General features: G+C 58.4%; 114 protein-coding genes, 1 other RNA gene and 1 riboswitch (1 of these 116 only partly in view). Of the genes, 38 read left to right on the top strand and 77 right to left on the bottom strand.

Translation table 11 applies throughout. The annotated features are described in order from the left end of the window. From ftsW to A6U86_RS28240, 14 genes are all read right to left on the bottom strand, one after another. Positions 1-433 carry the 5' portion of a putative lipid II flippase FtsW gene (gene ftsW, locus A6U86_RS28305; protein ID WP_068398399.1) on the bottom strand. It extends 722 nt beyond the left edge of the window, so 433 of the gene's 1,155 nt are visible here — the first part of the coding sequence; its start codon is at positions 431-433; its stop codon lies off the left edge, out of view. A gap of 1 nt (position 434) precedes the next feature. After that, positions 435-1,847 carry a UDP-N-acetylmuramoyl-L-alanine--D-glutamate ligase gene (murD, locus tag A6U86_RS28300; protein WP_068398396.1) on the bottom strand — a complete coding sequence of 471 codons (1,413 nt, stop codon included), beginning with the start codon at positions 1,845-1,847 and terminating at the stop codon, positions 435-437. A gap of 7 nt (positions 1,848-1,854) precedes the next feature. Beyond that, positions 1,855-2,976 carry a phospho-N-acetylmuramoyl-pentapeptide-transferase gene (gene mraY / locus A6U86_RS28295; RefSeq protein WP_068398393.1) on the bottom strand — a complete coding sequence of 374 codons (1,122 nt, stop codon included), beginning with the start codon at positions 2,974-2,976 and terminating at the stop codon, positions 1,855-1,857. Between the two features lie 11 nt (positions 2,977-2,987). Continuing rightward, positions 2,988-4,448 (bottom strand): UDP-N-acetylmuramoylalanyl-D-glutamyl-2,6-diaminopimelate--D-alanyl-D-alanine ligase, encoded by a 1,461-nt coding sequence (locus A6U86_RS28290; protein WP_068398390.1) that lies wholly within the window; start codon positions 4,446-4,448, stop codon positions 2,988-2,990. Next, positions 4,445-5,908, bottom strand: coding sequence for a UDP-N-acetylmuramoyl-L-alanyl-D-glutamate--2,6-diaminopimelate ligase (locus A6U86_RS28285; RefSeq protein ID WP_068398387.1), 1,464 nt, complete (start codon positions 5,906-5,908; stop codon positions 4,445-4,447). The genes A6U86_RS28290 and A6U86_RS28285 overlap by 4 nt, the downstream gene beginning before the upstream one ends. Before the next feature lie 65 nt (positions 5,909-5,973). Beyond that, positions 5,974-7,728 (bottom strand): penicillin-binding protein 2, encoded by a 1,755-nt coding sequence (locus A6U86_RS28280; RefSeq protein WP_068398385.1) that lies wholly within the window; start codon positions 7,726-7,728, stop codon positions 5,974-5,976. After that, positions 7,728-8,252 (bottom strand): hypothetical protein, encoded by a 525-nt coding sequence (locus tag A6U86_RS28275; RefSeq protein WP_068398382.1) that lies wholly within the window; start codon positions 8,250-8,252, stop codon positions 7,728-7,730. Before A6U86_RS28275 ends, A6U86_RS28280 begins: the two co-directional genes overlap by 1 nt. A 1-nt stretch (position 8,253) precedes the next feature. After that, a complete protein-coding gene (gene rsmH, locus A6U86_RS28270; RefSeq protein WP_068398376.1) occupies positions 8,254-9,279 on the bottom strand; it encodes a 16S rRNA (cytosine(1402)-N(4))-methyltransferase RsmH in 1,026 nt (341 codons plus the stop codon). A 14-nt stretch (positions 9,280-9,293) separates the two neighbouring features. Next, on the bottom strand, positions 9,294-9,734 hold the full coding sequence (mraZ, locus tag A6U86_RS28265; RefSeq protein WP_068398373.1) for a division/cell wall cluster transcriptional repressor MraZ: 441 nt from the start codon (positions 9,732-9,734) through the stop codon (positions 9,294-9,296). 429 nt (positions 9,735-10,163) lie between these two features. Further along, positions 10,164-10,563: RNase P RNA component class A (gene rnpB / locus A6U86_RS28260), an RNA gene on the bottom strand. A 67-nt stretch (positions 10,564-10,630) separates the two neighbouring features. After that, positions 10,631-11,824 (bottom strand): FAD-binding oxidoreductase, encoded by a 1,194-nt coding sequence (locus A6U86_RS28255; RefSeq protein WP_068398370.1) that lies wholly within the window; start codon positions 11,822-11,824, stop codon positions 10,631-10,633. An 82-nt stretch (positions 11,825-11,906) separates the two neighbouring features. After that, positions 11,907-12,464, bottom strand: coding sequence for a lytic transglycosylase domain-containing protein (locus A6U86_RS28250; protein ID WP_068398906.1), 558 nt, complete (start codon positions 12,462-12,464; stop codon positions 11,907-11,909). A gap of 266 nt (positions 12,465-12,730) precedes the next feature. Beyond that, positions 12,731-13,492 carry an N-acetylmuramoyl-L-alanine amidase gene (locus A6U86_RS28245; protein WP_068398367.1) on the bottom strand — a complete coding sequence of 254 codons (762 nt, stop codon included), beginning with the start codon at positions 13,490-13,492 and terminating at the stop codon, positions 12,731-12,733. Beyond that, positions 13,489-14,199, bottom strand: a complete 711-nt coding sequence (locus A6U86_RS28240) for a DnaJ family molecular chaperone (RefSeq protein ID WP_068398364.1) — start codon at positions 14,197-14,199, stop codon at positions 13,489-13,491. The genes A6U86_RS28245 and A6U86_RS28240 overlap by 4 nt, the downstream gene beginning before the upstream one ends. A gap of 288 nt (positions 14,200-14,487) precedes the next feature. Between A6U86_RS28240 and A6U86_RS28235 the strand changes: the two genes are divergently transcribed. The 3 genes from A6U86_RS28235 to A6U86_RS28225 all read left to right on the top strand — a co-directional run bounded on the left by A6U86_RS28235 (position 14,488) and on the right by A6U86_RS28225 (position 17,691). Continuing rightward, entirely contained in the window at positions 14,488-15,699 is a 1,212-nt protein-coding gene (locus tag A6U86_RS28235; RefSeq protein WP_068398361.1) for a pyrophosphate--fructose-6-phosphate 1-phosphotransferase, read from the top strand. Between the two features lie 80 nt (positions 15,700-15,779). Then, positions 15,780-16,415, top strand: a complete 636-nt coding sequence (locus A6U86_RS28230) for a LysE family translocator (RefSeq protein ID WP_068398358.1) — start codon at positions 15,780-15,782, stop codon at positions 16,413-16,415. Positions 16,416-16,548: 133 nt separating this feature from the next. Beyond that, complete coding sequence (locus A6U86_RS28225; protein WP_068398355.1) at positions 16,549-17,691, top strand: lytic transglycosylase domain-containing protein; 1,143 nt, start codon at positions 16,549-16,551, stop codon at positions 17,689-17,691. Positions 17,692-17,720: 29 nt separating this feature from the next. On the opposite strand, the gene A6U86_RS28220 is transcribed toward A6U86_RS28225, so the two are convergent. Continuing rightward, the gene (locus tag A6U86_RS28220) at positions 17,721-19,109 is read right to left on the bottom strand and encodes a serine hydrolase (protein WP_068398352.1); all 1,389 of its coding nucleotides are present in this window, start codon (positions 19,107-19,109) and stop codon (positions 17,721-17,723) included. A gap of 191 nt (positions 19,110-19,300) precedes the next feature. Between A6U86_RS28220 and A6U86_RS28215 the strand changes: the two genes are divergently transcribed. From A6U86_RS28215 to A6U86_RS28200, 4 genes are all read left to right on the top strand, one after another. Beyond that, positions 19,301-20,548 carry a DUF3419 family protein gene (locus tag A6U86_RS28215; RefSeq protein ID WP_068398349.1) on the top strand — a complete coding sequence of 416 codons (1,248 nt, stop codon included), beginning with the start codon at positions 19,301-19,303 and terminating at the stop codon, positions 20,546-20,548. A gap of 50 nt (positions 20,549-20,598) precedes the next feature. Further along, positions 20,599-21,219, top strand: coding sequence for a class I SAM-dependent methyltransferase (locus A6U86_RS28210; RefSeq protein ID WP_068398905.1), 621 nt, complete (start codon positions 20,599-20,601; stop codon positions 21,217-21,219). A gap of 214 nt (positions 21,220-21,433) precedes the next feature. Then, on the top strand, positions 21,434-22,231 hold the full coding sequence (locus tag A6U86_RS28205; protein ID WP_068398346.1) for a GH25 family lysozyme: 798 nt from the start codon (positions 21,434-21,436) through the stop codon (positions 22,229-22,231). A 73-nt stretch (positions 22,232-22,304) separates the two neighbouring features. Then, complete coding sequence (locus A6U86_RS28200) at positions 22,305-23,549, top strand: lytic murein transglycosylase (protein ID WP_068398342.1); 1,245 nt, start codon at positions 22,305-22,307, stop codon at positions 23,547-23,549. A 223-nt stretch (positions 23,550-23,772) separates the two neighbouring features. On the opposite strand, the gene A6U86_RS35350 is transcribed toward A6U86_RS28200, so the two are convergent. The 5 genes from A6U86_RS35350 to A6U86_RS28175 all read right to left on the bottom strand — a co-directional run bounded on the left by A6U86_RS35350 (position 23,773) and on the right by A6U86_RS28175 (position 28,736). Next, positions 23,773-24,072 (bottom strand): hypothetical protein, encoded by a 300-nt coding sequence (locus A6U86_RS35350; protein WP_141683834.1) that lies wholly within the window; start codon positions 24,070-24,072, stop codon positions 23,773-23,775. 21 nt (positions 24,073-24,093) lie between these two features. Beyond that, positions 24,094-24,996 (bottom strand): methylenetetrahydrofolate reductase [NAD(P)H], encoded by a 903-nt coding sequence (metF, locus tag A6U86_RS28190; protein WP_068398336.1) that lies wholly within the window; start codon positions 24,994-24,996, stop codon positions 24,094-24,096. 1 nt (position 24,997) lies between these two features. Then, the gene (locus A6U86_RS28185) at positions 24,998-26,023 is read right to left on the bottom strand and encodes a metalloregulator ArsR/SmtB family transcription factor (protein ID WP_068398334.1); all 1,026 of its coding nucleotides are present in this window, start codon (positions 26,021-26,023) and stop codon (positions 24,998-25,000) included. 190 nt (positions 26,024-26,213) lie between these two features. After that, the gene (ettA, locus tag A6U86_RS28180; protein ID WP_068398331.1) at positions 26,214-27,863 is read right to left on the bottom strand and encodes an energy-dependent translational throttle protein EttA; all 1,650 of its coding nucleotides are present in this window, start codon (positions 27,861-27,863) and stop codon (positions 26,214-26,216) included. 126 nt (positions 27,864-27,989) lie between these two features. Next, positions 27,990-28,736: a ribonuclease gene (locus A6U86_RS28175; protein WP_068398328.1), complete on the bottom strand. Its 747-nt coding sequence runs from the start codon at positions 28,734-28,736 to the stop codon at positions 27,990-27,992. A 164-nt stretch (positions 28,737-28,900) separates the two neighbouring features. Here A6U86_RS28175 and A6U86_RS28170 point away from each other — a divergent pair, with 164 nt between their 5' ends. The 4 genes from A6U86_RS28170 to A6U86_RS28155 are packed head-to-tail and all read left to right on the top strand — an operon-like array spanning position 28,901 to position 33,688. Then, complete coding sequence (locus tag A6U86_RS28170; RefSeq protein ID WP_068398325.1) at positions 28,901-29,833, top strand: alpha/beta hydrolase; 933 nt, start codon at positions 28,901-28,903, stop codon at positions 29,831-29,833. Positions 29,834-29,852: 19 nt separating this feature from the next. Next, positions 29,853-30,812, top strand: a complete 960-nt coding sequence (locus tag A6U86_RS28165; RefSeq protein WP_068398322.1) for a DMT family transporter — start codon at positions 29,853-29,855, stop codon at positions 30,810-30,812. A gap of 18 nt (positions 30,813-30,830) precedes the next feature. After that, a complete protein-coding gene (locus A6U86_RS28160) occupies positions 30,831-32,033 on the top strand; it encodes a CaiB/BaiF CoA-transferase family protein (RefSeq protein ID WP_068398320.1) in 1,203 nt (400 codons plus the stop codon). Then, a complete protein-coding gene (locus A6U86_RS28155; RefSeq protein ID WP_068398317.1) occupies positions 32,030-33,688 on the top strand; it encodes a thiamine pyrophosphate-binding protein in 1,659 nt (552 codons plus the stop codon). The genes A6U86_RS28160 and A6U86_RS28155 overlap by 4 nt, the downstream gene beginning before the upstream one ends. A 39-nt stretch (positions 33,689-33,727) precedes the next feature. Here the strand turns inward: A6U86_RS28155 and A6U86_RS28150 are convergent, their stop codons facing one another. The 3 genes from A6U86_RS28150 to A6U86_RS28140 all read right to left on the bottom strand — a co-directional run bounded on the left by A6U86_RS28150 (position 33,728) and on the right by A6U86_RS28140 (position 35,410). Continuing rightward, the gene (locus tag A6U86_RS28150; RefSeq protein ID WP_015340385.1) at positions 33,728-34,069 is read right to left on the bottom strand and encodes a RidA family protein; all 342 of its coding nucleotides are present in this window, start codon (positions 34,067-34,069) and stop codon (positions 33,728-33,730) included. An 89-nt stretch (positions 34,070-34,158) separates the two neighbouring features. After that, positions 34,159-34,497: a TIGR01244 family sulfur transferase gene (locus tag A6U86_RS28145; RefSeq protein ID WP_068398314.1), complete on the bottom strand. Its 339-nt coding sequence runs from the start codon at positions 34,495-34,497 to the stop codon at positions 34,159-34,161. Positions 34,498-34,570: 73 nt separating this feature from the next. Then, the gene (locus A6U86_RS28140) at positions 34,571-35,410 is read right to left on the bottom strand and encodes a DUF4432 family protein (protein ID WP_068398311.1); all 840 of its coding nucleotides are present in this window, start codon (positions 35,408-35,410) and stop codon (positions 34,571-34,573) included. 216 nt (positions 35,411-35,626) lie between these two features. On the opposite strand from A6U86_RS28140, the gene A6U86_RS28135 reads away from it, so the two are divergent. Further along, on the top strand, positions 35,627-37,105 hold the full coding sequence (locus A6U86_RS28135) for a L,D-transpeptidase (protein WP_068398900.1): 1,479 nt from the start codon (positions 35,627-35,629) through the stop codon (positions 37,103-37,105). Positions 37,106-37,206: 101 nt separating this feature from the next. On the opposite strand, the gene A6U86_RS28130 is transcribed toward A6U86_RS28135, so the two are convergent. From A6U86_RS28130 to A6U86_RS28110, 5 genes are all read right to left on the bottom strand, one after another. Further along, positions 37,207-38,355, bottom strand: coding sequence for an iron-containing alcohol dehydrogenase (locus tag A6U86_RS28130; protein WP_068398308.1), 1,149 nt, complete (start codon positions 38,353-38,355; stop codon positions 37,207-37,209). Next, the gene (locus A6U86_RS28125) at positions 38,352-39,737 is read right to left on the bottom strand and encodes an aldehyde dehydrogenase family protein (protein WP_068398898.1); all 1,386 of its coding nucleotides are present in this window, start codon (positions 39,735-39,737) and stop codon (positions 38,352-38,354) included. The genes A6U86_RS28130 and A6U86_RS28125 overlap by 4 nt, the downstream gene beginning before the upstream one ends. Before the next feature lie 161 nt (positions 39,738-39,898). After that, on the bottom strand, positions 39,899-41,269 hold the full coding sequence (locus tag A6U86_RS28120; protein WP_068398305.1) for a glutamine synthetase family protein: 1,371 nt from the start codon (positions 41,267-41,269) through the stop codon (positions 39,899-39,901). A 138-nt stretch (positions 41,270-41,407) separates the two neighbouring features. Continuing rightward, a complete protein-coding gene (locus A6U86_RS28115; RefSeq protein ID WP_068398302.1) occupies positions 41,408-42,979 on the bottom strand; it encodes an amino acid permease in 1,572 nt (523 codons plus the stop codon). Positions 42,980-43,107: 128 nt separating this feature from the next. Then, positions 43,108-43,875, bottom strand: a complete 768-nt coding sequence (locus tag A6U86_RS28110) for an N-formylglutamate amidohydrolase (RefSeq protein WP_068398299.1) — start codon at positions 43,873-43,875, stop codon at positions 43,108-43,110. A 180-nt stretch (positions 43,876-44,055) separates the two neighbouring features. On the opposite strand from A6U86_RS28110, the gene A6U86_RS28105 reads away from it, so the two are divergent. The 7 genes from A6U86_RS28105 (at position 44,056) to A6U86_RS28075 (ending at position 50,266) form a co-directional block, all read left to right on the top strand. Then, positions 44,056-44,928: a MurR/RpiR family transcriptional regulator gene (locus A6U86_RS28105; RefSeq protein ID WP_068398296.1), complete on the top strand. Its 873-nt coding sequence runs from the start codon at positions 44,056-44,058 to the stop codon at positions 44,926-44,928. 187 nt (positions 44,929-45,115) lie between these two features. Then, positions 45,116-46,219, top strand: a complete 1,104-nt coding sequence (locus A6U86_RS28100; RefSeq protein ID WP_068398294.1) for an ABC transporter substrate-binding protein — start codon at positions 45,116-45,118, stop codon at positions 46,217-46,219. Between the two features lie 73 nt (positions 46,220-46,292). After that, positions 46,293-47,183, top strand: a complete 891-nt coding sequence (locus A6U86_RS28095) for an ABC transporter permease subunit (RefSeq protein WP_068398291.1) — start codon at positions 46,293-46,295, stop codon at positions 47,181-47,183. Further along, positions 47,180-47,968, top strand: coding sequence for an ABC transporter permease (locus tag A6U86_RS28090; protein ID WP_068398287.1), 789 nt, complete (start codon positions 47,180-47,182; stop codon positions 47,966-47,968). Before A6U86_RS28095 ends, A6U86_RS28090 begins: the two co-directional genes overlap by 4 nt. Before the next feature lie 11 nt (positions 47,969-47,979). After that, a complete protein-coding gene (locus tag A6U86_RS28085) occupies positions 47,980-49,041 on the top strand; it encodes an ABC transporter ATP-binding protein (protein WP_068398284.1) in 1,062 nt (353 codons plus the stop codon). Positions 49,042-49,147: 106 nt separating this feature from the next. Further along, a riboswitch (FMN riboswitch) is annotated at positions 49,148-49,292 on the top strand. 89 nt (positions 49,293-49,381) lie between these two features. Continuing rightward, the gene (locus A6U86_RS28080) at positions 49,382-49,858 is read left to right on the top strand and encodes a 6,7-dimethyl-8-ribityllumazine synthase (RefSeq protein WP_068398281.1); all 477 of its coding nucleotides are present in this window, start codon (positions 49,382-49,384) and stop codon (positions 49,856-49,858) included. A gap of 57 nt (positions 49,859-49,915) precedes the next feature. Next, positions 49,916-50,266 (top strand): VOC family protein, encoded by a 351-nt coding sequence (locus A6U86_RS28075; RefSeq protein ID WP_068398280.1) that lies wholly within the window; start codon positions 49,916-49,918, stop codon positions 50,264-50,266. 5 nt (positions 50,267-50,271) lie between these two features. Here A6U86_RS28075 and phnF read toward each other — a convergent pair whose 3' ends face one another. From phnF to A6U86_RS28055, 4 genes are all read right to left on the bottom strand, one after another. After that, positions 50,272-51,000: a phosphonate metabolism transcriptional regulator PhnF gene (phnF, locus tag A6U86_RS28070; protein ID WP_068398277.1), complete on the bottom strand. Its 729-nt coding sequence runs from the start codon at positions 50,998-51,000 to the stop codon at positions 50,272-50,274. 1 nt (position 51,001) lies between these two features. Next, positions 51,002-51,688 (bottom strand): bifunctional 2-polyprenyl-6-hydroxyphenol methylase/3-demethylubiquinol 3-O-methyltransferase UbiG, encoded by a 687-nt coding sequence (locus A6U86_RS28065; RefSeq protein WP_068398274.1) that lies wholly within the window; start codon positions 51,686-51,688, stop codon positions 51,002-51,004. A gap of 111 nt (positions 51,689-51,799) precedes the next feature. Then, on the bottom strand, positions 51,800-52,195 hold the full coding sequence (locus tag A6U86_RS28060) for a VOC family protein (protein ID WP_068398271.1): 396 nt from the start codon (positions 52,193-52,195) through the stop codon (positions 51,800-51,802). Between the two features lie 100 nt (positions 52,196-52,295). Beyond that, positions 52,296-52,721, bottom strand: coding sequence for a tautomerase family protein (locus A6U86_RS28055; protein WP_068398267.1), 426 nt, complete (start codon positions 52,719-52,721; stop codon positions 52,296-52,298). Positions 52,722-52,841: 120 nt separating this feature from the next. Here A6U86_RS28055 and A6U86_RS28050 point away from each other — a divergent pair, with 120 nt between their 5' ends. After that, positions 52,842-53,447 carry a TetR/AcrR family transcriptional regulator gene (locus tag A6U86_RS28050; protein ID WP_068398896.1) on the top strand — a complete coding sequence of 202 codons (606 nt, stop codon included), beginning with the start codon at positions 52,842-52,844 and terminating at the stop codon, positions 53,445-53,447. Positions 53,448-53,513: 66 nt separating this feature from the next. Here A6U86_RS28050 and A6U86_RS28045 read toward each other — a convergent pair whose 3' ends face one another. The 5 genes from A6U86_RS28045 to A6U86_RS28025 all read right to left on the bottom strand — a co-directional run bounded on the left by A6U86_RS28045 (position 53,514) and on the right by A6U86_RS28025 (position 58,858). Beyond that, positions 53,514-54,518 carry an ABC transporter ATP-binding protein gene (locus A6U86_RS28045; protein ID WP_068398264.1) on the bottom strand — a complete coding sequence of 335 codons (1,005 nt, stop codon included), beginning with the start codon at positions 54,516-54,518 and terminating at the stop codon, positions 53,514-53,516. A gap of 12 nt (positions 54,519-54,530) precedes the next feature. Beyond that, positions 54,531-55,595, bottom strand: coding sequence for a Gfo/Idh/MocA family protein (locus A6U86_RS28040; RefSeq protein ID WP_068398261.1), 1,065 nt, complete (start codon positions 55,593-55,595; stop codon positions 54,531-54,533). Further along, on the bottom strand, positions 55,592-56,431 hold the full coding sequence (locus tag A6U86_RS28035; protein ID WP_068398258.1) for a carbohydrate ABC transporter permease: 840 nt from the start codon (positions 56,429-56,431) through the stop codon (positions 55,592-55,594). Before A6U86_RS28035 ends, A6U86_RS28040 begins: the two co-directional genes overlap by 4 nt. Positions 56,432-56,443: 12 nt before the next feature. Further along, the gene (locus tag A6U86_RS28030) at positions 56,444-57,397 is read right to left on the bottom strand and encodes a carbohydrate ABC transporter permease (RefSeq protein WP_068398255.1); all 954 of its coding nucleotides are present in this window, start codon (positions 57,395-57,397) and stop codon (positions 56,444-56,446) included. Positions 57,398-57,598: 201 nt separating this feature from the next. Further along, entirely contained in the window at positions 57,599-58,858 is a 1,260-nt protein-coding gene (locus A6U86_RS28025; protein ID WP_068398252.1) for an ABC transporter substrate-binding protein, read from the bottom strand. A gap of 141 nt (positions 58,859-58,999) precedes the next feature. Between A6U86_RS28025 and A6U86_RS35345 the strand changes: the two genes are divergently transcribed. From A6U86_RS35345 to A6U86_RS28015, 3 genes are read left to right on the top strand one after another with little or no spacing between them, the layout of a single operon-like run. Next, positions 59,000-59,404 carry a hypothetical protein gene (locus A6U86_RS35345; RefSeq protein WP_141683833.1) on the top strand — a complete coding sequence of 135 codons (405 nt, stop codon included), beginning with the start codon at positions 59,000-59,002 and terminating at the stop codon, positions 59,402-59,404. Next, on the top strand, positions 59,404-60,288 hold the full coding sequence (locus A6U86_RS28020) for a BadF/BadG/BcrA/BcrD ATPase family protein (protein ID WP_068398894.1): 885 nt from the start codon (positions 59,404-59,406) through the stop codon (positions 60,286-60,288). Before A6U86_RS35345 ends, A6U86_RS28020 begins: the two co-directional genes overlap by 1 nt. After that, a complete protein-coding gene (locus A6U86_RS28015) occupies positions 60,285-61,049 on the top strand; it encodes a GntR family transcriptional regulator (protein ID WP_068398249.1) in 765 nt (254 codons plus the stop codon). The genes A6U86_RS28020 and A6U86_RS28015 overlap by 4 nt, the downstream gene beginning before the upstream one ends. A 134-nt stretch (positions 61,050-61,183) precedes the next feature. On the opposite strand, the gene metH is transcribed toward A6U86_RS28015, so the two are convergent. After that, a complete protein-coding gene (gene metH, locus A6U86_RS28010) occupies positions 61,184-64,960 on the bottom strand; it encodes a methionine synthase (RefSeq protein WP_068398246.1) in 3,777 nt (1,258 codons plus the stop codon). Positions 64,961-65,223: 263 nt separating this feature from the next. On the opposite strand from metH, the gene A6U86_RS28005 reads away from it, so the two are divergent. Further along, entirely contained in the window at positions 65,224-66,480 is a 1,257-nt protein-coding gene (locus A6U86_RS28005) for an AGE family epimerase/isomerase (protein WP_068398890.1), read from the top strand. Between the two features lie 49 nt (positions 66,481-66,529). Here the strand turns inward: A6U86_RS28005 and A6U86_RS28000 are convergent, their stop codons facing one another. Next, complete coding sequence (locus A6U86_RS28000) at positions 66,530-67,018, bottom strand: heme-degrading domain-containing protein (protein WP_068398244.1); 489 nt, start codon at positions 67,016-67,018, stop codon at positions 66,530-66,532. 59 nt (positions 67,019-67,077) lie between these two features. Beyond that, entirely contained in the window at positions 67,078-68,016 is a 939-nt protein-coding gene (locus A6U86_RS27995; RefSeq protein ID WP_068398887.1) for an ATP-grasp fold amidoligase family protein, read from the bottom strand. A gap of 68 nt (positions 68,017-68,084) precedes the next feature. On the opposite strand from A6U86_RS27995, the gene A6U86_RS27990 reads away from it, so the two are divergent. Beyond that, positions 68,085-69,617 carry a lipopolysaccharide biosynthesis protein gene (locus A6U86_RS27990; protein ID WP_244510124.1) on the top strand — a complete coding sequence of 511 codons (1,533 nt, stop codon included), beginning with the start codon at positions 68,085-68,087 and terminating at the stop codon, positions 69,615-69,617. 5 nt (positions 69,618-69,622) lie between these two features. Here A6U86_RS27990 and A6U86_RS27985 read toward each other — a convergent pair whose 3' ends face one another. After that, positions 69,623-70,783 (bottom strand): polysaccharide biosynthesis protein GumK, encoded by a 1,161-nt coding sequence (locus tag A6U86_RS27985; protein ID WP_068398241.1) that lies wholly within the window; start codon positions 70,781-70,783, stop codon positions 69,623-69,625. Between the two features lie 332 nt (positions 70,784-71,115). Between A6U86_RS27985 and A6U86_RS27980 the strand changes: the two genes are divergently transcribed. Both A6U86_RS27980 and A6U86_RS27975 read left to right on the top strand, forming a co-directional pair. Beyond that, on the top strand, positions 71,116-72,081 hold the full coding sequence (locus A6U86_RS27980) for a polysaccharide lyase (RefSeq protein WP_068398238.1): 966 nt from the start codon (positions 71,116-71,118) through the stop codon (positions 72,079-72,081). A gap of 134 nt (positions 72,082-72,215) precedes the next feature. Next, on the top strand, positions 72,216-72,512 hold the full coding sequence (locus tag A6U86_RS27975) for a hypothetical protein (protein ID WP_068398236.1): 297 nt from the start codon (positions 72,216-72,218) through the stop codon (positions 72,510-72,512). Between the two features lie 194 nt (positions 72,513-72,706). Here A6U86_RS27975 and A6U86_RS36065 read toward each other — a convergent pair whose 3' ends face one another. After that, positions 72,707-72,838: a hypothetical protein gene (locus A6U86_RS36065; RefSeq protein ID WP_267550267.1), complete on the bottom strand. Its 132-nt coding sequence runs from the start codon at positions 72,836-72,838 to the stop codon at positions 72,707-72,709. On the opposite strand from A6U86_RS36065, the gene A6U86_RS35970 reads away from it, so the two are divergent. Further along, positions 72,822-73,028 (top strand): hypothetical protein, encoded by a 207-nt coding sequence (locus A6U86_RS35970; protein WP_068398233.1) that lies wholly within the window; start codon positions 72,822-72,824, stop codon positions 73,026-73,028. The two genes, A6U86_RS36065 and A6U86_RS35970, sit on opposite strands and share 17 nt — an antisense overlap. Positions 73,029-73,090: 62 nt before the next feature. Here A6U86_RS35970 and A6U86_RS27965 read toward each other — a convergent pair whose 3' ends face one another. The 10 genes from A6U86_RS27965 to A6U86_RS35730 form a co-directional block, all read right to left on the bottom strand. Further along, the gene (locus tag A6U86_RS27965) at positions 73,091-73,960 is read right to left on the bottom strand and encodes a sugar phosphate isomerase/epimerase (protein WP_244510123.1); all 870 of its coding nucleotides are present in this window, start codon (positions 73,958-73,960) and stop codon (positions 73,091-73,093) included. A 158-nt stretch (positions 73,961-74,118) separates the two neighbouring features. Continuing rightward, positions 74,119-74,448 (bottom strand): hypothetical protein, encoded by a 330-nt coding sequence (locus tag A6U86_RS27960; RefSeq protein WP_068398228.1) that lies wholly within the window; start codon positions 74,446-74,448, stop codon positions 74,119-74,121. A gap of 75 nt (positions 74,449-74,523) precedes the next feature. Next, positions 74,524-74,775, bottom strand: coding sequence for a hypothetical protein (locus A6U86_RS27955; RefSeq protein ID WP_068398224.1), 252 nt, complete (start codon positions 74,773-74,775; stop codon positions 74,524-74,526). Positions 74,776-74,984: 209 nt separating this feature from the next. Next, positions 74,985-75,617, bottom strand: a complete 633-nt coding sequence (locus tag A6U86_RS27950; protein WP_068398221.1) for a hypothetical protein — start codon at positions 75,615-75,617, stop codon at positions 74,985-74,987. Positions 75,618-75,888: 271 nt separating this feature from the next. After that, on the bottom strand, positions 75,889-76,545 hold the full coding sequence (locus A6U86_RS27945; protein WP_068398218.1) for a DUF4376 domain-containing protein: 657 nt from the start codon (positions 76,543-76,545) through the stop codon (positions 75,889-75,891). Positions 76,546-76,565: 20 nt separating this feature from the next. Next, on the bottom strand, positions 76,566-83,198 hold the full coding sequence (locus A6U86_RS34985; RefSeq protein ID WP_083197017.1) for a phage tail protein: 6,633 nt from the start codon (positions 83,196-83,198) through the stop codon (positions 76,566-76,568). A gap of 100 nt (positions 83,199-83,298) precedes the next feature. Next, complete coding sequence (locus tag A6U86_RS27935) at positions 83,299-83,727, bottom strand: hypothetical protein (RefSeq protein WP_068398214.1); 429 nt, start codon at positions 83,725-83,727, stop codon at positions 83,299-83,301. Continuing rightward, positions 83,724-84,344: a hypothetical protein gene (locus A6U86_RS27930; protein WP_068398211.1), complete on the bottom strand. Its 621-nt coding sequence runs from the start codon at positions 84,342-84,344 to the stop codon at positions 83,724-83,726. The genes A6U86_RS27935 and A6U86_RS27930 overlap by 4 nt, the downstream gene beginning before the upstream one ends. Before the next feature lie 3 nt (positions 84,345-84,347). Further along, positions 84,348-84,992, bottom strand: a complete 645-nt coding sequence (locus tag A6U86_RS27925) for a hypothetical protein (protein WP_068398208.1) — start codon at positions 84,990-84,992, stop codon at positions 84,348-84,350. Further along, positions 84,992-87,415: a hypothetical protein gene (locus A6U86_RS35730; RefSeq protein ID WP_198929104.1), complete on the bottom strand. Its 2,424-nt coding sequence runs from the start codon at positions 87,413-87,415 to the stop codon at positions 84,992-84,994. The genes A6U86_RS27925 and A6U86_RS35730 overlap by 1 nt, the downstream gene beginning before the upstream one ends. Before the next feature lie 59 nt (positions 87,416-87,474). Between A6U86_RS35730 and A6U86_RS27915 the strand changes: the two genes are divergently transcribed. From A6U86_RS27915 to A6U86_RS27900, 4 genes are all read left to right on the top strand, one after another. Next, positions 87,475-88,017, top strand: a complete 543-nt coding sequence (locus tag A6U86_RS27915) for a hypothetical protein (protein ID WP_141683832.1) — start codon at positions 87,475-87,477, stop codon at positions 88,015-88,017. Positions 88,018-88,115: 98 nt separating this feature from the next. Then, positions 88,116-88,568, top strand: a complete 453-nt coding sequence (locus tag A6U86_RS27910) for a hypothetical protein (RefSeq protein WP_068398199.1) — start codon at positions 88,116-88,118, stop codon at positions 88,566-88,568. A gap of 297 nt (positions 88,569-88,865) precedes the next feature. Continuing rightward, positions 88,866-89,267, top strand: a complete 402-nt coding sequence (locus A6U86_RS27905; protein WP_141683831.1) for a hypothetical protein — start codon at positions 88,866-88,868, stop codon at positions 89,265-89,267. A gap of 209 nt (positions 89,268-89,476) precedes the next feature. Beyond that, positions 89,477-89,935 (top strand): hypothetical protein, encoded by a 459-nt coding sequence (locus tag A6U86_RS27900; protein ID WP_141683830.1) that lies wholly within the window; start codon positions 89,477-89,479, stop codon positions 89,933-89,935. A 29-nt stretch (positions 89,936-89,964) separates the two neighbouring features. Here the strand turns inward: A6U86_RS27900 and A6U86_RS27895 are convergent, their stop codons facing one another. The 14 genes from A6U86_RS27895 to A6U86_RS27830 all read right to left on the bottom strand — a co-directional run bounded on the left by A6U86_RS27895 (position 89,965) and on the right by A6U86_RS27830 (position 99,149). Then, the gene (locus A6U86_RS27895; protein WP_068398188.1) at positions 89,965-90,270 is read right to left on the bottom strand and encodes a hypothetical protein; all 306 of its coding nucleotides are present in this window, start codon (positions 90,268-90,270) and stop codon (positions 89,965-89,967) included. Between the two features lie 23 nt (positions 90,271-90,293). After that, complete coding sequence (locus tag A6U86_RS27890; RefSeq protein ID WP_004116243.1) at positions 90,294-90,695, bottom strand: hypothetical protein; 402 nt, start codon at positions 90,693-90,695, stop codon at positions 90,294-90,296. Between the two features lie 83 nt (positions 90,696-90,778). Then, complete coding sequence (locus tag A6U86_RS27885) at positions 90,779-91,264, bottom strand: hypothetical protein (RefSeq protein WP_068398185.1); 486 nt, start codon at positions 91,262-91,264, stop codon at positions 90,779-90,781. Positions 91,265-91,267: 3 nt separating this feature from the next. Further along, positions 91,268-91,699, bottom strand: a complete 432-nt coding sequence (locus A6U86_RS27880; RefSeq protein WP_068398182.1) for a phage tail terminator-like protein — start codon at positions 91,697-91,699, stop codon at positions 91,268-91,270. Between the two features lie 37 nt (positions 91,700-91,736). Then, entirely contained in the window at positions 91,737-92,129 is a 393-nt protein-coding gene (locus A6U86_RS27875) for an HK97 gp10 family phage protein (RefSeq protein WP_068398179.1), read from the bottom strand. Between the two features lie 21 nt (positions 92,130-92,150). Beyond that, entirely contained in the window at positions 92,151-92,378 is a 228-nt protein-coding gene (locus A6U86_RS27870; protein ID WP_068398176.1) for a hypothetical protein, read from the bottom strand. Continuing rightward, positions 92,375-92,731 carry a hypothetical protein gene (locus A6U86_RS27865; RefSeq protein ID WP_068398172.1) on the bottom strand — a complete coding sequence of 119 codons (357 nt, stop codon included), beginning with the start codon at positions 92,729-92,731 and terminating at the stop codon, positions 92,375-92,377. The genes A6U86_RS27870 and A6U86_RS27865 overlap by 4 nt, the downstream gene beginning before the upstream one ends. Further along, positions 92,731-93,228 (bottom strand): DnaT-like ssDNA-binding protein, encoded by a 498-nt coding sequence (locus A6U86_RS27860; protein ID WP_068398168.1) that lies wholly within the window; start codon positions 93,226-93,228, stop codon positions 92,731-92,733. The genes A6U86_RS27865 and A6U86_RS27860 overlap by 1 nt, the downstream gene beginning before the upstream one ends. 72 nt (positions 93,229-93,300) lie before the next feature. Further along, entirely contained in the window at positions 93,301-94,272 is a 972-nt protein-coding gene (locus A6U86_RS27855) for a DUF2184 domain-containing protein (RefSeq protein WP_068398165.1), read from the bottom strand. 3 nt (positions 94,273-94,275) lie between these two features. Beyond that, positions 94,276-94,746 (bottom strand): DUF2190 family protein, encoded by a 471-nt coding sequence (locus A6U86_RS27850; RefSeq protein ID WP_068398161.1) that lies wholly within the window; start codon positions 94,744-94,746, stop codon positions 94,276-94,278. A 27-nt stretch (positions 94,747-94,773) separates the two neighbouring features. Then, positions 94,774-95,889 (bottom strand): DUF2213 domain-containing protein, encoded by a 1,116-nt coding sequence (locus A6U86_RS27845; protein WP_068398158.1) that lies wholly within the window; start codon positions 95,887-95,889, stop codon positions 94,774-94,776. 58 nt (positions 95,890-95,947) lie between these two features. Then, on the bottom strand, positions 95,948-97,312 hold the full coding sequence (locus tag A6U86_RS27840; protein WP_068398155.1) for a DUF1073 domain-containing protein: 1,365 nt from the start codon (positions 97,310-97,312) through the stop codon (positions 95,948-95,950). A gap of 48 nt (positions 97,313-97,360) precedes the next feature. Further along, positions 97,361-98,845, bottom strand: coding sequence for a phage terminase large subunit (gene terL, locus A6U86_RS27835; RefSeq protein WP_198929103.1), 1,485 nt, complete (start codon positions 98,843-98,845; stop codon positions 97,361-97,363). Further along, complete coding sequence (locus tag A6U86_RS27830; protein WP_068398152.1) at positions 98,802-99,149, bottom strand: hypothetical protein; 348 nt, start codon at positions 99,147-99,149, stop codon at positions 98,802-98,804. The genes terL and A6U86_RS27830 overlap by 44 nt, the downstream gene beginning before the upstream one ends. A gap of 288 nt (positions 99,150-99,437) precedes the next feature. Between A6U86_RS27830 and A6U86_RS27825 the strand changes: the two genes are divergently transcribed. Beyond that, positions 99,438-100,115 (top strand): methyltransferase, encoded by a 678-nt coding sequence (locus A6U86_RS27825; protein ID WP_068398149.1) that lies wholly within the window; start codon positions 99,438-99,440, stop codon positions 100,113-100,115. 60 nt (positions 100,116-100,175) lie between these two features. Here A6U86_RS27825 and A6U86_RS27820 read toward each other — a convergent pair whose 3' ends face one another. The 4 genes from A6U86_RS27820 to A6U86_RS27805 form a co-directional block, all read right to left on the bottom strand. Continuing rightward, positions 100,176-100,841 carry a DUF6362 family protein gene (locus A6U86_RS27820; protein WP_068398146.1) on the bottom strand — a complete coding sequence of 222 codons (666 nt, stop codon included), beginning with the start codon at positions 100,839-100,841 and terminating at the stop codon, positions 100,176-100,178. Next, positions 100,816-101,232 (bottom strand): hypothetical protein, encoded by a 417-nt coding sequence (locus tag A6U86_RS27815; RefSeq protein ID WP_068398877.1) that lies wholly within the window; start codon positions 101,230-101,232, stop codon positions 100,816-100,818. Before A6U86_RS27815 ends, A6U86_RS27820 begins: the two co-directional genes overlap by 26 nt. Before the next feature lie 53 nt (positions 101,233-101,285). After that, entirely contained in the window at positions 101,286-101,570 is a 285-nt protein-coding gene (locus A6U86_RS27810; RefSeq protein ID WP_068398143.1) for a hypothetical protein, read from the bottom strand. Between the two features lie 78 nt (positions 101,571-101,648). After that, on the bottom strand, positions 101,649-101,864 hold the full coding sequence (locus A6U86_RS27805; RefSeq protein WP_068398139.1) for a hypothetical protein: 216 nt from the start codon (positions 101,862-101,864) through the stop codon (positions 101,649-101,651). Between the two features lie 352 nt (positions 101,865-102,216). On the opposite strand from A6U86_RS27805, the gene A6U86_RS27795 reads away from it, so the two are divergent. The 3 genes from A6U86_RS27795 (at position 102,217) to A6U86_RS27785 (ending at position 104,232) form a co-directional block, all read left to right on the top strand. Continuing rightward, entirely contained in the window at positions 102,217-103,005 is a 789-nt protein-coding gene (locus A6U86_RS27795) for a LexA family transcriptional regulator (protein WP_068398134.1), read from the top strand. A gap of 383 nt (positions 103,006-103,388) precedes the next feature. After that, positions 103,389-103,769, top strand: a complete 381-nt coding sequence (locus A6U86_RS27790; protein WP_244510122.1) for a hypothetical protein — start codon at positions 103,389-103,391, stop codon at positions 103,767-103,769. A gap of 67 nt (positions 103,770-103,836) precedes the next feature. Further along, positions 103,837-104,232, top strand: coding sequence for a DUF4440 domain-containing protein (locus A6U86_RS27785; RefSeq protein ID WP_068398129.1), 396 nt, complete (start codon positions 103,837-103,839; stop codon positions 104,230-104,232). 69 nt (positions 104,233-104,301) lie between these two features. Here the strand turns inward: A6U86_RS27785 and A6U86_RS27780 are convergent, their stop codons facing one another. From A6U86_RS27780 to A6U86_RS27750, 7 genes are all read right to left on the bottom strand, one after another. After that, positions 104,302-104,964, bottom strand: coding sequence for a response regulator transcription factor (locus A6U86_RS27780; protein ID WP_068398126.1), 663 nt, complete (start codon positions 104,962-104,964; stop codon positions 104,302-104,304). Between the two features lie 5 nt (positions 104,965-104,969). Next, positions 104,970-106,034, bottom strand: a complete 1,065-nt coding sequence (locus A6U86_RS27775) for a sensor histidine kinase (RefSeq protein ID WP_068398876.1) — start codon at positions 106,032-106,034, stop codon at positions 104,970-104,972. 280 nt (positions 106,035-106,314) lie between these two features. After that, positions 106,315-106,572, bottom strand: a complete 258-nt coding sequence (locus tag A6U86_RS27770; protein WP_141683829.1) for a hypothetical protein — start codon at positions 106,570-106,572, stop codon at positions 106,315-106,317. Between the two features lie 256 nt (positions 106,573-106,828). Continuing rightward, a complete protein-coding gene (locus tag A6U86_RS27765; RefSeq protein ID WP_068398118.1) occupies positions 106,829-108,160 on the bottom strand; it encodes an AAA-associated domain-containing protein in 1,332 nt (443 codons plus the stop codon). 21 nt (positions 108,161-108,181) lie between these two features. Then, the gene (locus tag A6U86_RS27760; RefSeq protein ID WP_068398115.1) at positions 108,182-109,942 is read right to left on the bottom strand and encodes an ABC transporter permease subunit; all 1,761 of its coding nucleotides are present in this window, start codon (positions 109,940-109,942) and stop codon (positions 108,182-108,184) included. A 94-nt stretch (positions 109,943-110,036) separates the two neighbouring features. Further along, positions 110,037-110,267 carry a hypothetical protein gene (locus A6U86_RS27755; RefSeq protein WP_068398113.1) on the bottom strand — a complete coding sequence of 77 codons (231 nt, stop codon included), beginning with the start codon at positions 110,265-110,267 and terminating at the stop codon, positions 110,037-110,039. A 378-nt stretch (positions 110,268-110,645) separates the two neighbouring features. Further along, complete coding sequence (locus A6U86_RS27750; RefSeq protein WP_068398110.1) at positions 110,646-111,365, bottom strand: TfuA-like protein; 720 nt, start codon at positions 111,363-111,365, stop codon at positions 110,646-110,648. A gap of 263 nt (positions 111,366-111,628) precedes the next feature. Between A6U86_RS27750 and A6U86_RS27745 the strand changes: the two genes are divergently transcribed. Together A6U86_RS27745 and A6U86_RS27740 are read left to right on the top strand one after the other, a co-directional pair. Beyond that, positions 111,629-113,545 carry a hypothetical protein gene (locus A6U86_RS27745; protein ID WP_068398107.1) on the top strand — a complete coding sequence of 639 codons (1,917 nt, stop codon included), beginning with the start codon at positions 111,629-111,631 and terminating at the stop codon, positions 113,543-113,545. Between the two features lie 30 nt (positions 113,546-113,575). Next, a complete protein-coding gene (locus A6U86_RS27740; RefSeq protein ID WP_068398104.1) occupies positions 113,576-113,794 on the top strand; it encodes a hypothetical protein in 219 nt (72 codons plus the stop codon). Positions 113,795-114,357: the final 563 nt, after the last annotated feature.

Below are 114,357 nucleotides of genomic sequence, written 5' to 3'. Positions count from 1 at the left end.
CCGGCTGGCGCGCATGCTCGGCAAAAAGCCAGGCACAGACGACGACGAAAGCCGGCTTCATGAATTCCGACGGCTGGATCGACAGCGCCGCAATATTGACCCAGCGCCGCGAGCCCTTGACCTCGATGCCGAAGAACAGGGCAAAAAGCATCATAGCCAGTGAAACGATCAGCAGGATGACCGCCGTGCGCCTCACCTGCCGGGGCGTCATGAAGGAAATGCCGATCATCGCCGAAATCGCCGGGATCAGGAACAAGGCGTGGCGCTTGACGAAGTGGAAAGGCTCAAGCCCGATGCGCTCGGCAACTGCGGGCGAGGCCGCGAAGGAGAGCATGAAGCCGATACCGATCAGCAGGATGAAAAGTGCCAGGAACACACGGTCGATGGTCCAGAACCATTCGGCCAAGGCCCCACGTTCAACGCGGCTTACCATATCATTTGCCTCCAGTTGCTGAACCGATCAGCATGGTAACGCCCTCAATAGCAGCCACATGGCTGACGAACGCGTCACCCCTGACCTCGAAATTCTTATACTGATCGAAGCTTGCGCAGGCCGGTGACAGCATTACCGCTGTGGATGGATGTTCGTCCTTGTCCGCATCGTCAGCTGCATGCGCGACGGCACGCTCCAGCGTGCCTGAAATCTCGTAAGGCACTTGCTCGCCAAGCGTCGCCGCAAAGGCAGGCGCTGCCTCGCCGATCAGATAGGCTTTGGCGATGCGTGGGAAGAGCGGTGCGAGCGTCGTGATCCCACCTTCCTTTGGCAGGCCGCCTGCGATCCAATAGATATTCTCGTAGCTCGAAAGCGCCGGTGCTGCGGCATCGGCATTGGTTGCCTTGGAATCGTTGACGAAGACGACCCGACCGCGCTTGCCGACAGGCTGCATGCGATGCTTGAGACCGGGGAACGATTTCAAACCCGCGCGGATATCGTCGGGAGAAACGCCGACTGCCAGGCATGCGGCAATTGCCGCCGCAGCATTTTGAGCATTATGGCTGCCCCGCAACGTCTGGATTCCGTCGAGATCTGCGATCTCGGTCATTGCTCCGACCGATGCCTGCATGATGCGGCTGCCTTCGGCATAGAGACCATCCGCCAGCACGTGCCGACGGGAAATTCGGGTGACCTTGCTGCCCGCACGCTCTATGCGATCGGCAATCAACGAAGAATGGCTGTCATCGATACCGACAATGGCGACACCGCTACCGGCAACCAGTCTCTCCTTGATATCGGCATAATGCTGCATCGTGCCGTGCCGATCGAGATGATCAGGTGTCAGGTTCAGCAGGATACCGGCGGAAGGATTAAGCGTCGGCGCCAGATCGATCTGGTAGGAAGAGCATTCGACAACATAGAAGCGACCAGCCTTTGGCGGATCGAGCGTCAGAATGGCTGTGCCGATATTGCCGCCAAGCTGCGTGTCGCGGCCGCTCGATTGCAGGATATGGGCAATCAGCGCCGTCGTCGTCGATTTGCCGTTGGTGCCGGTGATCGCGATGAACGGGCAGTCCGGCGCATGCGCGCGACGCTCCCTCACGAACAGTTCGACATCGCCGATAACCTCGACACCGGCAGCATGGGCAAGATCCACCGTCCAGTGCGGCTTCGGATGCGTCAGCGGCACGCCGGGCGACAGGACGAAAACCGACAGTCCGTTCCAGTCGATGGTTCTGAGATCGGCGACCGCTATTCCTTCCGCAGCCGCCTTGGCCACGCTGTCCGGATTGTCATCCCAGGCCGTGACCTCGGCGCCGCCCGCGACCAGCGCACGCGCCGTCGCAAAGCCGGAGCCGCCGAGGCCGAAAAGGGCGACCTTTTTTCCTTTTAGCGTGGTGATCGGGATCATCGACGCCTCACCGCAGCTTCAGGGTGGAGAGGCCGACCATGGCCAGGATGACCGCAACGATCCAGAACCGCACGACAACCTGACTCTCCGTCCAACCCTTCTTTTCGAAATGATGGTGGATCGGCGCCATCAGGAAGACGCGGCGTCTGGTCAGCTTGAAAAAGCCGACCTGGATGATGACTGAAAGCGCCTCAAGCACGAACAGACCGCCAATGATCGCCATAACGATCTCGTGCTTGGTGGCGACGGCAACCGAGCCGATCAGGCCGCCCAGCGCCAGCGAGCCGGTGTCACCCATGAAGATAGCAGCCGGCGGCGCATTGAACCAGAGAAAGCCCAGACCGGCACCGATAACCGCGCCGAGAACCACCGCCAATTCGCCCGTACCCGGCACGAAATTGATCGCTAGGTAATCGGCGAAGACAAAGTTGCCGGCGAGATAGGCGATGACGCCGAAGGAGGCGGCCGCGATCATGACAGGCACGATGGCAAGCCCATCAAGACCGTCTGTCAGGTTGACGGCATTACCCGCCGCGACGATGACGAAAGCGCCGAAGAACACGAAGAACATGCCGAGATTAAGCAGCAGGCTCTTGAAGAAGGGGAAGGCAACCGAGGAGCCGAAGGTAGAGCCGGCAGGCCCGGAAGACAGCGCCGTGGTCATCATGAAATACACAGCGATAGCCGCGATGACGAATTCGATGCCGAGACGGGCGCGGCCGGAAAATCCCTTGTCGCTCTGCTTCGTCACCTTGAGATAGTCGTCATAGAAACCGATTGCGCCGAAGCCGAGGGTCACCAGCAAGGTGGCGACGACATAGACATTGGCAAGGTCGGCCCACAAAAGCGACGAGACGACGATCCCAGCAAGGATCATCAGGCCGCCCATGGTCGGGGTGCCGGCTTTCTTGAAGTGAGTCTGCGGACCGTCGGCGCGAATCGGCTGTCCCTTGCCCTGACGCACGCGCAGGGAGGAGATGATTCGCGGCCCGAAGAGGAAAACGATGAACGCAGACGTGAAGAGAGCGCCGCCGGTACGGAACGTGATGTATCTGAACAGATTGAGAAATCTGAAATGAGTACTGAAAAAATGAATATGGTCCGACAGTTCGGCTAGCCAGATCAGCATAAGAGCCCTTTCTAAAGCCCCTGATGGGTGTGAGTGCCCGTGTCGGAAAATGCGGGAAACTTGTCAAGCAAGCCCGCAACGATCTTTCCAAACCCCATTCCCAGCGACGATTTCACCATCAACACATCGCCAGGGGCGACAGAATTGAGCGCGAATACCGAGAGTTCCTCCGTCGTCTCGCGATATTCGACATGAACACTTTCCGGCAGCTCATCCCTTAAAGCCACCATCTCCGGACCCGCCAGCCAGACATGCTCGATCCCGGCCGCCAGAAGCGGTCCGGCAAGGTTTGCATGCACGCGCTGGGCATAATCCCCCATTTCCAACATATCGCCGAGAACGGCGATCCGCCTGCCCGTCCGATCACCGAAACCCGCATTCGGCGATGTCGTCGCCAGCAGCGCGATAGCCGCGCGCATGGATGCGGGATTGGCATTGTAGCTTTCGTCGATCAGCGTGAAGTAGCCGTTGCCGATCGCGCGCTTGTGGCGTTGCCCCCTGCCCTTTTCCGGCTGCAGGTCCGCGAGCGCATCGATAGCCCTGTCGAGATCGGCCTCCACGAGCATGACTGCGCCGAGGACAGCAAGCGCATTTTCGGCAATGTGACGGCCCGGCGCGCCGATGGCCACTTCCATGGTCTCGCCACCGATGGTCAACCACAGCGTCGAATTTTCTTCCGAAGCGTTGAATTCGGCGAGGCGGACATCGGCCTTGGCGTGCTGGCCGAAGCTGTGAATATGCTCGATACCAGCGGCGACCGCCGCCTTTTCCAGCATCTCGAACTGGTCATTGTCATGATTGAGAATGGCATGACCGCCCGGCACGACACCGTCGAAGATCTCCGCCTTGGCGGCTGCGATCTCCGTGATGCTGTTGAAATTGCCGAGATGCGCCGGCGCGATCGTCGTGATGATCGCGACATGTGGCTGCACCATCTTCACCAGAGGCCGAATTTCCTCGGGATGGTTCATGCCGATTTCGAAAACACCGAAATCGGTGTCCTCCGGCATGCGCGCAAGCGTGAGCGGAACACCCCAGTGATTGTTGAACGAGGCAACGGAGGCATGAACCTTGCCCGAGGGTTCAAGCGTACGCCGCAGCATCTCCTTGGTCGTCGTCTTGCCGACGGAGCCGGTGACGGCAATGATCTTGGCCTGTGTCCGCTGACGGGCCGCCACGCCCAGCCGCGCCAGAGCCGTCAAGACGTCCTCAACAATAACCTTCGGTACGGCCAGGCTACCCATGGCCGGCAGACGCGCTTCGCTGATCACGATGAAGGCGGCGCCGTTCGCCATGGCGATATTGGCATAGTCATGGCCGTCGACACGATCGCCCTTGATGGCAAAAAAGGCCTCGCCCGGCTTGATGGACCGACTGTCTATGGAAATGCCCGTGATGCCCTGTGGCAGCGTTCCTATGAAGCGGCCCGAGATTGCGGCGATCAGATCCTCAGTAGTCCATAGCCAGTTCAAGACTTCAATTCCTCCAATGCTTTGCGCAGTTCGGCGTGGTCGGAGAACGGCAGCGTCACGCTTCCGATCGTCTGACCCTCCTCATGCCCCTTGCCGGCGACAATCAACGTATCGCCGGATTTCAGCATGCCGACCGCCTTGCGGATCGCCTCGGCACGATCGCCGATCTCAGTAGCGCATGCAGCAGCCGCCATGATCTCGGTACGGATGGCAGCCGGATCTTCCGAACGCGGATTGTCATCGGTGACCACGACGACATCGGCGAGGCGGCAGGCAATTTCACCCATGATCGGGCGCTTGCCGCGATCTCGGTCGCCACCGCAGCCAAAAACAACGATCACTCGGCCTGTCGTGAACGGCCGTACCGAATTCAGAACATTTTCCAGTGCGTCCGGCTTGTGAGCGTAGTCGACATAGGCCAAGGCGCCGTCGTGCGTATGGCCGACGAGCTCCAGACGACCGGATGCGCCGACAAGCTTCTCGAGCGCTGCCATGGCGACCGATGCGGCCACGCCCGTTGAAATGGCAAGACCAGCTGCAACAAGCGCATTGGCGACCTGGAAGTCACCGGCCAGCGGAATGTGGATCTCGAAAATCTCATCGCCGAAATGAACTTCGGCGATCTGCTTGTGGCGGAAATGCTCGACGCGCTTCAATGTCAGAAAATCGCCCTTGCGCCCGACCGTGCGCACATCCTGTCCGGCGTCACGAGCTGCGGCAATCGCTTGGGCCGACCAGGCATCGTCGGCAAAAATCACTGCGGGCGAGCCCTTCGGCAGCAAATCCCTGAACAGCCGCATCTTCGCGGCCATGTAATCCTCGACCGTCGGATGGTAGTCCATGTGGTCGCGGCCGAGATTGGTGAAGGCGGCGGCGGCAAGCCTGACGCCGTCGAGACGGAATTGATCGAGGCCGTGGCTCGATGCCTCCATGGCCGCGTGGGTCACGCCTTCGTCGGCAAGCTCGGCAAGCAATTCGTGTAGCGATGCCGGATCCGGCGTCGTCAGCGAACCATATTCATTGCGGGTTGGCGAAACGACACCCGTCGTGCCGATCATTGCTGCCGGATGGCCGGCAAAAGCCCAGATCTGCCGCGTGAAGGACGCGACCGAGGTCTTGCCCGCGGTGCCGGTTACCGCAACCATGGTTTCCGGCTGGCGTCCGTAGAAGTGTGAGGCAGCTATCGCCAGAAACCGGCGCGGCTCAGAAACCGACAGCAATGGCGCACCGCTTACGGCGGCTCCTGGACCGGCGACGACAATGGAAGCTCCGCGTGAAATCGCATCGGCGATGAAGCTCGCGCCGTTTGCCTTCGTGCCGGCGACGGCAACAAAGGCCATGCCCGGCGAAACGTTGCGGCTATCAGCGGAAATGCCGGTTATCTCGAGATCGCCGAGCGCTCCGCCAACCTGTGTGTTGAGTTCCGGAAATCCATCTCCGGCGATATCCCGCAGTTTCATCGACTATACTTTTCGCTTTTGATCGACCCACCCTCTCGCGAATCGACCCGTGTATTCTTCCACGCTTAATAAGACGCCAGCAAGGCCGAGTCATCTTTTCCAAAACTGGGCTGCACCCCGAGAATCGGCGCCGAGCGGGCGACGATATCACGGGCGATCGGCAAGGCTGTGTAGGCCGAAATCGTCCCGCCACCGCGCTCGCCGCTCTTCGGCTCGTCAATGAAGGTCATGACGATGTATTGCGGATTGTCGATCGGAAAAACCGCCATGAAGGTATTGAAGTTCAGCGTATTGGAATAGCGGCCGTTCACAACCTTATCGGCCGTGCCGGTCTTGCTGCCGACATTGTAGCCGGGAACCCGGGCGTTACGACCCGAGCCCCGGGTGCCGTTGAACTCGAGAAGGTAGCGAATGTCATCGCTGGTGCTCTTCTTTACGACCATCTTGGCGATGGCGTCAGCCTGGTCGCGCGTGCGCGGCAGAAAGGTCGGCTCGATCAGCTTGCCGCCATTGACGAGCGCCGCTCCCGCGACGGCCGTCTGCAGAGGCGTGGTCGAGACACCGTGACCGAAGGAGATCGTGATGGAATTGATCTTCTTCCAGACGCGTGGCTGCGACGGCATTTTCACCTCGGGCAATTCAGTCTGCATCTTCGAGAGCAGGCCGATGCGGGTGAGGAATTCCTTATGGCCATCGATACCGACGAGATCGGCGATCTTGGCAGTGCCGATGTTCGAGGAGTACTGGAAAATTTCAGGAACGGTCAAAACGCGACGCTGGCCGTGGAAATCCTTGATGGTAAATCCGCCGATGCGGATGGGGTTCGTGGCATCGAAGGCATCGCGCAACGTCACCTTGCCGTCGTCGAGCGCCATGGCCATGGTGAAAGTCTTGAAGGTCGACCCCATTTCGAACGTGCCGCTCGTCATGCGGTTAAGCCAACCTTCCGTAGCACCTTCGTTAGGGTAGTTCGGATCGAAGTCGGGCGCCGAAGCCATGCCGAGAACCTCGCCCGTGTGGACGTCGAGTATCGCCGCGCCTGCACCCTTTGCCTGGAAATTCTTGACCGCATTGACGACAGCATCACGGACGATGCCCTGCACACGCAGATCGATTGAAAGCTTCACCGGCTGGAGGGGCTGGCTGTTGGTCATGCCAGCGGCGGCAAGATCGGCAAGACCCTGATCGTCGATATATTTCTCCATGCCGGAAACACCGCGATTGTCGATGTTCACGTAGCCGAGAATATGAGGAGCGGTGGAACCACCCGGATAGAAGCGACGCTTCTCGGGGCGGAAACCGATGCCGGGAATACCGAGCGCCAGGATCTGGCTCTGCTGCTTCGGCGTCAGCTGCCGGCGAAGCCAGGCAAAATGCGAGCTCTTGACGGAAAGCTTCTTATAGGTGGATTTGGCATCGAGATCCGGCAGAACCGTGCGCAGTTCCTCGACGGCTTCATCGGCATCGATGATCTTGTTCGGCTCGGCAAACAGCGAGACGGTACGGATGTCGGTCGCCAGCAACGCGCCATTGCGATCGACAATGTCAGGGCGCGAGGCCATCAGACGATCCGGCGGCAGGATGCTGGACGTCGTTTCCGGCGGCGTCATCGCGAACTGGGCAAGCCGGCCGCCGATCACGCAATAGATGGCGATAAAGCTCGCCACCAGCAGAACGACGCGGCTTCTGGCCTGATTGGATTTACGCTTGCTCGCCCCTTCGAACCTTGAACGGGAGGAGCGATCGTTCGGCCGGTTGTTGCCGTCGGTGGAGAAATGAGCCTTGCTCTTCAAGACCATGATGCGGGAGAGAAAAGACATTATTCCTCCACCGATCCGGTTGCGATATTGTCGACATCTGGCTTCTTGCGTTTAGCCAAAGCAGGCGACTTGGGTCGTGGCGCAGGGGCGGCTGCCACATCGGCGATAGCCTTCCTGATCTCCGCATCGGTCGTGTCACCGTTTTTCGATGCCACAACGGTATTGCCCTTGGAACCGGTTGGCTTGCCGGTCTTGGTGCCATCCTTCGCATCCGCCACGATCGGAGGCGGGACCTGCGAGCGCAGCATCGGTAGCTCGCTTGGCTGAACGATCGCCGTCGAGAGGGTCGGCTGCAATTGAAGCTCGTTGCTGTAATTGTTGACGAGACGCTCGAGACGGTTCGGCTGCGAAACGAGCGCCCAGTCCGCCTTGAGGAGTTCGATCGTGTCCTTCTCAAGCTTGATATCGGCCTCGAGGCGATGAACCTCTTCCAGCTTCAGCTCGGCGCGATGCTTGATCGTATAGGTCACGCTGGCCATCGCCGTCATGACGCCAATCAGCACGATGTCAAAAGTCTTCAGCATTTCACCCCCCGAGCTTTCCGAGACTGGCGAGATTGGGCAGATCGAAGATGGAAAGATCTGCAATCTCCGCCGGCGCCAACGTGCGAACCCCCGCCCGCAATTTGGCTGAGCGTGCGCGCGGATTGACCTCCGCCTCGGCATCGCTCGCAAAAATCATCGACTTGCCGACCGGCTCGAAAGTCGCCGGCCGCTCAGTTACAATAGGCATGTGACGCGATCCGACGGCCCGGCCGGAGCGATCGGCAAAGAACTTCTTGACGATCCGATCTTCCAGCGAATGAAAGGTCACAACGACAAGGCGGCCACCCGGCTTGAGCGCACGCTCGGCTGCAAACAGCGCCTGCGCCAGCTCGCCAAGCTCATCATTGACGAAGATGCGCAGGGCCTGGAAAACCCGTGTGGCAGGATGGATCTTGTCCTTGGCCTTGCGCGGCGTCACGACTTCGATCAGGCCGGCCAGATCGCGGGTGGTAACGAAAGGAGCCTCGGCGCGGCGCTTCTCGATCGCATGGGCGATGCGCGGCGCCTGTTTTTCCTCACCCAGAAACACGAATATGCGAATGAGATCGGCAAGCTTGGCGCGATTGACGACATCGGCTGCCGAGACGCCGTTCGCTGACATGCGCATGTCGAGCGGCCCATTCTTGTTGAAGGAAAAACCGCGCTCCGCTTCATCGATCTGCATGGAGGAGACGCCGATATCGAGCACGACGCCATCGAGCCCGCCTTCCGGCGCATGATCGGCAAGCTGAGAAAACTGTGACTGAATGAGCCTGAGCCGGCCCGCATGAGCACCAACAAGCACCTGCCCCGCCGCAATCGCCGTCGGGTCGCGATCAAGCGCGATAACTTCGGCGCCGCCAGCCAGAATGGCCGAGGTATAACCGCCAGCCCCGAAAGTTCCATCGAGAATGACCTTGCCCGGCACTGGGGCCAGCGCCTCGATCACTTCGGAAAGAAGAACCGGAATGTGGCGAACCGGTCCGCCATCGGCATCAGTAGAACCTCCGCCTGAATTCGCCGCCATTCCGTTTCCCCGCTCTATTCCGAGCGCCTGCCCGCCAGCCTGCGCTCCTCTCGTGCCTGCGCCTGCAAGGCCAGGAAAGCCTCCGGTCGCCATAATTGAAAATGATCCGCCCGCCCGACGAATGTCACATCGCCCGATATGCCGGTGAAGTCGCGGATGAAATCCGTCATCATCAACCGACCTTCCGCATCGAGCTTCATAAAGACCCCGCCCCCGTGAATGAGGAGCGACATCTGGTTCGCCGCTGGCGAAAAAGGATCGTCCGCCGCAATCTGCCGCTCGAAACGATCGAGCAGATCGAGGCCGCCGACGCTGATCGCCGGGAACACAAAATCCTGGAAACAATACAGCTCCTGGATATTGCGCTCGGCCAGCACGGAACGAAACGCCGCCGGCACGGAAACCCGCCCCTTGGCATCGATCCGGTTGGTCGCATTCGACAGGAAGCGGTTCATGACGCGAAACACCCGTCCCCCATGTTCCGCGGGCAATCATTCGCCCGCAGACACAGCCAAAATCGGACACAGCTTCGCAAGCCGAAAGAGCGAACACCCCTTCGACACCCCCGGAACGGGAGCAATCATGGCTTTGCGATGATTGGGCTCTGATTTGCCCGTATGCAGTGTTCTTTTGGGATACCATGGGACCATATGGGCGTCAATGGGATGAAGCCGCATCAGGCGCGGCCACAGCTTGAATATTCATAAGCCGTTAAGTTTAACGAAAGGTTAGGAATGCCTTCAGCCGACGTCCCGAAACGGATTGTTTTCACAGGCGAAAACTCTCACCGGTAATCGTTGGAAACCCCGGAAACCCGGGGCATCCAGACGCTCTCGGAAATATTTTCGGAGAGCAGGAAACGCCTTGTTGAAAGAGCGTGTTGATTTGCCAGTTGGCCTGTAAGCCGGGTTCTGTATGGCTCCGGCCGAGACCGGAACGTGGCAGCCATTCATCTGGGACGGCGCTTGCGCGACGCCTCTTGCAACCCACCCGGATGACCGGCCCGGAAACGGGCTGGAGCGCTTGCGCGCTCCGCGTCATCCCTATTCGGTTTTGCTCCCGGTGGGGTTTTCCGTGCCGTCGCTGTTTCCAGAGACGCGGTGGGCTCTTACCCCACCCTTTCACCCTTACCAGATCCGAAGATCGGGCGGTTTGCTTTCTGTGGCACTTTCCCTGAGGTTGCCCTCGCCGGACGTTATCCGGCACCGTGTTTCCGTGGAGCCCGGACTTTCCTCACCCCATCGTCTTTCGACATTGATGAAGCGCGGCTGCCCAGCCAACTGGCACTGGCTCATTAACCGAGACGGCTGGCAATTGCCACCGAAATATGCGGCCCTGCAGGCACTCGCTATCAATTGCGGAAATGCGCAGAGAAATCCGTGCTGTAGCTCTCGTCCTTGATTCGACCTGCGAGCAGCAGTTCGGCGCCAAGCCTGCCGATTTCGTCGGAACTCTTGGCTGCGGTGCCGCAACCACCCGTCAAGACGGCGACGCGCGGCGACGAGGTGTAGCCGATCATCGGGTAGCCTGATGGAGAATAGGAGACGGCGCAGGAATTGGTGAAGGCGGGCGGGCGGGCGACGCCTGGAACAAGATCGTGGAATATCCGCACCAGATGTTCGCGTGCCTTGTCGCGGCCGGAGGTGCGGAACCAGGTCCGCAATTCCGCTTCCGTTTCGAACTGGAGGTCGTCCGGATCCCCGCCGATCTTCATGTAATATTTGCCGTCCGGATAGCGGATCGGCGGCAGCATGTAGATGCTGTCGGTATCGTCGAGCGCCTTGGATATCAGCGACGGCATCGCCGACATCGCCTCGGCTTCGTCCTTGCTAATTTCGAAAAAAGTGACCGTGCGGCCATAAACCTTCATCTCAACAGGTCGCGGCAAGAGATTCTCAGCAATGGAGAATCCGCCGGCGGCCAGCAACACCTTTTCCGCGCTGAATGTCTCGCCCTCGGCGGTGGTAACAATCGCGAGGCCATTCTCGTCGCGGATCGACAAGGCCGTCTGCTTGATGACCCGAGCTCCCACCTTTTCCGCCAGCAGGGACTGCGCCTTCACCAGCCGCCGTGGGCTGATATGGCCGGCGCCGTGAGGCTCATAGACCCCTTCGCTTGCGGGTCCGAAAGAGAAGAACGGGAACTTGGCCTTGAGCCCGGCATCGTCAAAAATCTCAGTCTGAACGCCCAGTCGCCCTGCAGCGTCCACGACGTCACCGAGATAATTATTGTCGCCGCCCCACTTCGGTCCTGCCACCAGGCAACCGACCGGAGCATAGAACTGGATGCCGCTATCCAGTTCGATTTCCGCATAACGGCTGATCGAACGGTTGGCGAGACGAGCCCAATCGGTATTGGGATCAATGGTGCGGGTAATGCGACCTTCGTCATAGTGGCTACCGAAGACGCCCTGATGGCTGGCGCGATCCTCGGGCTCGTCCGGCCCAATAACCGCAATGCCATCCGTTTGCCTTGCGAGATGGCGGGCAGCAGCTGCTCCCATCATGCCCCGACCGACGACGATGAACCTGAAATCCGCTGCCATGCTATGTCCCTCGCAAATCATTGCAGGTTCGATAGCATGGAAAACAAGGCCACCCTACCCGCAATGCGCCCAGGATCGCATGTCAATCCAGAAGCGCCAAGACCTTGCCGCAATAGCGCTTCGAGATCGGATTCATGCGCGTTGCGCCATGGCCGGCATTGTATTTGAGGATGGTATTGCAGGTAGCGCCGCCACCGAGATTCTGTGCCATGGCGAGATATTTCATGCCGAACTTGATGTTCGTCTCGGGATCGTAGAGCCCCTTGGTGCGGCCCGAATATCCCATCAGCCGGGCAGTCGCCGGCTTGATCTGCATCAGGCCGATTTCTCCAGCACTCCCGCGCGTCTTTGCATTGAAATTGCTTTCGATCTGGATGACCGCGGTCGCCAATTCGACCGCCACGCCGTTCTGCTTGGCGTATTTGGCAATCAGTGCGGAGTAGCCATTCTGCCGTACGAAGGAGTTTTCTACCTGCCGCAGTTCGGCGGGAACATTCGGGACTGGAAAGCCGGTGGTGCGGCTGACAGTCTTGAGCGGAACCGTTCGCTGCTTTGCACCACGCTGGCCTGCAAAGGCAGAATCATTCCCTACGAGCAGCACGCCAACGCATGCTGCAGCCGCAACAATCAAATTTTTCATGTAGTCTTTTGTCTCCAGGCGCGGGACCGCGGACAGCGTCAAGCCGTCACGTCCGGCTGGAGGCAAAAAGAGCCGCCGGAGTGCACAGTCCCCATTAGTCGTTACGACCGCGCGACACACAAAACCAAACTGCGCGGCCGCCGTTTAGCGAGCGTGGTTAGACCAGTGCAATGCGGAGATAATAGGGAAATGATGTGGCGCAGCAGGGGGTTACGCGGCTTTCAGCTTATAGCCGGCTATGGATATTGCCGCCCTCGACCACTTTCTTAGGAGAAACGAGGCAATGCCGACAGAAGGCGGTGAAGCGTATCGATCGTCGAAAAATCGGCGATACCGTCGACGCGTTCAGGACGAAAATGGCGCTGGAAAGCCTCCACTTCTCCCTTCAGCTTTTCCGAGAATTCGCCTGTGATTTCAGTTCCGTACCCATAGAGCGACAGCATGGATTGCAAGGCCTCGATAGGCTGCCCCACATCCCCCTTCTGGAAAAACCGTCCGCCCGTGATCGGCGTCGGCTCCACCCAGTGCCCGACACCGGCCGCAGCCAGCCGAGCCCAGGGGAATTTCTCGCCCGGATCGACCTTGCGAACCGGGGCCACATCGGAGTGTCCAAGCACCCGTTCAGGCGCGATTGCCCAGCGTTGGCCGCAATCGCGACACAGTTCGATGACTGCTTCGATCTGCGCATCAGGGAATTCAGGCAGACCACCTGGATGGCCGGCATTGGCGATTTCGATGCCGATCGACAGCGAGTTGATATCAGCCTCGCCGTGCCATGCGCTTTTGCCTGCATGCCAGGCGCGCCGCTCTTCCGGCACGAGCTGCATGACCCGCCCATCCTCAAAGATGAAATAATGGCTCGATACCTGGCTCTCGCTCCGACAGAGCCAATCCAGAGCACCTTCCGCAGTCCCCATGCCGGTATAATGCAGAAGGATGATCTCGGGTTTGCGCCCATCCTGCCGCTCGCCATGGTTCGGCGACGGGTGTACCTTGGCGCCCGCAAAGTCGGCCGGGAATGCACTCATGCCGCGCGGCGTTCTTTCTCGATCTCGGCATAGGCCGCATTCAGGGCCGCCATGCGCTCATTGGCAATGGCCTGGAATTCTTCCGGCACGCCGCGCGAGTAGAGACGGTCAGGATGGTTCTCATAGACGAGACCATGATATCGCCGACGGATCGTCGGAAAGTCGTCCTGGCGCGATACGCCCAGCACCCTGTAGGGGTCGCGGCCACCGGCAATCACATGGCGAGCCATGATCTGATCGAACCGCTCTTCGCTCATATGGAATATCTGGGCGACATGCTGCAGGAAGGCCATCTCACTTTCGTGGATCAGCCCATCGGCCTTGGCGATATGGAACAGACCGTCAAGCACGTCTTCCAGCACCGGGCAATCCTTGGTGCAGGTCTCGCAAAGGGTCGAGAGCCGCTCCGCATAGGCTTCGTAACCGGCCACGTCCTGTCGGGCGAGATTGTAAAGCCGGGCGACATTCTTGGCCTGATCCGGCGGGAACTCGAAGATCTCGCGGAACGCATTGACCTCCTTTTCCGTCACCACGCCATCTGCCTTCGCCATCTTGGCGGAAAGCGCGATGATTGCGACGGAAAATGCCACCTTGCGGCGCGTTTCAGGATCACCCTCGAACACGGTGCGAATAGCTTCGACCACCGCCGACAGGGCATTGCCGGCAGTGCTACCGATAGCATTCAGCAATTTTTCCCAAAACGACATATGTAGTCCAAACGGCTCCGTAAACAGTAGAATACCTTGATCAAATAATGGTTGCCATTGCAAGCTGTCCATTCGTCGCAAGGCCGAAAACACTTTTCACAATTTGGTAACGATAGCGTATTCTGCGCCTGCGTTCCTCGGCCCGATGCGAGCACATACAACGGTGCTTGAAGGGCAAAACAAACCGCGGATTTCGTAAATTCTTTACTTTACAGCCATGCACACCTGTCGCATCCATTCCCACGGCAACCATCGAAATGAAGCAGCTTGACTGCAAGGAGGATCTCCATGGCCAAACAAAAAGTCGCAATGCTCACCGCCGGTGGATTGGCGCCCTGCCTGTCCTCAGCCGTTGGAGGGCTGATCCAGCGCTATACCGACGTGGCGCCCGATCTCGACATGATAGCCTATCGTTCTGGCTACCAGGGAGTTCTCCTGGCTGACAGCATCGCGGTGACACCGGCCATGCGCGAGCGCGCGCACCTTCTGCATCGCTATGGCGGTTCGCCCATCGGCAACAGTCGTGTAAAACTCACCAACGCCGCCGACTGCGTCAAGCGCGGCCTGGTCAAGGAAGGTGAAAACCCGCTGCGCGTCGCAGCCGAACGCCTCGCATCCGATGGCGTCACCATTCTTCATACGATCGGCGGTGACGACACCAATACGACTGCGGCCGATCTCGCCGCCTATCTCGGCGCCAATGGCTACGACCTGACCGTGGTCGGCCTGCCGAAAACCGTCGACAACGACGTCGTGCCGATCCGCCAGTCTCTCGGCGCCTGGACGGCAGCCGAAGTCGGCGCGCATTTCTTTGACAATGTCAGCAACGAACAGACTGCGGCACCCCGCACCCTGGTCATACATGAAGTGATGGGCCGTCACTGTGGTTGGCTGACGGCGGCCACTGCCCGCGCCTATATCCAGAAGACCAGCGCCAACGAATATGTCGATGGCTTCATGATGAACGCCCAGATGAAGAGCATCGACGGCCTCTATCTGCCGGAACTGGAGTTCGACATCGAAGGAGAAGGCGAGCGCCTGCGGACAATTATGGAAAAGACCGGCCAGGTAACGCTGTTCGTATCGGAAGGCGCGGCGCTTGACGCCATTGTCGCCGAACGCGAAGCCGCCGGCGAAACCATCAAGCGTGATGCCTTCGGCCACGTGAAGATCGACACCATCAATGTCGGCGGCTGGTTCCAGAAGCAGTTTGCTTCGATCATCGGCGCGGAGCGCTCCATGGTCCAAAAGTCGGGCTATTTCGCCCGCTCCGCTCCCGCCAATGGTGACGATCTTCGCCTGATCCAGGGCATGGTCGATCTCGCAGTCGAAAGCGCCCTCAACAAGGTATCCGGCGTTACCGGCCATGACGAGGGTCAGGGCGGCAAGCTGCGCGTCATCGAATTCCCCCGCATCAAGGGTGGCAAGGCATTCGATATCTCGCAAAAGTGGTTCGCGGATGTGATGGGCCATATCGGACAAAAATACGCGCAAGCCTGATTGATTGCTAATCTACCGGATTGACGGATCGTAAATCCGATGTCTTTGCTGGCGGCGAAATAGGAATAGGGGAGGATTCCATGTCCATCGAAACCTGGCTCGCTTTCGCCGCCGCATCCTGCATTATGCTGGCCATACCAGGCCCGACTATCCTCCTTGTCATCTCCTATGCCCTCGGCCACGGCCGCAAAACGGCGCTGGCGACCGTTACCGGCGTGACGCTCGGCGACTTCACGGCGATGACTGCTTCCCTTGCCGGCCTTGGCGCAGTTCTCGCTGCCTCGGCATCGCTGTTCACGATTCTCAAGCTGATCGGCGCGGCCTATCTCGTCTTCCTCGGGATCAAGCTTTGGCGAGCCCCGATCGTGACCGGGCCGATGGGCGATAACGACAATCTCCCTGAGGAAAAACCGTTAAAGATTATGCTGCACGCCTACGTTGTGACGGCCTTGAATCCAAAGAGCATTATCTTCTTCGTCGCTTTCGTGCCGCAGTTCCTCGACATGTCGAAGCCATTTCTTGAGCAAACGCTTATTTTGGAGGCAACCTTCCTTACTCTGGCGGCATTGAATTCGCTGGTTTACGTCTTTGTCGCCGACATGGCGCGCGGGTTTATTCGCAAGGCAAGCGTGCAACGCGCTGTGAACAGAACAGGGGGCACCTTGTTGATTGCGGCCGGCGCGGTGACCGCCGGATACCGCCGAATGGCTGCTTGAGGCCGGTCAGGGTTGCGGCGCGATCACGGATAGGTTAATGGGGATTCATAAATTTATCGATCCTGTGACCGAATTGTGTGTCCTGTGACCGAATTGCATCGCAGATAGGTTTGGTTTTTTCGAAAGTGACAGAATGGTAGCGATCGGATTTCCCAGCCTGAAGCGCAGCGTTGCCGTATCGGCAATGATGTGCGGCGCTCTTGCCGGGTGTGCAAGCACTCAGCAGCAGACGTCTCAGGCAGATCTCCCGTCGGCACACACCAACGTGCCGCATCCGAATACGAGCCTGACCGCTGGTGGCGCAACTGCGCCTGCCGGCGGTGTAGCAATGGCCGCAATCAACCCCGGTTTCATCGGGCCGCGCCAGCCACAGCAGGTAGCAATGGTAAAGTCCGGCCGTGTTACGGCCGGTACGGTAAACCAGCAGCAGATCGACGCCGCGCAGTCTCGTTTCGGCCAGCCGACAGTGGCAGCGGCAAACGCTCCCAACGATGGGGCCATTGCGATCGCCGCAGCGACGGGTGCTCCTGCCGCCAATACGACGGCAGCTGCGGCCTATGCCGCATCCGATGCGTCGCTTGTTCCTTCGGTCGTTGCGATCCCGATGCCCAATCCGGCCCGTCCGGGCGATGCGGCGCTGATGCCAGTCTCCGGCTCGGTCGTCCAGGCCGAGCCCATCATTCCGATGACATCGGATGTCGGCGCAATCCAGGTCGCGGTGCCAACGCCCCGCCCCGATTCCGTAGCTCAGGCCGAGGTCGCATTCGCAACCCCGGCACAGATCGGTCTCCTGCGCTATGCGGATAACCGCCCGCACTACGATTTCAATTTTGACAGCACCGGCCCCACGGTCGTTCCGGCTGTCATGACCACCCAGAATTATGACTCTGACGTGCCGGCTGCCGAAAAGAGCTACGTCTCGCGGCTCATCCAGAAATACGCGAAGATTTACGAGATCCCGGAATCGCTGATCCATCGCGTCGTTCACCGCGAGAGCCGCTACAATCCGAAGGCCTATAACAGGGCCGGCTATTTCGGCCTGATGCAGATCAAGTACAATACAGCCAAGTCGATGGGCTACGAAGGACCGGCATCCGGCCTACTCGATGCCGAGACCAACATCAAATACGCCGCCAAATATCTACGTGGCGCCTGGATGACGGCCGACAGCAAGGCTGAAAACAAGGAAGCCAGTGCCGTTCAGCTTTATGCGCGTGGCTATTATTACGATGCCAAGCGCAAGGGCCTGACAGACGTCGCCAACGGCAATTATTGATTTTCACGGAATAGCTTGGAAAGCCGGCCCTAGTTAGAGGCCGGCTTTATGACATCCATGATCCGCTTCACCAGGATTTGCGGGCGATAATCGGCCCAGGTCGGCGTCAATCCCATGCGCACCACGACAAGATTGGCTGAGGGAACGATGGTGACGGTCTGGCCATCATGGCCGGTCATCCAGAACGTGTCCGCCGGCAGGCCGAACTGCGCATTGGAGCCGCCTGGGCCTGCAAGCCAGGCCTGAACCTGCGAATACACGCCTTCGGATGCTTTTGTCGGCGTGCGCATGGCGCCCACGAAACCCTCCGGCAAAAGACGGCTCCCCTTCCAGACACCATCCTGGAGCAGAAACTGGCCAAAGCGTGCCCAGTCTCGAGCATTGGCATAGAGATAGGAGCTGCCGACGAAGGTTCCGCGTTCATCGGCCTCGAAAACCGCGCTATACATGCCGAGCGGCCCGAAGAGCGCCTCGCGTGGATAGGCAATCGCCGTACTCAAATTGGGAAGCCGGTTCATCCAGAGCCGGGAGAGCAGCGTAGCGGTGCCGCTGGAATAGCTGAAGCGCTCTCCGGGCGCGGCAACCTGACGCGCACTGGCGACGATACTTGTCGTATCCGGATCGAGGTAGAGCATGCGGGTCACGTCGGAAACAGTGCCGTAGGACTCGTTGAAGGCAAGACCGCTCTCCATGGCAAGGAGATCGCTGAGCTTGATGTCCTTGCGTGCATCGTCACTCCATTGCGCAAGGAGGTTCTGGTCGTCGAAAGACATGCGGCCAGTCAGCATGAGGCGACCGATGATCGCGGCATTGACCGTCTTGGTCATCGACCAGCCGATCAGCGGCGTTGTCTTACTGAAACCGTCGCCATAGGCCTCGGCAACGATATGCCCATCCTTGACGACGACGATCGCCCGCATGGCGGGACCGGCGAGATCCGGATTGGTCACTATGTTGCCGAGCTTGGTGCCCTGCTCGTCCTGGCCGAGATTGACCGTGTCTCCATCCGGCCAAAGCGCATCGCTCTTCGGCGCCTTGACCTTGTTGAGGAAGGCAGCGCTGCGTGCTGCCTGCAGATCGCCGTCGGGCACAGCGGTGCAGCCGAGCGCTCCGCGATAGAGCGCATAATTGGGTGCAAACATCCCAAGAAAGCGCGCCCTGACCACCCCTTCGTCACGATCGACCGAAACCCGGATGAGTTTCAATGCCGGATTTCCGGGCGCCTGCACATCATCGGCCAGCACACGATCCGGGTCCCGCTTGGCGACGAACGTGTTCGAGCAAACAATCTTGGCGGCATAGCCATCACCGACCCTGAGCAGTTCCGGCGGATAGACGGACAGCCAGACGGCGCCGCCTGCGACAATGACCAGCAGCAAAACAACGAGTGCCCCGATCACTCTCGAAATCAAACGCATATTACATACCCTCCTGAAGGTACGCGGAGACAATCAGGAAACGCTTCAAGATGAAAGACCTATCGTCACCGAGGCTTCTCAAATAGGTGCAACGGCCCATTTGCGCCAGATATACCAACAGGTCGCGTCATCAGACTGTAGCATTGCCGCGTTACACGCCCTGAAACTTAAAAATCGGTAGCAAGACTCAGATGACGGAATTCGCCCCGGATGCCGGTCTCCAGAAGAACCGGAAACTCAAGGACGCTCTCCTGCAGCACAAGGCGCTGTCGAAAGCAGGCTTCTCGGAGCGCCTCTTCGGGATGCTGTTTTCGGGCCTCGTCTATCCGCAGATCTGGGAAGATCCGGATGTCGACATGCAGGCGATGGAGCTTCAGCCGCATCATCGCATCGTGACGATCGGTTCGGGCGGCTGCAATATGCTCGCCTACCTCTCTCAGGGCCCCGCTTCCATCGATGTCGTTGACCTAAACCGTCACCATATCGCCTTGAACAAGCTGAAACTCGCGGCCTTCCGGCTGCTGCCCGGCCACACCGATCTGGTGCGCTTCTTCGCGACGCCCGGCGTTGCCGCCAACAGCCACGCCTTTGATCAGTTCATCGCCCCGCGGCTTGATGCAGCGACGGCATCCTACTGGGATGGCCGCGATCTCTACGGCCGCCGCCGCGTCACGGTCTTCAACCGCAACATCTACAAGACCGGCCTCCTCGGCCGTTTCATTGGTGCAGCCCATGTGCTGGCGCGCCTGCATGGCGTGCGCCTGGCCAAGATGACCGAAGCCCGCACGCTGCGCGAACAACGCCAGTTCTTCGAAAACGAGATCGCTCCGATCTTCGATCGGCCGGCGGTACGCTGGCTGCTCGGCCGCAAGAGCTCGCTCTTCGGTCTCGGCATCCCGCCGCAGCAATATGACGAACTCGCAAGCCTTGCCGGCGACGATTCCATCTCGGCCGTGCTCAAGCATCGCCTGGAAAAGCTCGCCTGTCATTTCCCGATGCGCGACAATTATTTCGCCTGGCAGGCCTTCGCCCGCCGTTATGCAGGCCAGCATCAGGGCCCCCTGCCCACCTATCTGAAACCGGAGCATTACGCCGCGATCCGCGCCAATGCCGACCGCGTCGACGTGCATCATGCCAACTTCACCGAGTTGCTGGCTTCCAAGCCCGCCGCCTCGCGAGACCGTTACATCCTGCTTGATGCCCAGGATTGGATGACCGACGAACAGCTCAACAGCCTCTGGGCGGAAATCACCCGCACGGCACGCGAAGGCGCCCGCGTTATCTTCCGCACCGCCGCCGAAAAGAGCATCATCGAGGGCCGCCTGTCTCCGGCCATCCGTGACCAGTGGGTCTATTTCGAAGAACGCTCGCAGGAGCTCAACACGCTCGATCGTTCGGCCATCTACGGTGGCTTCCACATCTACGGGAAAAAAGCGTGAGCCAGGCGGACACGGGTATCGAAACCAGTTCCAACAATCATGCTAGGCTGATGGACGGCATGTACCGTTATCAGCGCCACATCTATGACCTGACCCGCAAATACTATCTGTTCGGCCGCGACCGCACCATCGCCCACCTGAACGTGCCCGATGGCGGCTCCCTGCTGGAAGTCGGTTGCGGCACGGGCCGCAATATGCTGCTGGCCTATCGTCGCTTTCCTTCCGCGAAACTCTATGGTCTGGACATCTCGCAGGAGATGCTGATCTCGGCACGCAGCAATTTTCGCGGCCTGAAGCAGATGCCGGATTTTCGCGTTGCCGACGCCACAGCCTTTTCGCCCGCCGACTTCGACGCCGCAGGCTTTGACCGCGTGATGGTTTCCTACGCACTGTCGATGATCCCCGACTGGCAGAGCGCGATCGACGCATCGCTCGATGCCGTCGCACCCGGCGGTGAGCTTCACATCGTCGATTTCGGCCAGCAGGAAGGCTTGCCGGGCTGGTTCCAGACCCTCCTCAAAGGCTGGCTGAGGAAGTTTCACGTCACGCCCCGCGCCGATCTCCTCACCGTTCTGGAAGAAAAAGCTAAAGCGCGCGGCATGTCGCTCAAGACCGAAAAAATCGGCCGGGGCTACGCCTGGCGAGCCGTTGTCACCAAGCACACCGCTTGAACAGCGGGCGATTTCAGCGCAAAATCCATTCACACCATGCCGCAAGCATAAGAATTTGCTTGAAGATAACGCATTTTTTACGTTGATATGGTGAATAAAGTGGCAAGATCGGCTGCAAACAGCATGGTACGCCGCTCTTCTGGATTCTCGGGAACCATGTTGCGGAAGCCAAATCTTGGGGCAGCCAGGTCACTCGCGTCATAACGGGATAAACATGCGCCGACTTTTGTTGTGCCTATTGCCGCTCGCCTTTTTCTTGAATGGCTGCACGACGGGCTATGACGCCCTCTCGACGACGTCCATTCCCAAGACCAGGTTCAGCGATACCAAACCGCAGGATTTCGGCCGCGACCATCCTGGGCGCCACCCCATCCACGGTATCGATATTTCCAAATATCAGGGCGATATCGATTGGCAGGCCGTCAAATCCTCCGGCGTCGCCTTTGCCTTCATCAAGGCCACGGAAGGCAAGGACCGGATCGATCCGCGCTTTACGGAATATTGGCGCGAAGCTGCCGCTGCGGGACTTCTTCACACCGCCTATCATTTCTATTACTTCTGCTCGACCGCAGACGATCAGGCAGACTGGTTCATCCGCAACGTACCGAAGGACGCCACAATGCTTCCGCCGGTCATCGATGTCGAATGGAATCCCAGCTCCCCGACCTGCCGTACCAGACCGGCCCCCGAAACGGTGCGGACGGAAATGAAGCGCTTCATGGATCGCCTTGAAGCCTATTACGGCAAGCGCCCGATCATCTACACCTCGGTCGACTTCCATCGCGAAAATCTCGCCGGTTATTTCAAGGATTACCACTTCTGGGTCCGCTCGGTCGCAAAGCATCCGAGGGAGATTTACGCAGATCGTGAGTGGGCCTTCTGGCAGTATACATCCACCGGTGTCATTCCCGGCATCAAGGGGCCAATGGATATCAATGTGTTTGCCGGTTCCGAGCAGAACTGGCACAACTGGGTGGCAGCAGTACAGAAGCAAGGAAATTCTTCAGACTGAGACCAGTTCTCTCTTGCTTATGTCACAATCTTCTGTGAAAGCGACCCTATTCTATGACCAAAGAGGATCGCTCATGGACCGTCACACCATTCGACGCAGCGCACTCGCGTTGATCTTCGCCTCAGCTGTCGCCGGCACGGCGATTGCTCAGAGTGCCGCTCCGGCCACCGTGCCGCCCGCAAGCAGCGACGCTACTCCCAAAGCGGCCTGCGGCGGCGATCTTGCGGCCTTTCTGGCTGGAGTGAAAACCGAGGCGATTGCCGATGGCGCAGACGCTGCATCGGCCGACAAGACATTTGCCGGCGCGCAGATCGACCCCAAGGTTCTGGCGATGGATCGCAGCCAGGGCGTATTCCGCCAGACCTTCCTCGAATTCTCACAGCGCACCGTCAGCCAGGGCCGCCTCGATATCGGCCGCCAGAAGATGAAGCAATATGCCGATGTCTTCGCCAAGGCTGAAAAGGATTATGGCGTTCCCGCCGGAGTCATCACCGCCTTCTGGGCGATGGAGACCGACTTCGGTGCCGTTCAAGGCAATTTCAACACCCGCAACGCTCTAGTCACCCTCGCTCACGACTGCCGCCGGCCGGAATTCTTCCGCCCGCGCCTGATCGCGCTGATCGAATTGGTGCAGCGCGGCGATGTCGACCCTGCCACGACGACAGGTGCATGGGCAGGCGAAATCGGCCAGACGCAGATGCTGCCGCCCGACATCATTGCCTACGGCACGGATGGTGATGGCGACGGCCACGTCAATCTGAAGACAAGCGCCCCCGACGTCATCCTGACCACGGCACGGTTCCTCCAGCATCTCGGCTTCATACGCGACCAACCCTGGCTGCAGGAAGTTGCTGTCCCGGACAATCTCCCATGGGAAAAATCCGGCATCGGCGGTACGCTGACGGCGGGCGACTGGTTCAAGCTGGGCGTCAAACCACGTGATGGCAATACGAAGTTCGAGTCGCTGCCGGCCGCTCTCATTCTGCCGCAGGGCCGCAAAGGCCCGGCTTTCCTGACCTATCCGAACTACAACACCTATCTCGGATGGAACCAGTCGTTCATCTACACAACATCGGCTGCCTATTTCGCCACCCGTTTTGCCGGCGCTCCTCCCTACAACAAGGGTACGCCTGAGCCAGGTCTGAACGACGTCGACATGAAGGCGCTTCAGACCAAGCTCGTGGCGCGTGGCTACGATGTCGGCAAGATCGACGGCATTCTCGGCTCCGGCACCCGCATCGCCATCCAGAAGGAACAGTTCCGCCTCGGCATGCCCGCAGACGGCTGGGCGACCTCGGCACTGCTCAACGCTCTCTGAGTGTAGCTGATACTGATTGAAAAGGCGGCCACAAGCCGCCTTTTTTGTTTGTCCATTTCACTGCCCATCCTCGACAGACTACTCCATGCATGGGCAGGCGCAGTGTCCATCGACACGTAGCACCACAGCCAAAATTTGCGACTTACTGGGGAAATCGGATGATGCGTTAACACTTATTCACAATCGAACCGGACGGCAGGCGACGCCATTTTTATGCGCACAATCAACTCTTTACGACGGCATGATGATTCAAAATGCAAACGGCATATCGCGCCGCAGCATCGAATTTGCTTTTCAAGCGACACATTTTCGACATAAAATTTACCCGCTGACTAAGGAGGAAGACATGGGATTGACGCGATCCATCAACGTCCTGGTAGTCGGTGCGGCCTTCGTTTTCGTCGTAACGATACTCTTCATCTGACGACAGGGCGAAACCCACAGACGACCCAACTCCGAAAGCTAACAAAACACCTATTCCATTAGAAAAGCGCATGCCCGAGACGGACATGCGCTTTTTCATGCGTTGGTTTCGATCGCTATTTCAGGCCGCGGCACCGGCGCGCGCATCCACCCTGCGCTGAAGTCCCAGGCGTTCCAGAACGGCGGAGACGAGCGGTGAGCGGTTCATCGTGTAGAGATGAAACTCGTGAATGCCCCGACGCATCAGATCCTGGATCTGCTCTGCGGCCACATCGGCGGCAACGCTAGCGCGCTCATCAGTATTCTCTTCGAGACCCTCGAAACGCTGATCGAGCGCCAGCGGAATGCTGGTGCCGCAAGCGCCAGCAAAGCGCTTCAACTGCGTCAGGTTCTGGATCGGCATGATGCCGGGAACCACCGGAATGGCGATGCCGGCAGCACGAACACGATCATGATAGCGCTCGAAGGCGTCATTATCGAAGAAGAACTGTGTCAGGGCACGATCAGCGCCGTTGTCAGCCTTGCGCTTCAGCATATCGATGTCGGCCGCGGTATCGCGGCTCTCGGGATGCTTTTCCGGATAGGCGGAGACGGAGATATCGAAATCGCCGCGCTCGCGCAACGCCGCCACCAGATCGGCCGCATTGGCATAGCCGCCCGGATGCGGCTGATAGGCGGAGCCGACACCACCGGGCGGGTCGCCACGCAGGGCAACGAAACGGCGAACGCCGGTAGCCAGAAACTCATCGATGACCCGATGCGTGTCCTCACGGGTCGCGCCGACGCAGGTCAGATGCGACGCAGTCGTGAACGGCGTCTCGTGGATCATCTTGCGCACGGCCGAAAGGGTCGGCGCCTTGGTAGATCCACCTGCCCCATAGGTCACCGAAACGAATTCAGGCTCCCAATCGCTAAGGTCCGCAACCGTATTCCACAGCTGCTGCTCGGCCTCTTCCGACTTCGGCGGAAAGAACTCGAAGGAAATGCGGATGCCGCTCTGGCTGTTTTCGGATTTCGAAGACATGTCAAACTCTCCCGGCAAGAATGGGGGACGACTGGTGGTCCTGGTCGGAGGCAATCAACAGCCGCGGGTCGCGCGCCAGCCAGATCGTGACGGTCAGCATCTGGCCGCTCTCCCTCCCCGAATGAAGATCCTGCACCTGCTCGACATCGAGCCCCGCCAATTTCAGCCAATCGGATATGGTCTGATGCGAGAAGCCGAGACGCAGATGCGCATGTTCGTCACGCAGATATTCAAGCCCGTGCGGCGCCAGATCGATGATGACAAGCCGGCCGCCGGGCCGCAGCATTCGCGCCGCCTCCGCAACCGCGATCTCGGGCTGATCAAGGAAGTGCAGCACCTGGTGAATGGTGATCAGATCGAAATCCTGCTGCTCGAGCGGCAGGTTGAAAATGTCGCCATGGCGTACAGAGGCAGCCGTTATGTTGGAGCGATCGAGGTTGGCACGCGCCACGGCAAGCATATCGCGGCTGGCATCGATACCGACGGCGCGCCGATAATGGCCTGCCAGAAGCTGCAGCATGCGCCCGGTGCCAGTGCCAAGATCCAGAAACGAGTCGATAGGCTGCGGGCCAATCAGGTCGATCAGCACCTTGTCGACATCCTCGTCGGCGGCATGCAGGCGGCGAAGCTCGTCCCACTCGGCGGCATTGCGGCTGAAATAGGCCTGCGCACGCTCGGCACGGACGCGCTTCACGGCGGCAAGACGCTCTCCGTCACGCAACAGAACCGCATCCTTTTCAGCGGTGTGGCGCAGAAGAGTGCGCGCCAGCGTGACGGCCTTGCCTTCCTGCTTCAAGCGGAAATAGGCCCAGGCGCCTTCCTGGTAGCGATCGATCAGGCTGGCCTCCCCGAGCAACTTCAGGTGCCTGGAGATGCGGGGCTGCGACTGACCGAGAATTTCGGTAAGATCGGTGACGGTGAGATCGCTGGCGACGAGCAACGCCATCAGACGCAGCCGCGTCGGCTCGCCGACCGCCTTCAGCACGTCCACAACATCGTCCAAGCCGAGCTTCACCAGATCCGTCATTCGACACCCAATCAAGATATAAAGATATCTTTATGTGATTTGGGTGCATTCTGCAAGAGCCAATTGGCAGCCGAGACCGCCAGACGTCGGAAATCTGTTAATTTCTGCCGAGAACGGAACATCGGATTTCACCGCCAGACAAACAAAAACCCCGGACAAGCCGGGGTTTTCGAAGAGCGGAAACAAGAGCTTATCGCGTCAGTCTCTTGTAGGTGACACGGCTCGGGTTGATGCTGTCGACGCCAAGGCGGCGCATCTTGTCCTGTTCGTAATCCTCGAAGTTGCCTTCGAACCATTCGACATGGCTATCGCCTTCGAAAGCGAGGATATGCGTCGCCAGGCGGTCGAGGAACATGCGATCGTGGCTGATGATAACGGCGCAGCCGGCGAAGTTTTCGAGAGCGATCTCGAGTGCGCCCAGCGTTTCCGTATCAAGGTCGTTTGTGGGTTCGTCGAGGAGCAGCACGTTACCACCGGCCTTCAGCATCTTGGCAAGATGCACGCGGTTGCGCTGGCCGCCCGAGAGGTTGCCGACCTTCTGTTGCTGATCACCGCCCTTGAAATTGAAGGTCGCGCAATAGGCGCGCGAATTCATTTCATACTTGCCGAGCTTGATGACTTCGGCACCGCCGGAGATTTCCTCCCAGACGGTCTTGTTGCCGTCGAGTGCATCCCGGCTCTGGTCGACATAACCGAGGTGAACGGTGTCGCCGATGCGGATAGAACCGCTATCCGGCTTTTCCTGGCCGGTGATCATGCGGAAGAGCGTCGTCTTGCCGGCGCCGTTCGCGCCGATAACGCCGACGATACCGCCGGGCGGCAGCTTCAGCGACAGGTCTTCGATCAACACGCGATCGCCATAGCCCTTGGTGATGCCTTCCATCTCGATGACCACCTGGCCGAGACGCTCGCCGACCGGAATGATGATCTGCGCATCGCCGGGACGCTGGTTCTCGGCGGCATCGACCAACTCGTCATAGGCGCGGATACGGGCCTTGGACTTCGACTGGCGGGCCTTCGGGCTCGACGCGATCCATTCCTGTTCGCGCGCGATCGCCTTCTGGCGACCGGCTTCTTCGCGGCCTTCCTGCTGCATGCGCTTTGCCTTGGCCAGCAGGTACGAAGAGTAGTTGCCCTCGTAGGGAATGCCGCGACCGCGGTCGAGTTCGAGGATCCAGCCGGTGACGTTATCCAGGAAGTAGCGATCGTGGGTGATCATCAGCACGGCGCCCGGATAGGCACGCAGGTGCTTTTCCAGCCAGGCGATGGTTTCGGCGTCGAGGTGGTTGGTCGGTTCGTCGAGCAGCAGCACGTCGGGCTGCGACAGCAGCAGCTTGCACAAGGCAAGACGGCGACGCTCGCCGCCCGAAAGCTTGGTGACATCGGCATCGCCAGGCGGGCAACGCAGCGCATCCATCGCCATTTCAACTTGGCTTTCGAGATCCCAGAGGTTCTGGCTGTCGATGATATCCTGGAGCTTGGCGCCCTCTTCCGCCGTCTCGTCGGAATAGTTCATCATCAGTTCGTTATAGCGATTGAGAACGTCGGTCTTGGCCGCGACGCCTTCCATGACGTTTTCGAGCGCCGTCTTCGTCGGATCGAGGTGCGGCTCCTGCGCCAGATAGCCGATGGTGGCGCCTTCGGCCAACCAGGCTTCGCCGGTATATTCCTTGTCGAGACCGGCCATGATGCGCAGTACAGTCGACTTACCCGCACCGTTCGGGCCGAGAATACCGATCTTGGCGTCGGGGTAGAAGGAGAGGTGAATATTCTCCAGGATTTTCTTGGCGCCATAGGCCTTATTCAGACCGGCCATATGATAAATGAACTGACGTGCCATAGCTTGGGTTACTCCACGGGCGGATAACATTGCGAATTGTGCCGCTATGTAGGCGAAACCCCGCCCTCGGGCAACGGCGAAACCTTGTCCGAGGGCATTTATCCGCGTCACAAAGGCCGGAATAGGTCAGAAACCGGCTGCATCCACCACGCCGCGATCGCAGCCGAACGCCGTACTGCCGGCACCCTGGATCAGTTTTGCGAGCCGAGGCTCGTTGCCCTGTTGCTGATCGAGAGCGTCTTCGGAGAGACCGATCGTCAGTTCCGAGATCATCCTGACATTGCCGACGCGACGGCAGCTCATCTTGATGCGCGCATTGGCACCCTCGCCGAAGCTCTGGTCGAAAGCGGCCTTGATGCTTTCCGCATCCAGTTCCTTGCCGATATTCTGAGCGAAAAGATCACGCACGGCGGAGGCGTTGAGTTCGTTGATCAGGCCCGCCGCGGTCGAGAAATAAGCGTCTGCGCTAAGTTTCGTGCAGGTGCCGTGCTTGATCCACTCGTGACGCTCGAGGCCCGATTGAGTGCCCGGCATGACCTTGTCGAGCTTCGCCTTGACGTCTTGTGACAGCTGCACTGCCGGCAGATCCTTCCAATCGCTGCTGCGATCCGCCTGCTTCAGATCATCCGAAACGTCGCAATATTCCTGCCGCATCGGCCAGAGGCCATGCAGCGAGAAATTCGTGGCATCGTGATTGCTCGACGATTGGTTCCTGCACTCCGCCTTCTTCTGGTTCGTCGCACAAAATGCCGGCTCCCAGCTTGCCGCCAGGATGAAGCGTGTCCGCCCCCGGCTGTGCTCCTGCGCCACTGCGCTCGCGACTGTCCCGACCGAAAGGAGCACAACCGCAAATATCCGAAGCAAATGCTTCATTCCACGCCTCCAACTAGAACATTATAGGAACAAATAAGCAGTTTGCTTTTACGCATGCAACCCTGAATCACAGGGCTCGAAAGATTTATTTCTGTGGGCTTCGATGACTGTCCATTGCAATCAACAGGATGATAACCTCTCGTCCGATTGGGGAGGAACCATGCATGTTCGCCGAAACGCAACGCCTGCAAAGCCCGACGGGCGCGACGATTGCCTATCATCATTCGCCAGCGAAGGGCGATGCGCGCGGAATCCTCCTGATATCCCATGGCCTTGCCGAACATTCGCGCCGCTATGAAGCTTTCGCCGATGCCATGGCCACCCAGGGCTTCCATGTCTATGCCCACGATCACCGAGGCCATGGCGAAACCGTTGCCGCTGACGCTCCGATCGGCCGTTTCGCCCGGCGAAATGGCATCGATCAGGTCATGGCAGATGTGCTTGCCATGAGAGAGCTCGCCGCAACCACTTATCCGGGCCGGCCGATCATCCTGTTCGGTCATTCCATGGGCGGATTGATCAGCCTCAATACAGCTGTCACCTATCCGGATAAATTCGATGCCGTCACGGTGTGGAATTCGAATTTCCATCCGGGCATTGCCGGCCGCGCCGCCCAGCTCATCTTGAAGACCGAACGCATGTTCAAGGGGTCGGACGTTCCAAGCGGGCCGCTGCCGAAACTGACCTTCGGCGCCTGGGGCAAATCCATCCCGAACCGCCGCACCGACTTCGATTGGCTGTCGCGCATCCCCGAACAGGTGGACAAGTACATCGCCGATCCATTGTGCGGCTTCGACGCCTCCGTCTCTCTCTGGCTCGACATATTCGAACTCAGCTTTCGCGCCCCGCAAAAGGCCTATCTCGATCGGCTGCGGCGCGACATGCCAATCCACCTCGTCGGAGGCGGCAAGGACCCGGCGACGGATAACGGAAAAGCGATTTCCTGGCTGTCAAATCATTTGAAAAGTGCAGGCTTCTCTCATATTACAACCAAGATCCACCCGGACATGCGGCACGAGACGCTGAACGAAATCGGTGCCGACCAAGCCATTGTCGACTTTGCTAACTGGTGCAAAGCGGTCGTGGCAAGGAACTGATTCTCAAAGGAATTCCCCAATGAATGCCAACAGCGGCTCCTCGCTTCGATTGCCGCAATCGGAGCTGACGTTCGGCCTGTTGATGATGTTCCTCTCCGTCGTCCTATCGCCGATCATGGACATCTTCTCCAAACTCGCGGCAACCACCATTCCGCCGGCCGAAGTCACCGCCGCACGCTTCATCTTTCAGTCACTCTTTGCCCTGCCGATGATGGCTTTGCGCGGACAGTGGGGCGTATGGTCATGGCGCCAGAGCGGCGTGCACGCGCTCCGCGCTGCGCTTTTGACGCTGTCCATGGTCTCGTTCGTGACTGCGCTGCAGGTCATGGAAGTGGCCGATGCCATCGCCATCTTTTTCGTCGAGCCGATGATGCTGACCATTCTGAGCAGCATCTTCCTCAAGGAAACCATTGGCTGGCGCCGTTACACAGCCTGTGCCGTCGGCTTCCTTGGCGCTATGCTGATCATCCAGCCGAGCTTTCAGGAAGTGGGTTTCGTTGCCCTTTTACCCGTCGTTACCGCGCTCTGCGTTGCAGTTTACGTGATGATCACGCGCGTCGTGTCCCACCGCGAGGACGCGTGGCCCATGCAGTTCCAAACCGGCCTATGGGGAGCCGGCCTCAGCCTGATCCTGCTTGGCATCGGGAAGGCGACGGGATCCGCGATCCTTCATCCGGTCGTTCCGGATCTGACGGCGATGCTCTATTTGCTCGGCGTCGGCGTCACGGCAGCAGCCTCCGGCATCTTCACGGTCTATGCCTATCGCGCTGTCCAGGCTTCCACACTCGCGCCCCTGCAATATTTCGAGATCATCTCGGCGACGATCTTCGGCTGGGTGGTGTTCCATAACTTTCCGGATGCGATCAAATGGCTCGGCATCCTCATCATTATGGGCTCCGGGCTCTACATTCTCTGGCGCGAGCAGCGCTTTGCTTCCAGGCCCGTATCCGATACATCTGAAACAGCATTCACGCCCTAAGCGAGAGAGCGGATCGACATGACGGACCAGAAAACCAAGAAACCTCCGCTTTCAGGTATTCGTGTCATCGAGCTTGCCCGCGTCCTTGCCGGCCCCTGGGCGGGCCAGATGCTGGCCGATCTCGGCGCCGATGTGATCAAGGTGGAAAATCCGGACGGAGGCGACGATACCCGCCAATGGGGTCCCCCATTCGTCGAGGGCAAGGACGGCGAAAACCTGTCCGCCGCCTATTATCATTCCGCCAATCGCGGCAAGCGCTCCATCACGGCCGATCTGAAGACCGGTGAAGGACAGGAGCTGATACGCCGGCTGGTCAAAACGGCCGACGTCGTCATCGAAAACTTCAAGCTCGGCGGCCTGGTCAAATACGGCCTCGACTATGAAAGCCTGAAAAAGATCAATCCCCGCATCGTCTATTGCTCGATCACCGGCTTCGGACAGACCGGTCCCTATGCCAGTCTCGCTGGCTATGACTATATCGTCCAGGGCATGTCCGGCTTCATGTCGATCACCGGCGAGCCGGAGGGGCAGCCGGTCAAGGCAGGCGTTGCAATCGCCGATATTTTCACCGGCATCTATGCCGTCTCGGCGATCGAGGCGGCACTGATACACGCACTAAAGACGGGCGAAGGCCAGCTTGTCGACATGGCCCTGCTCGACGTGCAATCGGCCGTTCTTGCCAATCAGAACATGAACTATCTGATCTCGGGAAAGCCACCTGTCCGGCTAGGCAATGCCCATCCCAACATCTCGCCCTACGAAGTCGTTCCCACCGCCGATGGCTACCTCATTCTGGCTGTTGGCAATGACGGGCAGTTCCGTCGGCTTTGCACCATCCTAGGCATCGACGCCCAAGCTGATGACGAGCGCTACGCGACCAACAAGGCCCGCGTCGCCCATCGCAACGACGTTCGCGCATTCATATCGGAGAAGACGCTCGCGTGGAACAAGGCCGATCTGCTGAAGATCTGTGAGGATAATGCCGTTCCGGCCGGCGCGATCAATACGATCGAGGATATGTTCGCCGACCCGCAGATCAAGGCGCGCGGCCTGCGCATCGATCTCGAGGATGCAGCCGGCACCATGATCCCGAGCGTGCGTACGCCGATCGTGCTTTCCGAGACGCCACTGACCTATTCGCGGCCAAGCCCGCGTCTTGGCGAACATCAGGAGCAGGTTCTGGCCGAATTGGCCGAACTGGAGGGGAAGGCGAAGATATGAAACGAACGGGCGGCCAACTCATCGTCGAAGCTTTGAAGGCCAATGGAGTGGAGCGCATTTCCTGCGTGCCCGGCGAGAGCTTTCTTGCCGTGCTCGATGCTTTGCATGACAGCGACATCAAGGTTCTCGTCTGCCGTCAGGAGGGTGGTGCGGCGATGATGGCGGATGCCTGGGGGCGACTGACGGGAGAGCCGGGCATCTGCATGGTCACCCGCGGCCCCGGAGCCACCAATGCCTCAGCCGGCCTCCACATCGCCCGTCAGGATTCGATCCCGATGATCCTCTTCATCGGCCAGGTGCAGCGCGATGCCCGCGAACGCGAGGCGTTTCAGGAAGTGGAGTTCCGCCGCGCCCTTACCGAATATGCAAAATGGGTCGGCGAAATCGACGACGCTGCGCGCATCCCGGAATTCGTCACCCGCGCCTTCGCTTTGGCGACGTCGGGTCGCCCCGGCCCGGTCGTGCTGACCTTGCCCGAGGACATGCTGCGCGATGAAGTCGAAGCGCCAGACGCAAGGCCCTATGTGCCTGTCGCCGCGCATCCCGGCCGCAGCCAGCTCGCCGACTTCAATCAACGCCTCCTTAGAGCTGAACGCCCGATGGTTATTCTTGGCGGCACGCGCTGGGACGAGGAAGCGGTTGTCGGCATCCGGCAGTTCGCCGAGCGTTTCAAACTGCCGGTCGGCTGTTCCTTCCGTCGCCAGATGCTGTTCGATCATCTGCATCCGAACTATGCCGGCGATGTCGGGATCGGCATCAATCCGGCGCTCGCCAAGGAAATCAAGGAGGCGGACCTGCTCATCCTTCTGGGCGGTCGTCTCTCCGAAATGCCCTCCTCCGGCTATACGCTGGTCGATATCCCCTACCCGCGCCAGCAACTCGTCCATGTCTATCCCGATCCGTCCGAGCTCGGTCGGGTCTACCGTCCAGATCTGGCGATCTGCGCCAGCCCTGCCGATTTCGTCGAAGCTCTCGCCGATCTGGATGCACCGAGCGAACCACGCTGGGCCGAGCGCACCGAACGCATGCACGCCGCCTACCTGGCATGGTCTAAGACGCCGGAGAAAAGCCCCGGCTCGGTTCACATGGGCCGCATCATGGACTGGATCGAGGCCAACACGCCTGATGATACGATCTTCACCAACGGCGCCGGCAATTACGCGACCTGGCTGCATCGCTTTCACCGTTTCCGCCGCTTCAACACCCAGGCGGCTCCCGCTTCCGGCTCGATGGGCTACGGCCTGCCGGCAGCGGTTGCCGCCAAGCAGCTGTTTCCTGAGCGTGAGGTGATCTGCTTTGCCGGCGATGGCTGTTTCATGATGCACGGTCAGGAATTCGCGACCGCCGTCCAATATGATCTGCCGCTGATCGCGCTTGTTATCAACAACGGCATGTACGGCACCATCCGCATGCATCAGGAGCGGGAATATCCCGGCCGTGTCAGCGCTACAGCGCTCCTGAACCCGGACTTTGCCGCCCTCGCCCGAGCCTATGGCGGCCACGGCGAAACCGTGAAAGCGACGGAAGAATTCGGCCCGGCATTCGAGCGGGCCCGCGCCAGCGGCAAGCCGGCGATCATCGAGATCGCGCTCGATCCGGAAGCGATCACGCCCTCGCGCACCCTGACGGAAATCGCGCAAACGAAAGGCCGGTGAGCGCGAGCCCACCGGCCTTCCAAAACATGCTGCCTCGACTTAGAGCGCGGCCGTCACGATGAATTCGACCTTGTACTTCGGTGCTGCGAGCTTGGCTTCGCTGGTCGCACGAGCCGGTGTATTGGCCGGATCGACCCAGGCTTCCCAGGCAGCGTTCATTTCGGCGAAATAGGAAATGTCCGAGAGGTAGATGAGCGTCTGCAGGATCTTCGACTTGTTGGAGCCAGCGGCTGCGAGCAGGCGATCAACTTCAGCCAGTGCCGACTTGCACTGATCAGTAACGCTTTCGCCTTCGCCAACCTGGCCGGCGAGATAGACGGTGTTGCCGTGAATGACAGCGCCGCTCATGCGGGCGCCAACGTCGATACGCTTGATGCTCATGGTTTTCTCCTGATGTTGTTCTGAGGCAAAATGAGCGAAGAGCATGGCTGTGGCCTACCCTTCAATCTCAAGATTGGAAATACGCCCGATCAGCCGCGGATATGATGCGTCTTCTCATAGATCGCCGTTGAGCGCGCGCCGGAGCGGCAATAGCCAAGCATCGGCCGCGGGAATTCGTCCAGCGCATCGACCATGCCCTGCACGGCCTCTTCGGTGACGCCCATGGGGCCGACGGGCACGTGGGTGATCTCGAGGCCGAGTTCCTTGGCACGAGCCTCGATGGCGCCAAACGACGTCTGATCCGGGCTCTCACCATCCGGGCGATGGCAGACGAGAGACTTGAACCCCAGGGCCTTGATCTGGTCGAGATCCTCTACGGTGATCTGGCCAGATACCGAGTATTCATCGTCGATCGGGCGGATATCCATGGTTCATGTCCTCTCTAAAACCGAGGGCTTTGATCTACGCCGCCCCAGGGCGAGCGTCAACCGCTGGCCAGCCTCAAACAAAGGCAAAGTTGAGCATGAAATTGCGGGCTTCGCCGGGCTGCAGAATATTGAATTCGCCTGATGCTTCCAGCTCCGAGCGCGAGACCCAGCGATGCGAAACCGGCTCGATGCCAAAAACATCTGCCGGTGCGCGTTGATTGCGCCAGACCTGCAGGAACGGCAGCGTCTCGGTGCCGAACCGCACCCTCAGCGTCTTGCCGCCAGTGGCTGCGATCGGACCGAGGCGGACCTCCGCCCAGTCCTCGCCCTTCTCCAGAGCCGGCACACAGAAAATGCCCCCGAGCTCATCGCCGAAGGTCCAGGGAAAGCCGCCATTCTCCAGCATCTGACCAGACAGGCGCGTACCGTCGTCAAACCATTTACCGCCGACATTCATGTGATACATCAGGAAGACCGGCATCGCCTCTGAACTCGTATTGACGACGCGATCGGCAAGAGAGACCTCACCGGTGGTCCCATCGATCCGCCAGAGGCGCTCCAGTCTCGCCGTTCGTCCCTCTGCGGTGATGATGTCGATATCCGCGCGGCACTCGGCATTGCCGTTCTCGAACTTGGTCCAGAGAATTTTGGCGGGATGAGACGCCAGGGAACCATGCAGCGGATAGCGTTTGCCCTCATATGCACCCGACATCGGTTCGGGATGGCGGATGTGATCCGGCCCGCAGGTGAAGAGGAAGCCTTCCACGGAATGGCTGATCCGCGGATCGCCGTCGTCGGGAACGGCGCGTCCGGGCGCCAGATTGTTGCCCTCGACGATGCAGGCGCCGATATCCAGCACGGAGCCTTCGTCCAGCGTCAATTTCGGCCCTTTGGCCGCGGAAAAATCGATCATTACCCAAAACCCTCCCTGGTCGGCGCTACCCTCTGGCATTGTTCCATAATGGCGAGCGGCGCAAATAAACGGTGATTTGGCCTACCGAATGTTAACTTGAAGCCTTGATCACGGAATTTTTTATATTTTATTCAGCATGATAATCTAAATTTCCATACTGGCGTCAAATTTGCCATGTGTGAGTCAGCCGAACTACCATCCAAGGATTCGACAGACGTGAACCGGTTCGTGAAATTGAGTTTTACCCTGGCAATGGCTGCCACAGTGTCCGCGCTCGCGCTTAGTGACGCGCAGGCACAGTACTATCGCAGCGGAGGCCGCGATACAGTTCTCGTCACTCCCGATGGCCGTATTCTGGATCAATACCCCTATGGCGGCGGATATGCCATGGCCCGCGACGGACGCGGGCGACGCGTCCTCGTCGATAGCTACGGCAATGTCGTCGCTACCGAGATGCGGGCAAGCACCTATTATCCGCGCGCACCGGGCCGCGATGCCAATGGCGACAACGGATACGGCGGCGGCAATCGCTACGGCGATACGCAGCTTTCCAACAATGGCGGCGGTTATCAGGACTATCGTCAGTATCGCAACGACGGCTATGGCAATGGCAATGGCGACGGATACGCCGACAACGGCTATGACCAGCAGGACCGCAATGTCGTGACTGGCGGCATTCCGCGCGATGGCGATATGCAACGTCAGCCGCTCGACAACCAGCCGCTTCCGGGCGCCAAAGGCCAGCAGGCGAATCCGGGCGGCAATGATTACGCGTCGATAGACCCGCAGCAGGAAACACCTGACATCATCCGCAAGCCACCTGCCGAACCGGTGATCAACCTCAAGGGCAAATCGAAGCTTGAGATCACCGCGCTGGAGGTCTTTCTGTCTCGCCAGGGCGTTTCGCCGGGCGCGATCGATGGCCGCATGGGTGCGAACGTCACCAAGGCTGTTTACGCCTATCAGCAGATGACCGGGCAGACGCTCGATCCGAAAAACACCGACGCGATCCTAGAACAATTGCGGATGTCCGGCGGAATGCCGATCATCAACTACACGATCACGGCCGCCGATGCGGCCGGTCCCTATGTCGCTTCGATCCCCGAGGATTATGCGGCAAAGTCGCAGATGCCGTCGCTCGGCTATACGTCGACGACGGAAATGCTGGCCGAACGCTTCCACATGGATGAAGGCTATCTGAAGGAACTCAACCCAGGTGTCGACTTCACCGTACCGGGCAACACGATCAAGGTCGTCAACACAGGCCCGGCGAGGACCGGTACGGTTGCGAAGATTCTCGCAGACAAAGGCCGCAAACAGGTTTTCGCCTATGATGCCAACGGCACGCTGATTGCGGCCTATCCGGCAAGTATCGGCTCGACCGACACGCCCTCGCCCTCCGGAACCGTCACGGTCGAACGTGTCGCCTTCAACCCCGGCTATACATACAACCCGAAGATCAACTTCCAGCAGGGCGCCAACGACAAGATCCTCAACATTCCGCCTGGCCCGAACGGCCCGGTCGGCACAGTCTGGATGGCCTTGTCGAAGCCGACCTACGGCATCCACGGCACGCCCGAACCCTCGAAAATCGGCAAGTCGCAGAGCCACGGCTGCGTTCGTCTGACCAATTGGGACGCGACGGAGCTTGCCAAGATGGTCAAGCCTGGCGTGGTCGTCGAATTCGTCGACTGATTACTTATGATATCAACGAAAAAAGCCGCCGGGACATCTCGGCGGCTTTTTTCGTTGATAACTGATGCGTCGCTGCTAAAGCGCAACGCATCAATGGTTTTTTAGAAGCAATCGCGGAACAATGCCTTGGTGTTTTCCAGCGTCAACGGCACCGGATTGCCGCCGGCGCTTGGATCTTCGATTGCCATGGCCGAGAGTTCATCGATCCGGTCGGGCGCGATACCCATGGCCGAGAGGCTTTCGGGAACGCCGAGTTCGGCGCGCAATTGCAGCACGTAATCATAGAAGCCGTCGAACCCGCCCGAAATGCCGAGATAGGCTGCAGCACGGGCAATCTTCTCGTCGATAGCCTTGCGGTTGAAGCGCAGGACGGCTGGCATGACGACAGCATTGGTCATGCCGTGATGCGTGTTGTAGACGGCGCCGATCGGATGCGACAGCGCGTGAATGGCGCCAAGCCCCTTCTGGAAGGCGACTGCACCCATGGCGGCAGCGCTCATCATGTTGGCGCGGGCTTCGAGGTCCGTTCCTTCGCGGTAGGCGCGTGGCAGGAATTCCTTGACCAAACGCATGCCTTCCAGCGCGATACCGGCCGACATCGGATGATAGAAGGGCGAGGAATAGGCTTCCAGGCAATGCGCAAAGGCGTCCATGCCGGTACCTGCCGTGATGACCTTCGGCATGCCCACGGTCAATTCCGGATCGGCAATGACGACGCCCGGCAGGAACTTCGGATGGAAGATGATCTTCTTCACATGCGTCGCCGAATTGGTGATGACGCTGGCGCGGCCGACTTCAGAGCCGGTGCCGGCCGTCGTCGGTACGGCCACGATCGGCGCGATGCCTTCGACGCTGGCGCGGGTCCACCAGTCACCGATATCTTCGAAATCCCACACAGGCCGGGTCTGTCCGGCCATGAAGGCGACGCACTTACCAAGATCGAGACCGGAGCCGCCGCCGAAAGCGACGACGCCATCATGGCCGCCATCCTTGAAGGCTTTCACGCCGGCTTCGAGGTTCTTCTCGTTCGGGTTCGGATCGACGTCGGCGAAAATGGCGCGGCCGAGGCCGGCATCTTCCAGAATGTCCAGTGCGGTCTTGGTGATCGCCATCGAGGCAAGCCCCCGGTCCGTGACCAGGAGCGGCTTTTTCATGCCCAGGCTCTTGCAGGCGTCCGCCAGTTCCTTGATCCGGCCGCGGCCGAGCTTGAAGGCGTTCGGATAGCTCCAATTGGCTGAGATATTGCTCATGCTGTTACTTTCTTCAGGTGATAGGATTTCGGACGCGTCAGATTGTGGAAGCCGATGATCGACAGCGAACCGCCGCGACCGGTTTCCTTGACACCGGTCCAGCAAAGCGCCGGATCAAGATAGTCGGCACGGTTCATGAAGACGGTGCCCGTCTCGATCTCACGGCCGATGCGCGATGCGCGTTCGACATCCTTGGTCCAAAGCGAAGCCGTCAAACCGTAAGGGCTGTCGTTCATCAGCTCCAGTGCCTCGGCATCGCTCTTCACCTTCATGATGCCGACGGCCGGGCCGAAGGTTTCCTCGCGCATGAACGCCATCGAATGATCGACATTGACGAGGATCTGCGGTGCGAGATAGGCGCCGCCATCATCGGCCGGGAACAGCTTGGGATCGACCAGCGCCTTGGCGCCCTTGGTAACCGCATCGGCGATCTGCTCGCGCACGACCTTGGCGAAGCGCTTATGCGCCATCGGGCCGAGCGACGTTTCCGGATCGAGCGGATTGCCGAGCTTGTAGTTCGAAACCCAGGCCACCGACTTCTCGACGAAGCTGTCGTACAGCGACTCGTGCACATAGATGCGCTCGATCCCGCAGCAGCACTGGCCGGAATTGAAGGTCGCGCCATCCATCAGCGTATCGACGGCAGCGTCAAGATCGGCGTCTTCCATGACATAACCCGGATCCTTGCCGCCAAGCTCAAGCCCGAGGCTGGTGAAGGTGCCGGCGGCAGCGCGCTCGATGGAGCGGCCGCCCTCGACGGAACCGGTGAAATTGACGAAATTGAAGCTGCCGGCGGCAATCAGCGCCGAAGTCGTTTCATGATCGAGGAAGACATTCTGGAAGACATCGGCGGGAACGCCTGCCTCGACGAACGCCTGTACCAGCCGCTCGCCGACCAGCAGTGTCTGGCTCGCATGCTTGAGGATCACGGTATTACCGGCCATCAGCGCCGGCGCGATCGTGTTGATCGCCGTCATATAGGGGTAGTTCCAGGGCGCAATGACGAAGACGACGCCATGCGCTTCACGCTCGATGCGCCGCGCAAAATTCGCGCTGTCTTCGACAACCAGCGGCGCAAGCGCATCCGCGGCGATAGAGGCGACATAGTTGGAGCGCTCGTTGAAGCCACGATATTCGCCGCCATACTTGATCGGCCGGCCCATCTGCCAAGTAAGTTCCGGCACGACGACATCGGCCATCTCATTGAGACGGGCGGTGCCCTTCAGCACGAGCTGGACACGATCTTCGAGCGGGCGGCGAGCCCAATCCTTTTGCGCCTTGCGGGCGCGGGCCACCACTTCCTTGGCCGCATCCAGCGACAAGGCCGGACGTTCAGCATAAACCTTTCCGTTCACCGGGGAGACGCATGTGATCATGGTCATGATCGAATTCCTGTTTTCATCGTCAACAATTTGATTATCCGACGCTTCACAACCCGCCGCCTGCACCATTGCTTGAGGCAAAAGACAGACGTGCGGAGCATCCTAATGCCCCTACCCGACCATAGAATGAAAATCGGGCAGAGGGCAGGTCGCAAGCAGCCTTACGCTCTTTCGAATCCGCGCGCCACTTCCCAATCGGTGATGCGACGATCGTACTCTTCCTGCTCCCATTCGGCAGCGCGGGTGTAGTGATCGATGACATCGTCACCGAAAGCAGCACGCAGCATCTTCGAATTGGCGAGGGCCTCGGTCGCACCGCGCAGCGTGCGCGGGATCTCGCGAACTTCGCGGGCGCCATAGGCGTCGCCGACGAACGGCGCTTCCAGTTCGAGCTTGTTCTCGATGCCATCAAGGCCTGCAGCGATCAGGGCGGCGAACGCCAGATAGGGATTAAGGTCCGAACCGCCGACACGGCATTCGATGCGGATGCCCTTGGTTTCGGCGCCGCACAGACGATAACCGGCCGTGCGATTGTCCGTGCTCCAGATCGCCTTGGTGGGCGCAAAGGTGCCGGCAACGAAGCGCTTGTAGGAATTGATGTAGGGCGCAAGGAAATAGGTGATTTCGCTGGCATGGTTCAAAAGGCCGGCGACATAGTGCTTCATCAGCGGCGTCATGCCGTGTTCCTGCTCCTTGTCGAAGAACAGCGGCGTCTTGCCATCGGCGCTCCAGAGCGACTGATGGATATGCGACGAGCTGCCGGCGGCGCTGTAGTTCCACTTTGCCAGGAAGGTGATGGCCTTACCCTTCGACCAGGCAATTTCCTTGCAGCCGTTCTTGATGATCGTATGGCGATCGGCCATCGTCAGGGCGTCGGCATAGCGAACGTTGATTTCCTCCTGGCCAGCCGAAGCTTCGCCCTTGGAGTTCTCGACCGGGATTTCAGCGCCCTGGAGCCCCTTGCGGATCGCCCGCATCACATCCTCTTCCTTGGTGGTCTGGAAGATATGGTAGTCTTCGTTGTAGCCGCTGACGAGATTGAGGTTGCGGTAGCCGGATTCGCGAGCACTGTCATAGCTCTGGTCGAACAGGAAGAATTCAAGCTCCGAGGCCATGTAGGCCTTCATGCCCATCGCCTCGAGGCGCTTGATCTGCTTCTTCAGAATCGCGCGCGGCGAATGCGCCACTTCTTCATGGGTGTGATGGTCGAGCACGTCGCACAGGACAAGCGCCGCGCCTTCCAGCCATGGAATCCGGCGAAGCGTCGCAAGATCGGGCTTCATCGTATAGTCGCCATAGCCCTTTTCCCAGCTGGTCGACTTATAGCCGGAGACGGTCTCCATCTCGATATCGGTCGCCTGCAGATAGTTGCAGCTATGCGTTTCCTTCCAGGCGCTTTCGACGAAGAATTCCGCCTGGAAGCGCTTGCCCATCAAGCGGCCCTGCATGTCCACCTGGCATGCCAGAACCGTGTCGATGCGCCCCTCGGCCACATCCTTCTTGAGGTCGTCGAACGTATAGCTAGTGGTCATGATTAATCCGCCTGAACTGTGAATTTAAACATCGGTCGACAGACAGCGTTATCACGCAAAATACTCTGCCGCCGATAACGCTATCGTTTCCGTAAGAGGGCCGCAGCGCTGCGGCCCGTGACTTTTGAAATGCTCGCCTTATTGCTCGCCAACGGCAGCTTCTGCCGCAGCAATGTCGGCCTTGCGCTGAGCAATGGCATCACCGATCGGCGGCCCCTTGAAGCGACGACGCTCAAAGCCAAACCATACGACACCCGTTAGGACCAGGAAGCCGACGGTGATGATGCCAGCCCAGTCGTTCGGCGGCTGAATGCCGAGGACAAAGATAATGATCATCGCAATAATCGTCAGAACGGCAAACAGCTTGAACAGGCCTTCGCCGAGATTCCATGGACCCATCTTGTCCCATTTCGCCGTGCCCCATGCAAAAAGGCCGAGCGTGATCGGGATCGCAAAGGAGAAGAACAGGAAGATGACGGTGCAAGACACCACGATGCTGTAGACCGGCGTATCGCCGATCGACACCAGAGACGAACCCCAGACGAACAATACGGCGAGTATCGAGCCCGTCCAGATTGCCGAAACCGGCGTGCGGTATTTCGGGCTAACTCTTGAAAGCGCCTTCGAAGCTGGAAGACCGCCGTCACGCGAGAAGGCGAAGATCATGCGCGAGACCGAAGTCACCGTCGCAAGACCGCATAGCCATTGGCTGATGAAGATAAGGAAATACAGGATGTCCTTGACCAGCGGGTTTACCTGCTTGTTCATCGCCCAGAAGAACACGTTCCAGCCCTGCTTGGCGGCGTCGTCCATATTGGGGAGCATCAGCACGAAAGAGCAAAGCATGATATAGCCGAACAATGCCGACCAGAGAACCGAAGCAACCATGCCGCGCGGGACTGAGTGGGCTGCCTTGACGGTTTCTTCCGACGTGTGTGCAGAAGCGTCGTAGCCAGTGATCGTGTAGATCGGAAGCAGCAAGCCGAGGGCAAAAACCCAGAAGCTCGAAACCTGCGGCCACACTGGTGCGCCGGTCTGCGTGTTGTCGGCCGCCATGGTGGCCAAACCCGAATAGTTGGTGAAAGTAAACAGCCGAGCAAACTCGTAGGACGGCGCCGAGACCAGGCACACGATCGCCAGCGCGATCGATGTTGCGAAGATCAGATAGCCGGAGAAATCGGTCAGCTTGGCGGTCAGTCCGATGCCCATATGATTCACCAATGCCTGAAGGCCGGTGATGACAATGAGAAACACCATGCGCACCAGCGTTGTGTCGGTCATGCCGAAATAATCGCCGAAAGCACCAATGAAGAAGTAGTACGTGCCAACGTTGATGGCCCCCAGCACGGTGACGAGACCGAGCAGGTTGAACCAAGCCGTCAGCCAGCCGGTAAACCGATTGCCGAGGATCGAACCCCAGTGATAGAGACCGCCTGCGGTCGGATAGGCCGAGCTGATCTGCGCCATCGCCACGGCGAAGACCAGCGAGATGAAGCACCCTACCGGCCAGCCGATGCCGATCGCGGCGCCACCTGCACCTGATGTTGCCTGAGCAAGCGAATTGATGCCGCCCGAAAGAATGCAAATGATTGAGAAGGATACGGCAAAATTCGAGAATGAACTCATGCGCCGTTCCAACTCCTGAGCATAGCCCATGGAGTGCAGGATGTGGACATCCTGCTTCTTGTCTAGATCTGTATAATCAGACATGTCATTCCCCCTAAGTCCCGGTCATCCGCGGGATTGCGGAGAACCATGTGGCAAGTAAGCCGCCAGCCTTTTGCCGCGCGGCCTTGATCGCAGTTGAACTGCTCCCCGGGGTCTTTTTCTTTTTATGCTCAGGCTTCCAGACTGCTCTGGAGAAGCCCAGTCAGATAATCGGCCACGACCCCTTGGCCGACGTCGTCTTGGATGAGGTCGTTGCGGACCTCTATCATTACATTATGCAGACCATTGGCGATCCCATGCAGCTTCAGCGTATGGGTGACGCCATCTTCGGGCCCGTAAGGCTGGTTACGTTCAGTCTGATAAAGCGGCGCCTCAGCCGCTGCGTCCAGCATGCGATCGGCCAGCCAACGGTCCGCGTCATGCAGAACGCCAAGCTCCACGGCCCTCGGTTTGCCGTTATAGATCGGCGTGAAGCTGTGGATTGTCACGATCACGGTTTTTTGTCCGCGCGCCGCCCTTTCTTTCAGCAGTGACCGGATACGGTCATGAAACGGGATGTAGAGGCCCTGCGTACGCGCCTGCCGACCCGCCTCGTCCAGGCTCTGATTGCCTGGAATCGTATAGATCTCGCTCGTCTCAGGCATGGCGCCGGCACTTTCCGGCGGACGATTGCAGTCGTAGATCAGGCGTGAGAAGCGCTGATAGACCAAGGTCGCATCGAGGCCTGACGAAATCTTCTTTGCAACCGCGAGTGCGCCCGGATCCCAGGCGATATGGCTGGAAAGCGCCTCGGCGGAGAGCCCCAGATCTCCAAACCGCTCGGGCAAGGCACGGGAAGCATGTTCGCAAATGATAAAAATCGCACTGCTTCCGTGCGGCCTTTCGACCGCAACGCAATCACCGTCCGCCTTCGTCAAAATGCCTTGCTGTGCAAGCATCCGGGACGCCCCATCGCCGATTAATAAAATGTTTATAAGAAAAGAATTCTTCAGGTTTTGGTCGGTGTCAACCCGAAACTGAAATTATTTCTTCATTTGTGACATTGACTCGAAATGTGACAGCGTTGTTATATCCTCGCAGGAGACTGGCATAAGACCGTCCCGGGGAGCAAAAATCGAGTGAACAATGCGTCGAAGACAGTTTCTGACGTGATCAATGCGCGCTTTGACACGCTGACGCGTGCCGAAAAGCAGCTGGCTAAGAGTCTGCTCGACAACTACCCTGTTTCGGGTTTGGGCAGCATCACGACAGTCGCCGAGAATGCGCGCGTATCCACGCCCACCGTGGCGCGCATGGTGCAGAAACTCGGATACAAGGGCTATCCGGACTTCCAGTCCCATCTTCATCAGGAGGTCGAGGCGACGATCTCCAACCCACTGACAAAGCATGATCGCTGGGCATCGAATGCGCCAGGCACCCATATTCTCAATCGCTTCGCCGATGCCATTACGAACAATCTGCGCCAGACGCTGTCCGATATAGACGCCGCGACATTCGATGGCGTCGCGGCACTGCTGTCAGAACGCAAACGCGGGCTTTATTTCGTCGGCGGCCGCATCACCGGCGCGCTTGCCGAATATTTCTTTACCCACATGCAGGTCATTCGCCCCAATACGACGCTGCTCTCCTCCAATTCCAGCACCTGGCCACAATATGTCCTGAACATGAATCCGGGCGACCTGCTCGTGATCTTCGATATCAGGCGCTATGAGCAGGAAATGGTCAATCTGGCCGCCGCCGCCCGCCGCCGCGGCGCCGAGATCATCGTCTTCACCGATCAATGGGCAACGCCGGCCGCCAAGCACGCCAAGCACACTTTCCGCGTGCAAATCGAGGCGCCGTCGGCCTGGGATTCGTCGGTCGTCACACTCTTCATCGTCGAAGCCCTGATCGAAGCCGTGCAAAGCCTGACCTGGGACGAGACGAGCGAGCGCATGAAAACGCTCGAAGGTCTTTTCGAGCAAACACAGTTGTTCCGCAAGCTGAACTAGAGGGAACGAAGCCACGAAAATACATGGGGGTGACGCGGTGAGAAATGCAGCAGCTGTCACACTTGGCGATTAGAAGCAAAATCAAGCGTGTTTACTGTAAACGCAATGCTTTGAAGCCGTCACACAACCTTCATGCAACGTCATTAACAGCAACGCCAGCACTGAAAACCCTAAAGGAGGAAATGCAGTGATCTCTAAAATTCATCGTCTTCTGGCAGTCTCCACTGCGATGCTCGTCGCTTCGACGGCTATTGCGGCCGCAGAACCGAGCGCCGATCTTATCGCTGCCGCCAAGAAGGAAGGCACGCTGACCACGATCGCCCTGCCCCACAACTGGTGCGGTTATGGCGACCTGATCGCTGCATTCAAGGCGAAGTACGGCATCGAAGTCAACGAACTGAACCCGGACGCCGGTTCGGGCGATGAAGTTGAAGCCATCCGCGCCAACAAAGGCAACACCGGCCCGCAGGCTCCTGACGTCATCGACGTCGGTCTCTCCTTCGGCCCGACCGCCAAGAAGGAAGGCCTTCTGCAGCCTTACAAGGTTTCGACCTGGGACTCCATTCCGGACAGCGCCAAGGATGCCGAAGGCTACTGGTATGGCGACTATTACGGCGTTCTCTCCTTCGTCTCCAACAAGGACGTCGTAAAGAACCCGCCGAAGGATTGGGCTGACCTGCAGAAGCCGGAATACGCCAACACCGTTTCGCTCGCTGGCGATCCGCGCACCTCGAACCAGGCTGTCCAGGCTGTTTACGCCGCTGGTCTCGCTGCTGGCGAAAAGGATGCCACCAAGATCGGCGCCGCTGGCCTCGACTACTTCGCCAAGCTGAACAAGGCCGGCAACTTCGTTCCGGTTATCGGCAAGTCTGCATCGCTCGCTCAGGGCGCAACCCCGATCGTCGTCGCCTGGGACTACAACGGCCTTTCCTGGCGTGACAGCCTCAACGGCAACCCGCCGGTAGACGTCACGGTTCCGGCTTCGGGCGTTATCGCCGGCGTCTATGTGCAGGCGATCTCGGCCTACGCTCCGCATCCGAATGCTGCCAAGCTCTGGATGGAGTTCCTGTATTCCGACGAAGGTCAGATTGGCTGGCTGAAGGGCTATTGCCACCCGATCCGCTTCAACGACCTGGCGAAGAACAAGAAGGTTCCGCAGGAACTTCTCGACAAGCTTCCGCCGGCTGCTGCCTACGAAAAGGCTGTCTTCCCGACCCTGGACGAACAGGATGCCGGCAAGGCCGCCATCACCACCAAGTGGGATTCTGTCGTCGGTTCGAACGTGCAGTAATAGACTTCGACATGACCTCCCCGCTTAGGCGGGGAGGTTTTCCGTTTTTTTGACGCCGCGGATTGGGCCAATCATGAGCATCGTCACGACATCAACGATCAGTTCTACTCCCCTGATCAGCAAGCGCGTGGTTGTTGACTGGCTGGGCATTACGCCCTTCCTGATCTTCGCGCTGCTGTTTCTGATTTTCCCGACAGTCTACCTCGTCGCCGGCGCTTTTCTGACGCCCGACGGAAGCTTTACGTTCAAGAATATCGGCGATCTCTTCACGCCGACGATCATGAGCGCCTATTGGATCAGTATCAAGATTTCGGTCGTATCGGCCCTTGGCGGTGCGATCATAGGCTTCTATCTCGCCTGGGCACTCGTGCTTGGCGGCCTCCCCACATGGCTCCGCCATGCGTTCCTGACCTTCTCGGGCGTCGCGTCCAATTTCGCCGGCGTGCCACTGGCCTTCTCGTTCATCGCAACGCTGGGCCGCCAAGGCCTTGTCACCATATTGCTCGCTCATTTCGGTTTGAACCTTTATTCGACAGGCTTCAATCTTCTAAGCTTCATCGGCCTTACCATCACTTACATGTACTTCCAGATCCCGCTGATGGTGCTGATCATCACGCCGGCGCTCGATGGCATGAAGAAGGAATGGCGCGAAGCTGCCTCCATTCTCGGGGCAACCAACAAGCAATATTGGTTCATGGTCGCGCTGCCGATCCTATGGCCCAGCCTGCTTGGCACGACACTACTGCTGTTCGCCAATTCCTTTGGCGCCATCGCGACCGCAATCGCGCTCACCGGCAGCTCATTGAATATCGTTCCGATCGTACTCTACGCGCAAATCCGCGGCGACGTGCTGCACAACGCCAATCTTGGCTATGCGCTGGCACTGGGCATGATCGTCATCACGGGTATTTCGAACGTCATCTATATCTTGATGCGCATGCGCGCTGAACGGTGGCAAAAATGAAGCTGCAAAAATTCTTTGCCTGGATCGCGGTCGCCATCGGGCTCATCTACTTCATTGTGCCGCTTATCGGTACCCTGGAATTCTCGCTGCGCATGCGGCGCAACGCCTATAGCTTCGATGCCTATGCCTCGGTCTTTTCGGACTTCGGCTTTTTGGTCGCCTTCGGCTTCTCAATGCTGATGGCGCTTCTGACCATAATTTTTGGCATGCTTCTTGTCGTGCCGACGGCCTATTGGGTACGGCTGCGCTTGCCGCAGCTGCGCCCCATCGTCGAATTCATCACGCTGATGCCGCTGGTCATTCCGGCTATCGTCATCGTTTTCGGCTATCTCCGCCTCTACAACTCGTCGTCAATCCTGCCGCTGACCGGCTATAACGCCACGACGAACATTCTGCTTGTCTGTTCGTACATTGTATTATCCCTGCCCTATATGTATCGTTCAGTGGATACGGCGATGCGCACCATCGATATCGGCACGCTGACGGAGGCAGCCGAAAGCCTTGGTGCAAAATGGACAACGATCATGTTCAAATGCATCTTTCCAAATGTCATGAGCGGTGTGCTTTCCGGGGCTTTCATCACCCTCGCGATCGTCATGGGCGAATTCACCATGGCATCACTGCTCAATCGTCCAGCGTTTGGGCCCTACATGCAGCTCGTCGGCGCGAACAAGGCTTACGAGCCCTCAGCCTTGGCGATCATCGCGCTTGCTGTGACCTGGCTTAGCATGGCCCTCCTGCAGCTGGTTTCCCGTTTCTCAAAATCCGCTCCGATTAAGGCGTAAGGTTCCCCACTATGGCTTTTCTCGAACTGACCCACATCAAGAAGTCCTTCGGCGACATTCACGTCGTCCATGATTTCAATATGCAAATCGAGAAGGGGGAATTCATCTCCTTCCTCGGGCCTTCGGGCTGTGGCAAGACGACCGTGCTACGCATGATAGCCGGCTTCGAAACGCCGACGGCCGGCTCGCTCACGATCAACGGCAAGGATCAGCGGCCGCTGAAGCCCAACCAGCGCAATATCGGCATGGTGTTCCAGGCCTATGCGCTGTTTCCGAACATGACGGTACATGACAACGTCGCCTTCGGTCTCAAGGTTGCCGGCATGGCCAAGCCCGAGATCGACAAGCGCGTCAAGGAAATGCTTGCTCTCATCAAGCTTGATCATCTGGCCGGTCGCTTTCCGTATCAGATGTCCGGCGGCCAGCAGCAGCGTGTTGCACTTGCCCGCGCCATCGCCGTCAAGCCGCAGGTTCTTCTGCTCGACGAACCGCTCTCGGCACTGGATGCAAAAATCCGCGTATCGCTGCGCGAGGAAATCCGCGCCATTCAACAGCAGCTCGGCATCACCACCGTCTTCGTGACGCACGATCAGGAAGAAGCGCTTTCGATCTCGGACCGTATCGTCGTCATGAATGCCGGCCGCGCCGACCAGATCGGCACGCCGTTCGAAATCTACAATACGCCAGCCACCCGCTTCGTGGCGTCGTTCGTCGGCACGCTGAACCTGATCGAAGGCAAGGTCGTCGATCCCGATAGCAACCGCATTCTGATCGGCGATCAGGGCGTGACTCTGAAGCAGTCCGTCACGGCCTACAAGCCGGGCGACACCGTATCGCTTGCCTTGCGCCCGGAAGCCGGCTCGTTGGCAGAATCGGCCAAGGGCGATACCGCGCTGACGGGTGAAGTTTCCTCGGCCCACTTCCTGGGCTCGGTCATCCGCACCCGCATGAACGTCGCAGGGAATACGATTTCCTTCGACATGTTCAACAGCCCCGGCATGCTGCCCCCAAGCGTCGGCGAAAAGGTCACGCTGCGCTTCGCCTCGTCCGACCTGCTGGTCATTCAGGACTGACAATCTGCCCTGTGCCACAGGGCAATTTTGGAAAACTATTCGCCAACGCCGGGTCAAAAGCCCGGCGTTTTTCTTTGATTTCCCTGCTGAAATGGATTTATAGTCCACACGTTCTCAGGGCGGGGTGCAATTCCCCACCGGCGGTATGGGGGTCTTCCCCGAGCCCGCGAGCGCCTTCCGGTTTCGGAAGGGTCAGCAGATCCGGTGAGAGGCCGGAGCCGACGGTATAGTCCGGATGGAAGAGGGCAAGCAGGTCGCATCCTTCTCGGCGAGAGGAGTGTTGCGTGCATGCGTGTTCGCCCAAGGGATATTTGATACCAACCCTTGAAAGGCACAATTCATGACCATTTCTATCTCCACCCAGCCGAGCCGCATTGCGATCATTCGGGCTCGCTGGCACGCCGATATCGTCGATCGCTCCGTGGATTCCTTCGTTGCCGAATGGCAGACGACGGAAGGAGCATCGCCTATCGACATCTTCGACGTACCGGGCGCACTGGAAATTCCGCTGCATGCGCAAACGCTTGCCCGCAACGGCCGTTATTCCGCGATCATCGCCACCGCTTTCGTTGTCGACGGCGGCATCTATCGCCACGAATTCGTTGCCAACACGGTTCTCGATGCCATGATGCGTGTACAGCTCGACACCGGCGTGCCGGTCCTCTCCGCCGTTCTGACGCCGCATCACTTCCAGGAATCGGAAGCTCACATCCAATTCTTCAAGGAGCATTTCATCATCAAGGGTCGCGAAGTGGCGAGCGCCTGCCGGCATTTGCTCAATGAGCGCGCCAAGCTGCTGCCATCGGTCACGGTCTGAGCTAGCATGATGGAGGCGCGGCATAAGCCCGCCTCCATTTCTCAAGGGACAAATTCAGTGACCGTTCTGCGCATCATCCCCAACCTGCCAGCCGCCGATCCCGCCAGCGCGCGCCTTTTCTACAACGAGTTGCTCGGCCTCGACATCGTCATGGATCACGGCTGGATCCTGACCTTCGCATCCGAATCGGCAACGGTTCCGCAGATCAGCGTTGCGAGCGAAGGCGGTTCGGGCACTATCGTCCCCGATCTCTCGATCGAGGTTGACGATGTCGACACGCTTTACCAGCGCGCCACGTCGATGGGCTTCGGCATCCTCTACGACCTGACGGACGAGCCTTGGGGCGTTCGGCGTTTCTACGTGCGCGATCCCTTCGGCAAGATCGTCAACATCCTCTCTCATCGCTAGGCACGCTATCGCAGCTCGGCATTGAAGATGACGCGGTCTGCCGACCACATCGACTCCGAAAACGCGATGGGGACGCCATCCATATCGACATCCACCTTGCGGGTGACGAGCAGCGGCACCGATTTCGGTTGTCTCAGCAGCCGCGCTTCCTCGGCCGTCGGCATGCGCGCCTCGATCTCGGTCGACAATCGCTCATAATCGGTAATGCCATAGCTCGCGAGCGCCGCCGTGATCGTCGGATGCTGCAATCGCGCCTTGTCGAAATCCGGAAAGCGCTCCGCAGGGTAATAGGTGTCACCAAGTTCGACGGGAACACCATCCGCCGTCATGACGCCGCGCCGATGGATGACCAGCGCACCGACCACCAGCTTCAGGTATGGCGCAACACGTTCTGTCGCTGGCAGGATTTCATGGGCCAGTAACTCGCCACCAGGCTCGAAGCCCTGCTCGATGAGGTTCTTATGGAAACGGGTGCGCTTCGAGAGCGTATAATCGAGCACGCCCTTGTGGACGAAGGTTCCCCGCCCCTGCTCGGCGCGAACCAACCCACGCTGCTCCAGATGCCCAAGGGCCTGGCGCACGGTGAACCGGCTGACGCCGAAGCGCTCCATCAGTTCCGGCTCGGTCGGCAATCGCGCCCCCGGAGCCAGAGTTCCGGCGGCTATGTCAGCCGCCAGAATCTCGCCGATCTGATGCCAGAGGGCGCTACCGCCCTTTCGGTCGACCGTTTCCATCTCAGACGCGCTTTTCGAGGCGGAACAGCAGCTTGTATTCGGCCGGATAGCTCAGCGCATCGAGAATGCTCGGATAGTATTTCCGGTCCTTGGTCGCGCGGACAAAGCCGTCATAGCCGAAACGCCTCACGGAAACATCGAAGCCGGCCGCCGCGAAAGCCTCAATGTAATCTTGTGGCGAGCGATCCTGTACCGGCGCATTGCTGTTGCCACCGATCAGCTCGCGCCATTTCGGCCAGAGCGGCATTTCGTTGTGGCATCCCGTGACCGCATAATAGACGCCACCATTGCGCATCACCTGAAACATCTGCTCGGCATGCTGCCGAAGCTCCGGCAGCAGATAGACGACCTCATAGCTGAAGGCCACATCGAAGCTGTCGACAAAGGGTGAGAGGTCGGTCGTGACATGAAACTGCAGCGGCATATTGCCGACGGCAGCGACGGCCGCCGCGACAGATTCCGAGGCAATATCAATGCCGACGCCACGGCGGAAGGGCCGCATGGCGTGCAGCAGCCTTAAAAAGCCGCCACGATTGCAGCCGAAATCGAGGACTGATTTCGACGAGAAATCCCGCTCCGGCACCGTCTCGATGAAATGTCGCCAGTAAGGACTATGCGATTCCGCCATCGAGATATCGCCCTGCGGTTCTGTATGCCAGGTTGCATAAATGGATGCTGCGTTTGCCATGATCTGATCTCTGCTGGAGTGGACTGACCCCGTGATAGCGCAGTCTCATGACAATCATATGAATTCGTCCGGACGACCGGACTATTTATCATCTTCGCATCGACCAACTGGTCACTGCGCGCAATCCACCATCCATTGCACACCGAAGCGATCTGTCAGCTTGCCATAGTAGCTGCCCCACGGCTGGACAGCGAGCGGCGTCGTCACTCGACCGCCATCGGCCAATCCGGTAAAAATCCTGTCGGTGCTGTCGCGGTCATCCATGACAAGCATATGGGCGGAGCCGCGCATGGGTTCGGCATCGTGATTGTCGGACGCGAAAAACAACACGCCAGGCCCTTCGAACCGTGCATGCATCACCATGCCTCGCATCGAATCATCAGCGAGTGGCATCCCATCGGCACCGTGTCGGATCAGGAGCGAGATCCGGCCAAGGCCGCAGGTCGTGTAGAAGGCAAGCGCCTCCTCGCAATGCGTGGTGAAGAACAGATAATTGGCGAGTTGCATGTCTTGCTTCCCTCTTGCAGTCGGACCGCAGCGAGTTTGCACGCGGCGGCCCGACACTCTAGAAAACTCTGCCATTCAGGCAGCAATCACCCAATGTTACCTAGGCAGCGACAGCATCCTGAATGGCGCCAACCAGATCGGCATTGCTGTAGCTATGCCCTGCAATGCCCCAGGCCCCCTCGGGCGCATAAACTATGTTCGACCAGATGTGCTCGCGCTTGATCCGTCCTTCAGCAGCCTGCTCTACGACATCGGTTGCCTTTTCGATAAAGGCACGTTTGGCCTCGGCCGTTGCCAGCGCGATCTCGGGCAGCTTGAGTTCGATGAAGGCCGCCGCAACCGGCCTCCCCGCCGCCAGAACATGCTCGGCGGGAAGCACATTGATCGTGCCGATGACATTGGCCGTCATGAAGGCATTGCCGGTCAAGCCGGCGACATCGAGGACAGCATCCGTCAATCCGGCAAAAGCTCGCGCCTGTGCTTCGGACGAAAGCAGGCCTTCGGGTACGGTAAGGGTAATGGGCATGGAATATCTCCTTGTTGGACCTGTGATGGCATTTGATATATACCGATCACTCTTTAACAATACACACCGATCACTCTCTATGCAAGCAATAAAGAGTAATCACTCTCAATGGAGACGGCAATGCGCTATAGCGCCGAACATAAGGAAGAAACCCGGACGCGGGTCGTCGCGGCTGCGGGGCAGGTATTTCGAAAGGAAGGCTATGGCGGCGCGGGCATCGACGCTCTGACCAAGGCGGCAGGCGTCACCAATGGCGCCTTCTATGGACACTTCAAGTCCAAGAGCGAGGCGTTTCGCACCGCCGTCGTGGAAGGATTGGAAGAGCTGCGCCAAGCAATCCTGGCACTCAGGCAAAACCAGCCGAAAGACTGGCTAAAGGCGCTCGCCGGCTTCTATCTCGGCTACAAGCGGACCTGCGATCTCGGCGACAGCTGCACGCTGCCCAGCCTTTCACCCGATGTGATGCGCGCCGACGAGGAAACGCGCCGCGTCTATACAGTGGAGCTCAGAAAACTCATTGCAGACGTCGCCGCCGGTCTACCGGAAAGCAGGAGTTCAACCGAAATAGCGGCCGAGGATCGCGCCATCGTTCTCCTGGCAACGCTGAGCGGTGGCCTGACGCTTGCTCGCGCCGTCTCCGACCCGGTCCTTTCGGTCCACATTGCCGAGGTCATCGAGCGAGCCGCTTTGGCGGCAGGCAATCCCTCACGCTCACATGGAGAATAACGATATAGTTCACACGACCGCGGGCGGTCGAGACGAAGCCCATGGCTTCGTCTCAATGGGGCCAGTTTATGCCCGGATCGCCTTGTCGTCCGCATCGAAGCGATGCATGTGGCTGGTATCCGGCGTCGCATAAACCATTTCGTCCGGCTCGTATTGATGCTCGCCGAAGAGACGCACGGTCAGAAGACCGGTGACATCGGATTCGAGATAGATGATCGTGTCGGCGCCGAGGTGTTCGACGTGAATGACCTTGGCCGACCAGGTACCCTGCTCGCGCGACAATGTAATATGTTCGGGACGGATACCAACGGTCTTGGCTCCGCTATCTCCGAGCTTCTCCGCCGCAACGAAATTCATCTGCGGCGAACCGATGAAACCGGCAACGAAGACATTGGCTGGACGGTTGTAAAGCTCCATCGGCGAGCCGATCTGCTCGATCGCACCGGCATTGAGCACGACGATCTTGTCGGCAAGCGTCATCGCCTCGACCTGATCGTGGGTGACATAGATCATCGTCGCCTTCAGGCTGCGATGCAGCCGCGCGATTTCCAGACGCGTCTGCACGCGCAAGGCCGCATCGAGGTTCGACAGCGGTTCGTCAAAGAGAAAGAGCTCCGGTTCGCGCACGATGGCACGGCCGATGGCGACGCGCTGGCGCTGGCCGCCGGAAAGCTCGGCCGGGCGACGCGCCAGATAAGGCTCGAGCGACAGCATGCCCGACGCTTTCCCGACGCGGCTTTCGATCTCGTCTTTCGCAGTGCCGGCCTGCTTCAGGCCGAGGCCCATATTGTCCTTCACGGTCAGGTGTGGATAGAGCGCGTAGGACTGAAAGACCATGGAGATACCACGCTTTGCCGGCGGGGTTACGGTCACGTCCTCACCGTTGATCAGCACAGTTCCCGACGTCACGTCTTCAAGACCGGCAATGCTACGCAAGAGGGTCGACTTGCCGCAACCTGAAGGGCCGACGAAGATGACGAACTCGCCATCCTGCACTTCGAGGTCGATACCCTTCAGCACATCATGCTTGCCATAGGCCTTGCGGATGGATTTCAGTTGAAGCGATCCCACAGTCTCTTATCCTTACAAATAAACGGGCTTGCCGGTGCGCACGCTCTCGTCTGCCGCAAGGCAGATACGCAGCGATTGAACGGCATCGGCCATATGGCGATTGAGGTCGATATCCTCGCGGATGGCCTTGAGCATGAAGGCCTGCTCGAAATCGCAGAGCTCCTGGTGGCCAGGTTCACCATCCATATGCAGATCACGATCCGGCCGGATGAATTGACCGCCTGGTCCCGTCTCGGCATTGTGCAGCCGAATGACGGATGTCTTCGTGTGCATGTCGATATCATCGGACTTGGCATTCTGATCCATGACGATCGAGACCGAGCCGTTCGGCGACATCACGTCCTTCACGAAGAAGGCTGTCTCCGAAATCATCGGTCCCCATGCTGCTTCGTACCAACCGACGGAGCCGTCCTCGAAAATCACCTGCAGATGGCCGTAATTATACATGTCCGGCTTGATCTCCTGCGACAGCCGCAGGCCCATGCCGCGCACTTCGACGGGCTTGGCATCGGTGATCTGGCACATGACGTCGACATAATGCACACCGCAATCGACGATCGGCGACGTGTTTTGCATCAGCGCCTTGTGCGTCTCCCAGGTCGGGCCACTCGATTGCTGATTGAGGTTCATGCGGAAGACAAAGGGTCCACCAAGGTTACGGGCCTCGGCAATCAACCGCATCCATGATGGGTGGTGGCGCAGGATGTAGCCGATCGTCAGCTTCTTCCCCGCCTTCTTCGCAGCCGCAACGACCCGCTCGGCATCTTCGACCGTCGTGGCCAGCGGCTTCTCGACAAAGACGTGGCAGCCGGCTTCGAAGGCCATGACGGCGAAATCGGCATGGCTGTCGGAATAGGTGTTGATGGAGCAGAGGTCCGGCTTCAGCTCCTTCAACGCCGTCTCGAAATCCGTATGGATCGTATATCCCTGCAATTCCTCAGGCAGCTCCCGCCTGGAGCGGTTGACGAGACCGACAATCTCGAAGCCGGGATTGTGGTGATAGGCGAGCGCATGGCTGCGGCCCATATTGCCAAGGCCGGCGACGAGAACGCGGATTGGCTTTTCGGATACGCTCACTTGACTGCTCCAGACGTAATGCCACGAATAAGTTGGCGCGAAAATATGACGTAGAGAACGAGGATCGGCAGGATGGCGAGCGTCAGAGCCGCCAGCACGGCGTTCCAGTTCGTGACGAACTGTCCGATGAAGATCTGTGATCCGAGCGTCACGGTCTTTGTCGCTTCGCTCGGCGCCAGGATCAGCGGGAACCAGAGGTCATTCCAGATCGGGATCATGGTGAAGACCGCCACAGTCGCCATGGCCGGGCGAACCAGCGGCAGGACCAGACGGAAGAAGATGGAGTATTCGCTGAGGCCGTCGATGCGACCGGCATTCTTCAGGTCATCGGAAACGGTTCGCATGAATTCCGAGAGAATGAAGATGGCCAGGGGCAGACCCTGTGCGGTGTAGACGAGGATCAGCGCCGTCAGCGTATTGACGAGGCCGGCGGCAACCATTCCCTGCAGGATGGCAACCGTACCAAGGCGGATCGGGATCATGATGCCGATCGCCAGATAAAGGCCCATGACGGTATTGCCGCGGAAGCGATATTCCGACAGCGCAAAGGCTGCCATCGCGCCGAACAGCAGGGTGAGGATGATCGAGACGATCGTCACCACGAAGCTGTTCTGGAAATAGGTCAGGAAATCCCCCTGCTTCAGAACCGTGTCATAGCCGATCATGCTGAATGAGGATGGCGTCGGCAGGCTCAGGGGCGCACGGAAGATCGATGCGCGATCCTTGAAGGAGTTGATGACTGTCAGGAACACCGGAAAGAGCGCAACAAGCGTGTAGGCGATCAACGCCAGATGCACGAAGCCGGTACGGACAAGGGAAGTGCGTGCCTTGGACATGGTCGCCTCTCCTCAGAACTGGTAGCGACGGATGCGCCGCTGGACGATGAAAAGATAGAATGAAACGCCGGCCAGGATGATCAGGAACATCACCGTCGCGATGGTCGCGCCCATCGAGCGATCCCCGAGCTGCAGCTGGAAGCCGAAGAAGACGCGATAGAGAAGCGTGCCGAGAATATCGGTGGAGCCGTCAGGCCCCGCCAACGCCCCCTGCACGGTATAGACCAGATCGAACGCATTGAAATTGCCGACGAAGGTCAGGATCGAAATGATACCGATCGCCGGCAGCACCAGCGGCAGCTTGATCTTCCAGAACTGGCTCCAGCCGGTAATGCCGTCGCATTCGGCAGCTTCGATGACTTCTTCGGGAATGTTGAGCAGGGCGGCATAGATCAGCATCATCGGGATACCGACATATTGCCAGACCGAGATCAGCGCGACGGTGATCAGCGCCGTGCTCGGCCGGCCGAGCCAAGGCGCAAAGAACGACTTGAGGCCGATCATGCTTAGCAGCTCGGGTGCAACGCCCCACAGCGGAGACAGGATCAGCTTCCAGATGAAGCCGACGACGACGAAGGAAAGCAGCGTCGGCAGGAAAATGGCGGTTCGGTAGAAGGCGACAAACCGCAACCTTGGCAGAGACAGGAGCGCAGCCAGCGCGACACCGATCGGATTCTGCACGCACATATGGATGGCGAAGAAGATCAGGTTGTTGCGCAGCGCATTCCAGAAATCACGCGACCAGCGTTCGTCGCCGAACAATACCCTGAAGTTGTTCAGGCCGACGAAGGCGGGTTGATTGTCGACGACGTTATAGAGCGACAGACGCAGCGTCTCGATCAGGGGCAGGATCATGACCGCCGTATAGACGACGACAGCCGGAAAAAGGAACACAAGGATATGCCAGCGCGTGGAACGCCTGATCGGCTTGACCTCGGCAATATAGGACGTGTCAGCGTCGCTCATGGCTTTCTGCCTGTTCTTGTTGGCTGCATGACGAGACGGCAGCTCTAAGGTTCAAATCCACCCGTTGCCCCGGTCTGCGGCCGGATCGAAACGACGTCGGGTGTGTCGCAATGCAATGGCGATATGATCGCCAATCCGATTATCCATCACAAGAAAAAAGGGCGAGGAGCCCGATGGCCCCTCGCCCGCATTATACAATGATCACTTGGCCGGCTTGTACCAGCTGTCGAGACCCTTCTGCAGCTTTGCTCCAGCCTGCTCCGGCGTATCCGTGCCGTTGATCACGTTGGCGGATTCGGTCCAGGTTTCGTTTTCCAGGTTCGGCGTGCCGCGCGACAAGATCTGATACGTGGAACGAACGGTCGACTTGTGATCGCCACGCCAGGACACGAATTCCTGTGCGAGCGCATCGCTCATCTTCACCGGATGCGAATTCAGGCTGAAGAAGCCCGGCAGCGAATTGGCATAGATGGTGGCGAATTCGTCGGAAGCGACCCAGCTCAGGAACTTCTTGGCTTCTTCCTGGTGCTTGCTCTTGGCATTCAGGCCGACGCCGATATCCGGATGATCCGAGATGTAGCCGGTGTCGCCAGCCTTTGCGACCGGCGGCGGGAAGGCACCCATCTTGAACTGCGCCTGGGTGTTGAACAGAGCGATTTCCCAGGAACCGGCCGGGTAGATGGCGGCCTTGCCGAGCGTAAAGAGGTTCTGGCTGTCAGCATAACCCTGAGCTTCGAAACCATCGCCAAGATAAGGCTTCCACTTGGCGAGTTCCTTGTAAGGATCGACCCAGGCGGCATCCGTCAGCTTTTCCTTGCCGGAAATAAGAGCCTCGCGGCCCTCCTCACCCTTCCAGTAGTTCGGGCCGATGTTCTGATAGCCCATGGTTGCGGCTTCCCACAGATCCTTGGTGCCCATGGCCATTGGAATGTAGGTTCCGTCAGCCTTGATCTTGTCAAGAACGGCAAAGAAGTCATCGCGCGTCGCCGGGACCTTCAGGCCAAGCTTGTCGAAGGCATCCTTGTTGTAGATGAAGCCGTGGATGACCGAAGCCATCGGCACGCAGAAGGTGGACTTGCCGTCGTCGGTGGACCATGCAGCCTTGGCGACTGCCGAGAAATTCTCGATGCCTGGCAGGCTGGTGAGGTCGGCAAGATGCTTCTTGTTGAAGAGGTCGAGCGAGGCGTCGAACGGACGGCACGTGATGATGTCGCCCGCGGAACCGGCATCGAGCTTGGCGTTCAGCGATGCGTTATATTCGGTCGGAGCTGTCGGCGAGAAAACGATCTTGATGCCCGGATTCTTGGCTTCGAAAGCCGGGATGATCTTGTCCTGCCAGATCTGCAGGTCATCGTTACGCCAGCTCTCGACGGTCAGCGTTACATCAGCTGCGTGCGCAAAGCCGACTGACGTCAGCAGGCTGGATGCAAGCAGCAAGCCTTTCAGAACGTTGGTTTTCATTTCCCTCTCCTGTTTTCCGCGCCTGTATGCCAAGGCGCTGTTCTCGATCCGAAAATCCGCTGGCCTGTCCAATAAAACGGCCAGCGCTCCATAGGGATCGCCAGTTCTGCCGATCCCTCATGCATAAGGCTTCAAAGGCATTTGCCCGATTGGCCCGATCAATTGCCTCCCGCCCCAAAGGGCGGAAACGCTGCAAGAACTACGCGGGAAATTCACGACAAACGCCGAAACGCGGATCCTCCTGATCCAAATGGCTTCGGACAACGACGAGGTGCACGTCTTTTTTACCACCTACCGGCTGTTGTTGTTCTGCCGGTTCTGCCGATGTCTGTTCGCATTGTTCCCTTGAAGCGAATTAAGTCCAAAAAAATACCAATTGTCCAGCCGATTTTAACATTCAACCACAAAAAGAACTGGCGAAAAATTTTTATCCATAAATTTCAAAGCGATATCAGCACGCAAAATTGGGCGCATTGCCTATTGGTAAATGGTATTTTTTTGGTATTGTATAAAAAAGCGGGGAATGGACGGCATCCGGAGGCATGATGGGGCAGTTTGCAATAGGCATCGACGGTGGCGGAACGAACTGCCGCGCAGCCGTAATTGATGGAGCGGGGCAAATTCTCGGCACCGGCAAAGCCGGCGCTGCAAACATTCTATCCGACCTGGAAAACTCGCTGATCAATATCGTCGCATCTGCCCGCCAGGCGTTGGCAAGCGCGGGGTTGGATCCGGAACTGGCTCAAGAATTACCCGCATTGATCGGTACGGCCGGCGCCAATGTCGGCAATTATGGAAAACGCGTGGAGAGCGCTCTTCCCTTTGCGAGTTCGCGCGTGGTCACCGATGCGACCATCGCGCTTCAAGGCGCACTTGGGGATGCAGACGGGATCATCGGCGCCTTTGGCACCGGCTCGGTCTACAATGCGCGCCACAAAGATAGAATCTGGGGGATTGGTGGCTGGGGCTTCGTCGTCGGGGATCAGGCAAGCGGTGCCCGCCTCGGCCGCGATCTGCTCGAACGCGCACTTCTGGCACATGATCGAGTGATTGCCAGATCACCGCTGACAGATACGATCATGGCCGAATATGGCGGTGACCCCGAGCAGATCGTCGAATTTGCTCACGCATCCAAGCCAAAGGATTTTGCTCGCTATGCGCCGATGGTGTTCGAACATGCCGGCGCGAATGACGCAATCGCCGTTGAGATCGTCAAGACGGCAGCCAAAGCGATAACTGAAAGCCTGGATACGCTGCTTTGGCCCGAATGCCCTTCGATCTGCCTTCTCGGCGGCATGGCCCAGGCCTATCGCCCCTGGCTCGACGCACGCCACAAGACGCTTCTCGCCGAACCCAAGGGTGATGTGCTACGCGGAGCGGTGGAACTGGCGGCAAAACTGCTGCGGGATGGGGAGGAAAATAGAGGATGACCGAGGATCTGAGCGCCATCTTCTCGCCGGAACGCCTGTCAGGCGGCGGCACGGGACCGCTCTATGTCAAACTGCGACGGACACTTGAGGATGCCGTAAAGGTCGGAAGATTGAAGCACGGCGACGCTCTGCCGCCCGAACGCGATATCGCCGAATTTGCAGCCGTCAGCCGCGTCACCGTGCGCAAAGCCATTGACGATCTCGTCGCCGAGGGAATTCTCGTGCGGCGTCACGGGTCCGGCACCTTCGTCGCAAAGCCGGTCTCAAAAGTGGAGCAGCGGCTATCACAGCTCACCTCATTCACCGAAGATATGGCCCGACGCGGGATGACCGCGCGTTCGGAATGGCTGCACAAGGGCATCCACACACCCTCGCCCGACGAAATGATGATCCTGGGCCTTGCTGCAGACACCAAGGTGTCGCGACTGAGCCGCCTGCGCATTGCCGATGACCAACCGCTGGCTATCGAACATGCCAGCGTCTCCGGTGAGTTCCTGCCGGATCCGTCGATCGTGACGACATCGCTCTATGCGGAACTAGAAAAACGGCAAGTCCGCCCCGTGCGGGCGGTACAGCGCATATCGGCAACCAACATGAAGGAATCCGATGCGGGTCTGCTTGGCGTTCCCGTGGGCGCTGCCGGCCTCTCGATCGAGCGCATTTCCTATCTCGGCTCGGGCCGGGCCGTGGAGTTCACCAGATCTCTCTATCGGGGGGACGCCTATGATTTCGTCGCGGAACTGACGATCGGCGCGACGTAACATCATCCGACAAGCGGCAAACTTACATTCATTATCAAATGGATATCGCCGCAGGATGAATCAAACTGCGACGATATCGGTATACGGAATCAGTCTCTCAGCGAAACGCGGCAAGGCCTTGAAGCGACTCGCTATTACGCCGCATCGTCGACCACCGCCTCGACCTTGGCCGGCACATAATTCAGCACCGGACCCAGCCAACGCTCAACTTCCTCGACCGGCATGCTCTTGCGGCTCGCATAGTCTTCGACCTGATCGCGCTCGACCTTGGCCACGCCGAAATAGTAGGAGTCGGGATGGGCGATGTAGATGCCCGAGACGGACGATCCGGGCCACATCGCATAGCTTTCCGTAAGCCTGACGCCAGCAGCCTCTTCAGCATCCAGCAGCTTGAAAAGCGTTTCCTTTTCCGTGTGATCGGGCTGGGCCGGATAACCAGGCGCCGGACGAATACCGGCATAGGCTTCGGAAACAAGCTCTTCGCTGGAAAAGTTTTCCTCCGTGGCATAGCCCCAGAATTCACGCCGCACCCGCTCGTGCATCCGCTCGGCAAAGGCTTCTGCAAAACGATCGGCAAGCGCCTTCACCAGGATAGACGAATAATCATCATTGGCGCGTTCGAAGCGCTCGGCAATGGCCACTTCCTCGATACCGGCCGTGACCACGAAGCCGCCGACATAATCGCCTACACCGCTCGAGATCGGCGCGACGAAGTCCGACAGAGCCACATTCGGGCGGCCGTCACGCTTCGACAGCTGCTGGCGTAGCGTATAGAACGTCGCAAGCTCCTGCGAGCGGCCCTCATCCGTGAACAGCCTTATATCGTCGCCAACGGCACCGGCCGGCCAGAAGCCGATAACGGCGCGGGGGCGGAACCAGTTTTCTGCGATGATCTTTTCCAGCATCGCCTGAGCATCGCTGTACAGCTGCCGAGCCGCCTCACCCTGTTTCTCGTCTTCAAGGATTGCGGGGAAGCGCCCCTTCAACTCCCAGGTCTGGAAGAACGGCGTCCAGTCGATATACTTGGCAAGCTCTGCCAAGTCGTAGTTCTCAAATATCTTCGTGCCAAAGAACTGCGGCTTGACCGGCTTGTAGCCAGTCCAGTCGACCTTATGGGCATTTTCGCGGGCTCGTGCGATCGGCAGACGCACCTTCTCCGCCTCGCTGCGGGCGTGAGCCGCCGCGACCTTGGCATATTCTGCCCTGATGGTATCGACATAGCCCTGCTTCGCCTCGGGCGAGAGCAACGCCGAGACGACGCCGACGGCACGGCTGGCGTCGGTCACATAGACCGTCTGCCCCTTTTCGTAACGCGGATGGATCTTCACGGCCGTATGCACGCGACTGGTCGTCGCCCCGCCAATCAGCAATGGAATATCAAAGCCTTGCCGCTCCATTTCCGAGGCGACATGCACCATTTCATCCAGCGAAGGCGTGATCAGGCCGGAAAGGCCAATAATATCCACGTTCTCGGCAATTGCCGTTTCGAGAATCTTCGTCGCCGGCACCATGACGCCGAGATCGATGATCTCATAGTTGTTGCAGGCAAGCACGACGCCGACGATGTTCTTGCCGATATCGTGCACATCGCCCTTGACGGTCGCCATCAGCACCTTGCCTGCAGCTTGACGTCCGCTGCTGTCGCCATTGGCGAGCTTTTCCGCCTCCATGTGGGGCAGCAGTACCGCGACGGCCTGCTTCATGACGCGTGCGGACTTGACGACCTGCGGCAGAAACATCTTACCCGAGCCGAACAGATCGCCGACGACATTCATGCCGGCCATCAGCGGTCCTTCGATAACATGCAAGGGTCGTTCGACCGTTAGACGCGCCTCTTCGGTATCCGCCTCGATGTATTCGGTAATGCCGTTGACGAGCGCATGCTCCAATCGCTTGGCGACCGGCCATTCGCGCCAGGAAAGATCCTGCGTTTTGGCTTCCTTGCTGCCGGTACCGCGGAAGCGTTCGGCAATATCAAGTAGCCGCTCCGTGCCATCCGGCCGGCGGTTGAGGACCACATCCTCGCAGGCTTCACGCAGTTCGGGATCGATATTGTCATAAACGGCGAGCTGACCAGCATTGACGATACCCATGTCCATACCCGCCTGAATGGCGTGGTAGAGGAACACGGCATGCATCGCTTCGCGAACCGGCTCATTACCGCGGAAGGAGAAGGACAGGTTCGAGACACCCCCGGAGATATGAACCAGCGGCATGGTCTTGCGGATCGTCCGCGTCGCCTCGATGAAGTCGACGCCGTAATTGTTGTGTTCCTCGATGCCGGTCGCGACAGCGAAGATATTCGGATCGAAGATGATATCTTCGGGCTGCAGCCCCGCCGTTTCCGTCAACAGCTTGTAGGCACGCGAGCAGATCTCGACCTTGCGCTCATAGCTGTCCGCCTGACCTTGTTCGTCAAAGGCCATCACCACGACAGCGGCGCCGTACATGCGCATCAGGCGAGCTTGTTGGAGAAAATTCTCCTCGCCTTCCTTGAGCGAAATCGAATTGACGATCGGCTTGCCCTGCACACATTTCAGGCCAGCCTCAATGATCGAGAATTTCGAGCTGTCGATCATGACGGGAACGCGGGCGATGTCCGGTTCGGCGGCGATCAAGTTCAAAAACTCCACCATCGCCCTTTCGGAATCGATCAGGCCCTCATCCATGTTGATGTCGATGACTTGCGCACCGTTCTCGACCTGATCGCGGGCAACGGCGAGCGCAGCCGTATAATCGGCATTGGTGATCAGCTTGCGGAACTTTGCCGAGCCGGTGACGTTGGTGCGCTCACCGACGTTGACGAAGGGAATATCCTTGGTCAGCTCGAATGGCTCGAGACCGGAAAGCGACATGAAGGGACGGTGCTCGGCGAGCTGGCGCGGCGGATATTTCGATACCGCCTCGGCGATCGCCGCAATGTGCTCCGGCGTAGAGCCGCAGCAGCCACCAACGATATTGACGAGGCCTTCGCGGGCGAACTCCTCAACCTGCGCCGCCATCATCTCCGGCGTCTCGTCATACTGGCCGAATTCGTTCGGCAGACCGGCATTCGGATAGGCGCAGATGAATGTATCGGCAGCGGCCGAAAGCTCCTGCAGGTGCGGCCGCATGGCGTTGGCACCAAGCGCGCAATTCAGACCGACGGTGAAGGGGCTGGCATGACGCACGGAATTCCAGAACGCCGACGGCGTCTGCCCTGACAGCGTACGGCCGGAAAGATCCGTGATCGTGCCGGAAATCATGACAGGCAGATGGATGCCTTTGGCCTCGAAGCGCTCCTCACAGGCAAAGATTGCCGCCTTGGCGTTGAGCGTATCGAAAATCGTCTCGATCAGGATGATGTCGGCGCCACCATCGATGAGGCCATCGATCTGCTCGCCATAGGCCAACCGCAGATCGTCAAAGCTGACAGCGCGGTAACCGGGATTGTTGACGTCAGGGGAGATAGAGGCCGTGCGGTTGGTCGGGCCAATGGCGCCGGCAACGAAGCGGCGCTTGCCGTCTTCTCGCTCGGCACGAATCGCGGCGCGACGCACGATCTCGGCACCTTCTTTATTGAGATCATAGACCGCACCTTCCATCGCGTAGTCGGCCTGGGCGATGCTTGTCGACGAGAAGGTGTTGGTTTCCAGAATATCGGCGCCAGCCTTGGCATAGCGGTAGTGGATTTCTTCGATCGCATCAGGCTGGGTCAGGATAAGAAGGTCGTTGTTACCCTTCTGGTGACAGGCGCAGCCGATAAAGCGGTGGCCGCGAAACTGATCCTCATCGAAGCCGAGACCCTGGATCTGCGTACCCATGGCGCCATCCAGCACGAGAATCCGTTCGTTCGCCGCTTTTCGCAGGGCCGCAGATATTTCGTTGCCATCACGCTTCGTCGTCTCGGGACCAAAAAGATTGTCAAACATAAGCGAATTCCTCTGGCCTGATTGCGACTCCGCAATCAGATCACATAAAGATATCTTTATGTCAACATATCTATGCTCTTGTTAGATACAGCGCAAGCACGCCGCTTCTATAGTTTGTAGCCTTTCGGGAAAATGCAAACGACATGAATTGCCAGTTGGCCATGGACAACGCAGCGACAGCGACACAGTTTCATCCATTACGCCATGACAGCGCTTTCGGGCGGCGCTATACGGCTTTTGGAAAAGAATCCCAGGAGGACGGCATGAACATACAGGTTGAACCGGCAACGCTCGGAAACTGGAACACGCGCACCTATCATCGGCGCTGGCTGCTGGATCAAGCGAGCGCCCTTTTTGATTTCTTCCAGTATCGCGCCGTCAATCCCAAGGGCGGCTTTTTCGATATGAACGATGCCGGAAAGCCGCTCGATGCGACCAATCCGGTGCGCGGCATCCATTCGACCGCCCGCATGGTGCATTGCTTCTCCATCGGATCGCTGCTCGGCCGCCCTGGCGCCAATGAGATTGTCGACCACGGAATGAACTACCTGTGGAACCACCATCGCGATACCAAGCATGGCGGGTACGTCTGGTCGCTCAACAATGATGGTCCGGTCGATTCCAGCAAACAGGGCTATGGCCATGCATTCGTGCTGCTCGCAGCCTCCTCCGCCAAGACGATCGGCCATCCTCTGGCGGACGGCATGCTTGCCGACGTGACTGAAATTCTGAATACGAAGTTCTGGGAGGAAAAACACGGCGCGATTGCCGAGGAGTTCAACCAGGATTGGTCGCCGATCGATGGAGGTACCTATCGCGGCCAGAATTCCAATATGCACCTGACGGAAGCTCTGATGGCCGCTTTCGAGGCGACGGGGGACAAGTCCTATCTCGAAAAGGCTGAAAGCATCGCGGATCTGGTCATCCGCCGCTCGGCGGGCTCGGTCGGCTGGCGGGTCGCGGAGCACTTCAATACCGACTGGGTGCTCGACAAGAATTATCGCGGCAATGAGATGTTCCGCCCATCCGGTACCACGCCGGGCCATTGGCTAGAGTGGGCTCGCCTCATTCTGCAGCTTTGGTCACTGGGCGGAAAACGCCATGACTGGATGCCCGAGGCCGCGAAGGGCCTCTTCTCGCAATCCATGGCTCTCGGTTGGGATAATGAAAAAGGCGGCTTTTTCTACACTCTCGATTGGGACGATGTTGCCGCCAAGCGCAACAAGCTCTGGTGGCCGGCCTGCGAGGGTGCGGGTGCCGCTCACTACCTGAATGAGCACGTTCCCAGCGATTTCCACGAAGAAAGCTATCGCAAGATTTGGAGCGTAATCGGCCAGGCCTTCATCGATCGCACCAATGGCGGATGGCATGAAGAATTGACGGAAGATCTCGTTCCGGCTCACACGCTATTCCCCGGCAAGGGCGACATCTACCACGCGCTTCAGGCCTGCTTGATTCCCCTCTTCCCGGCGACCGGCAGCTTGACCAAGGTCATCGCAGAGGCGGGAGGCGACATCTGAGACTACAGGCGGCGCCTCGCCTCAAGCTCGGCGCCGCCTGCGACCTGTCTTACGAGAGGCTAAGGTTGTGAAGTTCGTGGCCGAGCGTCAGCGCCAGCGCCTCAACAACAAGATTGTGGTCTTCACGCTGAGGGAGGCCAGAAACCGTCGCGGCGCCGATGCAGCCGGTGCCGTTGACGAAAATGGGGAAGCTGCCGCCGGATGCGGCGTAGTCGGAGCTGGAAAGCCCGTTCTGCTCGATCGTTTTCCCCTGCTGCTCAAGCCGCAAGGTACTGGCATAGCTGCTGCGGAAATAGCGCAGCACCATATTGCGCTTGCGGCGTATCCAATTGGAATTGTCGGGCGTGGATCCGGGCAAGGCGATGTAGAAAACCGGCATGGAGTGCAGCGTAATGTCGATGGCGACGCCCAGATTACGCTCACTGGCAAGATCACGCAGCAATTTGCCGAGTACCCAGGCGGTGGAGAGGTCGAAGGCGTCGAAGCGCAGCGTCTCCTCTTGCAGCGCGATGCGAGTGAGGTCCTGGTCGATCGTCATGGAAAACCTTTCCTGAAATTGGATCGGCCTATCAAACGCGGAGAGAGTGATTTGTCCACCTATCTCTTTGGTATTTCGAAACCGAGCTGCCACTTCTGACCGATCGATAGATCGTAATCTTCCGGCTCAAGCGCTTCGAAACCTCCGCCCGGGTAAAAGGTCAACTCACCCACACGAACCCACTCCGCCGACGCGTAGAGATCGACACGAACGAAATCGATATCATGGGCCACGGCTTCAGCAATGCGGATCATCTCGTCGAGCTGCGGTGGCCGCGCGACATCGCCGGGATAGAGGCCAAGATAGTCCCGATCATAGAACGGAAGCTTTTGCCAATCGGGCGTATAATTGCAGGAATAGCCCCGACCATTCTCGCGTATGTCGATCTCGATATGGGAAACCTTGCCGTTGAATGTGAATAGCCGATAGTCCCAGGGCACACGACCATCAACGAGCAGCATGCTTTCAATCAAAATCCGAGGTTGGATTTCACTGTAAGCCCACTCCCTATTGTAGGAAGCATGGTCGATTGCCAGCCAACCGGCCGAAGGATTGCTTTCAAGAAGCTGATCGATATCGGCCTGTCCATAAAGAAACCGCCCTACCCCGCTCGCATGCGTGGGCTTCACAACCGCCGGCAAGGAAATAGTAGACCAATCGACTGCAGCCAGATCCGTGCCGACCCAAAGCGTCGGGATGACATATTGGTTCCCTATTCTTTCGGCGATCAGCAGTTTGGCCTCGGCCTTGTCGACGAAACGCGGAAAGAGCGGATTGCGGTCGTAAAGCTTCCTGGCCTGGATCTTCTCGGTAAGGGTCTGGGGCGATGTCAGATTGGGAAATCTGCCGCGGATCGCACGGTATTTCAGCGCGCAATAGGGTCTGTCCGGTAGCGGCGACATGACTCGCCATAGAAGATTGTGCGCCCGCTCGCGCAATCCCTTCTGCAGATATCCGGGAATGAGAAATCCATCCCGGTCACTGCTTCTATCTGTCATGGCAGCCATCTTGAATCTCAACTTGAGCGCAAGCGAAAATTATCAGCCGCCCTTTAACACAAGGTTATGTGGCAGGCTTCAAGATGGGTCCTATGAGTGCATCTGCATCGAATCTTCTGAGAAGTTCGCTGATCAGCCTGGCAGCGACGTCAATCTCGCTGGTGGCCGGTTTCGCAAGCAGCGTCATCGCCGCGCGCCTGCTCGGCCCGGCAGGCTCCGGCAAAGTCGCCTATGCAATATGGATCGCAACCTCCGCCGCAGCATTGGCGGATATGGGTCTACCGCAGATCTTGCTGCGCAATACAGGCGATCTTTCGGGGAACGGCGAATTATGGAAGGCACTGGTCCGGACGGCGCTGCGCAGCTTCATGATTTCGGTTGGGATGATAACGGCAGCTATATTGGCCTTTGCGGCAATTACCTACGTTCAGCGCGATGCGCGGCATGCCTGGTTCTGGATTGTCACCGGTTTTTTGTTCCTGAGCTATGCATTTCACGTCTTTTCCACGGCAATTGCACGTGGAAGAAATCAGTTCGGACAGACGGCCCGTACGACTGTTCTCGGCGGCGCCTTGCAGATACCACTGGTTTTCGTCGGAGCCTGGTTGCTTGGCCCCACCGGCGCGCTGATCGGATATGTCGCCCGCTATCTGCCCCAGGCGTCGAAATTGCGGGGCTATGTCGATCGCAGCACCAAGCCCTTACATCAGGCTTTGACCCCTGAAATGCGGCGGTATGGCCGCTATATCTGGTTTAGCGATCTTATCGAAATTCTGGTTCTCTCGCGTATCGAGTTCTTGTTTCTCGGCGTATTTCTATCTCCGACCAGCATCGGATACTTCGCGGCGGCCCTCGGCCTTGCTGGCTTGATCGAACAGGTCATGCTCCAGATTTCACCCGCACTGATCGTCAACTTCACAGAAGCCCATGCAAAAAACGATCGGCAAATGCTTAATGCCGCATATAGCCGCGTCATTCGCATCGTTGCATTGGTCATGCTGCCAATCAGCTTTGGTGGCGCCACCATCACGCCCGATCTCCTGCCCCTCATATTTGGCGACGCCTTTGGGCCCGCAATACCCGCGGCAGCCACCCTGCTCGCCTTTGTCTGGCTTGCCGGTCTGTCTGTTATTGCCTGGGGCGTAATCAGTGCAGCGGGCCGGAGCGGCCTTTTGCTGCGGGTGCAGGTCATAAGCGGTATATTGACGATATTGTTGCTGGTCGTTCTTGTCCCGCGGGTGGGCCTGGAAGGAGCCGCTCTTGGGCGCGCGACGATTGTGACCCTGACCTTCACCCTGCTCGGTTGGACCGCATGGAGATATGTCCAGGTCGAGGTTCCCGTAACGGCTTTGGCAAAAACGATGCTAGCTGCATTTCTTTGCGCTGTGGCGGCGGGCGTCGGCATCTACTATCTCGATGGGATAGCGGCGATCGCCACCGCCGTTTCCGCCGGAGCAATTGTCTATATCCTCGCAATCCGCCTCCTGCGCCTGGTAACCCCTGAAGACGTGCGGATCCTGATGGATACAGTTGGTGGAAAATTGAATGGTGCGTCGCGCCATTTCGCCACCAGGCTGTTCAATTTCCTGGCATCGGGCTGAGCCAGTCACGGCGTCTCAAAGGCCACCGCCAGCGTCTGCTTGGCAACTTCATCCCAGGTCATTATTCCATCTCGAAACGTCGGCGAACGCTGCATCGTCAGCGCCGCATCGATCTTCTCCCGCCAGGCGGTTTCGCCATCGAGACGATAAGAAATGGCGTTGGCTCGGGCAAAAGGCACGAGATCAGGCAGCAGAATCGGAAGGCCGCAATAACTATATTGCGCCAGCTTCAGGCTCGATTCCGCGAGATAAACTTCATCAACCTTTAGCCGATATGCGGCAATGCCGAAATCGGCATGCTGCAGATAAGGCACGATACTCTCAAAGTCTCGCTCGCCGTAGATAATGATATTTGGCGGCGCCCATCCACTCCACGTCGCGCCGAATACATGGAAATTCACGTCCGAGGCCGCGGCAGCCATTGCCGCAATCGACACCTGATCAAAAAGCATATTCCCGATGGAGACAGCGTTGCGGCTGCTGGGCTGATATGGGGAGGGTTGCTCTCGATCAAACAGAGCAGCGTCAACGCCTTGGGGAATGACTTTCACATGCCCCCCTGGCGGCAGGAGTGCTCCCAACCGTTGCGAAGGAACGCAAACCGCATCGAAGCGCCCAATCTCAGTCGCTTGAATATTCTGGAGCGCCGGCGCGGCGCCGATGCTCTTCAGCAAGTCACGGCAAAAATATAGGGTGCGCGCCTTCGAATTGAGTCTCTTGACGTGACGAAAGAATGCGAGCGCGGAGCCGCTTTCAATCAACACCAGATCTGCATTGACTATAGCACGGCGGGCAAAGCTCGGGAGGTAGCCGCCATAGAGCGAGAACAGTGCCGCATTCGCCGCATTCAGGAAACGATTGTTCGAGCTGAACGCATGCAAGGGCGGAAGATAGGCACCCGCATTCAAATTGGCACGGATTGGCTGAAATCGGTTCCCTTGGTCTCGCGACAAGGCCCGAAAGCGCGGGCGATCCTTGAGCAGAGTGAGCCAACTGTGACCTATCGTCAAAAAATGGACGTTATGACCCTGCTCTGCCCAGCGGGATGCGATGAAGTGGATTGACGCCTTGCGATAGCCGCGCAGAAATACATGCGACGTCAGGATAACGATATTTCGTCGTGGCTCGGCCTTGTTGCCGACCAGCTCTGCGCTTCCATTTGCCAAAGGTAGTCCCCAACAGCGACCCTTAGCCGGTTTTTCATGACCGACATCGAAACATCGATAAGACTGCGGCGACGAACCATCATGTCCGGGGCGCTGATAGCCGCAACCAAAGCCCATTCCGCAGCGATATGAACCGCAAAGCGTCTAACAGGCGGTTAAAGCTGAGCTATCAGCTATTACATCAGGTTGAATAAATATCTTGAGGTGACGTAAAAGCGATCAGGATTAGGACCAATGCATAGCGAGGCAATATGACAGCTGCGCTTGCCTGCGAGAAGCGAACAGGTCATTGATAACGCTCTGCGAATAGCTCGCCAAAGGAATATCCGAGCATGAAGGCAAAATACGCGCTGCCCGCCATCCTGGCTTGCACATGCGCCGCGGCGCCAGCTTTGGCCGATGACCCAGCCCAATTGGTGCTGCGCGATGGCTTCGACGGCAAGGATTTCGCGCCCTCTGGCCATCTTTATTATCGTGAGAATTCCGAGCAGAAGGCTGGAACGGTCGAATTCCAGTCAGAAGTGAAGCGCTCGGGCACCGGAGCACTGAAACTCAGTGTCAAACCACTTTGCGCGCCCGGCGAAGCGAACTGCAGCGAGAGAGCGGAAATATGGGAGCGCACCAAATATCGCGTGCCTTACAATCAAGGAGTTTGGTACGGCTTTGCCGTGAAATTCGCCGACCCAATCCCTTCCGGAGACCATCGCTATCTCATTGCCCAGTGGAAGCGGGAAATCGGGCCGAAAGCCAAGGGTGATTTCAGCCCGTTCCTGGCGTTACGGCTCAACAACGGCAAGCTCTTTGCTACCGTCGAGACCAATTATGTCGCTCCCGCCGCGAAGAAGGACAAAAATAATAGCAAGACCTGCAACGACGGCGAGACGCCCGTCTGGTTCCGTCCCGAAACCAATCAGATGCGCGCGCTGGTCGCCACCGATAGCAATTGGAGCGCGGGGGACGGTGAAGAATTTACGGGCTGCACCAGCGCCATCAAGGTAACAGACCGAGGCAACAAACTACCAGAACCCAGCTCCGGCTGGATTGACTTCGCCATCTACAGTAAACCCGGCCCGGATGGTTCCGGCCACATCGAGATATTCGCGAACAATAAATGGATTGTAACGGTATCCGGCCACATTGGACATAACGACCATGGCCTCGGCAAGAATCAATACTTTAAATTCGGCCCCTATCGCGCCGCAGATACAACAGTCTGGACTTTATATTATGACGATTTTCGCCGATCACCCCGCTGCGCGGATGTATTGGAGGATCCCAACCTTTGCCCGATGAAATAATCGGCCCGCGACGGCAGGTTGTTTGCCAATAGCGATGGTAAAGGACGCCACGGAAAACTGCAGTTTTTTATGAAACCGGCTGAACCTTTTCGCTTCTTGTTGGTTATCTCTTTTCGTGAAGGAGGCCACCAAAAATGCTTACTACCCATCGCGACTGCAAGCATCACGTAAAGAGAAACGCGATTCCCTCTCTCGGCGAAATAGAGGGCCGTGTCGCTGTCCTTGAAATCGTTGCGCAATCTGCCTTGACCCACGTCTTCGACGAAGGCGAAGTCGATATCGACGCAGTGCTCTTGGTGCAAATTCGCAAAGCTATGCATCGTAAATGTACGGAGTTGAAGTTGGACGGCGAAGATACCGCATCCGCACTTTCCTACGCGGAGGAGCTGATCGAAGCTGCTGTGAAGGCTTCGCACCCAACCCATCAGTGATGCCTTCTGGGCCAAGATTTGTATTGTCTATCATGGTGGCGCTGGCGCTTACGCTCGGCGTCCTTCTGTTTGTCGCGCCGCATGATTCAAGAGAAAAATTTACGCGTCCGTCCCCAGCCACCACGCATCGCAGCTAGCAGCGATGTGCCATAAAGAAACCATGTCGCATTAAGAGACATGGGAAGTGTATCATCTCAGGCTGGCGTTAACGCCCAGCGATGAACACGATTGCAAATTTCAGGAATAAAAGCAGTGTTCGCCATACCTGCCCCGGCTTGAGCCAAGCCCCAACCAAGAATGGTGTAGCGAATGTCTATGATGGTCACCGCCCCTCTTTATCCTGACGACATCGATGTTCTCGCAAGCGCTCTTTTCGCCTGGTGCGCCGAACGAAGCATCAGACTGCAGAGCCAAGAGGGCCTGTCCGCAGCCAATGTGGCCATAAATCTTTACAATGCGGGCTACCAAACGCAGGATCAGCTTCTTGGCGCGCTGCATAGTCACGAATTTCACTAGCGTTTAACCAGCGAAATCCCGATATTGCCCGTGGAAGATTGCGATGGAGCGCTAAAGGCTCGTCAAACGGCGCCAGCGGCGGGCATGCTCTCGTTTTTGCTTTCAAGAACGCCCGTTATGCACGCCCGCTCTTCGAGAATCCCGGACCACTCATCTTCATGATATCGTGAATCATAGATGAGCGTGAAAGGACCGCGATAGCCGACTGCGGTGGACAGCTCGACGCAACGCACATAGTCCTCCACATCCAGACCGGCGGCGGAATAGCGCCCTTTCGCATGGCAGAGCTCAGCTCGTCTCATGATCATTGCCAGGTCTTCGTATTTGCCGTCACGCTCCCAATTTCCAAAATCACCGTTGAGCCCGACTTTGCCGTCCAGCGCATCGAGAACACGATTGACTTCCGCAGGTCGAGGAAGCAGATCGAACCAGTTTTCTACAACCAGACGAACACCTGCCGCCGAGGTAAGTTCGGCAAGCTTACGCAGATAAGTTTCGGCCCGTGTCAGAGCGATGTCCGTCGGTTGAGCCTTCCCGGCAATTACGCGCATGTTCCCGGCTCCAAGAGCCGCAGCCGTATCGATCCAGCCCGCCATCCATTCAGCATCGCGCTGCGCGGTATCCGGATCGCTAAGGTCCCCATCTTCGACCAGCAGCGTTTGGATTTTTACGCCAGCCTCTTGTGCGGCTGTGCGAAATTCGGCGATATAGCCGGGAGAGCGGCTCGGCAGATGGAAAGAGCAAATCTCCAGCCGAAACACGCCATGTTCAGCGCATTGCCGCGGCAGATCGATCAATTCGAGGCTTCCCTCCCCATAGGTCGGTTGACGGCTGGGCTGCGCGTTGTTTGCCGGCGTATAGGGATAAGTGCTGCCTAGCGCCCGATGCAACGACCAGCTCGACACAGCAAAACGATCGGTGAACTTAACCACTGAGGTCATCTCGGCTTTTCCTCCCTATACCGCATGCCTGTATATGGACGGAAAAGCCCAATCGAATGCAACCAATAAAAAGCGAAATCTCAAATCGAAGATTTGCCTTCGTAATCTGCCCGATTTCGCACTGAAACTCGCCGGGAGTGGACAAGGCGTCAAGACACTCCTCGACCACCTTTTACCCATCGAGAAATGGCATCAAAAACCAGATCGGCAATCCACATGGCGCATACGCCCACCACAAAAGCTGTCGCGTTCATGGCGGCGGTATCTTCCTGAGGCAAAGGCCAATTGATGGCTCGCAGATAAAAAAGTGCCGGCTCTGTCAGATAAGTCGCCGCCAGAGCCCCACAGATCGGAGAGGCGACAATTTCGCGTGTCGTGTACTGCCGCCTGGAAAGGCCCCGCAGGATACCGCCCGAGAGGCCGGCGATGACGACCCCGGCTTTGATGCCCAATGCATCGAGAAATTCGTGAATCGTCATTGCTTTTCTCTGTGAAACTTTTGCGCACTGAAAATTGGATGCTGACCCATTCCGAGCATCCAGCAGAAATCGGCACTATTTGCTGACGGGCGGCTGAGGCTTGATCAATCCGGCAACGCCGTCCCGCATAATATTGACTGCAATCTTCAACGCACTCAGTCCCGCAACGGCAGCGGCCGTGTACCCGGGACCGATAGCGGATTGCGAACATTCCAATATGCCGTCAGCCAACTGAGTGCAGCCAGTTGCCAATAGAATGGCGACCAACAACGCCGACAAGGTGATCAGAACATTTAGAACATTGTGTAACATATTCGTGTTGAACATCTTTTTTCCTTTTTAGAAGAACCCAAAAGAGCCCACAGTCAGCCGGCGTCGGCAGGTATGCTGCCGGCTCAAGGCGGTGGCGACGATTTACGCCGGCCTATGTCGATTGAATGGGTAATGAGGGAGAGATCGCGTGAAGACACTCAGGATTCAGGTGGTAGTGGCGGCTTGATATCCGGAAACATTTCGCTCAATCGCACCGCAAGAAATCACCGAGCCGCCTCCACTGCCGCAGCAAATTTTTTGGCGTGACCGGCAATGTCTGCCGCACGATCCGTGCCATTGATAATTTTTCGCGCGCCGATCCAGTCGGTCACCGTAGCGCTAAAATAGTCGGCAAGCTTTTTGCCCGTAAAACGACCATTGATCATGCCGTCGAAGAGGATTTCGATAGCCTTGACCGGATCAATTGCCATATCCGGATTGTCAACAATGCCGTATTTCGCGTAATTGTCCCGCCCGGTTATCTGCACCAAACCGCGACCACGGTAACGCCATCCGTCACCACTGGCCTCGTCTCGATTGCCCATCCGATTTGCATAGGCGCGATTTGCTATTCTTGGCGGCTGACGAGCACAAACAGCAGCCTGCGCAGCAGTGAAGTATTTGGGGAATGTCGCCTGCAGTCCAGCCGCCGAGTAATTCAGATTTTCCGAGATGGCGCACATCGCTCCGCCAGTCTCGTGATAGACGGTCGCCAGCATGTAGGCCAGCCAACGATCGTCGAACGGCCGCGCCCTCCACGCAGAGAGAATTGCTTCGATGCCATTGACCTGATTTGCCGAAAGTCTCCCTTCGAATAGTGGCGAACGCACCACCGCAAAGAACTTCGCGTGCTCCATATAATTTTCCTTTGAAAGAAGTCTCGACCGTACAAAGCGCTCCTTGGCCAAGCCAGGATGCTTTGTGTCGGAGTCTCAGCTTGCGGAGACAGCAACTCACAATACGAATGCAGCTAGCACCGCATGAACCGATCGCATCAACTATCTGAACAGTTGTCAGTATCGGCCGCGGCCAATGCTTAAGGTGCCGAAGCATTTCCTTGTTGAAACACCGGGCGGCGCATGAGTCGAAACTTTAGATGACTTACCGACGGATTGGTTGGAAAAATCCTTAAATCGTCTCGTTGGATGGCCACGCAAAGGCGTCCACCCCCGCTGTCGTGGTGATCGCACCAGCAACGATCTGCTTGTTGACTTCGCCCTCGGCCACGAAGCTAGCCTGCACATGCGCCCCAACCGCATTGGCAATCGCCGTCATCTGTGTCGCCGTCAGATCTACAAAACCGGAAGCAGTCTTGAACTTCACAAATACGTCCGGATTGGCTTGCACATAATTGTATGCACCGGTGATCAACGATTGGCTGGCGCGATCAGTCATGACACGCATGCCATCGATAACCACCCCAGCCGTTTCGACGGCGTAGCGTTTGGTCGCTGCATAGGCATAGAGATCGACGGGGACCGGCTCCGGAGACCAGCCCGCGACTATGACCAGAAGGCTCACAGGCGTTTCAGGCCAATCGGCCACCGAATTAACCAGAGCTGCTTCCTTGTTGTTCAGCTGATCGAGAATGGCGTCCTTATCGGTCGCATCGAGCCCGGAGGTGATCTTGGCGGCAAGCGCCAGCCAGAAATCCGGCACGTTGTACATCTGTTGACGAGCGAGCCAGAAGGCAACGCACGCCATCCAGCGATCGGCCTTGTTCTCCGCGCGCGCCGCAAGCAGCGCCTCGACCATCGGTTCGTACATGCTGTCTATGCGGTACATGGCAGTCCTTTCCTGCGACTTTAGCGCTTCAGAGTGAGCGCGTTGATTATTCGATTATTTATGAGGAGGGGTGGCGAGCCGAGGCTCGGCAGGTTGATCGGCTTCACATCAAACCGGAATTGGGTTTCTGTGCGATCTGCGGGCGGTCTGAAGCTGAAAGAGTGCGTGAACGATGTGGCACCGTAGAAGCTGAATGGCAGCACCGCCGTATAGCGATTGTTGGCATTATCCCAGATATGCACCTCGACTTGCGTGAAATAGTTATTCGGATTGCTGCCGTTGTTGGAGAGTGAGAAGGATGACAGAACCAGAATGGACGGTGAGCCAGCCCCGTGCATACACGTGATGCCGGTGACCGGAATTGGTCCAGAATTGGCGTTGATGCCCGCAGCCCCTTCCGGAAGACCGGTATCCACGCGGGTAATCGCACCGCCAACGATGTTGCTTGTTCCGACTTGCAGATTGCCAATGTTTGCTGTGATCGCATCCAGGCTGTTAATGTTGAGCTTGTCGGCCGTAATGCTATTGGCAGCGATCTTGTTGGCCGTAATCGCGCCATCGACAATCAGCTCGGCCGAGGCGGCGCGACGCATGACGGGTTTAGACCAATAACAGGAGTTGCCAGTGCCGGCTGTCTTGTCGACCTGCAGCAACATCGCAAGTTTGGTGTAACCGCTTGCGACCGTGTATCGACCCTGAAGCCTTACCCAGACATTCTTCACGCTGGTGCTAGCGACTACGGTAAAGCCCCAAACACCGGAGGGAGTTAGTAACGCGGCGTAGATGCTGGCCGGGTTAGTATCTGTGTTGTAAACCCACACATCAAAGGAATAGGTCTCCCCGACGGTGACAGCGACAAAATTCGATCTGGAGCAATCCCGGCCGAGGGACTGCAGAACATATCCAGCTGCATCTCCAGAGACGGTGTCGAGATAGAAAGCTTGCGTATTTTGCGTGACCCAGCCGTCGAGCGTGCCGGTCTGCCAGCCGTTATCGGCCATGTTGGAGAAGTCGGTCAGAACCAGCTGCTTGGCCGTGATCGCATTCGCCGCAATCTGTCCGGCACCAATAGTGTTAGCCGCCAGCTTGTCACCGGTGATCGCGCCGCCTGTGATCGTCGTGGCGGTGACAGCGCCCGCCGCGATCGTGCCGGCGGTGACGGCACTCGCTGCGATCTTGCCGGCCGTTACTGCGTTGGCCGCAATTTTGTCGGCGGTGACGACATTGGTGGCAATGTTGCCATTAGAGATCAGCGTGATGCTACCATCGCTCCACGGCGTCGGCTCGGTTTGGTTGGCACTTGCCTCACCGAAATACATACGCGCTAGCCAAAGATAGCTATCGCTAAGTCCCTCTATAGTTCCCTTCATGCGAAAGAAAATGCGCGCCTTGGCAGCATTCGTTGGCACCTGCACCTTAGTCCAAAACCGCTGGTAGTTCGCAAGATTCTTGCTTGGATCAAAGTTCTGGGCCGCAGGGAATATCCCAAAATTAAGCCGGCCAAGGAGATTGTCGGCGGCGTCAAACACGCCAACATAGGGCTGCAGACCACGGCAACGATGGCCAAAGTAGTAGACGGATAGTTCGTACCAACCGCTCGCTCTGACCGCGAAGGTGCGCATGCCGCCGTAGGCATCAACCGGTCCAACGCCGTATTCGACCCCTTGGTTGCCATTTGACTGATAGATCTGGATCGCGCCTGGCTCAGGAGCAAAAGTATCGGTGCGAAGCGACAAGCTGAAGCTCGCAATCTCATTCGAATGCTCGAGAGACCATCCCGCTAAGCCAGCTGACAGGTCGGAGTTTGTGAGATAATTGCCGCCGGTGCCAACGGCGAGCGCCTGAGCAGAGACCGACCCAGCCGCGAGCTTATCGGCTGTGATCGAACCGGCTGCGATCTGCGATGCTGAGATTGCGCCTGTCGCAATCGTTCCAGCCGTTACTGCGTTCGCAGCAATTGTCCCGGCCGTAATGGCATTCGCGGCGATCTTGCCGGCAACGACCGCGTTGGCGGCAATTTTGTCAGCAGTGATTGCACCGTCGACGATCAAGTTGGCCGAGGCCTTCCGCAGAAAACTAAGCCCACCGATCGAGATATTGCCGTCTGTGAAATTCCTATGGATGTACATCTTGACCACTGCAGCAAAGGCTGATGTGGGCGGCATGATCGCAGCGCTAAAGGTCCGGATGCCATTTACAGTGCCACCGTCACTAGTACCATAGGCGGTTATGTCGACGTAGATGTCCGGATTCAGGAGGTTGCCGCCGGCATCGAGCCAGTGGATGCGCGCCCATAGGCCATACTTAGTGCCAGAGGTACGGACCACTTGAATGGCAGATAAGTATTCCTGACCCGAAACGACCGCAAAAGGTTGGCTCTGCGCGATCTGGATATAACCAACGCCTGCGAAGTAGGTGTAATCGAACGACCCCTTGGAGGTAAAAGCCTGTGCCGTTACTGGGTTGACGACGGTGTTGTTTAGCTGAGTCCAAGCGGCGGGTGACTGCAGCTGGTTGTCGGGAACGAGGTTCTCCCAATCTTGCAAAACGAGGCTCCGAGCAGTGATAGTGTTAGCCGCAATCTTGTCGCCCGTGATCGCATTCGCGGCGACCTTGGAACCGATGATCGCACCGTCAACGATCAGTTCCGCGCTAGACGCGCGCCGCATGTTCGGCCTGGCCCAATAGCACCAATTACCGTTAGCCGCCGTCTTCGTGACGCCGAACATAGGTTGGATCATATATACGCCAGCCGGAATGGTAACGTTCGCTTGGATAAAGGTCCAAGTCGATTTCGCATTGTTGGCACTGCCAACCGCCACCCAATTCGGCCCCACGGATGCGCCTAAGGCATCCTTTACATACATACCCATGAATGCGTCATAGATGGGGTCGGTGTTATAGAACCAGACCGAGAAATTGTAGCTTTCCCCCGGGGAGACTCGAACTAGCATAGGTCCGACCATGAGCTGATCTCGGCCATCACATTGTGCGACGTATGTGCCTCCTGCCGGGCTTGGACCGGTCTCCAGATAGTAAGTACCAAGGTTGGGTGCGTACCAATTGGCGCGCGAACCTCCGGAGAAACCTTGATCGATCTGGTTGTCTTGATTAGTGACCAAGAGCTTATCAACTGTGATCGCTTTGGCGGCAATCTGTGTTGCACCGATCGCGCCAGCGGCAATCTGGCCTGCCGTCACAGCGCCAGCGGCGATCTTGCCGGCCGTTACGGCATTGGTGGCGATGTCGTCGGCCGTCACCGATCCTGCGGCCAGCGCAGTCGTGGTGACCGACCCTGCGGCAAGCTTGGATGCGGTAATGGCTCCGTCGACAATCAAGCTGGCGGTGTTTTTACGCTGGCAAGAAACGAAGCCAATTTGGTAGCTACCTGAGGCGGTCAGATTTTCCCCAGGGACGAAATCCATCCAAGCATATACTGCCTGACCTGGCACGATGATTGTAGCACTCCACTCCGCATACGAGGTACCAACCGTCACCGGGACAACCACGCCGCCGTTATTAATATAGTTCGTCTTGTCCGCACCCATAAAACGCATACGCGCTGAAATGGGACCAGCAGGCGTTCCGATAACCTTTATAAATACTTGCAGGAAATACTGTTCACCGGGGACAACGGGGAAGATGTTGAAATTCCGCGCCGCAATGGTATTGGCTAGGGCACCAGCACCGATATTCATGTACCAATTACCAGTGTATGCGTTGATGGCGTCATTGACGATGGTGACACCTGCGCCCCTGGCCCAACCTACATCCCCCTCACCGAAATTCGGGTTTTCAGCTCGGTTCGTGAAGTCAGCCAGAACCATTTTGTTTGCGGTGATGGTATTCGCCGCAATCTTGTCGGCAGTGATCGCATTCGCCTGCAGTTTCGGCGTCGAGATCGCGCCGTTAGCAATCTTGGTGTTTGTGATCGCATTGTCAGCAAGCTTCGCGGCATCGACGGCTAGAGCCGCCAGCTTGCTATTCGTAATTGCGGCATCCGCGATCTGGGAGGAGATCAGTGTGCCGGTGACCTTGGCGGCGGCGATCGCAGCGATCTGCGCGTCTGTCATCTGTCCTGCGACATCAACAGCCGCCGTTGCCGCCGTCCAAGCGCTGCCGGTGTAGCGGTAGAGTTTGCCATCCGTCGTCAAATAGACCGTGCGACCGGCAATATTGCCTGTCGTTGGCAGGCTGGTGACAATTTCTACCGGCCTGATACCGGAGGCGAACTTCGTCGCATCAACCGCCAGAGCCGCAAGTTTATTGCTCGTGATAGCGTTGTCGGCGATTTGGGAGCCGTTGAGTGTCCCGTTGACGTCCACAGCCGCAACGGCAGTCGTCCACCCACCATTATGATAACGATAAAGCTTGCCATCCGTCGTCAGAAAAACCTGCCGCCCCTCGACATTGCCTGTCGTCGGCAGCGTGGCCACCACCTCCACGGCCTTGATACTGCTGGCAAGGCTGGTCGCGTCTACCGCCCCCTGGGCAAGCTTGGCGGCGGTCACGGCGCCGTCGGCCAGTTTCGCAGAAATCACAGCGCCGCTTGCCAGTACATCGGCCGTAACAGCGGCCACCTGAAGCTTCGCAGTCGAAACGGCCTGATTGGCCAGCTTCACGTTGCTGACGGCTTCGTCCATGATCTTGGCGGCAGACACGGCGGCATCCGCGATCTTGGATTGGACGATCGCGCCATCAAGCACGTCGCTGGCCTGAATGAGGACGTTCGGTGTCTTGACGGTCAGCCAGGCCGACCAATCCGTTGCCCGGTTCGACTGCGGGAGATAGCGACCGCGCACCTCGTACTCTGTATTGGGCAATGTCCATTGACCGGAGATGATCCACGAGAATGGCAAGGCATAGGGATTGCTGTCGCTGTCGAAAACCACATCGCCACTGGCCTTGACGCGAACCTGCACCCACACGCCCCTGACGTCATCGAGATCCGGCGCGCAGCTGATCTTGATTGCAGGGCGCCGGTCGATACCGCCGGCGTCCTTGATGGTCGAAGGTTCTACAGTCCAGCCGATCATCGGCTGTGAGGGCGGTGTGATGGGGCCAAGCCAGCCAATGGCGGTTGGCAATTGCAAACCGGGATGCCAGTCATAGTCGGCCGGATCGACTTCCTTCAATGTAACGACGATCAGGAAATTGGGCTGCGGCTCGACTTTGACGACGAGAAATTTCTTCTCATCATAACCGTTGCGAGCCGATGACCACGAAACGACATCGTTTGGTTCCAGCGGATATGCGTCAGGCGGCAGCGATATCTGATGGACCCGAAAGCGCCGGTAGTCCTGGATCATCGCCAGGCCGACACGCTGCACCTGGTTGGCAAAAGGAACGGCAAGAAGCTGAATTTCGGCCGGCAGGCGCCGATTGCCGTCCTGCACTTCGAGGTCGGCATTATAGCGACCCGGCGCATCCTTCGTCGCCCACTTTTCCGCCGGCTCGGGATAGGTCGCTTCGATAGAGTTGTAAGTCGCCGACAGGGACGGGAATGGCCGGAAATCCTGCTCTTCCGTAACGACGACATCATCATCCGTGAAGGAGTAGACCGCGCCACCCGGCGAGCCCACGAGCATCTTGAAGATGCCGCCGACTTCGGCCATGCGGCCGTTGCAGCCTTTCAGCAGTTCGGAAACGGCATCGAGCGGCTCCTGGTCACACTGGACATCATAGCCGGCGCGATAAGCCGGCTCGCTACCGCCGCCGTCGAGCGGGACGGACGCGTCACAGGCATTGGCAGCCGCCATCCAGTTCGCCGCAGGCAAGCAGAAGGCGCCGATATTCTGGCCGCCATAGACCCATTCCGGTCCGTAATAGACGCCGCGGGCAAGATTGTAGATCATGACGGCCGGGTTGGTGCTCGGCTGCCATGTGGTGGGGTCGCTCCAGCGATGCCCGCCATTGCCGCCGACCGAGGAATCCTTGCGGACGTCGTAAAGCGGCAGCGGATGCGGCTCGAAAAGGCCGGCAGGAACGCCCTTGAAGAGATCGGTATTATAGCGCGAGGTCAGGATGACGACCTGGCAGCCGCGGCCGATCATGGTCGGCCTCCAGGGCCGCTCGGCGTGCGTGCCGAACTTCGCCATCAGGAATGGATCGGGCGCCGTTTGCGTGCCGTCGAGGAACTTGATCCAGAGATAGTCCTTGTTCTTGACGCGATATTGCAGCACCGGGAAGCCGCGCCCGTCGGGATGTGGCTGGTCCCAGAGGACGCCGACCTTCTGGTCGTCGATCCAGACGCTGGTCAGGCCGCGTGGGCCGGCGCGATTGGGAAGGCTGCCGATCTCGATGACATCGGTGAAATAGGCGTTCGGCGTCTTGCCATCGTCTCCCCAGGTGCCGGCATATTTGCGTTTGCCGGCGGTCGCGTAGCTGCCGATGATGAAGGACATCGCGTGATCGTCCCCCATGTTGATCTCGAGCTTCGTGCCGGCCGGCTGCGGCTGGTCCTTCTTCGCCAGCGCCTTTTCGACCAGAGACAGGCCGATATTGATGGCCACGGTCAGCACCAGCTTGCCGATGCTGATCGAACCGATAAAGTTACCTATCGCGGCGATTGCCGCGGAGATCGGATCGGCATGCGCCACATCCGCCATCAGCCAGAAGCCGAGGACGTTCAGAAGCAGGATGAGATATTTCATGGATCGGACGACCTCGATTGGCGCGCGGGAAAGGGTCGTCGCAGCCAAAGCTGCGCCGACATGTCACCGGTCAGAGATAAAATGGAGACGGATCGCCGGCCTAGCCGACTTTGAAGGCCCGCTTGGCGTCGAGCAGGTCGACCGTACCGAGGCCACTCTCGCGCAGCACGAAGATCCGCTCGCCATTGACCACACCAAGCGCGTAGCCGAAGGGACCGTCATGCGGGACGGCAGCGATATCGCCGATGCCGGCTTCGCTGGGATGAATCTCGGGCAGCATGCTTCCGACGAGATCCGCGAGATTGTCGAAACCCGCTGCCTTCATCGTCTTCAGCGCGCCGGCGGCGGTCGAATACTCGCCGCGAAACTGGGCGGCGCAGTCGACGCCGGTGATCGCCAGCACCAGATTGCCGGCAAGACCCGGTCCGCAGTCATGGCTGCCCCAGGCAAAGGGCGTGCGCTTCAGCCGATCGACCTCGGCGACGAAGCGGGCACGCCAATTCTTGACCCTGACGAGATCGCCGTTCATTTCTGCCCCCAGGGTATCTGCCAATTGGCGACGGTGCTGGAATAAAGGCCGAATTCATCGCCGCCGCGGCGCTTCTGGCCTTCGTAGGAGGATTTGGCCGGGTTGGTGCGCTCCAGCATGGCGATGGCGGCGGAGATGGCCGAGATTTCGATATCGCCATCCTGCCCCACGGCCGGCGTCTTCACCGGCGCACCATCGGCAATGCCGAGAAAGGCGATTTCCGGCGCCGCACTCGGCAGGCGCGTGCCGGTATCGAACATCATGTCGTGGATTTCGATCGGCGCCAGCCGCAGATCGTAACCACGCACGAGTTGCTGCGCGGCGGGCGCGATCTGGCCGATGGTGATGGTCACGGTCTGGATCGTCAGATCCGCCGTGCGCGGGATCGGGCTCACCTGCAGATTGAGGCCGCCATAATAGGTGCGCGCCTCCGGCAGACCGGTGACACCAGAGGTGACGGTGATGTTGATGTCGTCGTCGCCGGTCCAGAGGCCGATCGAGGCGGGCCCGCCGGTGGCGAGATCCTTGCCGGTGATCCAGACGAAACGACGGGGCACGAGCCCCTTGTCGCGCGCGCCGGTCAGCGCCGCGAAGAAGGCGGAGGTGATGTTCTTCATCGTCTATTTCTTCTGGATGATCTTGAAGGTGGCGCCCGAGGTGATCGGGCCGCTCGCGGTGCCGGGGTTGTGGCTGCCCGGCATGATCAGGCATTTGCAGGCCGGCAGCAGAAGCGTCACGCCGAGACCGGCGGCAAAGCCCGCCGGCAGATGCGGGAAGACGCCGAAAACGGGGGTGATCCCCTGCCCGCCGGCACCAACCGTTTCCGAGATTTCAAGAAAAGCATAGCGGCCGCCATAGCCGACCTGCATCTTGTCGCCGACGGTCAGCCGGTATCCCGCCGGCAGGCCCTTGAGGCTGAGCGAGGCATTGTCGCCCCCGAGCGCCGCGACGCTGACCGCAGCGCTCCCGAGCTTCGTCCCGTCGGGGTCGGCCTGTGGATATTTCGACAGCGGATCATAAAGAAAAAGCGCCTCCTGGGCGCCGTGTAGCTTGCGGATGCGGGCGGCGATCTGTTTCGCCTCCGCATTGTACATGTCGGCCAGCGTCACCGTGCCGGTCCAGAGCGGCGGCGCCAGCTCCGCCTGCCAGACCCGGCCATCGCCGGAGCCGGAAAGCTCGTCATTTCGCTGAATGTCCCAGACGATGCTGGAGATCTTCAGAAGGTCGGCAAAGGCCTGCAGGCTGTAGGGATAGGAAACGGCCATCAGCGCCTCCGGGGATTGCGGTTGATCTGCGCGACGCGGTCGGGAAGCTGCTGATTGAAATCATTCAGCCCCTGCCGCGTCGAACTCTGCGCTTCCGATTGCGCGACATTTTTCACATAGGCCTTCAGATTGCCGTCCTCATCGACGGAAACGCCGACCGTGACATGCACGCCGGAAGCTGAACCGGATACATCATTCTGATTATCGGCCCTGAGGCGACGGACGGGAACGGCAGCATCCGGCTGCGCGCGCACCAATTGCGGCCCGCCCTCGCCGACCACGCCGCCATCGGCATAACCACGCCGCCCAAGCCGCATCGCCTCGACAACGCCGACGCCGCCCGCCCGGGCGATATCCTTCTGGCTCCAGACGACCTCGCCGGCGTGAACGATGCCGGCCGGCTCGTGCTTGCCGCCGGGGCCTGTATAGCCGCCATCGGCCCAAAGGCCGGGAATACCGCTCGCAACGGCTGCCGCCGCCTGTGGCGATCGCGCCAGAATGCCGAGATCCAGCCCACCGCCACCGCCGAAGAGCCCGCCAAGGATACCGCCGCCACCGAGCAGCCCGCCGCCTGCGGCAGCACTGTTGACCTTGAACAGGCTGTTGAGCACATCGTTCAGCAATCGGTCGGAAATCTTGGTGAGCACGGAAATCGCCGCCTTCCCCAGGGATTTCCAAAGGCCCTCGCCATTGCGCAGGCCGCTGACCAGCGTCGAGGCAAAATCACCGGCCAGCTCGCGGGCATATTTCAGCTGTTCATTATAGCGAATGATATTGGCCGAGGCCGAATTCATGTCGACCGGCAGGCCATATTGCTTCTGTGTCGAGGCGACGGTCTGATCGACGGTCGAGCGGCCCATTTGATCCTGCTGGAACTGGATATCGCCCGCGAGCTTCTGCAGCGCCTGCGCGTCGGCAACGCGCCGATAGGCATCAGCCTGATCGTTGGCCGCTTTGGTCAATTGCGGCATTTGCGCCAATTGCACGGCACAACTTTTCTGAAGCTCGTCCTGGCTTTGCTTCAGCGTGACAACCTTCGACTTCACATTGTCCGTCGCGGCAGCGGATTGAATGGAAGTCTGAGTTCCGAGTTTTGTTTGTTCGGTATTGGCTTGTGTCGACTTCGTAAGAGTATCCGTTGCTTGTTGAACATCCTGCAATTCATCCTTTTGGTTGCGTTGAACGTCAACGCTGCCAACCGCAACCTGTTTCGATTGTGCTTCAATCACGAGGGGCGCCGCGCGAGCGAAAGACGAAAGCGCCGGAAAGAATGTTTCCACAAGAGCTCCGATTTGGGAAAGCTTGCGTTGTTGTTGAGCCGGCGGAGCAGGGGCAGCGCCATTTTGCTCTGACTTTACTTTGGCATTTATTGCTGCTGACGTTGCGTCAACGTTTTTATTGACCTTCTCATCCAAAGCAACGTAATCTCTGTATGCCTCTGAATTCTGGATCAAGCTCGGCATGGCGTCCTTGAATAGCTGAGCAAAAGTCTGAAGGTTTACAAACTGTGGGTTTTTCGCAGCGCTTTCGGTTACGCTGTTCCCAAAAGATTGGTATTGCTCCCTCGTGGCTTTTCCCGACAAGATTAGCGGCTTAATCTCGTTATATTGCTTCTCCAGTTCAGTAAAATTCCTTCCCCCGATAAATGAATCCGTGCCGAACTGCATTTCGGCGGCAAGTTTTATTGAATTAAATGTATCTCGCACCATTGCCAGCTTAGAATCGGATAGACTTTTGGGAATTTCTAACGCACCCACTAGGCCGTTTTCGGTATGACTCTTTTCGTAATCAGTTTTCATCGATGGGGTTTCATCAAGACCAAGCTTGCGTAACTCATCTGTCATCCTCGCCTCATCGGCAATGACTTTCTTCGAAGTATCAAAGCGCCTTGATGGTAAATTTTGATCAATTTTGTCGGCTGCAGAATTAAAGAAAATGTCTGCGAAGAATCCACGGATGCCGGGAATCAAACTACTGCCGCTTTTTAACAACTGACTTACGAGACTACCCGCAAGGTTGGATGCGTTTTTTCCCTCATCGGCTCGATTATCAAGATAGTATTTCATCTCCGGTGATTTGCGATAAGGGAATTCTTCAACTGCAGCGGATTGTGACTTACTACTCAAAGGTTGTAAACTTCCACCGCTATCGCTTGACTTCATGTTCAAGGCAATCAGGGTGCTCGACAACTTGATGGGAGACGATCGATCGCTGCCACTCAACTTGCCGATAGTGTCACCAACTCTAACGAGAGAGCCCGCCGCGCCTCTCGCTTCGTTGCCCATCGCCCTTAGTGCTCGACCCGTCACGCCGGACACTTTTTCCGCCTGACCCGCAGCAACAACATAATCTCTCACATCGTTACTTGCCGTTTTGATTTCGCTGCTATCAACTTTAATGCTCAGAGTTGCGATATCCGTCACTGGACCACCTTTTGATTTCATGCGAGAAAATGCTGCAAAGCTATTTCGCGGGAATTTTGATGAAATTGATTGTTAGCGTGATTGCAGTGCTTGCCGCGTTGCTGTTGATTTACAGCTTTGGCATCTTTGATCCGCCGATCGTGACTGCTTGCGAGGCCCGTCTCAAAGGGTATCTCGCAGCACCTTCCACCTATGAGCGCAACAGGTTCTTTCTTAGTGAGAGGCCGGGCACCACAGCTGACTTGGAAGAAGAGTTAAAAGGCTTCCCTGACATACAGCGCGTTTATCAGAAAGAGTTTGACAAAGGCTCGGTGAAGCCCGTTCTCTATACCGCAACTATAAATTTTAATGTGCTAGACACACAAGCTGAGAAGGTTACTAGAGCTATTACCTGTCAATATTTTTCCACCGATGGCAGCATTTCTAAAATATCGGTGGGAGGAGTTTCTATCTTTGCAACCGATGCCGCAACGTATTCTCAGATTGTCCGGGATTTCAGCCATGAACCTCCTCAAGCTGCGGAAGAATTGCGGAAAAAATTGAAGCCAATTGCTCCCTATGCTGGATGGGTTCGCGACACATTACGGCGGCTTTTGAATTGAGTTCGGATTTTTCGAAGAAAAGATCAGAGGTTGCATGGCGGTGCGAACGAAACGACACAAAGGTAATTTCCGACCGTCGTTGTAAGCTGGGGCTCAAAATGAGAAAGATTCTCAGTTTCGGAAGCGCGGTGTTACCGCCATTGATGATTGCGAGCCTCGCGCTCGCGGAACCAACGCCCGTTGCTGTATGTGAAACTACAGTGAAAGATCGGTTAGGTGTAAATTCAGGTTATGTCCGGGTCGGCTTTAGTCAGTTAATCCAACAGCTTGGACGACCGGAATTTGAGAAATATGTTGACAAGGCTGCGTCATTTTCAAACAAGGACTTATCAAACAAGTACCATACCATGCTGATCGAAGCTTTTGACGCCGGAAAAATAAGTCCGCAGCGACATATTGTATTCCTCAACTACACGGTTCCAGGCGTAAACGGGGTAGCTGCGGCTGCAACGGCAAAATGCGAATATGTCATAAACAAAGGCCGCGAGGACGAGCTAAAAGCCTCCTTCCTAGACGAACTTTCAATAGCGAAATTCCAGCCAGTCAATTGATAATAACTAAGGCGGCAAGAGAAATTGCGCGCATTTATAGCACCAATATGCCTGTCCCTGATGTGGTAATGCGGTTGCCAACAGGGAATTACGGTGACAGTGCACCCAAATAAGAACGCATATTCTATCTAGCCCACCGATGGCCCTCTTGTTTGGCCAAAGCAAGGCTATCACTGACGGAAATTAGTGCACTGTCACCGTAATGGAAACTATCCTGTTATTTGGCGCAGCCACTTCAATCATAAGATTTATTTTTTAAAAGTCGCGTTATACGGTTGAATGGGAACAATCAGAGGCATGGACATGAAGGCGTGGCGAATTATTTTAGCACTCTCTACTTTGGCATTTCTCACACACACCGCCGCCGCTGCAGATAAAAAGCTCGTTCAGTTGGTGGATGACATCAAAGAAAAGGCTTCAACGACATTTATGATGGCATATGCGTGTAAAGATGCTCTTGGCGTGACCTACTATGATGCAGTTCGGGCATATGGAGAACGCGCCTTTCAGAAGACTGGCGCTTCGCCCAAAAATACAAAGTTTACGTTTGACGTTCTTGAGAACAGATTCAGGGATGATAAAGAGCTACTGCGAGAAAAAGATGTAATGAAGTGCGTGTGGACGACGACGGAAGCTAACAAACTTCTTCATGAATCAGAGACCGCCCTTATAGATTACACTCTCTCTGCAAAACCATGAGCTGTTGTCGGCGCACTATTGTCTCGATGACGCAATGTCATCAGGATGCGATGGATATTTTATCGCCAGGAACATTTAGAGAACAATCTTATTGACATGAGTGATAAAGGGTGCAACTTTCGCCAAAGTTGCACCCATCCGAAATCACACCTTACGGCATTATAATGCATCCTCACCAAACGAAGCCCATAGTTAGCATCTTGTGCCTGATGGCTACCGCATTGGCCTTAAGCAGCTGCGACTTATTTGATTCGAAGCTTGTCACTGCCTGCGAAACGGTTCTCAAACAGCGCCTGCTCTCATCGGCGGAATATAAACGTGTCAAGGTTTCCGAGCTGGACGAACTAGAATTGGATAGAAGATTGCTCGAAAGCTATCTCGTGACGAAACAACAGCGATCCAAAGCGTCGGGCTATCCGTTAGCCATGGACGATGCATGGATTCAAACCGAACTGAAGGCGTTTGATATTGGCATCTCAAGGCCTTCTTTTTTTAGCGCGTCGATAGTTTATGAAACGCTCAATGATCTTCAAGAGCCGGTGAGACACCTTGCGAAGTGTGTATATGTTGGCAACAAGAGCGACTCGTCTCTCGGGTGGGAAGTTGAAACCGCCGTGGATGGGCTGACTGCACTTGAGTGGAGTTACAGCAACATAAAGTCACATTAGGCTCATTAGTCATGGAGCAGCCTGACCCTCTACCCCGCCTCCCGCGCCCTGATCGCCTCCGTCTCCTCCTCCACCGCCTGGCAATAGCGCCCGTCCATCGCCTTCAGCACGGCGATGTCCTCGCGGCGCAGAAGGTTGCCGGTCAGGTGCAGCCAGGCCAGCATTTCCTGGTGGGAGAGCGGCACCGGGCCGGAAAGGCCGGGGGCCTGCGCCGAACGCAGGTCCCAGAACCAGTCCCAGAGCCAATGGCCCGCCTCCGGCACCTCGGCCTCCGGGCTGATAAGCTCGAAGGCCTCGTTGCGCTCGCGCCGGGTCTCGCCGTTTCTATCGCGCACGCAATCATAGCGCGCGACGACCCCTACGGCTTCTGAAAGCCCTTCGGCAAGCTCTTCATAAAATTTGCGCGGTCCTCCGAGGCGCCGGCCACCTGATCGTAGATCCAGCCGGCTTCCTCGACGACTTCGCGAGCCTTCTCAAAGGAGAGCACCGGCTGCTCGCCCTTCCACTGCTGCTCGCCCCAGCTCCAGGAAGCGATGGCGGCGGCGGCCTTGTCGAGATATTCAGCCTCGACCTTGCTGGTGGTCAGCTTCTTCTTGCGGCTGGCGAGGAAGCGGTCGCTATGCTGGCGAACGATCTTCTTCACCTCGTTGCTCTCGGCCGAGCGGATCATGAAGGAGATGCCGAGCGGCTCCTCGGTGGCCGGATGCAGGAGCTGCAGCTCGAAGAGATCTTCGGAATTGACGAGACTGGAGATATCCAAGGAAACACCTTATCGGTTGGGACATATTCGAGTGGCCGCGCGCCGCAGGAGAGCGACGCGCGCAAGGTTCCGAAAGATCGCGCTTACGGCGTGGTGACGGGATCGACCCGGATCGGCAGCTGGTTGAGGCCGATCTTGAACTTCTCCAGATCGAAATCGTCGGAGCCGCCGCCGGGATAGAGCGGGCCGGAAACGACGCCGCGCGAATAGAAGACCGTGTTGGTCTTGCCCTGCGGCGCGTCGTTGCGCTCGACCTTGATCGCCATGTTGTTGATGTTGAGGGGATCGCCGAAGACGCGCAGAATGTCCTGGCCGGGATCGTCGGCGATGGAGGCAACTTCGAGCTCCGGATCGCCGGCGTTGGAAACGCCCTTCTGCTTCTGCTGCACCGGCTCATCCAGCGTATTGTAGTTGTTGATGGTGGATTCCGAGCCGAAATCGCCGACCTTGCCGACCTTGCCCACCTGCACCCAGGTCAGCGCGGCATAGGCGGTGGCCGTCAGGTCGGTATTCTGGGGCGTCTCGCATACGTAGACTTTCGAGCCCTTCTTCGTGCTTTTGTTCGCCATGGATCATGTCTCCGGTTCAAAGGCGGTGTAGGGAATGGTGACCGGTATCTGAACCCGGTCATCCTCTTGGATCGGGCCTGCGGCCCACGGCTCGCCACTGATCGTGATCTTCACGCCAGAGGCAAACAGCGTCTTGTTATTGAAATGGTCGATGACCAGGCCGGCGGCATCGAGTGGCTTGATCAGCCCGCCGCCGGCCTTCCAATAGACGGAAACCTGCAGAAGCCCGAGCTTCTGCTGCGGATCGTCGCCAAGCGTCACCTGCCGGGGGCGGTTGGGCAGGAAGCTGACAGCCAGATAGTTATCCGGCTTTTCTTGCCCCGCCGGCGGAAAGGCAATGCCCGGCTGCGCCACCGGCAATGGCGGCTGAAATTGGAGCGCTGCCAGATGATCCAGCAGTGCCGCCAGAATGAGAGCGTCCGTCGCCGTCGCCATGTGTCACCCATGTCTATGATGTTGAAATTTCGAAGGATCAATCCGTCGTGTCGCGCGCTGCGCTCGCGACGATGTCAGGCCATGCCTGTGCCGCGAGCCGCACCATGCCCTGCCCCGCCTGACCATCATTGCCGTACTCGACTTCGGCAGCATGCGGCGCGGTAAAGCCCATATGGATCAGACCGCCCATCGGCACGCCGAGGCCGGCCAAGTCGACCTGATGACCCTCAGCGGCCCCTTCGACATCCTCGCTTTGCCGTGACGGAGCGGAGACCCGGAAGGAATTGACAAGTTCGCCGGAGGCTAGCGGCGTCGCCTCGACGACCGCCCCGGCCAGCCGCTGCGTGGAGAGGTTCACCACCTCTTCCATGCGCTTCTTGGTCCGCTCGGCCCAGGCGGCGATGTCATTGGAAAAATTCGAGGAAGCCATGTCGGATACCTCCTGATATGGTTAGGCGTCATCGGCGGCATCGCCCGGTGAAGAGCCACGCCGCTCGAAATTCAAAAGGGTAAGATGGCCGTAACGGGCACGAACCGCAGGTCCGGCGGTTCGGGATTCGGCTTTCGTCCCGTCACTCCTCTCAATCCCCGGCAATGGTGAAACACGGTTGAGCAGCAGGATGACGCGCGCCAGCAACCAAAGCGTCAGGATCGTCTTGAAACGCACCAGCGCCGTCATCGCCGCACCTGCAGCTGCCAAAACACGACGGTCCCGCCCGGCGACAGCGGCTGGAGATCGACGATCGCATGCTCGACACCGCCAATCAGCACCTTGTCGGCCAATGTCGGCGTGATCGAAAGCCCCTTGGTCGACAGATAGATCAGGCGGTCGCCACGCTGGATGAGTGTGTCACCGATGTGCGTCTGGTTGTGATCGAGGTCGACGAGCAAGCACGCAAAATCCTCGCTTATCTGCACCGGATCGTAATCTGGCCCGGCACTTGTAATGCGCCGCAGACTGCCCCTCTGGCCGAATTTGGCGATCAGCCGCTCGGCGGTTGCCCGCGCCTTGCCGTAATCGAACACCTCCATCACACCACCAGAATGCCCGGCAGCACCGGACGCAGGAGGGGATAGAGCAGACCGTCAAGCTTTGTCAGCACCGGCCTGGCCGCTGCGACCATATCGTCACTCGTGTCGACGACGGCATATTCCGTTTCCAGCGGCCCCACCTTCTCACGCTTCACCGTGCGGGCCGCAATGATGACAGGCGTCAGACTGCCCGGCTCCGAAAGCTCGAGCGCGGCGGCTTCATAGGACGCATAAGTCAGGGCCAGCGGTAACGCATCATTGGCGATTGCCTCACCATTGACTGTCATTGCCTCACTGCGAGGCCAGGACAGTGCCTGATCATAACCGCCGGTCCGGCGTCCCGTGAATCTGGACTCATAGAGACTGTCGACAGCCTGCGACCCACGCACCAGCGCCGCCAGGCGATCGCCATCACTGGCCATGGCCCAGGCGGCATTGGCACGCTCGACAAAATAGGCATCGGCGGCAGCGAGGGTGCCGTAAAAGGATGCGGACATGAAAGCTCCGATGTCGATCGATGAAAAGCGGATGCCCCTCTCCCCGGCTGAACGGGGAGAGGGAGATTAAACTCAGGCAGCAGTGGTGATCTCGTCGCCATAAGCCATGGCCGCCGGCAGGCGCACTTCGGTGCCGCCGGTGCGGGCGATGATGCCGGTCTCGAAGCTCATGATCGACTTCTGGCGCGGCTGCAGCACGCGGCGCGGCATCGGCAGGTGGAAACGCAGCACCTCCGGATCGCGGCGATAGACCACCATGCGGCCACCGCCATCCTGCGAGGCCGTCGCCAACTCGCGCAGCGGCTGGATATCGAGCGGCTGGCTGGTCTCGGCCGTGTAGACATTGCCGCGCCGCAGGAATTCCAGCACCGTGATATAGCCGTCGCCATCGGCAAGGCGTTTGGTGGCGATCAGGCGAAAGGCTTCCGGCGGCAGACGCAGGCTGTCGACCCACTCGACCTCGCCGGTCCTCTTGCGCACGCCGCCGATAAGATCGTTGACGTCGCGCAGGATCTGATCGGCCGTCTTGGCAGACCAGTTGGTCGAGCCGCCTGTGCCATCGGCAGCGACATCGACGCGCGACACCTTCGGATCGTTGACGAAACCGGTCCAGCCCTTTTCCGTCGAGCCGGTCATGGCGACGGAATTGAGCAGGCGCTCGATCTTATCGGCGGCGAAAATGGCATTGGAGGCGTTGAGATCGAGATTATAGAGTGCGGCCTGATTGACCTCCTCGAGGTTCCATTCCCAGCCGGAGCCGATCATCGCAAAATCATGGCTGGCGCTGTCGCGCGTCGACTGGTTGAACGGCATGTCCGTACCGGCGGCCGAGAGGAACTTGGCCTCGCCGGCGCTGTCGACGGTGAAGAAGGTCGTGCCGGCAGCCCATTCATTGCCCTCGGTGACAACAGGCACATGGAGGCCGTAATTGAAGGTCGGATAGCGCCGCTGGTAGATGCGCGTCTCGATATTGCGGCCCTGCGCGATCACGAAGGAATAGGCCGCCTGGGCATCGGCGAAATGCTGTCGAACGAATTGGTTCATGGATTAGGCGCTCCTGTGCTTGAGCGAGATTTCGACGATGTCGCCGTTGCTGCCGCTCGTGTCGAAGAAACAATCGGGAATGGGGCCGACGATTCCGGTGCCGACAGCGTTGACATAGGCGTCGGCGGCGGGGCTGTAGTAGACGGCATCGCCATCGGCGACGGTGCCGCCTGCCCGCACATAGAGCTGCCCGGAGGTGAGGAATGCGCCCGTGACGAACTGTGCATAGCCGCCCGCAGGCACCACATCCGGCAACACGGTCGGCGTCAGCACGGCGATGCCGAGGAATTTGCCGCCTGCTGCATAGGGTGCCACGCCATGATCGGCGAGACCGCGCTGAACGGGCTGTCCGAACTTGATGCCAGCAGCATTCTCCACGGTGCGGCTGATCTTGTTAGCCTGTTCCTCCGAAGCGATCTGCCCGTGCAGGCCCTTCCGAGGAGCGTTTCCATAGGTGGTCTGATAAGTCGCCATTGAAGCGTCTCCTTTTCGTTGACCTGGTTAGGTGGGATTGGCGGCCAGATGGGCGGACTCGAGGTCGCGGACCATGGTGGCATAGGCGGTGAAGGCTGAGGACATCGAGCTTTGCGCAGAGGTGATGCCGTCCTTGACCGCATCGGCAAAGCGATCGGGCTTCTCGCGCAGTCCCTCGGCCAGCATGTCGAAACGCGCGTCGATATAGGCGTCCGATCGACCCTCTACGGCGCTCTCGCCTGCCTTGGCGATAACGACAGCCTTGCGGATCGCCGCGTCGCTGAGACCGGATGTCTTGATATTGCTGGAGATCGCCCTGACAAGGCCGATCAAGTCGGCGCGCGCCTCAGCCTTCCGATCGATTTCGGCATCGCTGGGCGTGACGGATTTGAGCGCATCAAGCTCCGCGTCACGTACGGCCACGGCCTTCTGGTGCGCAGCCTCCATATCCGAAAGCCGTTGCTGCAGCGTCGTGATAATCTGTGCGGCTTGATCGCTGACCTCGATATCGATGCCGTCGATCGTCATTGTCTTCGTGGGCATCATTCCTTCCTTGCTTTGCCTGTCATCGGAATGGGGGCGTGGGGCTGCGAGAGGAGAGCAGCCCCACGGTGCGGCAGCATCGCCGATGCGGACTTTCGAGCCCGCTCGGCCACGGCGCACAATGGCGATATGGTTGATGCGAATATTTCGCTGAATGGCGTCATAGGCTTCGCCTGCAGGCGTGATGCCCGCGGTAAAATCGACATCGCAGACGTACCCGGCGGAAAGCTCTTGCTTGCCGCTTTCGATGTCCTGAATGGCCGCTTCGTCGCTGACCATCAGCGGCACGCGGAGGAAAATCCCCTCCCCAGCAATCTCGTCACCGGTCTGGCCGACCGAATACCTCTTCCAGTTCTCGGATGTGACCATTTCCGGCGGATGGTCGTTTGTCACCGGCCGGTGAGCGGCGCTTTTCAGCGTATCGTCGGAAAAGACTTCCGTGCCCGGCCGATAGATCCGCACGGTGCGCATCTCGGGCCGGCCGATCTCGGCGCCGCTGTAGTTTTGAATGCCCGTGCGGGCGATCCGGGCATCGGCGACAAGATAGCCGTCCCCGGTCCGCCGCGTTCCCGCGACGGTGACAGTGTCAGTGAAGTTCATGATTGGATCTCTCCTGGTCGGAGCCGGCTTGGTTTGAGGTAGGGATGAGTGCAGCTGGCTATGCCGATGCGGCTTCGGTTCCTTCGGTCGGGTCGGAAGCCGGCGTCGGCCTGTCGGCTCGTTTCGATTGGTCAGATGGCTTCATGGCCACCTCCAGCCCCGGCAGTGACCCGTCCTCGACGAAGGCATTCACCAGTGCTTCCGACAGCGCTGGCCGCGCGATGATTTCCTCACCGGTGGCAGACCCGAACAAGGCGCGTGCGGCATCTGCCTTCGTCTTGAAGATGTCGGCGCGCTCCTTCTCGCTCATCTGTTCCAAGGGCGCCCATGTGGAGAAGACAGTGGGGTCGCGAGCACCGGTGGCGGAATGAATAAGGCACTCGTCGAGCCGCGCCATCGCGGGCGTATAATCGAGCTCCTGGATCGCCTGGATGCGGTCGTGATAGTTTTTCATGTCGGCCGTGCCGGTCGCATTCAGCCCGGCCGGCGATTGACCGAGCAAGCGCGTCACAGGGATATCGGCCGCACCGGCGACGATCTGCATGAAAGCCATCAGAATATCGGTGAGGCCGGCGAGCGATGCGCTCTTGCTGTCATAGTTCTCCTCCGCGTCGAGGATAAGCGTGCCGTTGATGCCTTTGATGGTGTTGGCGAGCGCGTAGCGGCGCAGAACGGCGTCTTCATAGGCCTGATTGCCGATATTGGCGGAAAACTGCGGTACCTTGATAATGTCGATCTTCGCCTCGAAGACGAGGCTGGCGATATTGGCTGCAGTGCTGTCCGCATTCTTGATCGCATCGAATGTCGCCGCCAGCACGCTCTCGCCCCAGGCATGACGGCCCATCCCGCCGAGTTCTTCGTTCGGCATCATGGCGCCCTTGAAGATGACCAGCCTCGACGAATGGATAATCACCTGCATCCCGTTGGCGCCGGTGAGCGTGTAGAATTTCGGTTTGCCGTACCACTCGGAAGCCGGATCGCCGTCCACGTCGCCGGCGGCAAGCTGACGACGCGTCAGCACGGTCAGGTGCTTGAGGCCACTTTTACCAACCGCCTCGACATCAAGCGGCAATGCTGGATCGGAATCATCCACACCGATGAACAGCGCAGCGCCACCGAAGAGGCGCGCCTTGGTAGATGCTTCCAGCACCTTGCCGCGCAGATTGAGCCGGCGCTCCTCCGCCTCGATCAAACCGATCTGATCGCCTGCAGCCTGCCAGTTTCGCCATTTTCGGCAGCTATCCAGCGCCGGTATATCGACGATCTTGCGCGGCAGCCACGCGCCGCGATAGGCGGCTATAATCTGCTCGTCTGTCAGGAGCGGTTGCGCATAGAAGACCGAAGCCGCCTTGTCCCTTTCCGTTCCCATGCGGGACGCTAGGCTCACCAATCCGTCGCGAACCATCGAGAATACCTGCCCCATGGATTGTCCTTTGATATCGATGTGATGAAGAGACCCGCATTCGCGAGCCTAGAAATTCTTGAAGCTGAAGGAGGAATTCAGCGCGAGTTCGTTCAGAGCATCGGCGAAAGCATCCACCTGGTCATCAAATTGCGCGTTCGGAAAGGCGCAGATCTCATCCAGAAATGCTTCGTTCCAGTCGCCACGCAGCAGCTTGACGTTTCCGGCTTCCGCCTGTGCCGATGCCGGCTTGGCGCGCGTCGCTTTGTCACCGGTCGCAGACAAAACTCTGATTGGAAAGCCGGCCAGCAGCTTGATCTTGGTTTCCGCATCAGCCTTGCCCGCCGCACCCGGATCTTGCGGCATACGGATCGCCACCGTCGGCCCATCCTGTGATGCCATGTTCTTCAGATTGCGCTCGACCTCTGCCGGCGACCAACGGCCGCGAGCGATGGTCTCGACGTAGAAGACGCCGTCGACCCATGCCATGCGCAGACCAACGGTCCAGTCCGGCTGGCGACCGGGCCGCTCCTTCGAGGCCGCAAAATCCCAGGCCCGACAGCGCTTTGCACCGGCAGGCATCGCCTCAACGATTTCAAAATCACCGCGCTGAAACAGGCCACCCGAGCGCGGCGAAGGCCGCTGCTGAAACTGACCGGCAACCGCATAGGAGCCGAGCGGTATCTTGTCCCGCTCCACGACCACTCGCGGAAAACGCTGCGGAAAGAGCAACTCGCCCTCTTCCACTCTCGGATCGACAAATCCGATCGACGTTCGACAGCGCCGCTCCGGCTCGAACTCCATCGGTAGCATCAAATGCTCGTAACCGAGCCCCAGCGCCAGAATGGTGCCAGACACATCAGTCTCGTGCAATCGCTGCATGACCACGACGATGGCCGAACGCTGCGGGTCGTTGAGCCGCGTCGGCACCGACTCCCGAAATGTGCGAACCGTCGACAGGCGCTCCGCCTCGGATTCAGCACCATCGACCGAATGAGGATCATCGATGATGACCCGGTCGCCGCGGCCACCCGTCAGTCTCGAAAAGGGTACACCCTGGCGAGAGCCCGTGCTTGTATTGGCAAAGGCCATCTCGCCAGTTCTCGTCAGCTTGACCCGATCACCCCAAAGCGTCTGATACCACTCCGAAGCAACGAGATCGCGCATGCGCCTGTTGTCGCGCTTGGCGTAGTGCTCCGAATAGGATGCACCGAGATAGCGCATCTGTGGTCTGTCTTTCGGGCCCCATTCCCATGCCGGCCAGAAGACGCCGCAGAGAAGCGATTTCATCGTGCCCGGCGGCACATTGATCAGCAATCGTGTGATCTCGCCCGAGGTGACCGCTTCGAGATGACGGCAGATCGCATCGATATGCCAGCCATGAACATAATCGGCGGAAGGCTCGACGACATGCCAGGCCTCTTGGACGAAGCCGCTCAGCGATTGGCAATTGGCACGAATTCGGTCGGCATCCGCAGCAATCTGCCTGGCATGCTGTGCCCGTTCACGTTCACTTGTTCGCCTCGCCTTCTCCTCCTGGATCGCCGCCATCATCGCCGCCGGATCCGGCAAGCGGACCGAAGAGGGATTCGAGTGTTGCAAGCTGCTCATCCGTGGCATTGGTTAAGTCGATGGTGAAACCCCGGCCTCCCTTGGCCCCGGTTACCGAGCGTTCGCTCGGCTTCTGATGCACATAGGACGCCGCAATCTTCGCCATCTCATCGCGCCGCTTTTGATCCGCCTCATCATCGCGCATCACCTTCAACATATAGTCTAGCGGTGTATCGCCGGCCGGAACGGCCTTGCGTCGACGCGCACGCGGTTTGCGCTGCACGACTGGCTTGTCGGCATTGGACATGCTTGAAATTTCCGATGGAACCTTGAAAGGAAACAAGCGGTCTAAAACATCGCTTGCGGTCAACAGTGCGTCGCTGCAACTGTTCTCATCATGCCAAAATGAATACCCTGATTTGGCGCTTTTGGCGACACCCTTGAACGACGATAGGGCTGCAAGGATTTAAAAATCTTGATGAGCGTTCCTGTTAATTACTTGATATAACTTGAAAATATCGCACTCTGCGGTCCGACGATTTGATCGATATTCTCTCCGACGACAGCTCCCTAGAGACACAAGCAAGAGGATACATTGAGCCCCGACTTGGAAAGCCCCACAGACCGCGACTGGGTACGGCAGTTCATCACCACCAACCTTCCTATTCTGCCCGTTCCCGGCATTCCGGAGATTCGGCTGCATAAAGCAGCCCCCAATAGCGGTTTGCGACGCCTGGCGGAGCGAGATCCGCAATTCGGTTCACCCTATTGGGCGCATTACTGGGGTGGAGGATTGGTATTGGCCCGCTATCTTCTCGACCGGCCGGAGACAGTGATCGGTCACCGCGTGCTCGATCTTGGTGCCGGATCAGGAATTGTGGGCATAGCCGCCGCGAAGGCGGGATCTGCGGAGGTGCAGGCGGCGGATGTCGATCCCTATGCCATCGCAGCTATCGAGCTCAATGCAGCGCTGAACGATGTGATCGTCAAAACAATCCTCGCCGATGTAGCGACGGGCGAGCCTCCGGCTATCGATATCGTCTGTGTTGGTGATCTCTTCTACGATGAAGCGCTTGCAGGGCGGATCGTCACATTTCTCGATCGCTGCCTGGCACAAGGCATTACGATTTTGATCGGCGACCCATGGCGCGCGCATCTGCCGACATCGCGGCTTCGGCTGCTGGCGGAATATTCAGTGCCAGACTTTGGCGATGGTACCGCAAGCGCACGGCCAAGCGGTGTCTTTGCATTCGAAAGCAATATGTCACCGTAAGGTGGATAATCAGGATCGCTCATAGCGGCATATACGGAGTCGGACCGAATAGCCGCCGATCTAGGCTTTCATCTTGGCGCGCCGGCGGTTTCCACGCTCCAGCCGCTTGGCAAGTTCGGCAAGCTCAAGGCTTGCCGCATCGAATACCGGCCGGGCATCATCCGGCAACCAGTGCGTTTCGTGTTTGGTCACCGGCGGCTTCATTCGCTCCGAACCACCAGGAGAATTCGGCATCATCGGCGATATGCGTGCCCAGTCCGGCTCCTGCAATAGCGGCGAAGTCGCAAGAAGTACGCCCGCGACATTGCGGAATTCGCTTTGAATATGCCGCTCCGCCGTACGCCGTACACGACCCGTTCGAGCACAAAAATCCCGGAAGGATCCCGCGATATAGGGCGCAGCAAGGCAAACGGACCAGCGCGAAAGCAGGATGCGGCGTTCCTCATCCCTGACACGGGTCCGCAGCCATTCCTGCAAGACTTCTTCCGCGCGGCTGATGGCGGCGGCGCTCGGGCGATAGCGGACACGAACCTCGGAATGGTCCAAAGCGTCCGGCAGAACCTCCGGCCAGAGCGTCCGCATTCTGTCCGGGCGAACACCGCGCACATCAAGGTGTACCATTGTGTCAGCCGCCTCGATGAAGCGGGCGCGAATAAGCAGGCTCAGATCGGCAATCTCTGCCTCACGGTGGGAAAGATCATCAAACTGCGAGGCGGGTCGATGCATCAAGTCGTCTCTCCAATTCCCAATAGATTAGCGTCCGCAGCGTTGCCCGCACCGGCCAAGGTCGCCTCGCGACCGCCTCCGAACGCAGTGAAGCAAGTGCAATGTCGTCGAAGGCGCCAAGCAGATCGCCGGCGCGCTGGAGCGCCCAATCCTGGCGTTGCGCGAGAACGTCGGAAACCGCTCCGATCGTATCCGACCACAGCTCGTCGCGATTGTTGCCGGTCTGACGGATGCAACGCAAAACGAAAACCAGATGGCCATCGCCATAGCGCCCGCGGATTTCCTGCATCGTGCCGCGCGCATGGCTCTGGGCCGGAGCACGGCGGCGATGGACGGGAACGAGCTTTATGCCGAGGCCGTCCAGAAGAAGATCAAGCTTGCCTTTGGTCATGGATCTCTCAACTCCCTTCATAAAAGCGTGCACTTGCTCAACTTGCGCATCGATCATGCGCCGGTACCCACCGGGACGGCGGCACCAGCAGATTTGGGCTTGAAGAAAGCTTCCGCCTTGGAAATCGCCTCCACTCGGGCGCCATCACGCAGCATGGGCGTGTTGAGATAGGCGACCATCGCCTCGCCGGCGGCGGCCTTAGCCGCGTCTGGCGTCGCAAAGACGATCGGTTCGCCGCGGCTATCCCTGAGGATCTCGTTCGTCGCGCGGTGAACTTTGCGGATCCAGCCGAGATGACCGCTGGCAACAGCCTCAGTTCCGATTTGAAATTCATTCATAGCAACCTCCTCTGGCCGGCAAGACCAGATCTGTTCGTTCAGTCTCTGATGGTTTTGATGGCTGTGCGCGACGGGTCGTCAGCACCGTTTCGTCGAGCATGTCGGCTCACCGGCATGGATGGCGTGGTCCTCAGCTACACGGAAATGAGCCTGATCTCCCTCGGGAGCACCGCCCTCCTCCTCGGCGTGTGGGAACGCCGATCTGCGGACGATCGATCTTGCCGCAGCCAGCATGCTGGCAAAAAAGAGTGCCGCACCGATGCATGCCAGGAATCCCTGGAACATCTCGCTCATGGCAGCCTCTGGAGATCAGGTACCTCTACCATGGGCTGAATATCTGCCATCTCTGTCGGTTCCACCGCCGCGTTGCAGTGTTCGCAATGAAGCTCGATGACTTCCGCAATCGACAAGCTGCGATGACAGGCCGGGCAGCCCCAGAAGCTATCGAAATAATCTGTCGATCTTCGGTCTTTCCTGCTCGCGAGCATATCGTCACCTCCTAAATTCACCCGTCCGCCGTGCCCAAGAGGCCTGGCTTCCAGCCTGCAGCAAAATGAGCCGCAAGCATCTTGATAAACACTAATTATGTTGATAAAGATGCACATGTCAACATGATTTATGTTGTTAATTTTGCAAGGGTCGGAAAATGCAAAAATCCATGGGCGAACGACTGAGGGCGGCACGCGAAGCCGCAAATTATTCATCGGCAACGAAGGCGGCAGAAGCGCTCGGGGTGAGCCTCTCCACCTATCGCGCCCACGAAAACGGTCAAAACGACTTCAGTGCCGAGATTGCCAGTCGCTACGCCAAGAAGTTCGGCACGACTGCGGGCTATCTTCTGACGGGCGAAGGATCGCACAAGCTGGCCCGCGCGGTGCCGAATATGGTCACCTCCTTCGATCCGGACGAGCAGGATAACGACGGATTTGCCGAAGACGGTGAAGAGCTCAGCTACAGCCGCGAACATTGGCAGCCGCAGATCGCCGGGGCAACGCCGGAGGTCGATGTCAAGCTTGGCGCCGGCAGCGGCGTTGTCGGCGAAGTCATTAATCTGCCTGTTGGTTCCGGGAACGTAGCAGGGCATAAAATCGTTGCGGAATGGCTCATTCCTACCGGATATCTGCGCAACGAGGCGAAGGCCTCGCCGAACCATACCATCATCATGGAGGTGATCGGCGACTCCATGCAGCCCACCTACATGCCTGGCGACCGCGTTATCGTCGATCTCTCGCAAAACCAGATGACGACCGACACCGTCTATGCCATCAGCGATGGCTATTCCGAACCACAGATCAAGCGCCTGCAGCGCGTACCTTTCACGCAGCCCGGACAGGTGAAGATCATCTCGGACAATCCGGCGTTGGAAACATTCACGGTCGAGCTGGAACGTCTGACGATCATCGGCCGCATTTGCGGGCACATTGCCCGCAAATAAGAAGACCGGTCTTCGCTCAAGTCGAAGCATCACGCGAATTTTTGATTGGCGTCGGAAATATCATCTCGCATGAATGCACAACATCTTTGGTGTCCCTGCTGACTTTAATAAACATAAAATATGTTGACATCTATCGTGTTTAATGACAATTTCCCAGCAGCCGATTGGCACTGGAAGGAATGAGCCCGAGCAAGCCTAACAGCCTTGCACGAAGTCAGCGAAACCGGACAGGCAACGGCGACCGATATGGAAGGGAGAATGCCGCCGATGCCCCTTAGAACCGATACCGCTCCAATGGAACCGGCGAACACGTCAAAAGCAGGCAAACGCAACACCAGGCTTAATCTATCGTCCCCGCCGGCTGTACAGGCGGGAAGATAATCATGCACAACGCCGCCTTCTCCTGCGAATATTCATTCGACGAGCTGCAAATTCGCCTCTGTGACCGCTGGGAAACCGGATTGCTGCTGTATGGACACGCCGAGTTGACATCTGCTGGAGCCGACTACGAGGACGAGTTCTACGTTTCGGCAATTCGTCTGGATGGTGGAGCACGACTGGCCAGACCAAACACGCCAAACATTGCAAGTAATTTCGAGGCCGAACTGTTTCGGCGCATAGCGGCGGTCATAGAGGACGAGAAGACGCCTCCAGGTCGTCATGCCGCCGAACTCTTCGCTGGTGAATTGGAGCAATTCCGGAAAGCCGATTGCGATCAGGCGTACAAAATCAGACAAGAGCGGACGGTGGCCGCCTTTGCATGATATCCCCATCCCTAGACGTGCCGACACTTGAACTTGGAAGCAAGATGAAACGGAGACCGCAAGCGCGATGAAAATTGCACAGGAGGAGCTAGAGGAAATTCGCCGGCTGGAGGAAATGTTGCATCGTCCGGAAATCCGGCAATCGCCGAAGGCAGTTGCTGAGCTTCTCGCCGAAGGTTTTGTCGAATTCGGCAGTTCAGGCACGATCTATGACGACAGGGATGAACTCATCGCCGGTCTGGCAGCAGAAAGGGTCGAACCAGCCTCGCAGCCGATAATTGCGTGTGACTATGCCTTCCGATCGATTTCACCGGATGCCGTTCTCGTGACGTATCGGAGCATTGCAGCGGCAATGGGTGATAGTCCTTCGCGGCATGCCCTGCGCAGCTCGATCTGGCAGCGCATCGATGGCCGATGGCAAATGATATTTCATCAAGGCACGCTCACCGCGCCACGCCCCTGATTGAGGCTAGTTCAAACCCTCAAGCGGTTTCGAAGGGGAGCCCGAACGGTGTTCGTAAAACATGAAGGCCTAGCGCGAGGCGGATGCTGGGCCGCCGCCCTTGCCGCCAATAGCTGTTTCGGTCAACCCGAGACTATCGGCCATCCTGATGAGGTCGGCGACGGAGTCGGCGCGCATTTTCCGCATGGCCTGGCCACGATGGACCTTTACGGTGATCTCGCTCAGGCCGATTTCCCCGGCGATCTGCTTGTTCAATAACCCTCTCGCCACAAGCGCCATGACCTCACGCTCTCGCGGTGTCAACGACGCGAAACGCTCGTGAAGATCGGCCGAGGCAACTTCCTTTTTCAGTCGAGCCCGATCAAGGTCGAGGGCCTGACGTATCGCGTCGAGAAGATCCTGTTCCCGAAACGGCTTCAGAAGGAATTCCACCGCGCCGGCCTTCATGGCGCGCACGGACATCGGCACATCGCCGTGACCGGTTAGAAATATGATCGGTATCGAATTGCCTAGCCTTGTAAGCTCGTCCTGAAAATCGAGACCACTCGCATCCGGCATCCTGACGTCAAGAACGATGCAGGCTGGCCCCTCCGATCGGGGGTGAGAAAGGAAATCGCGAGGTGAGGCGAAGCATCGCGTGTCGTAGCCGACGGAGCGCAAAAGGCTGTCCAGCCCGTCACGCACGGATGGATCGTCGTCGATTACATAGACAGTCGGTCGTTGCTCCTGCATATGCCCTACCCCTTTGTCTTCCCACCCAGCGGCAGGGTGAAGCCGAATACAGTCCCATGCGGAAAATTGGGCGCGGCATAGACGGCGCCGCCATGCGCTTCGATGATCGATCGGCTGATGGCAAGCCCCATTCCCATGCCGTTCGGTTTCGTCGTGTAGAAAGCCTCGAATATCCTCTCGAGCTTCGCCGGCGGCACGCCGACGCCCGTGTCGCGCACGCTGACTGTGATCTTGCTTTCGGCAGCAGCGGCGCTGACCAGCAATTCACGCTCTTCCACCTCGACATCCGCGAGAGCTTCGATCGCGTTCATGACGAAATTGAGGATGACCTGTTGCAGCTGTACACGATCGCCAGCCACGAGCGGCAAGTCGCTCGCCAGCTCGGTGCGAAGAAGTATCTGACCCTTTCGGATTTCACTGCGAACGAGTTCCAGCACGTCGGCAATGGCATCCGTCAGATCAAACATGTCGGACGAAGGGGACGACCGCGCGACGAGCCTGCGCACGCGGCCGATAACATCACCTGCCCTGTCGGCATCCATGACAATGCGCTCGATCGCACGCCGCGCTTCATTCTGATCGGCAGGTGTTGCCGAAAGCCATCGAAGTGCGGCGTTGCCGTTTGCGGCTATCGCCGTGATGGGTTGGCTGACCTCATGCGCGATCGACGTACCAAGTTCGCCAACGATCGTAAGGCGCGACATCCGCGCAAGCTCGGACTGCGCCTGCCTCGCCTTTTCATCAAGCCTCTCGATTCTGATCGCCAGGTAAGTGGTCGCGCCGATAGCAACCAGGCTCAATATACTGTTGATCAACCCCGCCTGCGAGGCGCCGTGCCGCGTGAGGAAATAACTCAATATCGTAAGGACGGCGCAGACAACTCCAACGACGGCGATCGCACCGGTTCGTCCGGAATGTACCGACAGCAGGATGACCGACACATAGAGGACGGCGAACGCGATCTCCAAATCCGTGATGGTGTCGCCAATGAAGATAAGGCCGGCAAGGACGGCGATACCGAGCCAGAAGAGAGGCATCTCGAAAAGATACTTCAGAAACTCGCGCCTCATCCCTTTCGTCCCCGTATCAGCGTTCTCGACGCCTTGCATATCCGACTGGCAGCCTGCCTGATCCAAAGCCCAAAAACAACGGCGGCTGTTGCTGCCATAATCCCTGTATAGCACTGATTTCACTAGATGATGGCTTCCGCTCACCAACACCCGGCTATTGGCGACAGAACGAGATTGAACGAGCCGATCATCTGCTTGATTGCAGGATGCTCGTGACGCCTCCAGATGACCTCGGCCCACACGCGAACGTGCAAACCACGACCAGGTTGCGATCGATTGGTCAAGCGCGATGGTCATGATTGTCGTTTCCGGCATAGCGAGTGAAAAGACGGCGGCGCTGGCGGCGACGAAGAATGGCAAGGCTTGTCCTGTTCAGACGTGCCGCCCAACGAAGCAGCACGCGCGTCTGTTTTGCAGGCAAGATACCGCGGAGAAAGAGCCGTGTTGCCCAGCGTGTGAGGCAATGCGCGCCCCACAGAAGCGCCAGCATCGCCGCCAATCCGACATAATCTTTGAAGCGCGCCAGGCGCGCGCTCAACCTCCCTCGCTTGGGGGCTTGCCGCCGCCTTCCGTTACAGGGGTTTTTTCGGCCATTCCTGCTGAGCGTTTCCAGAAAACGGCCAAGTTCTTCGTTGTCTCTGGGCATGACGATCCATCCCGCAGCCATCCAGGCTGCGCGATGAAATCCTCGCACTAGGCCCTGACCTGGCTGCTTTTCAAATTCAAGAATGCAATTGGGTCGGTCACCGCCCTACCCGGCGGCAACCGTGATGCGTCCGATCCGACAGCCTGTTTCAACTTGGGTTCTCCAGCGTGAACAGATCCGCATTTTCGTCATAGGCGAAATATTCCGCGTAACGGGCCCAGTTGGTGACGGCCTTGATGGTGATATCGGCATAGTCTTCGGACATGTAATCCTCGAGCTCATCACGAAAGCGCCGCGCAGGAGCACGATGCGTCGGCCGTTCGTCGAGGACGCGGCGGATATGGGCAGCAAGTGGCACATAGGTTGCCAGATGCTGCTCGAAGAGCTGCTTGCGCTCATCGACATCGCTGTCGGAGAAACGCAGCCCGGGAGCCGTCAACTTGATGTCACCGCCTTCCAGATCGGCGAAACGCAGAAGCTGGAGTGTTTCTGCCACCGGAAAGAGATCGTCGATGCCGAGATGCAGATGCGTCGCCAGCGGCGGCAGATCGGCCTGCCCGCGATAGGGCTCGGCGGCAACCGTTTCGATCAGACCGGACATCAGGTTGGTCGATACGCGTGGCAGTGCCATGGCGATACCCGTACCAGGGAACAGCCCTTCACGCGTCGGTGCGCCGGTTCTTGCCGTCATCCGGGCATAGATATCCTCGACCAGCATGCGAAACGCCGGATCGAGGCGGTTGCGCGGCTGCGGCAGATCCACCTTGATTTCGGCAATGACACGACCGGGGTTCGATCCGAAGATCAGGATGCGATCGCACATCAGCACCGCTTCCTCGATGTTGTGCGTCACCATCAGCACCGAATCGATCGGCATCCGGCCTTCGCACCACAGATCGAGAAGGTCGGTACGAAGCGTTTCCGCGGTCAATACGTCGAGCGCAGAGAAAGGCTCATCCATCAACAGGACTTTGGGCCGAACCACGAGCGCACGGGCAAGACCGACGCGTTGGCGCATGCCGCCCGAAAGCTCCTTGGGATAGGCGCTTTCGAACCCATCCAGGCCGATCAGGTCGATGGCGGCCAGCGCACGCTTGCGGCGCTCCGACGAAGCCACGCCCTGAGCCTCGAGCCCGAGCTCGACGTTCTGCAGCACCGTCAACCAGGGAAACAGGGCGAAGCTCTGGAAGACGACGGCAACATCGGAGTTGGGGCCGACCACCGGCCGTCCGTCAAAGGTGATCTCGCCCTTGCTTGGACGAATGAGACCGGCAATGGCACGCAGCAGCGTCGATTTGCCGGAGCCGGAGCGGCCAAGCAGCCCGACGATTTCATTGGGATAGAGCTGAAGGTCGACATTCTCGAGTACGACGAGCGAACCGGAGGTTCCCTTGTCATATGTCTGGCAAACCTGCTTGGCCAGAACCAGCGGCGAACCTTTTACAATATCGAGCTTCTTGGAGATGACAGCGTTTTCCATGTTCATTTCTCCGATGTGTGATTAATCGAGGCGCAGACGACGTTCAGCGAAGACGTAGAGCGGCCGCCAGAGCGTTCTGTTGAAAAGAGTGACGAAGACGGACATGACGACGATGCCGAGGATGACCCGCGGAAAATCACCCGCTTCCGTCGCCTTCGCGATGTAGGAGCCGAGCCCGAAGGCTTCGAGCTTCGTGTTTCCCCAGCTTGCCAGTTCCGCAACGATGCTTGCATTCCAGGAGCCACCGGAAGCCGTCAGCGCACCGGTGACGTAATAGGGGAATATCCCCGGCAGTATCGCCCGCCGCCACCAGGTCCACGAACGCAGTCTGTAGACGGAAGATGCTTCCCGCAGATCGGTCGGGAAGGCACTTGCCCCGGCGATCACGTTGAAGAGGATGTACCACTGCGTGCCCAGCACCATCAGCGGTGACAGCCAGATATCAGGGTTGGCGCCTGTTGCGACGATCGCAATTACCGCGACAGGAAAGAGCACATTCGCCGGAAATGCGGCCAGGAACTGAGCAATCGGCTGGACGCGCTCCGCAACGGCCGGCCGCAGACCGATCCAGACGCCCAGCGGAACCCAGATCACGCTTGCGACCGCGATCAGAACGACCACGCGGACAAGGGTAACGAGCCCGCCGGCAAAAGCGATCCAGACATCACCCCATGACAGCGTCTGGCTGAGATAGGAGACGATATCCCAGATGCTCCAGGCGCCGATGGCGGCAATCAGGGCGAACCAGGCATAGTCGATGACCCGGCTAACAACACGCCGCTCGTCCCGCCCCTTGGCAACCGCTCTCGATGCCGGCAGCAGCCGCAGAAGGAACAACCTGCCCCACACGGCGGCAAATGGTGCCGTCACATTTTTCAGAAGACGCGTGCGGCGGATCAGGGAATAGACCCAGGAGCGTGGCTTCTGCTGCCCGGCCGTCTGCTCGAACCGAAACTTGTCAGCCCAGGCGACGATCGGCCGGAAGAGCAGCTGATCATAGAGAAGGATGACGATGCCCATGGCCAGGACCGCCCAACCAACGGCAACGAAATCCTGCTTGTCGATGGCAAGCGCCAGCCACGAGCCCAGCCCGGGAAGTTGCACGGTGGTATTTCCAACCGTGATTGCCTCTGAAGCGACCACAAAGAACCAGCCGCCGGACATGGACATCATCGTATTCCACACCAGACCGGGTGCTGCAAACGGTGCCTCCAGACGCCAGAAGCGCTGCCAGGAGGACAGGCGGAAGCTGCGGCTGACTTCATCGAGATCGCGCGGCACCGTCCGCAGCGACTGATAGAAGGAGAAGGCCATATTCCAGGCCTGGCTCGTGAAAATCGCAAAGATCGAAGCACATTCCGCACCGAGCTGGCTTCCGGGAAAAAGCCCCATGAAGAAGGTGACGGTAAAGGTCAGAAAGCCCAACACCGGCACCGACTGCAAGATGTCGAGAGCCGGAATGATGATCTTCTCGGCACGGCGGCTCTTTGCGGCAAGCGTTGCGACCACAAAGGTGAAGATGAGCGAGGCAACGATTGCGGCCATCATCCGCAAGGTCGTGCGCAGCGCATATTCAGGCAGATAGGCGGGATCGAGCGAGAGCGGTGTCGTCGAGAGCCCCTCCAGCGGCGCCCGCATCTCGCCCACCCCATGAAGCGTGAGATAGCCTGCGGCGGCGATGAAGGCGAAGGCGGCAAGATCATAGCCGTTTGGCAGGATGCGTGCACCGGCCAACGCGGCAACGGCGCTGCGCTCGCGTCGATCATTGGCAAGGAAAACCATGTATAACCCCTTGAAAACGGGATGTGATCAATAGAGCGCGCCTGCATGACGCCGCAGTCGCGGCGCCATGGGCGAGCCTGTGTGAAAGAAAGGGCTAGGCCGCACGCCGACTGTCGTCCTCATCGGAGACAGCAACATTTTCGGTGGTCCAGAAGCACTCCAATTTCCCCGTATGAGGGTTGGTGTGCCAGACGGCCATCAGACGCGGGCGTTGAAAAAGCACGATCCGGCCGAGTGACGACGAAGCCGTCGTAGCGGACTGCACGCGCACAGCGGAAAACTTAGGTGCGAACATACGTTCGCGGAAAAGAACGATGTTGTTCATGGCTCACTCCTCGGTCCGCTTACGAGCAGATCCCGGGGACGAGCCGGACAGGCTAGGCCCGACCGTCGCTCGCCCGGCGAATGCCGATAGCGGTCCAGGTTGTTGCGATGACCATCCGGATGCGGCACTGAGCCACAACCGGACAGCGACTAGGGTAGCTGTCCATTTGCTTCTTTGATCTGTTGTTGCATCAGCCTTTGCATCATGTTGCGCAGGCAGGGCCGTCTTGTCACAGCCGCTGGATAGGGTCAATCAAGCGATGGTGCCGTGCGACTATACCAAGGTATAAGTCTGCGGATCTCACGGTCGCGGAATTTCGCTGACGGTTGGGAAAATCATTATTTCATAAGGATTTAGAGGTTTCCTGAAGCTCGATCTTCAACCCTCGCGAGGAGAGGAAACCATCCTGTTCCAGAAGCTCGTCGCCTCGAAAGTCCAGTCAGGCCTGACCGCTAGCCGCCGATCCGGTGCCGAGACGACGACATCGATAAGACGCTCCGCATCCAGCAGCTTTTGATTGACGAGATTCTGCCGCAGCGCCGTCAGCACCAAAGTCGCGCGATCCGGGTCCTGAATGCTGGACTGTACCAGAAGCTTATAGGTCCGATCCTTGAAGAAGGTCGCTCTCGCGGCCTCCAGAAGCCGGTCATGCTCGGCATCGGTAATGCATCCGCTATGCAGACATTGCTCTATCGTTGCGCTGGCGTTGACGAGCGGCTCGCTCAACGAAAGGAAGCCCAGCTCCGCCGGCCCGTGCGATTGGGCGACATCGGCATCATCCACCAAAGCTCCACTGGCGTAATCGTCATAAATCTTGCCGATGCCGATCATGCCGAAGGCTGCACATTCGGCCGCCCTCAAGGCGCCCATGCTGGCAGCACCAAAGACCTGAACTCCCTGGGCAAGGGCGAACAGGATCTCCTTGTGCCAGATCGCCGGTACATGTTCATAAATCCCGTCAATTAAGCCAATGACATTCGCGCCATCTTCGACCGCCCTGAGGAAATCGCCTTGCCTGGCCGGCGGCCGCAGCTCGTAATCTGTACCGGGTAACTGATTCGTCCCGTGTAGGGTTGGCCCTGCGAAAATGACTTTCATATCGAGTCAGGAATACCCTTTGCGGTACGTTAGTCGAGCTTTCCTTCCGGATTTCATCGGAATTTCGTCATCGACATCGAAATTTCACACAACAACGTCTTTGAAACTACAGAACGGCTAATAGTCGAGTTGCAATTAACCACGCCTTGCAGCAAAAATATAGAATGAGTTTCACTCGCCGTATCGGTGTCTATCTACCCGATAATCACCAGATTTCTCAAAGGCGGCGGCCGTTACATATGTAAAACAATATAGATGGCGCGATGCAATTTTCACTCAGAACATTTGGAGAGGTCGTTCTTCTCGATAGCGCCGGACACGAGGTAGCATTTCCGGAAAAAGCACTCCTGATACTTGGATATCTACTCACGGGTGAAACAGGATATACAAGCAGGACAAGCATAGCGCGATTTCTGTGGGGCGAGGATGATATCGCCAACTCGCTCACGAACCTGCGCAAGCTCATTTCTCGCATCAAGAAGCGGCAGTCGGAACTGAACGCGGACTTCATGACCTTTGACGACACGGATATCCATCTCGTCCGGAGCTCACTGACCAGCGATCTTATCTCCACATATGCCGATGCCTCGGACGACCAATCGCGGAATCTTCCGCTTCTGGTGCGAGCTGTGCAATCGACGTTTCTGGAAAACGCGAACTGTCAAAGCCGGGCCTTCGTCGATTGGCGAGAGGGTGAAAAAAAGCGGCATCTCGCTGCGCTAAAGGAAGCACTTGAGATAGCCACACAACGTCAGGCGACAGCCGACGAAATCGCTATCATCAAGGAGGCGGCGCTCCTTCTTTTCGAAGCGGAACCCGCGGACGAGAACACCCATCGCATATTGCTGAAAGTATTTGATGCAGAAGGTGGGATCGAGCAGCTGAAACGCCTGTTCGAGCGGCGCAAGGACCTTGTTTCGTCCTGGCCGGCAAGATCGCCGGCATCTCCGCGGTCATCCATTCCGGCCCCGACCTTCGACGAGGCCATCTCGGAACACGACCTTCAAACGCAACCCATCCTGCGCATACCGCGGCTAGCCCTATTGCCTCCAGGCAATGACAGTGCCGATACGGCTGCGCTGATGGTGGCGTCGTCGCTGATCGAAGACATAACCCTCGGCTTTTGCGCATTGAACAGTCTGAGGGTCATCGCCCCCTACTCGGCCATGCAGATAAGCCGCCAGACCGAAAATCAGCTCGCTCTCTTCCAGCAGTACGATATCAACTATGTTCTCGACACCCGGCTGAGCGGGCTCGGCAACGACCTCTCGTTGTTTTCGCAACTCATCTATATGTCGAACAGCGAGGTTGTTTGGGCGGAGCGCTTCAATTTCGGCAAGCTGGATCTGGCCCGCAACAAGCGCGATATTTCGCGGCACATCGTTCTTGAGGTTGCAGGGCAAGTGGAGCGTCACGAAACGACGCGGATCTATTTCGAACAGAACCCTGCCGCCTACCATCAATATCTTGTCGGGCAACAATATCTCCATCGCTTGACGCTGCCGAACATGCGCCGCGCCCGCAAGGAGATGAAGACGGTCCTGCGGGAAAGCGCCGATTTCGCGCCGGCGATGAGTTCCATCGCCCGCACCTATTCCAAGGAATGGTTGCTGACGGCGCGCGGCGATATCGAACTGCTGAAATCCGCCGAAGCCTACGCCACCCAGGCCATCGAGATTCGTGACGACCTGGCGGACGGCTATCGCGAACTCGGCGTCGCCAAAGTCCTGCAGGGAGCCATCGATGAAAGCGTGGAAGCACTGGAACTCGCGGAAGCCTTGAGCCCGCACTATGCAGACGTGATCGCCGACCACGCCGATACGTTGACCCATTGCTCGCGCCCGCAGCTGGCACTCGAGAAAATCACCCACGCCATCGAATTGAACCCTTTAAGTCCGGATTCGTATCTCTGGACAGCCGCCGGAGCCAGCTATGCGCTCGGGCAGTTCAGCGAGACGGTGGAATATATCGGGAAAATGGCCGACAGCAGCCTGGCCGACAGGCTATCGGCAGCCAGCTGGGCCATGCTCGGCAACAGCGAGAAAGCGCGCTTCTTCGTACGCAGAACCCGAGAAACCAATCCTGACTTCGATGTTGATCGATGGCTCGCAATCGTGCCGGTAAAGGAACAATGGCACAAGGACATGTACAGGGAAGGCCTAAAGAAGGCAGGATTTTAACCAGCAAATCATAGTCAAAAGGAACACCACATGGCACGCGTTGTTATTCTAGGAATTGCCGGAGAGACCGGCCTTTGGGTTGTCGATCTGGATGCCGGGACCGCAGCTCCCCTGACCAACCAACCGGACTCGACACTACAGCCGATCGTCAATCTCCGCGCGGCCGGCGCCACGGTGACCAGAGGGGTCAACGTTGCCGTTTCCGTAGCATCCGCAGAATCGGCATATTCCGGCCATTTTGACGGCTGATCTCCAAAAAGACTAGCGGGAGGTGCCGAACCAATCGGCACCTCCCGCAGTCTGTTCAGAATTGCAGCTTCTAGCCAAAGCCTAAGAGGTTAAGGCCTCTCTTGGGTAGTTGGAAAATCTTGGCCACCTCAAGCCAAAAGGCCCGTAACCCGCATTTGGCTCAAGATGGCGATTCGTTCATCGGATTTTAAGTGGCCATTTTCCGGCCGAACAACATGCTTGACGATAGTTACAAAAATTCGCGCCACGCCGAGCCATAGCGTGATCGCCCGGCTCCATTGCATCAAATCCTCTCACTCGCCGACCTAGGCAAAACGTGCAATCTGGCAAACGTTATGAGCCGGTACGAGCGCATCCACCTCGTGATTGTGATAAACAATATAAAAACCGAAATCACCACCGGGGAAGGCCAGCTTTTTGACCATCATACGCAGCGAAAGACCGGAACACATCGAGGCCATTCGTGGAGTTGCCCCTTAAAAACCGGACAGGATCAGGTTTCGGTTTGACGGTTCAAGAACTCACGAGGCGAGCAATACCCCAATGCCTTATGCGGGTGAAGG

The sequence above is a fragment of the Rhizobium sp. AC27/96 genome, assembly GCF_001692325.1.
GTDB lineage: Bacteria > Pseudomonadota > Alphaproteobacteria > Rhizobiales > Rhizobiaceae > Rhizobium.
The sequence above is the reverse complement of the archived record's forward strand: the minus strand, read 5'-3'. Positions and strand labels throughout refer to the sequence as shown.

Bases quoted from the DNA above. Each gene is read 5' to 3' on its own strand.
- murD (WP_068398396.1), bottom strand. From the start codon at position 1,847: ATGATCCCGATCACCACGCTAAAAGGAAAAAAGGTCGCCCTTTTCGGC.
- mraY (WP_068398393.1), bottom strand. From the start codon at position 2,976: ATGCTGATCTGGCTAGCCGAACTGTCGGACCATATTCATTTTTTCAGT.
- A6U86_RS28285 (WP_068398387.1), bottom strand. From the start codon at position 5,908: ATGAAACTGCGGGATATCGCCGGAGATGGATTTCCGGAACTCAACACA.
- A6U86_RS28280 (WP_068398385.1), bottom strand. From the start codon at position 7,728: ATGTCTTTTCTCTCCCGCATCATGGTCTTGAAGAGCAAGGCTCATTTC.
- A6U86_RS28275 (WP_068398382.1), bottom strand. From the start codon at position 8,252: ATGCTGAAGACTTTTGACATCGTGCTGATTGGCGTCATGACGGCGATG.
- rsmH (WP_068398376.1), bottom strand. From the start codon at position 9,279: ATGGCGGCGAATTCAGGCGGAGGTTCTACTGATGCCGATGGCGGACCG.
- mraZ (WP_068398373.1), bottom strand. From the start codon at position 9,734: ATGAACCGCTTCCTGTCGAATGCGACCAACCGGATCGATGCCAAGGGG.
- A6U86_RS28255 (WP_068398370.1), bottom strand. From the start codon at position 11,824: ATGGCAGCGGATTTCAGGTTCATCGTCGTCGGTCGGGGCATGATGGGA.
- A6U86_RS28250 (WP_068398906.1), bottom strand. From the start codon at position 12,464: ATGAAAAATTTGATTGTTGCGGCTGCAGCATGCGTTGGCGTGCTGCTC.
- A6U86_RS28245 (WP_068398367.1), bottom strand. From the start codon at position 13,492: ATGAGTGCATTCCCGGCCGACTTTGCGGGCGCCAAGGTACACCCGTCG.
- A6U86_RS28240 (WP_068398364.1), bottom strand. From the start codon at position 14,199: ATGTCGTTTTGGGAAAAATTGCTGAATGCTATCGGTAGCACTGCCGGC.
- A6U86_RS28235 (WP_068398361.1), top strand. From the start codon at position 14,488: ATGGCCAAACAAAAAGTCGCAATGCTCACCGCCGGTGGATTGGCGCCC.
- A6U86_RS28230 (WP_068398358.1), top strand. From the start codon at position 15,780: ATGTCCATCGAAACCTGGCTCGCTTTCGCCGCCGCATCCTGCATTATG.
- A6U86_RS28225 (WP_068398355.1), top strand. From the start codon at position 16,549: ATGGTAGCGATCGGATTTCCCAGCCTGAAGCGCAGCGTTGCCGTATCG.
- A6U86_RS28220 (WP_068398352.1), bottom strand. From the start codon at position 19,109: ATGCGTTTGATTTCGAGAGTGATCGGGGCACTCGTTGTTTTGCTGCTG.
- A6U86_RS28215 (WP_068398349.1), top strand. From the start codon at position 19,301: ATGACGGAATTCGCCCCGGATGCCGGTCTCCAGAAGAACCGGAAACTC.
- A6U86_RS28210 (WP_068398905.1), top strand. From the start codon at position 20,599: ATGGACGGCATGTACCGTTATCAGCGCCACATCTATGACCTGACCCGC.
- A6U86_RS28205 (WP_068398346.1), top strand. From the start codon at position 21,434: ATGCGCCGACTTTTGTTGTGCCTATTGCCGCTCGCCTTTTTCTTGAAT.
- A6U86_RS28200 (WP_068398342.1), top strand. From the start codon at position 22,305: ATGGACCGTCACACCATTCGACGCAGCGCACTCGCGTTGATCTTCGCC.
- A6U86_RS35350 (WP_141683834.1), bottom strand. From the start codon at position 24,072: ATGAAAAAGCGCATGTCCGTCTCGGGCATGCGCTTTTCTAATGGAATA.
- metF (WP_068398336.1), bottom strand. From the start codon at position 24,996: ATGTCTTCGAAATCCGAAAACAGCCAGAGCGGCATCCGCATTTCCTTC.
- A6U86_RS28185 (WP_068398334.1), bottom strand. From the start codon at position 26,023: ATGACGGATCTGGTGAAGCTCGGCTTGGACGATGTTGTGGACGTGCTG.
- ettA (WP_068398331.1), bottom strand. From the start codon at position 27,863: ATGGCACGTCAGTTCATTTATCATATGGCCGGTCTGAATAAGGCCTAT.
- A6U86_RS28175 (WP_068398328.1), bottom strand. From the start codon at position 28,736: ATGAAGCATTTGCTTCGGATATTTGCGGTTGTGCTCCTTTCGGTCGGG.
- A6U86_RS28170 (WP_068398325.1), top strand. From the start codon at position 28,901: ATGTTCGCCGAAACGCAACGCCTGCAAAGCCCGACGGGCGCGACGATT.
- A6U86_RS28165 (WP_068398322.1), top strand. From the start codon at position 29,853: ATGAATGCCAACAGCGGCTCCTCGCTTCGATTGCCGCAATCGGAGCTG.
- A6U86_RS28160 (WP_068398320.1), top strand. From the start codon at position 30,831: ATGACGGACCAGAAAACCAAGAAACCTCCGCTTTCAGGTATTCGTGTC.
- A6U86_RS28155 (WP_068398317.1), top strand. From the start codon at position 32,030: ATGAAACGAACGGGCGGCCAACTCATCGTCGAAGCTTTGAAGGCCAAT.
- A6U86_RS28150 (WP_015340385.1), bottom strand. From the start codon at position 34,069: ATGAGCATCAAGCGTATCGACGTTGGCGCCCGCATGAGCGGCGCTGTC.
- A6U86_RS28145 (WP_068398314.1), bottom strand. From the start codon at position 34,497: ATGGATATCCGCCCGATCGACGATGAATACTCGGTATCTGGCCAGATC.
- A6U86_RS28140 (WP_068398311.1), bottom strand. From the start codon at position 35,410: ATGATCGATTTTTCCGCGGCCAAAGGGCCGAAATTGACGCTGGACGAA.
- A6U86_RS28130 (WP_068398308.1), bottom strand. From the start codon at position 38,355: ATGAGCAATATCTCAGCCAATTGGAGCTATCCGAACGCCTTCAAGCTC.
- A6U86_RS28125 (WP_068398898.1), bottom strand. From the start codon at position 39,737: ATGACCATGATCACATGCGTCTCCCCGGTGAACGGAAAGGTTTATGCT.
- A6U86_RS28120 (WP_068398305.1), bottom strand. From the start codon at position 41,269: ATGACCACTAGCTATACGTTCGACGACCTCAAGAAGGATGTGGCCGAG.
- A6U86_RS28115 (WP_068398302.1), bottom strand. From the start codon at position 42,979: ATGTCTGATTATACAGATCTAGACAAGAAGCAGGATGTCCACATCCTG.
- A6U86_RS28110 (WP_068398299.1), bottom strand. From the start codon at position 43,875: ATGCTTGCACAGCAAGGCATTTTGACGAAGGCGGACGGTGATTGCGTT.
- A6U86_RS28095 (WP_068398291.1), top strand. From the start codon at position 46,293: ATGAGCATCGTCACGACATCAACGATCAGTTCTACTCCCCTGATCAGC.
- A6U86_RS28090 (WP_068398287.1), top strand. From the start codon at position 47,180: ATGAAGCTGCAAAAATTCTTTGCCTGGATCGCGGTCGCCATCGGGCTC.
- A6U86_RS28085 (WP_068398284.1), top strand. From the start codon at position 47,980: ATGGCTTTTCTCGAACTGACCCACATCAAGAAGTCCTTCGGCGACATT.
- A6U86_RS28080 (WP_068398281.1), top strand. From the start codon at position 49,382: ATGACCATTTCTATCTCCACCCAGCCGAGCCGCATTGCGATCATTCGG.
- phnF (WP_068398277.1), bottom strand. From the start codon at position 51,000: ATGGAAACGGTCGACCGAAAGGGCGGTAGCGCCCTCTGGCATCAGATC.
- A6U86_RS28065 (WP_068398274.1), bottom strand. From the start codon at position 51,688: ATGGCAAACGCAGCATCCATTTATGCAACCTGGCATACAGAACCGCAG.
- A6U86_RS28060 (WP_068398271.1), bottom strand. From the start codon at position 52,195: ATGCAACTCGCCAATTATCTGTTCTTCACCACGCATTGCGAGGAGGCG.
- A6U86_RS28055 (WP_068398267.1), bottom strand. From the start codon at position 52,721: ATGCCCATTACCCTTACCGTACCCGAAGGCCTGCTTTCGTCCGAAGCA.
- A6U86_RS28050 (WP_068398896.1), top strand. From the start codon at position 52,842: ATGCGCTATAGCGCCGAACATAAGGAAGAAACCCGGACGCGGGTCGTC.
- A6U86_RS28035 (WP_068398258.1), bottom strand. From the start codon at position 56,431: ATGTCCAAGGCACGCACTTCCCTTGTCCGTACCGGCTTCGTGCATCTG.
- A6U86_RS28030 (WP_068398255.1), bottom strand. From the start codon at position 57,397: ATGAGCGACGCTGACACGTCCTATATTGCCGAGGTCAAGCCGATCAGG.
- A6U86_RS28025 (WP_068398252.1), bottom strand. From the start codon at position 58,858: ATGAAAACCAACGTTCTGAAAGGCTTGCTGCTTGCATCCAGCCTGCTG.
- A6U86_RS28020 (WP_068398894.1), top strand. From the start codon at position 59,404: ATGGGGCAGTTTGCAATAGGCATCGACGGTGGCGGAACGAACTGCCGC.
- A6U86_RS28015 (WP_068398249.1), top strand. From the start codon at position 60,285: ATGACCGAGGATCTGAGCGCCATCTTCTCGCCGGAACGCCTGTCAGGC.
- metH (WP_068398246.1), bottom strand. From the start codon at position 64,960: ATGTTTGACAATCTTTTTGGTCCCGAGACGACGAAGCGTGATGGCAAC.
- A6U86_RS28005 (WP_068398890.1), top strand. From the start codon at position 65,224: ATGAACATACAGGTTGAACCGGCAACGCTCGGAAACTGGAACACGCGC.
- A6U86_RS28000 (WP_068398244.1), bottom strand. From the start codon at position 67,018: ATGACGATCGACCAGGACCTCACTCGCATCGCGCTGCAAGAGGAGACG.
- A6U86_RS27995 (WP_068398887.1), bottom strand. From the start codon at position 68,016: ATGACAGATAGAAGCAGTGACCGGGATGGATTTCTCATTCCCGGATAT.
- A6U86_RS27980 (WP_068398238.1), top strand. From the start codon at position 71,116: ATGAAGGCAAAATACGCGCTGCCCGCCATCCTGGCTTGCACATGCGCC.
- A6U86_RS27975 (WP_068398236.1), top strand. From the start codon at position 72,216: ATGCTTACTACCCATCGCGACTGCAAGCATCACGTAAAGAGAAACGCG.
- A6U86_RS35970 (WP_068398233.1), top strand. From the start codon at position 72,822: ATGTCTATGATGGTCACCGCCCCTCTTTATCCTGACGACATCGATGTT.
- A6U86_RS27960 (WP_068398228.1), bottom strand. From the start codon at position 74,448: ATGACGATTCACGAATTTCTCGATGCATTGGGCATCAAAGCCGGGGTC.
- A6U86_RS27955 (WP_068398224.1), bottom strand. From the start codon at position 74,775: ATGTTCAACACGAATATGTTACACAATGTTCTAAATGTTCTGATCACC.
- A6U86_RS27950 (WP_068398221.1), bottom strand. From the start codon at position 75,617: ATGGAGCACGCGAAGTTCTTTGCGGTGGTGCGTTCGCCACTATTCGAA.
- A6U86_RS27945 (WP_068398218.1), bottom strand. From the start codon at position 76,545: ATGTACCGCATAGACAGCATGTACGAACCGATGGTCGAGGCGCTGCTT.
- A6U86_RS34985 (WP_083197017.1), bottom strand. From the start codon at position 83,198: ATGAAATATCTCATCCTGCTTCTGAACGTCCTCGGCTTCTGGCTGATG.
- A6U86_RS27935 (WP_068398214.1), bottom strand. From the start codon at position 83,727: ATGAACGGCGATCTCGTCAGGGTCAAGAATTGGCGTGCCCGCTTCGTC.
- A6U86_RS27930 (WP_068398211.1), bottom strand. From the start codon at position 84,344: ATGAAGAACATCACCTCCGCCTTCTTCGCGGCGCTGACCGGCGCGCGC.
- A6U86_RS27925 (WP_068398208.1), bottom strand. From the start codon at position 84,992: ATGGCCGTTTCCTATCCCTACAGCCTGCAGGCCTTTGCCGACCTTCTG.
- A6U86_RS27915 (WP_141683832.1), top strand. From the start codon at position 87,475: ATGAAATTGATTGTTAGCGTGATTGCAGTGCTTGCCGCGTTGCTGTTG.
- A6U86_RS27910 (WP_068398199.1), top strand. From the start codon at position 88,116: ATGAGAAAGATTCTCAGTTTCGGAAGCGCGGTGTTACCGCCATTGATG.
- A6U86_RS27905 (WP_141683831.1), top strand. From the start codon at position 88,866: ATGGACATGAAGGCGTGGCGAATTATTTTAGCACTCTCTACTTTGGCA.
- A6U86_RS27900 (WP_141683830.1), top strand. From the start codon at position 89,477: ATGGCTACCGCATTGGCCTTAAGCAGCTGCGACTTATTTGATTCGAAG.
- A6U86_RS27885 (WP_068398185.1), bottom strand. From the start codon at position 91,264: ATGGCGAACAAAAGCACGAAGAAGGGCTCGAAAGTCTACGTATGCGAG.
- A6U86_RS27880 (WP_068398182.1), bottom strand. From the start codon at position 91,699: ATGGCGACGGCGACGGACGCTCTCATTCTGGCGGCACTGCTGGATCAT.
- A6U86_RS27875 (WP_068398179.1), bottom strand. From the start codon at position 92,129: ATGGCTTCCTCGAATTTTTCCAATGACATCGCCGCCTGGGCCGAGCGG.
- A6U86_RS27870 (WP_068398176.1), bottom strand. From the start codon at position 92,378: ATGACGGCGCTGGTGCGTTTCAAGACGATCCTGACGCTTTGGTTGCTG.
- A6U86_RS27865 (WP_068398172.1), bottom strand. From the start codon at position 92,731: ATGGAGGTGTTCGATTACGGCAAGGCGCGGGCAACCGCCGAGCGGCTG.
- A6U86_RS27860 (WP_068398168.1), bottom strand. From the start codon at position 93,228: ATGTCCGCATCCTTTTACGGCACCCTCGCTGCCGCCGATGCCTATTTT.
- A6U86_RS27855 (WP_068398165.1), bottom strand. From the start codon at position 94,272: ATGAACCAATTCGTTCGACAGCATTTCGCCGATGCCCAGGCGGCCTAT.
- A6U86_RS27850 (WP_068398161.1), bottom strand. From the start codon at position 94,746: ATGGCGACTTATCAGACCACCTATGGAAACGCTCCTCGGAAGGGCCTG.
- A6U86_RS27845 (WP_068398158.1), bottom strand. From the start codon at position 95,889: ATGAACTTCACTGACACTGTCACCGTCGCGGGAACGCGGCGGACCGGG.
- A6U86_RS27840 (WP_068398155.1), bottom strand. From the start codon at position 97,312: ATGGGGCAGGTATTCTCGATGGTTCGCGACGGATTGGTGAGCCTAGCG.
- terL (WP_198929103.1), bottom strand. From the start codon at position 98,845: ATGATGGCGGCGATCCAGGAGGAGAAGGCGAGGCGAACAAGTGAACGT.
- A6U86_RS27830 (WP_068398152.1), bottom strand. From the start codon at position 99,149: ATGTCCAATGCCGACAAGCCAGTCGTGCAGCGCAAACCGCGTGCGCGT.
- A6U86_RS27820 (WP_068398146.1), bottom strand. From the start codon at position 100,841: ATGCATCGACCCGCCTCGCAGTTTGATGATCTTTCCCACCGTGAGGCA.
- A6U86_RS27815 (WP_068398877.1), bottom strand. From the start codon at position 101,232: ATGACCAAAGGCAAGCTTGATCTTCTTCTGGACGGCCTCGGCATAAAG.
- A6U86_RS27810 (WP_068398143.1), bottom strand. From the start codon at position 101,570: ATGAATGAATTTCAAATCGGAACTGAGGCTGTTGCCAGCGGTCATCTC.
- A6U86_RS27805 (WP_068398139.1), bottom strand. From the start codon at position 101,864: ATGAGCGAGATGTTCCAGGGATTCCTGGCATGCATCGGTGCGGCACTC.
- A6U86_RS27795 (WP_068398134.1), top strand. From the start codon at position 102,217: ATGCAAAAATCCATGGGCGAACGACTGAGGGCGGCACGCGAAGCCGCA.
- A6U86_RS27790 (WP_244510122.1), top strand. From the start codon at position 103,389: ATGCACAACGCCGCCTTCTCCTGCGAATATTCATTCGACGAGCTGCAA.
- A6U86_RS27785 (WP_068398129.1), top strand. From the start codon at position 103,837: ATGAAAATTGCACAGGAGGAGCTAGAGGAAATTCGCCGGCTGGAGGAA.
- A6U86_RS27780 (WP_068398126.1), bottom strand. From the start codon at position 104,964: ATGCAGGAGCAACGACCGACTGTCTATGTAATCGACGACGATCCATCC.
- A6U86_RS27775 (WP_068398876.1), bottom strand. From the start codon at position 106,034: ATGAGGCGCGAGTTTCTGAAGTATCTTTTCGAGATGCCTCTCTTCTGG.
- A6U86_RS27765 (WP_068398118.1), bottom strand. From the start codon at position 108,160: ATGGAAAACGCTGTCATCTCCAAGAAGCTCGATATTGTAAAAGGTTCG.
- A6U86_RS27760 (WP_068398115.1), bottom strand. From the start codon at position 109,942: ATGGTTTTCCTTGCCAATGATCGACGCGAGCGCAGCGCCGTTGCCGCG.
- A6U86_RS27755 (WP_068398113.1), bottom strand. From the start codon at position 110,267: ATGAACAACATCGTTCTTTTCCGCGAACGTATGTTCGCACCTAAGTTT.
- A6U86_RS27750 (WP_068398110.1), bottom strand. From the start codon at position 111,365: ATGAAAGTCATTTTCGCAGGGCCAACCCTACACGGGACGAATCAGTTA.
- A6U86_RS27745 (WP_068398107.1), top strand. From the start codon at position 111,629: ATGCAATTTTCACTCAGAACATTTGGAGAGGTCGTTCTTCTCGATAGC.
- A6U86_RS27740 (WP_068398104.1), top strand. From the start codon at position 113,576: ATGGCACGCGTTGTTATTCTAGGAATTGCCGGAGAGACCGGCCTTTGG.